We start from the raw sequence: 115,343 nt of genomic DNA on the forward strand, positions 1-115,343 counted from the left end.
ATTAATTTCAAGCATGGCTTTCTGTACTGCCATTATGATTTCCAACAACCTGAATAAATGAAAATGATTATTATTTTCATGTTGGCATCATCTGTCAAGCTGTTGGACTTAAGTGAGTTCTCTTATGGCATTTTGCTACAATCGGATGGGTTTTTAAGATCGAGAAAAAGCGTAAGTGTGTCATGAAAAAACAGATAAAACTTTAATCATTAAAGGTAAAAGGCTGTGATTAGGTTTTTTCAAAGCGGGTAGAAAATTCGATATTATACTGACATTGAGCGAGAAAACATGAGGAAAGATGGGCTTTAAATTGCTTAATAAGGTGACAAAATGACTGGGCTAACTAAATAACAGGAATATACCCATTATCTTTCAAGTTACCTCTTTGTTGGCTGCGCTCACTCACCCCCGGTCACATAGTTCGCTATGTTCCCGGGAATTCGCTCCTTTGCCGTCGCGATGCATCTTGAAATCCATAGGGTATATATCAGTATTGAAACGTTCGTTGCCAATTCCTATTTTGGAGAAATTCAAACAGACATAAATAATAACCGAACAGCAAATCCGATCAGCACCAGTCCCATCACCCGCTCGAACCAATACCCTTTCTGTATAAATTTATTACGAATCAATATATTAGAAAAAATCACACTGACCAATACAAACCATACCGCATTGACCACACACATCCACACTCCATAAAACATTTGTATCAGGATAGGTGTATTGCTACTCACCACAGTCGTGAAAATTGCCAAAAAGAACAACGTCGCCTTAGGATTAAGGGCGTTTGTCATAAACCCCATCAGAAATGCTTTCCATCTACTCTGTGAAGCTTGAACAATTCCTTCACTCTCTAAGACAGCCAAATCGGTAGGCTTACTCCTGATAAATTTGATACCGAGCCATATGATGTAAGTTCCGCCAACAAGTTTTGCTAATTCCATTAACCACGGAGTGGTATGCAGCAATGCACTAACCCCCACTAGTGTATAGATGACGTGTACTGATATTCCCGCTCCGATACCCACTGCCGTACACATCCCAGCCCAGCGACCAAACCTCACACTTTGTCGTATGGTAACCGCGAAATCTGGCCCCGGAGCTACCACTGCCAGAAAATGAATCACCGCCAGTCCTAGAAATTCCCCCCAATAGTTATGCAACATATTAACTCCAGAATGACAGCGGACAAGGTGAACAGCGTTGCTGCAAATCATTGATGTTTTTAAATACACTTTCAAAATAATCGGCTACACGAGGTGGTTTATTTTCTGCCTCATAAAATGCCATTCCAATCCGTCCTATGCTCGGTGCATTCAAATATTTATCAAATCCATGTCCCAGTATTTTTACCCAGTTACATCGCTAAAATACTAGGAACAAATTGCTTTACTCGAATGGCCAAAATAAATAAGTGTGTTAAAAGGATAGTTAAATCATGTGCCGCAAAAAAAAACTAAATAAGATGAACCATACGATAAAATAACAAGCGTCTTAATTTAACAGGTATCCATTCTGACGACAATATACCTTCTTCAATAAAGAAATGACTATTTTATTAATCAAGGTAATTATGATTATTAAATAAAGTTAATAATTAATTCAACTAAATAAGTGTGATTTTTCAGAAGAACAGTCAATTGTGATATTTCAGTGTCAGAGTGAGAAAGAAACTTGGAGAGCTGAATGGTCAGCAGTCTGAGTTCCCTCAAATAGAGGGAACTATCAGGTAAGAAATCAGAACTTCTGCGAGACGCTGAATTTAATGTTACGTCCAATCCCGGAAACCGATTCACCGAGGTATGGATGGTAATCACGATTAAACAGGTTATTTACTGTTACACGCGCTTCGAGACCTTGCCAGAAATTGGGTTGCCAACTGGCAAATAAGCCATGCAGTGCATAACCTTTGCTTTTGGGTATTGACCAAAGTGTTGCCATTGGATCTCCATCTTTAGGCGATCTGTCTTGTTTGCGGACAAAATCTCCTGTCCAGCCTATTGCCATTTGCCATTGAGGGATTTTTACCCCTAACATGGCGCGGGCAGAAGTGGGGGGAATTTCCGCAATCCAGGTTTTATTACCCCAAGGATCGCGAGGTGAAGCATCTCTCTGACCACGGATCGTTGAATAAGAAAGTTTTCCGAACAGGTAATTGCTGTCGTAGAAAGTCTCGATTTCCAGCCCTTGAATGGTGTATCCCGGTAAATTACGGTAGTTGGATAAAGGTTTTCCGCAATCTGGTGATTTACACACTATTCCGCGACGGGTAAATATTTCATCCTTGCCTCTATTACGGAATAAAGTCGTACGGATTTGTAAATTATCTTGGTCCGCCAGCAGGTTATTGAAATTCAGAATCGCACCGAAGCGTAAACCAGTTATTCTTTCTACATCCAAGTTACGGCTGGTGGCAGTGACACTTGCCTTGGCATATTGCATTTCATACTGTTCATCCACTAACGGAGCGCGCCATGTTCGGCTGATATCTGAAAATAGTGACAGGTTTTGTGTTGCTTTCCACATGATACCAAAATGAGGAGACCAGCCGGTATAGGTGACATTGCGGTAATCATGGCCTACATTTGGTGAGTTATCATTGTAGATTGCCGCGATATTGGGTTTGCCAATATTGGTGATATGGTCATAGCGAACACCGGGTGTCACAGTAACACTGCCGATAACCATTGCATCCTGTAAATAGAAACTATTCGTTTTTTGCTCGCCTGAGGGCATATAGGTTGGCTGAAAATAGCCATGATTATATTCAGGTTTTTTGTCTTTGCTTTTATCATGGATAAGGGTGTTACGTTGATTTTTATGCCAACGAACTCCAACTAATAATGTGTGTTCTATCGGCCCGGTTATAAAAGCACTTTTGTTATTTATATCTGCTAAGTTATCCACATAGTCGATCCAGCTTTCATTTCCCAATGAACCAAGAAAACCGCTGTGGGCCTTTTCAGAGCGTTTATCATGCTGTTCTGTTTTCGAATAGGCATAGGTTGCTGTCAGGTTAAGTAACGGATTGTCTTCTGGTGCAATGTTCCATTTAGCTGTGTAATTTTGGTCTGTTTGATCACGATAAACCAACTTCCGACGCCAGGCTTCATTCCAACCATATTTTTCAACGTCGGCTTCTGACGGAACGGCTATCTCATCACGTTTTGCTGCCCACGGCTGCCAGCCATCAGAATCAGAACGCATCGCAGAAAGTGTCAATGTATTGGCATCGTTCAGGTAAAAGTTAGTTTTCAGTAAATAGGATGCCTGATCACTTTTAGAGAACGCAAAACGGGTACCATCCGGTCGTTTAATATTGCCGCCATCTCGTTTGCTCATATATAGCAGACCGTCAGCAAAGCCCTCTATTGTTCGGCCATAGACTGCGCTGCTATAAATATTTTGGCGATCATTGGTGTGATAACTGTATTTCAGCAATCCGCCAAAATCTTCTCCCGGCCGTAACAAATCATTGGCATCTTTGGTGACAACTTTAACTGTTCCGCCAAATCCGCCATTACCATCAAGTAGATTATGTGGGCCTTTATCGACATCGACTCGCTTGATTAATTCGGGTTCAATAAAGATAGAGCCTTGGAGATATTTCTCGAAGCCTTTTGGTGCGTCATCTAAGGTGACTTTAACGTCTTCGGTATCACCCATTCCCCAGATATTCAGAGTTTGGCCGCCCGGACGAGGCGATCCTGACATGGAAACGCCGGGAAGTTGATCGAGCAGCTCAGCAATATTATCTGCCTGGGTACGTTCAATATCCTCTTTTTTCAGTACTGAGCTTCCAGCACTGACGCTGTTATTCAACCCGCCAATAACAGAAAGTGTAGAAAGTGTAATGATTTTCTCTGATTTTTCCGGTTTTTCTTTAAATTTTTGCTCTTCATTTTCCTGCGCCGCCAGATAACTTGGCAGGCCAGTACTCAGCATAATTATGCTCGATAAAGCATAATGAAGAGTGCGGTTAATTGGCTGGGTAGTCGCTATAGCTGAGCTTTTTTGTGGTTTCCCGCTATTTTTCATTGTTATAAGCATCCTTGGAATGTCGTTAAGTAGAAAAGTTGCACTTACAGGATAGGTCACTTAATGCAAGGAATCGGGCAGGGAAAAGTTAATAACGGTATTAATTAATTATTTTATTGGTCAAGATATTTTCAAATCTGAGCTAAAAGTGTCTTTTAACCGTCGCTCTGATGTTGTCACTGGATTGCTCTTGAGTCTATTTTTATGTATGTTTATACAGTTATTGTTGATAGGCTAAAGCAGAATGCGAAAGATTATTCATGTTGATATGGATTGTTTCTACGCAGCGATTGAAATGCGTGATGATCCGTCACTTCGTCATATTCCCATTGCTGTGGGCGGCAGTGCAGACAAGCGGGGTGTTATTAGTACAGCTAATTATCCTGCCCGTCGTTTTGGGGTACGTAGTGCAATGTCTACTGCAATGGCGCTGAAACTCTGCCCTCAACTTAAGGTTCTTCCGGGGCGTATGGCGCTGTATAGGGAGGTTTCCCGGCATATCCATCAGATATTGTCTCGTTATACTGAGTGGATAGAACCTCTGTCATTGGATGAAGCTTATCTGGATGTCACTGATAGCCATCATTGTTATGGATCTGCCACGCTTATCGCACAGGAGATCCGTCAATCCATTTTTGATGAATTACAATTGACGGCATCAGCCGGTATTGCTCCGGTGAAATTTTTGGCAAAAATCGCTTCTGATATTAATAAACCGAATGGGCAGTATGTAATCCCTCCGGATCGAGTGGCTGATTTTGTTAAGGTTTTACCTTTGCGAAAAATTCCGGGGGTTGGCAAAGTCATGGTGCAACGGCTGGCTAATATGGGGCTGGAAACCTGTTCTGATGTACAAAAATATGACGTTATTGTTTTGGTGAAACAATTGGGGAAATTTGGTCAGGTACTTTGGGATCGTTGTCACGGTATTGATGAACGGTTGGTGAATCCAGATCGTTTGCGAAAATCAATTGGCGTGGAGCAGACACTTGCGAGAGATATTTATCAATGGGAACAGTGCACTGAACTGATAGAAAGTTTATATCTGGAATTAGAAAAACGGTTGAGTAACGTTAAACCTGATCTGCGGATTGCCCGTCAGGGGATTAAACTGAAATTTGATGATTTTCAACTAACCACTCAGGAGCATGTCCATCCACTATTGGATAAGCAGGATTTACTACAATTGGCCCAGAAAACATGGACATCTCGCCGGGAAGGACGTGGTGTTCGTTTAGTTGGCTTGCACGTGACGTTGCAGGACCCAGAAATTGAGCGGCAACTCTTGCTTGAATGGTAATTCCCCTGCCATCACATAGGGCAGGGGAGAACTGATTAAGCCTTTTCAGGAATGGCTTTCAGAATTGCAGTCAGCAGTTGCCAATATTGCCCGACACTCTTGATGTGCACTTGTTCGTCAGGAGAGTGAGCGCCCGTAATGGTTGGCCCGATAGATACCATATCCATATCAGGATAAGGTTTCTTGAAGAGTCCACATTCCAGCCCGGCGTGGATCACCATAATATTCGGTATCTTATCGAATAACTGTTGATAAGTTTCACGTACTAAGTGCATGACCGGAGAACTTGCATCTGGCTGCCAGCCGGGATAATCACCTTTAGCGGTAATCTCGGCATTTGACAGTTTAGCTAGCGAAGAGAGCATACCGATGACATAGGACTTGCCGCTGTCGATGAGCGAACGGATTAAGCAAATGATGTTTACCTTATCTTGTTCCATTGCAACAACGCCCACGTTTAGCGAAGTTTCTACTACACCTTTGATGACATCGCTCATACGGATAACACCATTGGGGGTGCTGTTTAGCAATGAGATAAAACGGTTTTGGCAATCATCAGTTAATGCCTGAATATCGGTTTCGATCTCTTCCAGTAATACAGTCAGGTTTTTCTCAACGATGGCATACTCATTTTTCAGTATATCTAAGTACTTGTCTTTCAGTTGGGTAAGCTGTTCTGCTTTATCGGCAGGGATAGCGACAATAACATGGCCTTCGCGTGGAATGGCATTACGTAGCGTACCGCCTTGGAAGTCGAGCAGTTTTAGCCCCAATTCCTCAGTATGGGCGGCAAGGAAGCGTGCCAGTAGTTTGTTGGCATTAGCCAGTCCTAAATGAATATCACAACCGGAATGCCCGCCTTTTAGACCTTTAATTATCAGTTTTAACGCCTTGTAGTTAGCCGGAACAGCTTCACGAGTCAATGCTAAAGTGGTGGTAAAATCGATACCTCCAGCGCAACCCATGTAGATTTCCCCTTCTTCTTCTGAATCGGTATTGATTAAGATATCAGCGTGGAGCCAGCCCGGTTGCAAGCCAAAAGCGCCATCCATTCCGGCTTCTTCCGTCATGGTCAATAAAACTTCTAGCGGGCCATGCTTTACATTGTCATCAGCCAGTACAGCCAATGCGGATGCCAGGCCAATACCATTATCAGCCCCCAATGTTGTACCTTGGGCAGTAACCCATTCGCCATCAACATAAGGGCGGATAGGATCTTTAGTGAAATCGTGCACTGTATCGTTGTTTTTCTGCGGCACCATATCAAGATGTGCTTGCAGAACAACCGCTTTACGATTTTCCAATCCTTTACTGGTGGGCTTTCTGATCAGAATATTGCCGACTTGATCACGTTCAACGTGCAACTCTTTTTCTTGCGCCCATTGAACAATATGGGTTGCCAGGGCTTCTTCATGGTAAGAAGGGTGAGGAATAGAGCAGATTTTGGCAAAGATGTCCCATAGAGGTTGAGGGGATAATTGTGATAGTCCTGATTGTGGTGATAGTTCTGACACGACGAATCTCCTATGACTGCATCTCAATTAAGATGGGATCTACATGAGAAATAGTTTCTATATGATGAGCGCTTAACGCCATGATGTTATTGGACTCAGAATACCACTTTACTTTTGTTAAGAATAATACGATTCATCGATTCCCTGTTTCCGCTAGTTTTTACAGACCTAAGTCACTATAATTCGCGCAACTTTTTCTGCGAGATGCTTTTCTAAAGTATTTTTAAGTTTTGGGATCAATTTTTATGAGCGAAAAATATGTCGTAACTTGGGATATGTTGCAAATACATGCCCGTAAATTGGCGCAACGTTTACTCCCTGTTGAGCAGTGGAAAGGCATCATTGCCGTGAGTCGCGGTGGTCTTGTACCTGGCGCGCTTTTAGCGCGTGAATTGGGTATTCGTCATGTAGATACAGTCTGTATTTCCAGCTATGACCATAATAATCAACGTGAACTACAAATTCTGAAAAAAGCAGAAGGTGATGGTGAAGGCTTCATCATTGTGGATGATCTGGTTGATACTGGCGGAACCGCTCAAGCCATCCGTGACATGTATCCAAAAGCCTATTTTGTGACTATCTTTGCAAAACCGGCAGGCCGCCCTCTGGTTGATAATTATATTGTTGATATTCCTCAAGATACTTGGATCGAACAACCTTGGGATATGGGAGTAGTATTCGTTCCGCCAATTTGTGAAGGTAAATAACATCAGCATTTGTTATGGCAAACCAGAACCTTTCAGAATCACTTTTTAAGCCAAGGCAAAAACATCAGGAAACTTCCACGCTGGTAAAGCACCGCCATCCTCGGTTAATTGCGGGTAATTACAGTACGTTGGATGGTAATAGTCATGGTAGTTGGTATCGTATGATTAACCGGCTGATGTGGATTTGGCGAGAAATTGATCCGCTTGAAATAGAAGAAGTGTTGTGCCGGATTGCCATGACAAACGCGCAGCGCAGTGATGATAATTTACTGGATACTGTGATTGGGTATCGTAAAGGTAACTGGGTTTTTGAATGGTCACATCAGGCGATGTTGTGGCAACAGAAAGCGTTGCAGGCAGAGCAGATCCCAGAAGCAGACAATTTCTGGTTGAAAGCGGCTAATTTGTATAGCATCGCCGGTTATCCCCATCTTAAGGGGGATGAGTTGTCCCAGCAGGCCGTTATTTTAGCAAATAAAGCTTATGAAAATGCGGCTCGTTGTTCTGGCTATCAGTTGAGGAAAATAGAGTTCAAACTCAAGGAAGGTGGTTGTGTAACCGGTTTCCTTCATCTGCCTCAGCAACTGCAAAGGCCCTCGCCAACTATTTTGGTTTGTGGCAGTTTGGATAATTTGCAAAGCGATTATTATCGGCTATTCCGTGATTATCTGGCACCGCTTGGATTTGCGATGTTAACTGTGGATCTGCCCTCGATTGGTTACTCTTCACGTTTGAGGCTGACACAGGATACCTGTATTCTCCATCAACAAATAATTCATCAACTGGATCAAATTCCCTGGATTGACCACACTAGGATTGGCCTATTTGGTTTTCGTTTTGGCGCTAATATTGCTGTCCGGTTGGCCTATTTGGAATCTAAACGTATCAAAGGCGTTGCAACTCTTGGCGCTATCGTTCATGAGTGGCTCAACAGCGTTGAACGTCAACAAAATTCACCTTCGATGTACCTTGATATGTTTGCTAGCAGATTGGGTATTTATAATGTGGATGAAAATGCATTTCGCCTCGAACTCGGTTGTTACTCTCTTAAAAAACAAGGTTTGTTAGGTCGGCGTTGTTCCGTTCCTATGCTAGCGGGTTACTGGCAGAATGATATTTTCAGCTCGAAAGAAGAGTCTAAGCTGATAGCAATGTCATCAATGGACGGTAAATTACTGGCTATTCCGACAAAGCCTGTTTATCACAGTTTTAATAAGGCGTTACGGGAGATTAGTCAATGGTTGAAAAATAAAGTCTGTTAATGAAATTTTCGTTACTTGTTGATTGTTAACTGCTTTATTTTATAAAGATTTCACGCGCTTTCGGGCGAAGTGAACAGTATAAATTTGTTCTAAACTCCTATTTTTTCAATTTAGCATTATGCCTGTTGGCATAACGCTTCTCTCCTGTTAAAACTGAGCACTGTTTTTTAATTTAAATCTAATGGCAAAAATATGATGAATAGCAGCCAAACATTGGTTGTGAAACTGGGGACAAGTGTACTGACAGGCGGCTCTCGTCGCCTGAATCGAGCTCATATTGTAGAACTGGTAAGGCAATGTGCTCAGCAACATGAAAAAGGTCATCGCATTATTATTGTAACTTCCGGTGCTATTGCGGCAGGGAGGGAGCATTTGGGCTATCCGGATCTACCGGCAACGATTGCATCTAAGCAATTGCTGGCGGCGGTCGGTCAAAGCCGGTTGATTCAGTTATGGGAGCAGTTCTTTTCTATTTATGGTATCCATGTTGGGCAAATGTTATTGACCCGGGCGGATTTAGAAGATCGCGAACGTTTTTTAAATGCCAGAGATACCTTACAGGCTTTGCTCGACAATCGCATTGTGCCTGTAATTAATGAGAATGATGCAGTTGCGACAGCGGAAATTAAAGTGGGTGATAATGATAATTTATCTGCGTTAGCGGCAATTCTGGGGGGAGCAGATAAGTTGCTATTACTGACGGATATTGAAGGGCTATATACCGCTGATCCGCGTAGCAATCCAGACGCAAAACTTATCCCGGAAGTTTATGACATCAGCGATGAATTACGTCTGGTTGCCGGTGATAGCATTTCGGGTTTAGGGACGGGAGGAATGGCAACTAAACTCCAGGCGGCGGGGATTGCCGGTCGCGCTGGTATTGATGTCATTATTGCCGCGGGTAATAAACCTGATGTCATCTCTGATGTCATTGAAGGTAATCCGGTAGGTACTCGCTTTCATGGGTTAGAAAGCCCGCTGGAAAATCGCAAGCGTTGGATTTTTGGTGCCCCTCCGGCGGGTGAAATTATTGTAGATCATGGCGCTGAGACAGCAATCTGCGAAAAAGGCAGCTCTTTATTACCGAAAGGGATTAAAAATATTAAAGGTGATTTCTCTCGTGGAGAAGTTATCTGCATTCGTAGTCTGTCTGGTAAAGATTTGGCGCATGGTGTTTGCCGTTATAACAGTGATGCTCTACGTTTAATTGCAGGCCACCATTCACAACAGATAAGCCAAATCCTCGGTTATGAATATGGTGCTGTTGCGGTTCATCGTGATGATATGATCGTGAGTTAAGGATTTATAATGTTAGAACAAATGGGAAAGGCTGCCAGGGAAGCTGCATGGCAACTGGCACAGCTAAGTACAAAACAGAAAAATCAGGCATTAGTCCGCATTGCAGATTTACTGGAGCAGGAAAGTACAATTATTCTTGAAGCTAATCAGCTTGATATGATCCAGGCCCGTGAACAGGGCATGAGTGAAGCATTGTTGGATCGTCTATTATTGACGCCGGAACGTTTGACAGCGATAGCTCACGATGTTCGTCAGGTATGCGGTTTATCTGACCCGGTAGGGGAAGTCATTGATGGCGGTTTGCTTGATAGTGGTTTGAGGTTGGAGCGTCGCCGTGTACCGCTAGGTGTGGTCGGGGTGATTTATGAAGCACGCCCTAATGTCACCATCGATGTTGCATCTCTGTGTTTGAAAACCAGTAATGCGGTTATTTTGCGTGGTGGTAAAGAGACTCACAACACCAATCAAGCGACAGTGAAAGTCATTCAGCAGGCACTTGAACAGAGTGGATTACCTGCCGCAGCCGTGCAGGCGATAGATAAACCGGACCGTGAGTTAGTTATTCAGTTACTGAAACTGGATCGCTATGTGGATATGTTGATTCCACGTGGAGGTGCAGGGTTGCATAAGCTGTGCCGTGAGCAATCGACCATTCCAGTTATTACCGGTGGAATTGGCGTTTGTCATACTTTTGTCGATGAAAGTGCTGATTTCGATAAGGCATTAACTGTAATCACTAACGCTAAAGTGCAACGTCCGAGTGCCTGTAATGCTTTGGAAACATTGCTGGTACATCAGAAGATTGCGGCTGATTTTCTGCCTGCATTGAGCAAGCACATGGAAGAGCAGGGCGTTATTCTGCATGCGAGTAAATCAGCAATGGCGTTTTTGCAAGATGGGCCGGCTAAGGTCGTGGATGTTACAGAAGCAGATTACCGTGATGAGTGGTTATCTCTGGATATGAATGTGGAAATTGTCACTGATATGGAGCAGGCAATTGAGCATATTCGTACCTATGGTACATCCCATTCTGATGCTATTTTGACTCAATCTTTATACAATGCTGACCAGTTTGTTCGTCAGGTTGATTCTGCCGCGGTTTATGTGAATGCTAGCACTCGCTTTACTGATGGTGGCCAGTTTGGCTTGGGTGCGGAAGTTGCCGTTAGCACGCAAAAACTGCATTCCCGTGGTCCAATGGGATTAGATGCGCTAACTACGTATAAATGGATTGGTTATGGGGATGATTTAATCCGTAAGTAATGTGCTTATTGTTACCCCAGAAGTGTGTCTGATTATATTGAAGTTTCGATAAGATCATGCTTTTGGGGTGGCTTTTACCGGATATATTAACTTTTAATTTTACGTTGATGTAAAGTTCTGGTTACTATAGGCGTTAATATATTTTTAACGATGAAATTTATCAAGGATATCAGGCAGTGAACCAAATATTGTTTATTGTAGGTGCACGTGGGGCAGGAAAAACGACGGTTGGAAAATTATTAGCCAATGAATTATCGTATACATTTATTGACACTGATCACCATATCCAACAAACCAGTAACATGACCATTGCGGATATTGTTAACCAGCAAGGATGGCAACAATTTCGGCAATTAGAAAGTCAAGCTTTACAACAAGTTAGTCAAAGTAATCGCGTTATTTCTACCGGTGGAGGGATCATTCTTTCCGCTGAAAATCGCCAATATATGCGACAAAATGGCACGGTGATTTATCTTCAAGCCTCAGCGAGCATTCTGGCTGAGCGATTAATGCAGCAACCAGAAACTACCCAACGCCCTAGTTTGACGGGAAAATCTATTGTTGAAGAAATGGAAGAAGTGCTTGCCGCCAGAGAAAATCTCTACTGTGAATGTGCGAACCATATTATTAATGCACAACTTTCACCGGAAGAAATTGCAACTTATGTGAAAGAAATTATGCTCTCTGGAATAGTTTCCTGACATTATTTTAGTATTTTTTTATAGAGAAATAAGAATATTACGGTGTCGAATAATAAATAGTATCTTCTATTTATTTTTTCAAATGGGTTGAGATACGAATATGTTGTTTAAATTTCTAAGGCTTGTTTTTCGTTTAATGTTTCGTTTAACAGTAGAAGGAGATATTAAACAATTTAACCACCCAAAATGCCTTATCACGCCTAATCATGTCTCTTTTCTTGATGGTGTTTTGCTGACACTTTTCTTGCCAGTTAAGCCAGTATTTGCTGTCTATTCCAATATTGCAAATCGTGGTTTTATGAAACTGGTAAGTCGCTATGTTGAAATAGTCCCTTTGGACCCAATAAATCCAATGGCTGTCAGGGTGTTGGTTAAGGAAATAGAAAAAGGGCGGCCAATAGTTGTTTTTCCAGAGGGGAGAATTACTGTTACCGGTTCTTTGATGAAAATCTATGATGGGGCAGCTTTTATTGCGGCGATATCTGAAGCCGCTGTGGTTCCTGTTCGTTTTGAAGGGTTAGAAAGAACCCTATTTAGCCGATTAAAAGGTATTTTCAAACTTCACCTTTTTCCGAAGGTGACAATGAAAATCCTGCCTGCGACACAATTGCTGATGCCGAATGCGCCTAGTTCGGAGCAACGACGTCGTTTAGCTGGTGAGCGTTTGCATGAAATAATGATGAATGCACGAATGGCGACCCGACCACAAGAAACAATATTTGAATCTTTACTGGTTGCACGAAAACAATTTGGTCGTTTTAAGCCCTGTATTGAAGATGCTTCTTTTAAAGAAGATAGTTATAACGGATTGCTTAAAAAAGTACTGGGTACCAGCCGTATTTTGCAGCGTTTTACCTGCCAGGGGGAACGGGTTGGTTTTCTTTTACCTAATGCCACTATTATGGTAGCTGCGATATTCGGGGCATCTTTGAGAGGAAGAATACCGGCTTTACTAAACTATACAACCGATAGTCATGGATTGAAGAGTGCGGTAGCGGTTGCCAGTATTAAAACTATTGTGACTTCCCGGCAGTTTTTGAAAAAGGAGCGATTAACACATTTATCCGAGCAGGTTACGGAGGTTAACTGGGTTTATCTTGAGGATTTGGCAGGTACAGTGACTTTGCAGGATAAATTATGGATCTTGTGGCACCTCTTTTTTCCGAAGCAAGCGATGGTGGCACAAAAACCTGATGATGATGCTTTGGTGCTATTTACGTCCGGTTCAGAAGCGGTATCAAAAGGTGTCGTTCACAGTCACGCTAGTTTGTTAGCCAATGTGGAACAGATAAAAACCATTACTGATTTCAATCCACTTGACCGTTTTATGTCTTCTCTACCGCTATTTCATGCATTTGGGTTGACGGTTGGTTTATTCACTCCGCTGTTGTCTGGTAGCCGGATATTCCTCTACCCAAACCCATTGCATTATCGGGTAGTGCCAGAACTGGTATATGAACGTAACTGTACCGTATTATTGGGTACATCCACTTTCTTGGAGAATTATGCCTATTCTGCTCATCCGTATGATTTTGCGCGTCTTCGTTGTGTTATAGCCGGTGTTGAAAAGCTCACTGAAAATACTAAACAGATTTGGCAAGACAAATTCGGTATTCGTATTTTAGAAGGATATGGCATGACAGAATGTGCGTCTGTCATTGCACTGAATGTGCCGATAATGGCTAAGGTTGGTACTGTTGGGCGGATTTTACCGGCAATGGAATCCCGTTTGATTCCGGTAGCAGGAGTTAAGGTGGGGGGACGTTTGCAACTACGTGGCCCGAATATGATGAAAGGGTATCTGAGAGTTGAAGATCCAAATTATGTAGAACCACCGGCGGCAAAAGATGAGCATGGGAATATTCAATCTGGTTGGTTCGATACTGGAGACATTGTTTCAATTGATGAACAGGGATTCTGTACTATTCTCGGTCGGGGGAAACGTTTTGCTAAACAGGAAGAAATCGTGTTATTGGAAAGTGAAGCTGAACAGGAATAATCATCGTGAATGAATCCTCCGTTGTTCAACCGCTATTAACTCGCGGTATGAAAGCTGTATTGGTGTCACAATTTTTTTCGGCTTTTGCCGATAATGCGCTGTTGTTTGCGATCCTGGCGCAGTTGAAAGCCCAGTTTTATCCTGACTGGAGTCAGCCGATATTACAGATAGTGTTTGTCTTGGCGTATATCCTATTGGCACCTTTTGTGGGGCAAATTGCCGATCGTTTCCCGAAAAATCGGGTGATGTTGTTTGCTAATAGCCTAAAGTTGTTGGGCGCGTTTACTATTTGCCTGGGCTATGATCCATTTTTGGGTTATGCCTTGGTGGGCGCGGGGGCTGCATCATATTCACCGGCTAAATATGGCATCTTAGTTGAACTGACCGATGGTGATCGTTTAGTCAAGGCTAATGGTTTGATGGAGGCTTCAACGATAATTGCCATTCTTACGGGCTCTGTTGCTGGCGGTTTTTTGTCTGATTGGAATTTGGCTGTCGCACTGCTTGTTTGTGCGCTGATGTATGGTATCGCTGTTGTCGCTAATTTCTTTATCCCCCGATTATCGGCGGTGCGTCAGGATAAAGGCTGGAACCTGAAAAAGATTCTGACAGACTTTACTTCATCTTGTTGTATTCTTTGGCATAACAAAGGCGCTCGATTTTCTTTAATTGGCACCAGTTTGTTCTGGGGAGCGGGTATAACCCTGAGATTCCTATTGGTCTTATGGGTACCTGTTGTTCTGGGAATTTCTGACAATAGCACGCCGACAATACTTAATGTGATGGTTGCTGTCGGCATTATTATTGGTGCAGGTGTTGCTGCCCGTTTCATCACCCTTAAAACGGTCCACCGTTGTATGCCTGCGGGTGTTTTAATCGGCGTGATGGTGGTCATTTTTGCTGTTCAGCAAAGTATTTGGGCTTCCTACGTCTTATTAATCATTCTCGGTATTTTTGGCGGTTTGTTTATTGTTCCACTGAATGCATTATTGCAGGAAAGCGGTAGACAAACGACTGGGGCCGGTTATGCAATCGCAGTACAGAATTTGGGTGAAAATATCGCCATGTTATTGATGCTTGGCCTGTACTCATTGGCTATTAAAATAGGCGTCCCGGTTGTTACAACAGGGGTAGGCTTTGGTACTCTGTTGGCGTTGACAATCACGAGCTTGTGGATTTGGAACCGGTTTCAAAGAAATTGATCTTTTACCGGATAAAGAGTGTGTTATGAGTGAAAAAATTCTGACTCAGCTTAGTATTGAACTGGGAGAGAAGCTGAAACAGCAAAAACTGTGGGTGACCTGTGCTGAATCTTGCACCGGTGGCTGGTTGGCGAAAACAATTTCAGATATTGCCGGTAGCTCTGCTTATTTTGACCGAAGCTTTGTGACATACAGTAATAAAGCTAAGCATCAGATGCTTGGCGTATCAGAAGCTGTTTTACAGCAATATGGGGCTGTTAGTGAACAGGTTGTGAGAGAAATGGCCGCAGGAGCACTGAAAGCCGCGCAGGCAGATCTGGCGGTTTCGGTCAGTGGCATTGCCGGGCCAGATGGTGGCAGCGAAGAAAAACCGGTTGGTACCGTGTGGTTTGGATTTGCCTATCTAACGGTAAATGGGGTAGAAGTTGTTTCCCGCCGTTGTTGTTTTGACGGCGATCGAAATGAAGTACGCCTGCAAGCTGTCATTTATTCTCTGAAGACACTGTTATCAGAGATTATATACCCTATGGATTTCAAGATGGATCGCGACGGCAAGGGAGAGAATCCCCGGGAGCATAGCTGACTATGTGACTGGGGTGAACGAGTGCAGCCAACAAAGAGGCAACTTGAAAGATAACGGGTATAAAAAATTAACTTGATGCTGTATGATTATACAGTATAATTGCAAACAACGTTTTAGTATCAGAAATTATTCATCGGCAGTGAGAGAGCCCTTTCATTGCTTACGAGGGAGTAAAAATGGCTATTGATGAAAATAAACAAAAAGCACTAGCAGCGGCACTCGGCCAAATTGAAAAACAGTTTGGCAAAGGTTCCATCATGCGTTTGGGCGAAGACCGTTCAATGGACGTTGAAACTATCTCCACGGGTTCATTGTCACTGGATATTGCATTAGGTGCTGGTGGCCTGCCGATGGGGCGTATTGTTGAAATTTATGGTCCGGAATCTTCTGGTAAGACAACGCTGACATTACAGGTTATTGCCGCAGCACAACGTGAAGGTAAAACCTGTGCGTTTATTGATGCTGAACATGCCCTTGATCCTATCTATGCTAAGAAGTTGGGTGTTGATATTGATAACTTGTTGTGTTCTCAACCCGATACGGGAGAGCAGGCTCTTGAGATCTGTGATGCGTTAACACGTTCCGGCGCTGTTGATGTCATTATCGTAGACTCCGTTGCTGCCTTAACGCCAAAAGCCGAAATAGAAGGGGAAATTGGCGATTCTCATATGGGGCTTGCAGCTCGAATGATGAGTCAGGCAATGCGTAAACTGGCCGGTAACTTGAAAAGCTCCAATACGTTGTTGATCTTCATCAACCAGATTCGTATGAAAATTGGTGTCATGTTCGGTAATCCTGAAACAACAACCGGTGGTAACGCGCTGAAATTCTATGCTTCTGTTCGTCTGGATATTCGCCGCATTGGTTCTGTGAAAAATGGCGAAGAGGTCGTTGGTAGCGAGACCCGTGTTAAGGTGGTAAAAAACAAAGTGGCCGCGCCATTTAAGCAAGCAGAATTCCAGATTATGTATGGCGAAGGCATTAACACTTATGGTGAATTAGTCGATTTAGGCGTGAAGCATAAATTGGTGGAAAAAGCGGGCGCATGGTACAGCTATAATGGCGATAAAATTGGTCAAGGCAAAGCGAATGCTACCATCTACCTGAAAGAGCATCCTGAAATTTCTGCTGAATTGGATAAAAAATTACGTGAGATGCTGTTGCATAATGCCGGAGAATTCAGTAGCGCTGCTTCTGATTACGAAGGCGATGAAAACGAAGAGATGAATAACGAAGAATTCTAATCTGACTAATTATATCGGTAGTCTGTATTCTCGTATTAAAGCTGTAAAAGTTTTGTCATCAAACTTATACCGCGTTAATAATGACGCGGTTTTTTCTCTCAGAAAGCGAGTATTATCCATATTATACGATCATGCTTTCAGAAAATACCCAGACGATTTACAATGCTGCCAGCGAATGGATATATCTGGGATTTTATACCCTATGGATTTCAAGATGCATCGCGACGGCAAGGGAGCGAATCCCCTGGAGCATAGATAACTATGTGACCGGGGTGAGTGAGTGCAGCCAACAAAGAGGCAACTTGAAAGATGACGGGTATATACCCTATGGATTTCAAGATGCGTCGCGACGGCAAGGGAGTGAATCTCCGGGAGCATAGATAACTATGTGACCGGGGTGAGCGAGTGCAGCCAACAAAGAGGCAACTTGAAAGATGACGGGTATACTTCTAATAGAAGAACTTTTATCTTATCCCCACTTTGTTTATTCGTGAGTTGAAAATAGGTGATGGAATATCCCACCTAACCAATTCATAAATCTGTTTTTCCAGCTTGATTTCGGGACAATTATGAGCAAAAGCACCGCTGAGATCCGTCAAGCGTTTCTCGACTTTTTTCATACTAAAGGGCATCAAATCGTACCAAGTAGTTCTTTGGTGCCAAATAATGACCCAACACTGCTGTTTACCAACGCAGGGATGAACCAGTTTAAGGATGTATTTCTTGGACAGGATAAAAGATCTTATTCCCGAGCAACAACTGCTCAGCGTTGTGTTCGTGCCGGTGGTAAACATAACGATTTAGAAAATGTAGGTTACACCGCACGCCATCATACCTTCTTTGAGATGCTCGGTAATTTCAGCTTTGGCGACTACTTCAAACATGATGCTATTAGCTATGCTTGGGAACTTCTGACTGGCGAAGATTGGTTCAATTTGCCTAAAGAAAAATTATGGGTGACTGTCTACCAGACAGATGATGAAGCCTATGATATTTGGAAGAACGAAGTCGGAATACCAGCAGAAAGAATTATCCGCATTGGTGATAACAAAGGTGCGCCTTATGCATCGGATAACTTCTGGCAAATGGGTGATACCGGTCCTTGCGGTCCTTGCACTGAAATTTTTTATGATCATGGCGAACATATCTGGGGTGGACCGCCAGGAAGCCCAGAGGAAGATGGTGACAGATATATTGAAATCTGGAATATCGTCTTTATGCAGTTCAACCGTCATGCTGATGGCACGATGGAGCCGTTGCCAAAACCATCCGTAGATACAGGAATGGGGCTGGAGCGTATCACCGCTGTATTGCAGCACGTCAATGCTAACTATGAGATCGATCTGTTCCGTGATTTGATTACAGTTGTTGCTAATATCACTGGTGCTACAGATGATCTGAGTAATAAATCTCTGCGGGTTATTGCTGATCACATTCGTTCATGTGCATTTTTGATTTGTGATGGTGTTGTCCCTTCTAATGAAAACCGTGGTTATGTTCTGCGTCGTATTATCCGCCGAGCTATCCGTCACGGTAACATGTTAGGGGCTAAAGATACCTTCTTCTACAAACTGGTTGCGCCATTGATAGAAGTGATGGGCGCTGCGGGAGAAGAGCTTAAACGTCAGCAAGCACTTGTTGAGCAGATCTTGAAAACAGAAGAAGAGCAGTTTGCTCGTACTCTGGAACGTGGCCTTCAATTGCTAGACGATGAACTGGCAACACTGTCCGGTGATATTCTGGATGGTGAAACGGCTTTCCGTCTGTATGATACCTATGGTTTCCCTGTAGATTTGACCGCTGATGTTTGCCGTGAGCGTAATATTAGCGTTGATGAAGCGGGATTTGCAGTAGCAATGGAAAATCAGCGTCGTCGTGCTCGTGAATCAAGTGGTTTCGGTGCCGATTATAATGAATTGATCAAAGTTGATGAACGTAGTGATTTCTCTGGCTACGATCATAACGAACAGCAGGCGACAGTAACGGCTATCTTCCGTAATGGTGAATCAGTCAATCAAATTCAAGCGGGTGAAGAAGCGATTGTTATACTGGATAAGACCGCTTTTTATGCTGAGTCCGGTGGACAGATTGGTGATTCAGGTATTCTGAGTAATACCGATTGTGCTTTTTGTGTTATTGATACACAAAAATATGGTCAGGCTATTGGTCATATTGGTAAGCTTGAGAAAGGTACCTTAAGTGTAAACCGTAACATCAATGCGGTTATTGATATTGAACGTCGTGATGCAATTCGTTTGAATCACTCAGCAACCCATCTGTTACATGCTGCGTTACGTCAAATTTTGGGTGAGCACGTATCACAGAAAGGCTCTCTGGTTAACGATAAATACCTTCGCTTTGATTTTTCTCACTTTGAAGCGATGAAACCAGAACAGATCCGTCAGGTTGAGGATTTGGTTAATGCCAAAGTTCGTCAAAATTCACCTGTTGTTACTGAATTGATGGATCTGGAAACAGCAAAAGCCAAAGGTGCGATGGCACTGTTTGGTGAAAAATACGAAGAACAAGTCCGTGTACTATCAATGGGGGATTTTTCCACTGAATTATGTGGAGGGACTCATGCAAATCGTACCGGTGATATTGGCTTGTTCCGTATTATTGCTGAATCTGGAACGGCTGCGGGTATCCGTAGGATCGAAGCGATTACAGGTAAAAAAGCGGTGGAATCTGTACATCAACAGGTTGATTTACTTCAAGATATTGCTCAATTAGTGAAAAGTGATATCCATAGCCTGAGTGAAAAAGTACGGATGATGCTGGATAGAACCAAAGCGTTGGAAAAAGAGCTTCAACAGCTTAAAGATCAACAGGCTGCACAAGAGAGCTCTTCTTTAGCAAGTAAAGCGAAAGAAGTGAAGGGTGTGAAGTTGTTGGTCAGTCAGTTAAGCAATACAGAACCTAAGATGTTGAGAACGATGGTTGATGATCTGAAAAATCAACTAGGTTCAGCGATTATTGTGCTTTCCACTGTAAGTGATGATAAAGTCAGCTTAATTGTTGGTGTCACAAAGGATCTGACTGCTAAAATAAGAGCAGGTGAGTTAATTTCTTCTGTAGCTCAGCAGATCGGTGGTAAAGGCGGTGGTCGTCCTGATATGGCCCAGGCAGGTGGTTCTGATGTTGAAGCGTTGCCTTCTGCTTTGGATAGCGTGGAAGAGTGGGTAGCATCGCGGCTGTAAGCGGTATTACCTGAGTTTACGGGGCATCATGAGTTGTTTTTATGGTGCCTTGAAATCTTGTTGTGAAATTGTTAAAAGGTTAAGCGCATATTTATTTATTTTGGCTAAACTATATAGGTAGGAAATGCGCTTAAAATTGCTTATACTTTAAGCATATACCATTGTTTTACGTTTTCACGGTGTTTGATGGATAATAGCGGGGAAACCGAAAGACCCGACTCTTTTAAATTTTCAAGGAGCAAAGAATGCTTATTCTGACTCGTCGAGTTGGTGAAACGCTCATGATAGGCGATGAGGTAACAGTTACTGTACTGGGGGTTAAAGGTAACCAAGTTCGTATTGGTGTAAATGCCCCTAAAGAAGTTTCTGTTCACCGTGAAGAAATTTATCAGCGGATTCAGGCCGAAAAGTCTCAGCCAACAACTTACTGACTCTAAGTTGGCGTCCTATCTTTGTCAGAACCGGGCGCCATTTTTGAGGGATCTCACCTCTGTTGGTATTTTTTGGTCTTACTAATTTTTTAACCTCTTGTCTATTTTCCCATCTTTTTTGTTTTTCTATCGAAAGAACAGAGAGTTCCTAACATGCTATTGTGGCGAATAATGATTTGTATGCACTTCAATTGAGGTTGTAATAATTTACTGCTGATAAAGTGTGCTTTCTGACGTCAAACTAAACATCTTGGGTGTGAAGTGTTCAAACAAACACAGGTTTAGAAAAATTGTTTGACTTATAAGTCTGGGAAAGTAATATGTGCGCCACGCAGTGACGAGGAGCTTAAACAAAAGTTCTGAGTCGCGATTCGAAAGAAAGCGTACGGTGAGATGGCCGAGAGGCTGAAGGCGCTCCCCTGCTAAGGGAGTATGCGGTTAAAAGCTGCATCGAGGGTTCGAATCCCTCTCTCACCGCCATTTAAACCACGCATCCATAGCTCAGCTGGATAGAGTACTCGGCTACGAACCGAGCGGTCGGAGGTTCGAATCCTTCTGGATGCGCCATATTAAGCCTTGAGATGAAATCATCCGAGGTACCATTCGGGTAATCGAAGCAACCACTGCCTTTTACCAAGAGTGAAAAACTGAACACGCATCCATAGCTCAGCTGGATAGAGTACTCGGCTACGAACCGAGCGGTCGGAGGTTCGAATCCTTCTGGATGCGCCATATTTAACCTTGGGATGAAATCATCTGAGGTATCATTCAGGTAGTCGAAGCAACCACTGCCTTTTACCAAGAGTGAAAAACTGAACACGCATCCATAGCTCAGCTGGATAGAGTACTCGGCTACGAACCGAGCGGTCGGAGGTTCGAATCCTTCTGGATGCGCCATATTTAACCTTGAGATGAAATCATCCGAGGTACCATTCAGGTGATCGAAGCAACCACTGCCTTTTACCGAGAATGAAAAACTGAACACGCATCCATAGCTCAGCTGGATAGAGTACTCGGCTACGAACCGAGCGGTCGGAGGTTCGAATCCTTCTGGATGCGCCATATTAAGCCCTGCTAAAACAGCAGGGCTTTTTCCTTTCTGGCTGTCTATATTGCCATCACCAACTCGCTCTCCGTATAACGCTGAAATGTTTTTGCTGCTATACCCTATGGATTTCAAAATGCATCGCGACGGCAAAGGAGCGAATCCCCGGGAGCATAGATAACTATGTGACCGGGGTGAGTGAGTGCAGCCAACAAAGAGGCAACTTGAAAGATGACGGGGATATATCTAATCAGCGACAATTTGGCTTGTTTAAGATAAAGTAAACCCTTATAAAAATTCTTCTAAACACTACGGGAGGTCGAATTGATCCCGGACGTATCAAAGGCTCTATCATGGCTAGAGGCGCATCCGACAATTTTAAATGGAATTCGTCGCGGTGTTGAACGTGAAACATTGCGTATTACTTCAGATGGTAGTTTAGCCATAACGGAACATCCTAAAGCACTTGGTGCAGCGCTTACACATAAATGGATTACTACTGATTTTGCCGAGTCACTGTTGGAGTTCATAACACCAGTTAATGATGACATAAAATATACGATTTCTTTTCTTAGCGATGTTCATCGTCACACGGCGCGTATGCTGGATAAAGAAAAAATGTGGCCATTGAGTATGCCATGCTTTATTGATGCGGAAGAGAACATTACTCTGGCTCAATATGGTACATCGAATGTTGGTCGCTATAAGACTTTATACCGTGAAGGGTTGAAAAATCGTTATGGCGCGTTAATGCAGACCATATCCGGGGTTCATTATAATTTTTCATTGCCAATTGAGTTCTGGCGAGCTTGGGCTGGTATTGAAGATGCAGAGAGTGGTAAAGAGCAGATTTCTAATGGCTATTTCCGCTTGATCCGTAACTATTACCGCTTTGGATGGGTGATCCCATACTTGTTTGGTGCTTCTCCGGCAATTTGTTCCTCGTTCTTACGTGGAAGAGAGACTTCTTTTCTTTTTGATCGCACAGAAGATGGAACTTGTTATCTGCCTTATGCGACTTCACTAAGAATGAGTAATCTGGGATACACCAATAAATCACAGAGTGATCTGAATATTACGTTTAATAACCTACACACCTATATTGACGGGTTGAAAAAAGCGATTCATAAGCCATCTGATGAGTTTGCTAAATTGGGTATTAAGCAAGGTGATAAACATATTCAGCTCAATACCAACGTCTTACAAATTGAAAATGAATTATATGCGCCAATCCGACCTAAACGTGTCACAAAAGGGAATGAATCGCCTTCTGATGCGTTGTTGCGTGGGGGGGTGGAATATATCGAAGTTCGTTCATTGGATATTAATCCATTTGCCGCGGTTGGTGTCAATGAAACACAAATCCGTTTTCTTGACCTATTCTTAATATGGTGCGTGCTCGCCGAAGCGCCTGAGATGGGCAGTGATGAATTAGATTGTTGCCGTAAGAACTGGAATAGAGTGATCCTTGAAGGGCGTAAACCAGGGCAAATGATAGGTCTTGGTTGTGGAAGTGTGGAAGAGCCGTTAGCAAAAGTTGGCAAAAAGTTATTTAGTGACTTGAAACGGGTTGCCACAATATTGGATAGTTGTTCTGGCACACAGTATCAAAAGGTTTGCGAAGAATTAATTGCGATGTTTGATGATTCATCACTGACTTTATCGGCTCGCGTGCTGGAAAAAATGAAGAGCCAGGGCATTGGTGGCTTTGGACTGGAACTAGCAGATGAATACCATCAGCAACTGATCAATGAAAAATATGAGGTTATTAGCGACGAACAGTTTGCTATAGAACGCAGGGCCTCCGTAGAGCGACAAGACGCGTTGGAACGTGAGGATACGGTTAGTTTTGATGAGTATCTGAAACAACAGACAGGATGCTAGAAAAGAAAACGGCCACAAGTAAAAGTGGCCAAATAGGATTTTCTAGAGAATAGGGATAATAATAACGCTTCTTTCATTCTTTATGACCGGTGGCAGATGAAAAAGTTTCATTTGCTTGAAAAAAATCTGAATTTTTTGTGGAGATGAAGAAATGCCTTTACTGGATAGTTTTACTGTTGACCATACTCGTATGAATGCGCCAGCCGTAAGAGTTGCTAAGACTATGAAAACGCCTCATGGCGACACCATCACAGTTTTCGATTTACGTTTCTGCGTACCCAATAAACAGGTTATGCCTGAAAAGGGTATTCATACACTTGAACATTTGTTTGCAGGTTTTATGCGCAATCACCTCAATGGTGAGGGGGTTGAAATTATTGACATATCGCCAATGGGATGTCGAACAGGTTTTTATATGAGCTTGATTGGCGCACCGGCAGAAGTACGTGTTGCAGACGCATGGAAAGCGGCTATGGCTGATGTCTTGAAAGTGAAAGATCAGAGCCAGATCCCAGAACTAAATATTTATCAATGCGGTACTTATCACATGCATTCACTGACAGAGGCTCAGGATATTGCACATCATATTCTTGATTCAGACGTCCTTGTTAATAAGAATGATGAGTTGGCATTGCCAGAAGAAAAACTGACCGAATTGAAAGTGTAGTCCCATAGCAGTGATAATATTTCGGGTTCCTGAAATGAATTATTAACAGGAATTTGCCGTTGGAGGTGCGCCTCCAGCGGCACCAATTTTCCGCAGCGATTTAAATGGCTGGTGCTTTTTGCTCAGGAAATTGGCTAATGGGGGTAACTCGAACTTGTTTAATGACATTATCGTTGACTGAAAGTACTTCAAAATTATATTTGCCGATTTGCACTTGTACATTAAGTGCGGGTATTTCGCCTAACTCTTCAAGTACCATACCATTAACCGTTCGTGGTCCATCAACAGGCAATGCCCAGTTAAAGGCTTTATTTAATTCGCGGATATTGGCTGTCCCGTCAACCAAAATAGTCCCATCACTTTGTGGTGAAACTTCTTCTGCCAGAGAAGGGGACATTGATGTTGTAAAATCACCGACAATCTCTTCGAGGATATCTTCAACGGTGACCAGACCTTGAATATCACCATACTCATCAACGATAAGCCCGGCTTTTTCCTTATTGCGTTGAAAATTCACTAACTGGATATTAAGTGGTGTGCTGACGGGGACATAATAGATTTTATCTGCTGCTTTAATGAGGTTTCTTTTGGTGAACTCTTTTTTTTCTGTCATCAGTCGGTAAGCTTCGCGTACACGAAGCATGCCAATGGCATCATCAAGTGAATCACGATAAAGCACGATCCGGCCATGAGGTGAATGAGTTAATTGCCGTATGATGGATTTCCAATCATCATTAATATCAATGCCAACAATTTCATTACGGGGAACCATAATGTCGCCGATTGTGACTTTTTCCAGATCTAAAATTGAAATCAGCATATCCTGATGTTGCTGTGATAGCTTGGCATTTGATTCATGCACAATAGTGCGAAGTTCATCTTTACTCATTGCGTGACTGGAGCCAGTAGGTTGTTTGATACCAAGGCAACGCATTAACAATAAAGTAATTTTATTTAGTACCCAGACTAACGGCAGCATGATTTTCTGTAACGGGCGGAGTAAAAAACTGCTCGGAAAAGCGACTCTTTCAGGATAGAGAGCGGCTATCGTTTTTGGCATAACCTCAGAAAATATCAATACGATAAACGTCAGAATACCGGTTGCAATAGCGACTCCGGCATCGCCATAAAGACGCATACCAATGATAGTAGCGAGTGCTGAGGCAAGAATATTAACCAGATTATTGCCGATGAGAATCAGGCTGATGAGCTGTTCAGGATGACGAAGTAATGCTTCAACTCTGCGGGCAGAGTGGTTCCCTTGCTTTGCCAGATGACGTAAGCGATAACGATTCATTGTCATCATACCTGTCTCGGAGGCGGAGAAATAAGCTGAGACAATGATCATGATGATTAAAATAATCAGTAACGTGCTTGTTGAGACATGCTCCAAGGCAGAATTCCTTCCAAGTATTGATTGAACATCATACTGCTAGTAAACCATGATTTCCTGTAATAATCGATTGCCGAAATAGGCGAGTGTCAGGGTAAATGCGCCGATCAGGTTAAACCAGATAACGCGTTTACCGCGCCATCCATCATGGTAGTGGCCCCATAATAAAACGATGTAAACAAACCACGCGATGATAGACAAAATTGCTTTGTGGATATTTTCGCTACTGAAAATATTATCTATATAGAGGATACCGGTACAGAGCGTCAGTGTTAGCAATATTACGCCAACCTGAGTGATATGAAACATTTTGCGTTCAATGAACATCAATGGGGGCATATTTGGCGTAAAAGAGAGTTTTTTGTTTTTAAGCTGATGATCCAACCATCCAAGTTGTAATGCATATAATGCAGCGATAAGTAAAGTTGCGTAACCAAGAAGCGCTAAGCCAATATGAATAGATAATTCAAAGCTGGCCTCTAGATGGGTAATGAATTCACCTGGCATCAGACTCGCTAAGACCAAATTTATCATGGCAAAACTGTAGACAATGGGTAGCAGGAACCAGGCACGGCCGTGAGAAGCAACAATTGTCATGATGATACAAGTCAGTAAACTGACAATAGAACCTAGGTTTAGAAGAGTGAGGTTTTGCCCGCTGCTAACGTGGAAGATCTGATACTTAAGTGCAATGGCATGACAAGTTAAAGCGACAATCGCAGAAAGTAATGCCAGCCTGCGGTATCCCTTCGATTTCCGCAGTAAGTTGGGAATAATCAGTACTAGGCTGAGTAAATAAGCGAATAAAGAAATTATAGAAAATACTGGCATAGCATTAGCCGTTTTAGCGATAGTCTTTGGTTGAATTAAAGTTTAAGTATACCGCCAGCAAGGATAGCCTCCAACCGTTGTTAATCATCAATGCGAATCTCTGTGCAGAGATCCCTTACCATCGTGTTATAATTTGCGAAATACGCCTTACAGGTAGCCCATTTAAAAAATTGAGCAGAGACAATGTTTGATAATCTAACCGACAGACTATCGCGCACATTGCGCAATATCAGTGGCCGTGGGCGACTGACCGAAGACAATATTAAAGAGACACTGCGTGAAGTTCGCATGGCTTTACTTGAAGCTGACGTTGCATTGCCTGTAGTGCGTGATTTTATTTCGTGCGTTAAAGAGAGCGCGGTAGGCCACGAGGTTAATAAAAGCCTGACTCCCGGCCAAGAGTTTGTCAAAATTGTTCAGAATGAACTCGTTAAGGCGATGGGGGAAGTTAACAGTGAGCTGAATCTTTCTACTCAGCCTCCTGCCGTTGTATTAATGGCTGGTCTGCAAGGAGCGGGTAAAACGACCAGCGTTGCCAAGCTCGGTAGCTTTCTGAAAGGAAAACAGAAGAAAAAAGTTTTGGTGGTATCTGCTGACGTCTATCGTCCAGCCGCTATCAAACAGCTTGAAACCTTGGCGCAGGCAGTTGGGATTGATTTCTATCCTTCTGATGCTCAGGAAAAACCCGTTGATATCGTGACTCAAGCGGTACAGCACGCCAAATTGAAATTCTATGATGTGCTTTTGGTGGATACGGCGGGTCGTCTGCATGTTGACGAAGCGATGATGGATGAAATCAAGCAGGTTCATAAAGCCATTAATCCAGTAGAAACCCTGTTTGTTGTTGATGCAATGACGGGGCAGGACGCGGCTAATACCGCGAAAGCTTTCAATGAAGCATTGCCGCTGACCGGAGTGGTGTTAACCAAAGTCGATGGTGATGCTCGCGGCGGTGCGGCGCTATCTATTCGTCATATTACTGGTAAGCCGATTAAATTCCTGGGTGTTGGTGAAAAAACGGATGCGTTGGAGCCATTCCATCCAGATCGTATTGCTTCTCGCATCCTTGGAATGGGTGATGTTCTCTCCCTGATTGAAGAGATTGAAAGTAAAGTCGATCGTACCCAGGCTGAAAAGCTGGCTTCTAAATTGAAGAAAGGTGACGGCTTCGATTTAAATGACTTTCTAGATCAGTTAAAGCAGATGCGTAACATGGGGGGAATGGCCAGCATGTTAAGCAAAATGCCGGGGATGTCTCAAATGCCGGACGCAGTAAAATCCCAGATGGACGATAAGATTCTGGTGAAAATGGAAGCGATTATCAATTCCATGACGCGTAAAGAGCGGCAGAAACCGGAAATAATTAAAGGCTCACGTAAGCGTCGTATTGCCAATGGTTCTGGCACTCAGGTTCAAGATGTTAACCGCTTGCTTAAACAATTTGACGAAATGCAGCGCATGATGAAAAAGATGAAAAAAGGCGGCCTGGCAAAAATGATGCGTGGCATGAAAGGCATGATGCCACCCGGATTTATGGGCCGTTAATCGATAAAGTCTCGAAGAATATCCACTTTGGATTGCTTTTTGCGCCAAAGTGAGTAAACTTTTCGGGCTTTTTATCTGACAACCGGACTTTGTTCCTCGATGAAGTCTGGTTGTTTTGTTAACTAATGAGGATGTTATGGTAACAATTCGTTTAGCTCGTGGCGGCGCCAAAAAGCGTCCGTTTTACCAAGTAGTCGTGACCGATAGCCGCAGCCCGCGTGATGGTCGCTTTATCGAGCGTGTTGGCTTCTTCAACCCTATTGCAACAGGGAAAGCAGAAGCACTGCGTTTAGATCTGGACCGTATTGAACATTGGATTGGTCTGGGTGCAACTGTGTCTGATCGTGTTTCTACACTGATCAAAGACGCCAAAAAAGCAGCTTAATCTGTCGCGGTGGTAACTATGAGCAAGCAAACCTGTTTTGAACCGCCTGTAAACCCAATTGTATTGGGAAAACTAGGTTCAACTTACGGTATTCGTGGTTGGCTCAGAGTTTTTTCTTCCACCGAACATGCCGAAGACATTTTTGAGTATCAACCGTGGTTTATTCAACGAGCAGGTCGGTGGCAACACATCGAACTGGAAGCCTGGAAACACCACAATCAGGATATGATCATCAAAATTAAAGGTATTGATGATCTGGATGCTGCGAATTTACTGACTAATTGTGAAATTATTGTAGATTCAAAACAACTACCAGAGCTGGATACGGGTGATTACTACTGGAAAGACTTAATAGGCTGCCAGGTAATCAGCACAGCGGGTTATAACTTGGGGACTGTCAATGACATGATAGAAACCGGTTCTAACGACGTAATGGTAATTAAAGCAAACCTGAAAGATGCATTCGGTATCAAGGAACGGCTAATTCCGTTTCTTGATGGGCAGGTTATCAAGAAAGTCGATCTCGCTACTAAAACTATTGAAGTAGATTGGGATCCTGGTTTTTAAACTCCGGTTATAAGCGGTTGAAATGAGTGGGACGCGATAATGTGGATTGGGGTTATTAGCCTGTTTCCTGAAATGTTCCGCGCAATAACCGATTATGGGGTAACTGGCCGGGCAGTGAAAAATGGCCTGTTAAGTATTGAATGCTGGAATCCACGGGATTTTACCTATGACCGGCATCGTACCGTTGACGATCGACCTTATGGCGGTGGTCCAGGCATGTTGATGATGGTTCAGCCCTTACGGGAAGCCATTCATGCAGCAAAAACTGCGGCAGGCGAAGGTGCAAAAGTGATTTATCTTTCACCTCAGGGACGCAAACTCAACCAACAAGGAGTTTGTGAGCTGGCAACAAATGAAAAACTGATTTTGATTTGTGGCCGCTATGAAGGGATAGATGAGCGGGTGATCCAAACCGAGATTGACGAAGAGTGGTCTATCGGTGATTACGTGCTCAGCGGTGGTGAAATCCCTGCAATGACGATGATTGACTCAGTTTCTCGGTTCATTCCGGGGGTTCTGGGGCGTCAGGCATCAGCGGAGGAGGACTCTTTTGCTGATGGATTGCTGGATTGTCCGCACTATACTCGCCCGGAGGTATTAGATGGTATGGAAGTTCCAGCAGTATTGCTGTCTGGAAATCATGCTGAAATTAATCGCTGGCGGATGAAACAATCGCTTGGCCGGACCTGGCTTAGAAGACCTGAACTTCTGGAAAACCTAGCTCTGACTGACGAGCAAAGGATATTGCTAACAGAGTTCCAACGGGAACATCTAACTGAAGCAACTAATTAATCCAGACATATCCCCGAAGGGAATGTCTCTGATATATCAGTTTACCTAGGGTAAGAGAATTATTATGAGCAACATTATTAAACAACTTGAACAAGAGCAGATGAAGCAAGACGTACCTTCATTCCGTCCGGGTGACACCGTGGAAGTTAAGGTATGGGTCGTAGAAGGTGCTAAGAAACGTCTGCAGGCATTCGAGGGCGTGGTTATCGCTATCCGTAACCGCGGTCTGCACTCTGCATTCACTGTTCGCAAAGTTTCTAACGGCGAAGGTGTTGAGCGTGTATTCCAGACTCACTCCCCAGTCGTAGACAGCATTAACGTTAAACGTCGTGGTGCTGTTCGTAGAGCTAAATTGTACTATCTGCGTCAGCGTTCTGGTAAAGCCGCTCGTATTAAAGAGCGTCTGAACAGTAAATAATACGCTTTCGTTACATCCGAAAGTTATCGTTAAAGAGGTCAGCAATTGCTGGCCTCTTTTTTTTACGCTTAATTTAAAACTGCGTTTTGTCAATTTAAACCGCGTTTTGCGGGCGTGGTCATCAATTTGGTTTTGGCTCTGCTGTATTTTTAATTATTGTAGTGAAAAGTCAGGCCGAATTTTTATGAAGGAGGACTTTCACTCATCGATAAATTATTCGGCAATACATTATTATCAGATCGTAATAATCTTAAAGACAATTATTTCGAGAGTTTTAGAATAATTTTAGACGTGATTAACTGATTATGAGGATTTGCTTTGAAAACTTTTCAAATAGATAACAAAACAATGGCTTACCGAGATGAAGGTGAAGGTTTCCCATTATTACTCGGGCATAGCTATTTGTTTGATTCCACTATGTGGGAGCCTCAGATCGAGGCTTTAAGTAAAAAATACCGGGTGATTGCTCCTGATCTCTGGGGACATGGAAACTCGGGAGAGCTGCCGGAACAGCACAGCACTTTGGCTGATTTAGCTCGGGATTACCTGGCGTTGATGGATCAACTTGGTATTAAAGAATTCGCTATCATTGGTTTATCTGCCGGTGGTATGTGGGGAATTGAGTTGGTGGCTATGGTACCGGACAGAGTTAAAGCACTGGTTTTGATGGATACCTTTGTCGGATTAGAACCGGAGGTGACTCATACAAAATACTTTGCCATGTTGGATACGATAGAGCAGGCTGGTGAAATTCCTCAATCTATTTTGCAACAGTTGATAGTGCCCGCTTTCTTTAGCCAACAACCAGCTCAGAATTTGGTTGATGAATTAACTCAGCGTCTGGTAGCCATTCCTGCGGAAACACTGCGTAATAGTGTTGTTCCGTTAGGTAGAATAATATTTGGGCGTGAAGATAGAATTCATTTGTTGGAAAAACTGGATATTCCTTCGCTTGTTATTACTGGCGAACAAGATACGCCTCGCCCGCCTCTGGAGGGTTATTTGATGGCTGAAATATTGCACTGTGATCATATTATTATCCAGGGGGCAGGGCATATTTCCACATTGGAGCAACCCTATAAAGTTAATCAGGAATTAATTGCTTTTTTACAGCAAGCTTTGTAACGGATATTTTAATAAAGAGGCCGGATTTTCCGGCCCTAGTATATTAAGTTTAAAAGAGCGATGTAAATTTTTTCATCACAATATAAAACAAGATTATTGATATTATCTGTTTTTAATAATGAAAATAAGGTAAATATATTTTTAACCTAATGATTTTAAATAAAAAATAAAGAATTAACGATCATAAAATATTGTCTCTTGTATTCTGATATTAATCTTATTTTAAGGTAATTATTTCTAATATTTTTCTATATGAAATAGTTTTAATATTATTAATTAGTTCTAGAATAGATTTATCATTGAATTGACTGTTTCTTCATTTTTTGTAAACAATAATTTACAGTGATTTAGATTTGTTTACACTTTTGGATTGTATTCTTTACGACGCATGATATGTTATTAGTCAAATGCATAAAAACAAATGAGTACAGAATGATAATTTGAGGAGAAAATCGACATGTTCATGCAAAGAGATGCACTTAATAACATTCACATCAGTGGTGAGCAAATTCTCATCACTCCGAAAGAATTAAAGCAACAATACCGACTGAGTGATGATGATCTGCATGCGATTGCAAACGCACGTAAAACGATTGCTGACATTATTCAGCTCCGTGATCCCCGTTTGCTGGTAGTGTGTGGTCCTTGTTCTATTCATGACGTAGATGCGGCTTTGGATTATGCTCACCGTTTGGCTGCTCTTTCTGCTGAATTGAGTGATAGCTTGTACATCGTCATGCGTGTCTATTTTGAAAAACCTCGTACAACAGTGGGTTGGAAAGGTCTGATTAATGATCCATTCATGGATGGTTCATTTGACGTGGAAGCTGGTCTGCATATTGCCCGCCGCTTACTACTCAATTTGGTTAAAATGGGATTACCTCTTGCAACAGAGGCTTTAGATCCGAATAGCCCACAATATTTGGGGGATTTATTCAGTTGGTCCGCAATTGGCGCGAGAACCACAGAATCTCAGACACATCGGGAAATGGCTTCCGGTTTATCTATGCCTGTTGGTTTCAAAAATGGGACTGATGGTAGCTTGAGCACGGCAATTAATGCGATGTGTGCAGCCGCTATGCCACACCGTTTTATGGGAATAAATCAGTCGGGGCAGGTGTGTTTATTACAAACGCAGGGGAACCCGAATGGACATATTATCTTACGTGGCGGTAAGACCCCTAATTACAGCGCCCAACATGTAATGGAATGTGAACAGCAAATGATGAAGTCTGGATTATTACCATCCTTGATGATTGATTGTAGTCATGGTAACTCTAATAAGGATTTTCGTCGCCAAAGTGTGGTTGTGGATTCTGTTGTGGATCAGATTATTTCAGGGAATCGATCTATTACTGGCATTATGTTGGAAAGCAACATTAATGAGGGTAACCAATCTTCTGAACAACCGCGTAGTGAAATGAAATATGGTGTATCGGTTACTGACGCATGTATTAGTTGGCAGACGACAGAGGCAATTCTAAGAAAATTACATCAGCAAATTAGCATGCAATTGTCACAAAGAATGACAGTACTGAAAAAGGCGGGATAATAAATATGGCGGCTGAATTATCTCAATTGCGGGATAAGATTGATGAAGTGGATAAAGCTTTGCTAGGTTTGTTAGCAAAGCGTCTGGAATTGGTTGCAGAGATTGGTGAGGTAAAAAGTCAGAATGGGTTATCAATTTATGCGCCTGACAGAGAAATGGCGATGCTTGCTTCACGTCGGCAGGAGGCTGAAGAGTTTGGTGTTCCGCCGGATTTAATTGAAGATATTCTGCGCCGTATTATGCGTGAGTCCTACACCAGTGAAAATAACAAAGGGTTTAAAACACTTTGCCCTCAATTAGGGCCGATAGTCATTGTTGGTGGTTTAGGCAAAATGGGGAAATTGTTTGGCCGCTTGTTAACATTGTCTGGTTATGAAGTCAGAAATCTGGGACCACAAGATTGGCCTAACGCGGAGCAGATTCTGGCGGGAGTGGGTATGGTGATTATCAGTGTACCGATTCATTTGACGGAAGAGGTTATTCGCCGTTTACCGCCATTACCTGACCATTGCATTTTGGTGGACTTGGCGTCCGTTAAACAGCAGCCATTACAAGCTATGCTTGAAGTGCATAAAGGCCCAGTGTTGGGATTACACCCTATGTTTGGGCCGGATGTCGGTAGTTTGGTAAAACAAGTTGTTGTTTACTGTGACGGACGTCAAGAGGAAGCTTATCAATGGTTTTTAGAACAGTTATTGATTTGGGGGGCTTGCTTGCATCAGATGAACCCTGAACAGCATGATAAAAACATGAGCTTTATTCAGGCGTTGCGCCATTTCACGACATTTGCTTATGGGCAACATCTCGCACAGGAAGGTGCTGATTTACAACAACTGCTATCAATATCTTCACCTATTTACCGTCTGGAATTGATCATGGTTGGTCGGTTATTTGCGCAAGATCCTCAGCTCTATGCGGATATTATTATGTCATCACCAGAGAATATTGATCTTATACGCCGTTATCATCAAAGTTTTGGACAAGCGCTAGAGATATTGGAAAGCCAGGACAAACGGGCTTTTGTCAGCAGTTTTGAAGATGTTAGTGAATGGTTTGGTGATTATGCGCCTCATTTTATGCGGGAGAGCAGGGTATTGCTTCAACAAGCGAATGATAGTCGCCAATAGTTATACCCTAATGGATTTTAAGATGCATAGGGTATATTTGTTTTATCATTATTTTTGGAGTTGCATTTTATATATCTATTCTTTTCTTTAGAAAAGAATAGATATATTTTATATTATGTTTTTAGTTTTCACTTTATTATTTGTAATAACTGATTTAGCATTGTAATATTATATATATGAAATAAAACTGGATTATAATTATCTTTTCTTGCTTTTTAGAGCTGTGTTTTATGCATGTGTATGGAGTTCCTTATTTTATTATATCTATTCGAGTTAAAAGAACATTTATAAAGTAATGATTAAAATTAAACTATTTTGCAAGCAATATTCAACAGGAAACAATAATAGGTAAATATTTTGTATCTAATATTTATTCAAAAAATATGAAAATAAAAATTATCATAGCCTTGTGAATTGTCCCAAAAAATTAGACAATTTAAATCACGCGCGTTTATTAGGGTCTGAATCCTGTATTTTTCTGGGCTCAGACTATTTAATTTCTACTTGATTCGTAAGCATGCGAAGAAAAAGGGTAACAATGTTATGGTTAAGAGAATTTGCAGTTCAGTTATTAATAGCATAATGATTTTGGCTGCTAATTATTTTTTTACAATCAAATAAGCGTCTCAATATTATACTGAGATGATCAATGCTGGAAAAGGGGATAATTCAAAGGTTGTATATAATTTGGGGAGTAATTCTGTCGGTAAATAAATATTCATATATTGAAAGGTGTAAAGGTGGTTAATTTATTCCTTATCAGATAGATATGAACTTGGTATAACAATGATATAGGAGAGCTAGGGAAACTGATTTTTATATTAAGATTGTTTTTCAGTTAGCCATGAATTTTATTTTTTATCTGGGGAGTTTAATTCTTTTCAATAAAATTTCTTGCTTTGTTTAAAATTAATAACTTTTGGAGAGTTTATTGATAAAATAGAATGTTGATTCATATATTATTATTGGGGTGATTTATGTTCAGATAGTGGAATAATTAAATCACATTTTTATTGTTATAAATAGTTATAAATTAGGATTGAGAGAATCAATTGATTTAGCAATAAGCTTTTTTCCGCATTTTTGGCAGATATAATGACTTTTTCCTCTCAGAATTTTATTATGGCGTCGTAGGGTTAGTTCATGTTGCTGGCAACTACAGTAATAAGTAAAAGTTTGACTACGTACTGAATCGATTTTAAATTTGTGTGTACGGTTAGCTGGAACGCTCAGTACTTCTTCCATCATCCAACGCCACTGTTTTCCATGTGGAGGCACTTTCCCAAAGTAGCGATAAACCAATAGATGAGCTAATTCGTGAGGCACAACTTCATCAATAAAAGCTTGTTGATTTTCAATCAATAACACGGGATTCAGGCGGATTTCCCAATTTTTTATATAGGCACTGCCTGCGGTAGTTCCCCGCTGGCGGTAGTTTATTGTAGGTTCAGGAAAATCACGGTTGAGATATAAATTTGCCTGTAGCAGTTTTTGCCGCAAAGTGTTCATAACGGCTTGTTGTAAGGAAATTGGAATGCTAGCTGATTTCATGTGTTGAAAATAAATAAATGAGGATTAGTTAATTTTATTAGAAATCCTTGAACAACCGATAATAATATTTTTAAGGACTCTTCAATCGTCAGCTAATGCTAAAAAAAGCCTGGTTCAGTTATCTAAACCGGGCTTTTATATTTTTACATATTCATCGCTGATAATTTCAGACCCGCAGCATCACGCAGTGCTTCTGCTTTATCAGTGGCTTCCCACGGGAACTGTGGACGACCAAAATGACCGTAAGCGGCAGTATCACGATAGATTGGGTGTAATAGATCCAGCATCTGAATCAAACCGTGAGGGCGTAAATCAAAGAATTCACGTACCAGCAGAGTCAGAGTTGCTGTTGAAACTTTTTCAGTGCCGAATGTTTCCACCATGATGGATGTGGGTTCTGCAACGCCGATAGCGTAAGAAACTTGAATTTCACAACGATCCGCCAGACCAGCAGCAACAATATTTTTTGCCACATAGCGTGCAGCATAAGCCGCTGAACGGTCAACTTTGGATGGATCTTTACCGGAGAATGCTCCGCCACCATGACGTGCCATGCCACCGTAAGTATCTACGATAATTTTACGGCCAGTCAGACCACAGTCACCCATTGGGCCACCAATGACAAAACGACCGGTTGGGTTAATGAAATATTTGGTTGTTGGATTTAACCATTCAGCGGGCAGAACCGGTTTGATGATCTCTTCCATGACAGCTTCTTGCAGATCTTTCTGACTAATATTTTCAGCATGCTGTGTGGAAAGTACAACCGCGTCAACGCCGACAATTTTGTCGTTATTGTATTGGAAAGTGACTTGGCTTTTAGCATCGGGGCGTAACCACGGCAGTACACCATTTTTCCGAACTTCAGCTTGACGCTGAACCAAACGGTGCGCATAGGTGATGGGCGCAGGCATGAGTACGTCAGTTTCGTTGGTTGCATAACCAAACATTAGCCCTTGGTCGCCAGCACCTTGTTGCAGGGGATCTTCACGGTCAACACCTTGGTTAATATCCGGTGACTGTTTACCAATGGCACTTAATACTGCACATGAGTTTGCATCAAAACCCATTTCAGAATTAACATAACCAATCTCTCGAACTGTTTGTCGCGTAATTTCTTCAATATCAACCCAAGCGCTGGTAGTAATTTCACCACCAACCATGACCATGCCAGTTTTAACATAGGTTTCACAGGCAACTCGTGCTTTTGGATCTTGTTCCAGAATAGCATCAAGAACGGCATCAGATATTTGGTCTGCAATTTTATCAGGATGCCCTTCGGAAACAGACTCGGAAGTGAAAAGGTATGTGGTCATTATATAACGTTACCTTAAAATATAATTTCAGTTTGGAAATGGATGGATTAACATCTAGATGGCTATTCTAGGGTAATTCTTATCCATGTGCTAGATTTTTTTAGTTCAGCGAGTAATTTTCATCTGGTGAATGAATAATTTCTTAGTTTATATGCCAGTTTTGTGCAATTTCATTTTGCAATTTTATGTGATTGCGAGTATAAACAGCGGCCGTAGTTGAACTATTTGTGCTACAGACTCGCAGAAAGCTAAATAGCTTCTGTTTCTCAATCGAGAAAATGGCTCCTTAAATATGAGTCATGTGTGGGGGTGAATGGGGTAATGAACCATTATCTGCTGATTGCTAATGGCCAACAGCCACACTTGTCGTCGGATGTATCCGCGTCTTTTTCCTTTCTTTTCAATATGTCTTTAATTCGATGTTATCTGTTGTCTGCAAACAGGCCGGATATGTCGGACAGGCGTATTGTCACTCGGTAATTTTGTCATTGTTTAGTAGTAACTAAACGCTTTTTACAACCTGAGAGCATGCTGTTCCCTGATATTTCTCAACGCGCGAGATTATAGCGTTTTGGGGTATTTATTAATTACAGGCGAAGGCGAAAAACTCTAACTCCCTTAAGGAGACTGCCATGAATGATAATATCGCTCGTAAAATGCAACAGACTTACAATATTGCATATTGGGGAGGGAGTTACTACTACGTCAATGATCTTGGCAATGTTAGTGTGTGTCCAAATCCTGATTTGCCAAGGGCAAGGATTGATCTTGCGGAATTGGTGAAAAGAGTTCAACAGGAGCAGAAACATTTGCGCTTGCCAGCGCTATTTTGTTTCCCTCAGATCCTGCAACATCGTTTGCGTTCAATCAACGCGGCATTTAAACGTGCTAGAGAGTCATATGGTTATAAAGGCGATTACTTTTTAGTTTATCCCATTAAAGTTAACCAACAACGCCGGGTTATTGAATCACTGGCCAGTTCCGGCGAACCTTTAGGGCTTGAGGCTGGCTCCAAAGCAGAGCTAATGGCGGTGTTAGCGCATGCGGGTATGACTCGTACCGTTATCGTGTGTAATGGATATAAAGATCGTGAATATATTCGTCTGGCGCTAATAGGTGAAAAGTTAGGCCACAAGGTTTATTTGGTGATCGAAAAAATGTCTGAGATTGCCCAAGTATTGGAAGAAGCTGAACGATTGAATGTGATCCCGCGTTTGGGAGTCCGTGCACGTTTGGCATCTCAGGGGTCAGGTAAATGGCAGGCCAGTGGCGGTGAAAAATCGAAGTTTGGGCTGGCGGCAACTCAGGTATTGCAATTGGTCGAGACTTTGCGCGCAGTGGATCGACTTGATAGCCTGCAATTGTTGCATTTTCACCTTGGCTCACAGTTGGCAAATATCCGTGATATCGCAACAGGCGTCCGTGAGTCAGCGCGTTTTTATGTCGAGTTACATAAACTCGGGGTAAATATTCAATGTTTTGATGTTGGTGGTGGACTGGGTGTCGATTATGAAGGGACCCGTTCTCAATCTGATTGTTCTGTGAATTATGGGTTGAATGAATATGCCAACAATGTTATTTGGGGGATTGGTGATGCTTGTGATGAACATGGTTTACCCCATCCGACTGTTATCACAGAATCCGGTCGTGCCCTGACGGCTCATCATACTGTCTTGGTCTCCAATGTTATTGGGGTTGAGCGTAATGAGTTTACGCAGACGACGCCACCGGCAGAGGATGCTTCCCGTCCGCTCACCAGTTTGTGGGAAACATGGCAGGAGATGCATTCAGAAGGAAATAGACGCTCTTTACGTGAATCGTTGCATGATGGTCAGCTTGATCTACATGATGTTCATACACAATATGCTCATGGCATGTTGGATTTGACGGAACGAGCATGGGCGGAAGAGTTATATCTGAATATTTGTCGCCGTATTCAACAGGATCTTGATCCAAGCAACCGTGCTCACCGGCCAATTATTGATGAGCTGCAAGAGCGTATGGCAGACAAATTCTATGTGAATTTTTCACTGTTTCAGTCTATGCCTGATGCATGGGGTATCGACCAGTTGTTTCCTGTGTTACCCATTGAGGGGCTGGATAAGCCGTTGGATCGCCGTGCGGTATTGTTAGATATCACCTGTGATTCCGATGGTATTATTGATCATTATGTGGATGGTGATGGTGTAGCCGCGACAATGCCGATGCCCGCTTATGATCCTGATTGCCCGCCAATGATTGGTTTTTTTATGGTGGGAGCATATCAGGAAATTCTTGGCAATATGCATAACCTGTTTGGCGATACAGCGGCTATTGATGTTTATGTATTCGATAATGGCGAAGTGACCTATAACCAAAGTGAAGAGGGGGATTCAGTCGCGGATATGCTGCAATATGTGAAACTGGACCCTAACGTACTGATGGCTCGCTTCCGTGATCAAGTAAAAGGCGCGGATTTAGATACGAGTTTGCAAGAGCAATTCTTGCTGGAATTTGAAAGTGGTCTTTATGGCTACACATATCTGGAAGATGAATAATTTTCTGGTGTTAATTAAGCCTCCTGTATACAGATAACGTTATTTATATAAACCAGAATGCTGAGATGCAGAGAAATGGGGTTATTCCAGAAATACCCCATTTCGTCATGGCATAGGTATTCTGGCATTAAATAGCTTTGTTCTGTCGGGAAACTTTTGAGGATATATCTCATGACAATAAGTACCTTGGGCAACCAACAAGATGACTCTCTGGTTTCTAATGCCTTCGGTTTCCTGCGCTTTCCGCTGAATTTCCAGCCATATTCCAGCGATGCAGAGTGGGTAATTACTGGCGTGCCATTTGACATGGCAACATCGGGCCGTGCAGGTAGTCGCCACGGGCCTGCGGCCATTCGTCAGGTTTCTACTAACTTGGCATGGGAAAGCAGCCGCTGGCCGTGGGATTTTAAATTACGCAATTGTCTTAAAGTTGTAGATTGTGGTGATGTGGTCTTCAACTTTGGTGATGCTCAGGATATGAGTGATAAATTACAAGCTCATGCTGAAAAAGTGCTGGCTTCCGGTAAGCGTATGCTCACTTTTGGTGGTGACCACTTTATTACTTTGCCTTTGTTACGCGCTCATGCCAAACACTTCGGCAAAATGGCTCTGGTTCATTTTGATGCTCATGCTGATACCTATCCAAACGGTAGCCAATTTGATCACGGTACCATGTTCTATCATGCGCCAATTGAAGGGTTAATCGATCCACATCATTCAGTACAAATTGGTATTCGTACTGAACATGGACGGGACAATGGTTTTACGGTACTGGATGCTGATCAGGTTAATGACCGTAGTGTGGATGATTTGCTTGCTCAGATAAAAGAGACGGTTGGTGATATGCCGGTTTATCTGACTTTCGATATCGATTGTCTTGATCCCGCTTTTGCACCAGGTACGGGTACCCCCGTCATTGGTGGTTTGACAACGGATCGGGCACTGAAATTACTGCGTGGTTTGCAACCACTAAATATTGTCGGTATGGATGTGGTGGAAGTTGCTCCAGCTTATGATCAGTCTGAAATTACGGCTCTGGCAGGTGCGACTATTGCACTGGAGATGCTTTATTTACAGGCGGCTAAGAAGCGTTAAGTAGTACATAGTTTTATATAGTCTTAGGGGATAGTGAAATAAGCTCGTATTGAGTTGTGGCGCTATCCCCTTCAAACTCGGCAATTATTTGGGTTGGTGTAACCTTTATATGTTTTTTGGTACCTTTATCATGTTTCACTTGCTACCTTCAAACATGAGCTGAATTTCCCGATCTGCATCAAAAAAATCTTCTCCTATGGTAATAAGATCTTCGAATCCTCCAGGAACTCTATCTGGTTGGGCTATTGGTACAATCTGGACATAAGGCTTGCCAGCTTTGGCTATGATGATAACTTCACCACTGACAGCTTTGTCAGCTAGTTGGCTTAAGTTACTTTTAACTTCACGTATATTTGTTTGGATAGTCATAATAAAAAGCTCTCATATTTGGCTAGATTAGCTAGGTACAATAAAAAATGCCGGAATAACCGGCAATTTTTTTGCGACATAAAGTTGAGATGCCGCAGTACTGAACTGGGCATCTATGACGTACTTTTCAAATCAAAGAATGATATTTTTTAGCGTTATTTAGCGCTATTTCTAATTTCTTTTCTTTTTCCCGCGCATGAGATTCAGTGTTTCTACTGCCATTGAGAAGAACATAGCAAAATAGATGTAACCTTTAGGTACATGCACTTGTACGCTTTCCAGAATAAGGGTAAAGCCTACAAGGATTAGGAATGACAGCGCCAGCATTTTGACGGAAGGGTGACGGTCAACGAATTCGCCGATAGGACGAGCGGCTAGCATCATAACACCGACGGCTATGATAACGGCTGCCATCATAATGAATAGGTGATCGGACAGACCAACAGCGGTAATGACTGAATCTAGGCTGAAAATAATGTCCAGCAACATAATCTGGATGATAGCCCCCAGGAAGGAGTGAATAGGGCGTTTTAGCTCTCCTTCATTGTCACCTTCGATCGCTTCGTGGATTTCTTTGCTGGCTTTCCAGATCAGGAACAGACCGCCAAAGAATAGGATTAGGTCACGGGCAGAAATATCATGTTCAAAAATTGTCAATATCGGGTAGGTTAGCCGAATAACCCAGGCAATAGATGCTAACAGCGCCAGGCGCATTAGCATTGCACCCATTAGTCCGATCTTACGTGCTCTATTTTGTTGATGGTTAGGGAGTTTTGCCACAACAAGTGACAAAAAGATAATGTTATCAATCCCTAAAACGATTTCTAGAATTGTCAGGGTGGCAAGTGCCATCCAAGCTTGGGGATCAACAATCCATTCTAACATTGCTTATTAAAACCTTAAGGTAAAAAGCTAATTATACGCGTGATTAGATGCAAGGTAAGTATGCCAATGTAAAAATCAATCAGAGCTCAACGTTAAATTAAGAAATGACGGGCCAGTAGAGGAGCAGTGAAATTTTTTCTCAGATAGAACCCGCGAGGCAGAGTCATAATAGGTTGGCCGTGTATTCCAATTGCTTCGGTTAATGCTTTGCTGTTAGCCGCTTTTGGGCGTAACTGTAATACTTCGCCATGACGGGCGGTAACGCTCTCTACTTTGCCAAGCACGATAAAATCCATCAATTCTTCCCAGTCGCGACGCAGTAACTCTTCCTCCTGTTGATTGGGACTCCACAATAAAGGGGAACCCACTCGGCGTTTGGCTAGAGGAATTTCCCGTTCACCTTCAACAGGTATCCACAGCACCCGCGATAATTTGCGCCTGACATGGCAACTTGCCCAGGTAATGCCGCTGTTGCCTGTTAATGGTGCAACGCAGACAAATGTTGTCTCCAGTGGATAACCTTTTCTGTCTACAGGGATGGTTTTAAGCTCAATACCGATATGTTCGAAATCTTGTTCTGGCTTACTGCCGGCACTCGCACCGAGATAATATTCTAGCAACATGCCTACCCAGCCTTTATCTCGTTTCAGATTGGGTGGAATAGGTAAATTTGCTTTTGCCGCGAGTTCTCCCATTGATAAGCCAGCCAGAAGTTGGGCGCATTCAAACAATTGTTGCTCATTGTCTGGTGGCGGTGGAGGGGAAAAAAGAGTGTTCATTTGGGATATCCGTTTTTTAGGTCAAAAAACAGCCTTAGTTTCTGTGAGTAATAAATCTGAGGTTCATACAATAGCTAAAAAGTGATAATAGCATGATATACAAACATTTTTTATTGCTGTTTCAAATATTGTAAAATTGACTGCCGTTCTTGTTCACCTATTGCCGGTAATAATGAACAGGATCTTACACCATGTTATCCACAGTTTTATGGGATAAGTAGACAAAAATGAGATCACTGGTTTGATTTACAGGTTTGACTCACACTTTTTTCTACAAAAACCGCTGTTTTTTGCTTAACTAAAAAGCATAACCTGTGGATAACATGATCTTTGGTTGTTTTTTGTTCTTATCAACTAACGTTGTCCGTTATAGCTGTGATTGGCATTAGAAATAGCGAGGTAAATAGCCGCTATTTCAATGAAAAATAAATACTATTTCATTTTTTGTCTATAGATTGATAATTCATAATATAAAGCTATACCTGAATTACCCCTGCCTTTTTCACATAGATATCCACAGAAAAAGTGAATAAAAGCGAGTTTGTACACCTGTGTATGTTCATAACTCTGGCCTTTTCTGTGAATTACCCTTCATATGGGTTGAACCAAGCAGATTTGAAATCAAACCAACCAAAGGTGTTCATTTTGACTCCTCGCATACTTCTCTGTCCCTGTAACTCAAGCCAATGGTGGAACAGTGGATGCAGCCAATGTTCATCAACTATTTTTTCGCACCACTCTTCAAGCGATAATTCTTGTTGTCGCCATTGTGATACCTCTTTACTTAAGTTATCACCAAGGCACTTTTTCAATAATGGCATTTCGTACAGCGTAGCAAACAGCGAAAACTCCAGAGGATTATAAAAATTGGCGGTAGCAAGCCAGAGGTCACTTTCAGTGTTACCGTTGAACCATGTGTCATAATCCACAATGTTGATTTTCAATGCGACGCCGCATTTGGCCAGTATGGCTTGCAGGATCTGGCTGATTGTGTGGTATTCGTGATGTTGATGACAAAGCGTGACGGTCAGACGGGTAATATCCTCTGGTTTGTTCAATTCGGATATCAGCTTACTGTGATGCCAGCGTAGTAATAAACCATAAGCGGGTGACCAATGGCGTTGATAAAAGGGGTCACAATGTGCTAGCAGATTGATCGGTGTTAGCAGGCTGCATAGCCATTGGCGAACGTCTTCTCTCTTACATTGAGTTGAACGGTGGTCATGTAGTAGGAAATAACAGCCTTCTTCTATCCTGCTATCTAACGAGTTATTATCCGTGCTGTCACTTTCCAGATGCAGAGTTGTACAAACCAGTTTCTCGGCTAATTCTGGTAGAAACCATATATTCACCTGATCAATCAGCGCCCGAAAGCCAAAGTAATTATCAAAGGCCCGAATTTGTAGTTTCTGAGCACTGTTTTTTATTACCTGGTAAGGACCGGTTCCCACTGGCATACGAGAGAAGTTCGGTAACTTTTGCCACTCTTGAGGTAAGATCATGGCATGTGGACTGCCGATTAATAAAGGGAGCCAGAGATCGGGTTCTGAAAGAAAAATATCAATCACATAGGGTGTGGGCGTGGTGACTTTTTCAATATGAGAAAAAAGAGGCAGGTTGCGTAATCTTTGTAGCGAAGCGATGACATCCGCCATCTGTAATTCTCTGCCGTGGTGAAAATGGATAGCCGGACGTAGATAAAAGCGCCAATGATTTGAGGATAATTGTTGCCAATGATGAGCTAAGTCAGCTTCTGGTTCCCCATTTTCCTCATTTATGCGGGTTAGGCTATTAAATATCTGCCTGACCAGATGGATTTCAGAACGGCGTAACGGTGAACCGGGTAGAAGATTAGGAAAGGGGCGATAGTAGAGTATCCGCAGTAAGTTTTTTCCCTGACGAAAACGGCGTTCAATCTGGGATAGTACCATATGACGGACTGTATCTTTATCACCAACCAGTTGGACTAGCTTCTCAACGTTATGTTGCTCAAGCAACTCTTCAGCCCGTTGTTGCTGGAGTTCCCATCCATCACGCAAGAAATTCAGTTGAGAACGTTTCCCCCGACCGGATTCTGCCTGCCACTGTAACCAGCCCGCTTTCTGCATATTGTTGAGCAGTGAACGGATATGACGTTTTGAACAATGCAGTACATTTGCCAGCTCTTGTAACGTTGTTTCAGCCTCTTTTCCTTGATGGTGTTGCCATAATCGAATGAATTGTTGTTGTAAGCGTGAACTGGGCATAAAAGAGGAACTCCAGAGTATTTTTCATCAATTTTTATTTCCTTATATTGAGACGATAATTATCCATATTGAAAGTAGCTCAATAGGCCAGACGAAATCTGGCTTCTCCCCCAATTTTCTTGAGTAATGGTGATTTGCCAGCCAGTAAGGAAACTTACTGGCTTTTTTTCTTATTGTACATTGTGTACTCTCCGCATCTTTTTTACATGTTAGTTTTACATACCAGTTTTACATATCAGTTTAAAGCGAGTAATCATCTGGCATTGGTGGTGATTTGTCCAGCTATTATCACTATTTTATCTATTAATTTCTTTTAAATGTGATATGGAGTGATTAAATATTAGTTAAAGCGCTGTATGTGGCTGGAAGATGACTGTTTGCATGAGTATGGAGTGGTGGGGCTGTTCTTGCCTTTGACAACGATAGAAAAATCCCGTAGCAGAAAACTACGGGATAGGTCAATAAAGGAAAAATTAACGCAGGAAAACCGGTTGTTCCTGCTCGTAGGCTGTTATAGCGTCCAGATATTGTAATGTCAGGCCGATACTGTCCAGACCATTCATCATACAGTGACGCCGGAAGCTATCGATTTCAAAAGCATAGCTTTTATTGCCAGCGTGAACTTTTTGTTGTTCTAGATCGACAGTAAAACGACAAGCTTTGTTTTGCTGAACCAACTCAAATAGTTGATTGACATCTTTATCGTTCAGTTTTACTGGCAGTAATTGGTTGTTGAAAGCATTACCGTAGAAAATATCCGCAAAACTTGGGGCGATAACCACTTTAAAACCATAATCCGTTAGTGCCCAAGGTGCATGTTCACGGGAGGAACCGCAACCAAAGTTTTCACGAGCCAGAAGGATACTGGCACCTTGATAACAAGGCTGATTTAATATGAATTCAGGATTAGGTTTTTGTCCTGCATCATCAAGAAAACGCCAATCATGAAACAGATGCTGACCAAATCCTGTACGAGTGACTTTCTGCAAGAATTGTTTGGGAATAATGGCATCAGTATCGACGTTTGCAGCATCTAAAGGAGCTACCAAGCCGGTATGTTGAATAAGCTTTTCCATCATTCTCTCCTTTATGATTTCTGTGCTGGATGGCGTATATCGATAAAATGACCATTAATCGCTGCTGCTGCTGCCATCGCGGGACTGACCAAATGGGTGCGTCCACCACGTCCTTGGCGCCCTTCAAAGTTGCGGTTACTGGTAGAAGCGCAGCGTTCACCGGGTTGCAGGCGGTCATTATTCATTGCCAGACACATGGAACATCCGGGTAAGCGCCATTCAAAACCGGCCGCTATGAAAATTTTATCCAAACCTTCTGCTTCTGCTTGTGCTTGAACAGGACCTGATCCGGGAACAACGATTGCTTGAACGCCAGGTGCAACTTTATGGCCCTGTGCGATGGCTGCGGCAGCCCGTAAATCTTCAATCCGGGAGTTGGTGCAAGAGCCGATAAAGACTTTATCGATCTTCACATCTGTTAACTTAATACCGGGCTTTAAATCCATATAAGCCAGTGCTTTTTCAGCAGATGCACGTTCGACAGGATCACTAAAAGATTCTGGCGCTGGAATTGCTTGATCAATGGCGATCACTTGTCCAGGATTTGTTCCCCATGTGACCTGCGGAGAGATCTCTTCTGCATTAATCGTAACAACGGTGTCGTATTGTGCATCAGGATCGGATTTCAATGTCTTCCAGTAAGCAACAGCTTGTTCCCACCGCTCTCCTTTTGGTGAGAACTGGCGGCCTTTCATATAAGTAAAAGTCGTTTCATCCGGTGCAACCAAACCTGCTTTAGCACCCATTTCAATTGCCATGTTACATAAAGTCATACGGCCTTCCATGCTAAGTGCTTCAATCGCCTTACCACAGAATTCCACTACATACCCTGTACCACCAGCACTACCTGTTTTGCCGATGATCGCCAAAACGATATCTTTGGCGGTGATAGCATCACCGACATCACCCATCACTTCGATTTTCATAGTTTTAGCGCGGGCTTGTTTTAGGGTTTGGGTGGCGAGTACATGTTCAACTTCAGAAGTGCCAATGCCGAAAGCCAACGAGCCGAATGCCCCATGCGTTGCGGTATGGGAATCACCACAAACAATAGTCATGCCTGGCAGGGTTATACCCTGTTCAGGTCCGATGACATGAACAATCCCCTGATAAGGATGGTTGAGGTCATACAATGTGATACCGAATTCGGCGCAGTTTTTCATTAACTCCTGCATTTGAATACGAGCCATGTCACCACAAGCATTAATATCTTTTGTTTGCGTGGATACGTTATGATCCATTGTTGCGAACGTTTTACCAGGTTGGTGCACTGGACGGCCTTTAGTGCGCAAACCATCAAAAGCTTGTGGGGAGGTTACTTCATGAACCAGATGACGATCAATATAGAGTAACGGGGTTTCATTCGGTACTTCCCGGACAATATGAGCGTCATATAATTTTTGATATAAAGTTTTAGCCATGTTAAATACCCTCGGCTATATAACGGGCGATAGCGCTGCCTATTTCATCAGTACTAATTGCTTTACCGTTTCCGGCTAAATCTGTTGTGCGATGGCCCTGTTCCAATGCGTAATTAACCGCCTGTTCAATCGCATTTGCGGCGTCATTGTGACCTAAGCTGTAACGCAACAGTAAGGCGGCAGACAGGATTTGGGCTATCGGGTTAGCAATACCTTTTCCGGCAATATCTGGTGCAGAACCACCTGCGGGCTCATACAGGCCAAAACCTTTTTCATTCAGGCTGGCGGAAGGCAACATGCCCATTGAACCCGTAATCATGGCGCATTCATCAGATAAGATATCGCCGAAAATATTGGAGCACAGCATCACATCAAACTGAGATGGATCTTTAATTAGCTGCATGGTGGCGTTATCAATATACATGTGATTGATTTCTACATCTGGATACTCTTTTGCAATCTCAGTAACAACTTCTCGCCACAATACGGAACTTTGCAACACATTTGCTTTATCAATAGATGTAACTTTATTACTACGTTTGCGAGCGGATTCGAAGGCGATACGGGCAATGCGCTCGATTTCAAAACGGTGATAAATCTCAGTATCGAATGCTCGTTCATATTTACCTTGGCCTTCGCGTCCTTTGGGTTGACCAAAATAGATACCGCCGGTTAATTCACGGACACATAAAATATCAAAGCCTTTGGCGGCAATATCACTGCGTAAAGGACAAAATACTTCTAATCCGGCATATAAGCGGGCAGGGCGTAAATTGCTGAATAATTTGAAGTGTTTGCGTAATGGCAACAGTGCGCCACGCTCAGGTTGTTCTGCTGGTGGTAAATGTTCCCATTTAGGCCCTCCCACGGAGCCGAACAATATGGCATCAGCCTGTTCACAACCTGTTACGGTTTTTGCCGGTAGTGGACAGCCGTGGCGATCAATAGCAATTCCACCCACATCATATTCGCTGGTGGTGATACGGATATTAAAACGCTTACGGATTGCGTCCAATATCTTATAGGCCTGCGCCATAACTTCGGGGCCAATACCATCACCGGGTAAAACTGCAATATGATAATTGTTCGACATGTTTACACCATTTCCTTTGTATTTTGCTGTATGCGTTGTTTCTCTTTCTTAACTTGCTCTGTACGCCAAACGCAGTTCAGAGCATGAATCATTGCCTTGGCAGAAGATTCAACAATATCGGTTTCCAATCCCATACCGTGGAAGCGACGTCCAAAACATTCGACAACGATATTTACCTGACCCAGTGCATTGTTCCCGTGGCCTTTACCTGATAACTGATAAGAAACCAGTTCAATTGGATATTCAGTTATTCGGCTGATTGCTTGATAGACAGCATCTATCGGGCCATTACCTGTGGCAGCTTCTGATTTCACCTCTTTGCCACATACTAAACGTACAGCGGCTGTTGCCATCACGTTGGAGCCAGATTGAATATTAAAGTGATCCAGATGGAAAAATTCGGGTTCTTGCTGTTGCAGGTTCATGAAAGCTAAGGCTTCCAAATCATAGTCAAATACCTGACCTTTTTTATCTGCCAGACGTAAAAAGGCTTCGTATAAGCTATCCAGATCGTAATCTTTATCCTGATATCCCATCTCTTCCATACGATGTTTCACTGCGGCGCGGCCAGAACGAGAAGTCAGGTTCAATTGAATATCTTTCAGGCCGATGGACTCTGGTGTCATAATTTCGTAAGTTTCACGATTTTTCAGAACCCCGTCCTGATGAATCCCGGATGAGTGAGAAAATGCATTGCTACCAACAATTGCTTTATTCGCGGGGATCGGCATATTGCATAATTGGCTGACCAACTGACTGGTGCGGTAAATTTCTTGATGGTTGATATTAGTATAAACACCTAACAGTTGCTGACGGACTTTAATCGCCATAATGACTTCTTCCAGTGAGCAGTTGCCGGCACGTTCACCCAGACCGTTTATCGTCCCTTCTATCTGACGGGCACCGGATTGTACTGCTGTGATCGAGTTGGCGACAGACATCCCCAAATCATCGTGGCAATGGACGGATAATATTGCTTTATCAATATTAGGAACGCGTTCGATCAAGTTAGTGATGATGCCGCCAAATTGATATGGCGTGGTGTAACCGACGGTATCTGGGATATTGATAGTCGTTGCGCCTGCTTTGATAGCGTTTTCAACGATCCGACACAGATTATCAATAGGTGTACGGCCGGCATCTTCACAGGAGAATTCAACATCATCAGTGTAACGGCGTGCTCGTTTGATTGATTGGGCTGCCATTTCCATGACATTTTCGAATGTTTTTTTCAGCTTGGATTCAATATGTAAATTGGATGTGGCTAAGAAAACGTGGATTCGAAAAGCTTCCGCAACTTTTAATGCTTCCGCGGCTACATCGATGTCTTTTTCTACACAACGTGCCAAGGCACAAACACGGCTGTTTTTTATCTGCTTAGCGATCGTTTGTACAGATTCAAAATCACCAGGAGAGGAAACTGGAAAACCCACTTCCATGATATCAACACCCATTCTTTCCAGGGCCAAGGCAATTTGGAGCTTTTCGTTCACACATAAGCTGGCTTGTAATGCTTGTTCTCCATCACGTAACGTGGTGTCGAAGATAATAACTTGCTGGTTCATATGTACGTTCCTCTCGTGGTTGTTTTTTGCGCCCAGCAGGTAAAAAAAACCCGCGCATGGCGCGGGTTTCTTGTTAATGTCTGGTTTGGACCAACTCTGTTTTGAATCAACTCTGTTTTCTGTCCACCAGCATACCGCGCATATCAGATACGATGAGTAGTAGGTTTAATAGACAAATTGAGTGAATCATATTGATCCAACCTTTCAGTAGTATTAATGAGTGTTCGTGATTCGTATGCTTTTATTGATACGTTATCTTAAAAGTGATGTCAAGAATTCATTTAGGCATATGATTCTTGGTTTTACTTTTCTCATAGCAGTAAATTGAAGTGTTGATCTGTTTATATTTAAAAAGATTTTATTTTATTCTTTTTTGTTCGGGTTTGACTTTAGCGACGAGCTAAGATTTATATAAAAATAGTGCATTATACTGATTAATTAAAATTAAGTATTTTTTGTGTGGTGAGCTGGAAGTGGATTTGTATTTTTCGGAGAAACATCATTTGCCATTGAAAAAATAGATGCAAATAGGAAGTTATGTTATATATCTTTGAAAAAATAATTCTATAATATAATAACTCTGATAAAATTGTTTAATAATAATAAGTCAGTAATTTTATTGTGAATTGTGTCATTCTTTGATTTATCATCATATACAGAATAGCAGGGTGAATAAATTGTTAACGTAATTGTACTTTTTTGTGAATAAATAATGAGCGCTACATTGTCTACTAATTGAAATTATATATTTTTAACACTAATAGGGGGATGCGCTGGTTAGCTATGCGTATTCAGATTTGTACAAGGACGAGTCTTAATTATTTGTTATCTAAATGATTAAGACAATTGATCTCGTTAATAGTTATAGTCATCGTAATATCTGAGTAATAAATGAAGGTATTTTCGATGTTTTGTTATTAGCCGGGATCATCTGCATGAGTTTAGTGGAGTTAAACAATGGCTGAATACACCTCAGTAACTGCAACCAAAAAAGATCCAAATGAAATTCATTTACGTAATGTGGATCTCAATCTGCTGACTGTTTTTGATGCAGTTATGCAAATGCAGAATGTGACACGTGCGGCACAGATATTAGGAATGTCACAACCTGCGGTCAGTAATGCGGTTTCTCGTTTGAAGCTAATGTTCAATGATGAATTATTTGTGCGTTATGGGCGTGGAATACAACCGACGGCAAGAGCTCATCAATTATTTGGTCCAGTCCGTCAGGCATTACAACTGGTATATAATGAGTTACCTGGGGTTGGTTTTGAACCTGATAATAGTGATAGGGTTTTTAGTCTCTCAATTTGTAGCCCCCTAGATATTAGACTAGCTGCAAAAATAGTTGAACAGGTAAAACAAAATACGCCCAATTTGGGTGTGACGATTAGATCATATTTGCATGATAATATTGAGCATCAGCTCAGATACCAGGAAACTGAGTTTGTCATTAGCTATACGCAGCTAGAACGTATGGATTTTCATCATTACCCGTTATTTAATGATGAGCTGGTTTTGGCTGTTTCTAATCATCATCCAAGAATTGAAAATAGTATTAGTGAGCAGCAATTGTATGAGGAACATCATGCAGTTGTATCATTGGATAATATATGTTCATTCAGCGTTCCCTATTATGATGGTGGTGAACGTCTGCGTTCGGTGGTTTATCAGGGTACCGACTTGAATAGTGTGTTGCATATTGTCTCTCAAACCTATTTGGTTGCGATTGCGCCAAAATGGTTGGTTGAGCACTATAGCGAACAATTAGCAATAAGAGCGGTTTCATTACCGTGGGATAAAGTAAGTCGTCCGTGTTATTTGATTTGGCACGAATCTACAACGAAAGATAAAGGGCATCAGTGGATGAAATCGTTGTTGAGTCAACTTAGTGGCAGATAATTAACTTGAAACTCACTACTGGATAAGGGTGGTGAGTTTTTTTATTTTATCACAAATTTTTCAACTTTTGCTAAATAGGCTTTTCCTGTTGTTCAGGAATCGGTAGACTGCAAGGAAATAGCTAACACCTGTAAGCTGAAAAGCGAATAAGTGATGCGAAAAGGTATTATCAGAGAATAAAATTACTGTTTTTTCTCCGATTAAGAAAAAATTTTTTCGAACAGGAAAAAAATTGTGATAACTAAAAATTTACATTCTTATCACTTGATAAACCGGTTGCAACAACAAATCAAACAATACCCAGAGAAAATTGCTTTTCGCCAATGGTCTCCGGCTGAACAACTCGAACTAAACTGGAATGATATTGGCAAAAAGACCGACGCTATTAGCCGAGCATTGTTGGCGGTTGGTGTTGATGTGCAGGAAAAAATTGGCCTCTTTGCACATAACAGCATGGCGTGGTCATTGGCAGATATCGCTGTATTACAACTTCGGGCGATCACTGTTCCTCTGTATGCAACCAGTAGTCAAGAACAGGCTGGTTTCATACTTAATGATGCTGGTGTGCGTATTCTGTTTGTTGGCGGGCAGGCGCAGTATGATGTTGCTATTACTTTGACAGAATGTTGTCCTCAGTTAAGTCACATTATTGTCTTAGATGAATCAGTCGATTTGCGGGATTGTTCATTAGCCCAGCATTTATCTGATTTCATGGCCGATAATAAATTACAATATCAGTCGGAGTTGGAAACCCGTATTGCTAATCACAATCTGGATGATCTTTTTACGCTTATTTATACGTCTGGTACAACTGGTGAACCTAAAGGCGTCATGCTTGATTACCGTAATTTAGCCTATCAGTTGTATTCACATGATCATATCCTGGCGTTAACTGATCAGGATGTTTCTTTGAGTTTTCTGCCATTATCCCATGTCTTCGAACGCGCATGGAGTTTTTATGTCATGCATGTAGGGGCACAAAATGTTTATCTGACCGACACTAACTTTGTTCGTCAAGCTATGGCGGATGTTTGCCCGACAGTGATGTGCGCAGTGCCGAGATTTTATGAAAAAATTTACAGTGCGATTTTTGAAAAGGTTTCTCAGGCACCTTGGCACCGAAAAAAACTCTTTAATTGGGCAATTAAATGTGGTGAGCGCCAATTTTTACGTAAATTGCAAGATAAAAAAAGCTGTCCTTGGTCAACAGCAATGCATCGACTGGCTGATAAATTAGTATTGAGCAAATTACGGAATGTGTTGGGGGGCAAAGTTCGATTTTTACCTGCTGCTGGTGCACGATTGGACGAAACGATTATTCTGTTCTTTCTCGCTGTTGGGATAAATATCAAATATGGCTATGGCATGACAGAAACTTGCGCCACAGTTTCCTGTTGGGAAGAGCAAGGTTATATGCTTGGTTCTATTGGCAAACCATTGCCTGGTATTGACGTCCGTATTGGTGAAGAAGATGAGATACAAGTGCGTGGCCCAATTGTGATGAAAGGCTATTTCAATAATCAGCAAGAAACCATCAAAGCATTTACTCAAGATGGTTGGTTGCGTACCGGTGATGCTGGTAAACTGGATGAAAATGGTCATTTGTTCATTACTGAACGTCTGAAAGACTTGATGAAAACATCGAATGGTAAATATATTGCTCCTCAAATGATAGAAAGCATTTTGGGGCAAGATCGTTTTATTGAACATGTTGCTGTTATTGCTGATGCTCGTAAATTTGTATCCGCCCTTATCGTGCCTTGTTATGATGTATTGGAAGAGTATGCAAAATCAATTAATCTCAAATATCATGACCGGGTTGAATTACTGCGTCATAGTCAGATTATCAATATGTTTGAGCAACGCTTGAAAGAAATACAGAAAAACTTTGCTCACTTCGATCAAGTAAAACGATTTACATTACTGCCAGCGCCATTTTCAATGGAAACGGGTGAGTTAACTCCAACACTGAAATTGAGGAGGAAAATTATTATGCAGCGTTACCATAACGAAATTGAATCCATGTATCAAGATTGATTTCTGAAATTTTATATAGTGCAACCGGCTATTCAAGGGAAATTTAAAGTGGTATTGCGGTAATATTCTACTTTAAATTTATCTCAGGAGTATCCGGTTTTAAAAATTTCAATATTAGCTGAGTAATCGGTAGTCCAATCGTAAAAATCGTAGATAAATTATATTCTCTAATATCATTCTATACCTAGAATAGAGCATTTGTTATTTAATAGGTTAGAGAAAGGTATAATTATCTGACTTTAAACGATATGATGAAAAAGATGGTTATAAAAAAGAAATGATAGTATTTTATACTTGTGCCTATGCATAGTAAATAAGACACGTTTTGTATAATGAGGTGAATTGATGAATTTTGATAATGTAGTTATTGTTCATGGCCTTATGGCGACTCCTGATCATCATTGGTTTCCTTGGCTTAAAGGTCAATATGAAAGGTCAAATGTCCGGGTAATAGTGCCGGAAATGCCTGAATCTCACGCTCCTTCACCTCATTTATGGCAAGAAAAGTTGCAGGAGAGTGTACCTAATCCTAATGAAAAAACACTTTTTATTGGGCATAGTTTGGGATGTATTGCCACACTCCGTTATATTTCATCTTTACCTGATAATATAAATATTGGGGGGATTGTATTAATTGCAGGATTTTATGAAAAATTATCGACTTTACCCGAATTAAGTATATTTACTGAGGAGTATTTGGATTTTCGTCCTCTTATACACAAAATAAACCAACGAATAGTAATATTATCGCTTAATGATGAGATTGTACCTCCACAGTTTACATTAAATTTAAGTCAGCAGCTCGATGCTGAATTATATGGTTTCCCTGATGGCGGGCACTTTTTAGATCGTGACGGTTTTACTGTTTTTCCTAAGCTAGAAAAGATATTAAAAAATAATTCAATGTTGTGAATAAGAATTTTATTATATAAATTAATATGGCAGTTTTTTTCATGTTTTATGTAATTATGATAGATTTTGTGTGTTTTAAATAATTTGTCAAAATATCATTTGCCTACTGTAAAATAACCCGCTCTGAATACAGAGCGGGATTATAAGTATATTTTTAGTTTCTTTTTTCTACTGATGGGATGGATTTATATCTCATTAGAATTAAAAATTCATCCCAATGATTTATTATTTCTTGAGATATTTCTTTTTCCACGGTGCCCTTTTCAGCATTTATTTTAATATAATGAAATGCCTTTTCTAAATCTTGTGGGCTATTCCCTAAACCATGTAAATAATTCACTCCTATTATCTGATACCCATTTATTATTCCAGAATCTCCAGCTCTTTGAAGTAGATCATTGGCTTTTATTTGATCTTCTTGTACTCCATAACCAAAACTATAAATTATGCCGAGATTATATAAAGATTCCGCATGGTTTTTATCTAACTTTAATGCCTTACTATAATACTCGATGGCTTTTTGGTAATCCCTTTCTGATTCCTTTAATGAATTGTCAGTATAAAGTTTTCCTAATAAAAAATAGGCATCAACGCTACCATTCTGAGCTTGTTTTTCCAGTTCCCGAAACTCTTCAACTGTTCTCGGTACTTTCAGTGGAAGTTCCTTAACCATACCTGTATATTTAATTCCATCAAATACAGTTCTAGGAATATTTGTTTTCGTCGGTTCTGCACATGCATTGGTAAATAATACGATTATCAGCAAAAGTATATATTTCATTCTACTAGTTTATCCTATCGGGTTGGCGGTAAGAAGTTGAATTGGTGTTATCCCGACAGAGATAGTGTTGTTAATTTCTTCTGTTTGCTGGCTGACAAAGCAGGCCATCGCATTAATTAGATTATGTAATTCGTTACTTAGTTCAGCTTCGTGTATAGATATTGGCTCCTGTTTAAACCAGACATCCGTGATCTCTGTCTGATATCCATTTGACCAGTTGACGGTAGATGTCAGTCCGTGGTAATTACCTTGTAGATCAAAATAATCGCTCTCCTGATAGTTTAGTTGAATAGATTTAATATCGGTTTCTTCAAGGCTGTTAAGTTCATCTGGGGTACTGAGTCCGTCTAAATTCCTATCCTGCCAGATTTTTAATGTGTTCCAAGTTACATCTTGGTTATCAATAATACCGTCCTGATTGCTGTCTATATCAGCTAAAGCCATAAAACCATGTTGTGCTTTTACTCCAGATGACAGTTGGGAATTTTCCCCAAACAATTCGGTGCCATTATTGATTAATCCGTCATTGTTTTTATCCCAGACTAATAAGCTATCATTTGCATCGATCCAACCTGTATTGACTTTCTGCCCTTGACCGTCAAAATCAAATACTACTCCTAATTCACTGGTTACTGTTTGAACGCCATCGCCATTTAAATCAATTACTAATGGTGTTATGTAAGTTTTCGTAACTTTTTTCGGGTTTGGGAAAATTTGATTGAGTACTTGATTAGGAGTCTTCTCTAAGTTTAGAGTAATGCCAGAGTAACCAGCATGTCCTCCCTCTCTGTGAAACGTGTCTTTTACAAAATCAATACAGTTATTTGTTAATAAATTATAGGATGGTGGTTGCGTTTTTCCATCCCGGTAATCAATAGTTTTCTGAAAAACCATATCAAGGTCCATCAAGAATTGAAGGTTTTGGGATACCATTGTTAGTGATGAGGCGGTAGGGTAGCGTATATGGTCATTAATGTTCATATTGGCAACTAGCGTCATTTGTTCACCATTAACAGTCAGGTGATTTTTATCTAATTGGATGATAGTAGAATAAATTAGGTTGTATCCGTTTATATTTCTTAGGACGATTATTGAATTGAGGGACACAACTTGGTTTCCTTGGCACGAAATGAAATGTTGTTTATCTGTATTCCAGACAGCCCTACATAAGGCAGGCGGAAAAAATCTTTTTTGATACTTTTAGTCTTTAAATCCATAACCTTTAAGCCCAATTTATTAGTTGCAAGTAACCACTGGGTTTTATCTAATCCTACAAGCGCCAAATCAGACCCCATCAAACATTAGAAGTTAAAATTGAACTATCTATATCATAACTCATTATTGCCTTTTATAAATAATTTTAATGATATGGTTTGATTGTATTGCGACCAAATAATCTGATTAATTTAAATTACCATTTAATTGTCAGCCTTAAATCATTTTCTTGGGAGATGATCTTTTACTTATTATTTAATTTGCGTATATGAGTATAAAAATCATACATTAAAATCTCTGGGCAAATATTGAATAGTTGAGGCTGGGACGGCAGGAAAAATAATAGCTTCCATCATATTATCTAATTAAAATGAGGTAAGTGAATTTTACCCTAATCAATTATTTGCAGTGGCTATCCAAAAACGAGGAAATGACGGTCAAATTATCTGAGGCGTTTGTCTGCATTTCCTTTATCAGCTTCATATCTCGATGACTTAAACGATTTTGAAAACTGCTTTTTAGTTTTTTATCGTATATATACTGGATAATACCTATACGTTGTCGTTCTTTTTAGGTATAGCCAATCATATTCTACTTACCTTTAGCTTCTTGATAGTAAGATAACACTTGCAAGAGACATATTGAATTGTCAGAAAGTTGCTCTTCTGCCTTGTACTCACATTGCTAACACCCGTTTCTAGCGTTATGTTAATTAACTCAGCATCAATATATCGCTGAGAGGCCATTCGTCTTACCAAAATAAAAGTGGAAGGAACTTCCGATTTATTAACTTGCAAACAGAGCCTGGAGGAAAACCTATGGAGATGTTATCAGGAGCTGAAATGGTCGTCCGATCGTTAATTGATCAGGGCGTTAAGCATATATTCGGTTATCCGGGGGGGGCAGTACTGGATATTTATGATGCCCTGCATACGGTTGGGGGCATTGAGCATATCCTGGTACGTCATGAGCAGGGGGCAGTTCATATGGCTGATGGTTATGCTCGTTCTACCGGGAAGGTTGGTGTGGTATTGATCACTTCCGGTCCAGGAGCAACCAATGCCATTACCGGTATTGCCACAGCTTATATGGATTCAATTCCAATGGTTGTATTGTCCGGTCAAGTCGCCAGTTCGTTGATTGGTAATGATGCATTCCAGGAATGTGACATGGTGGGGATATCCCGCCCGATCGTAAAACACAGTTTCTTAGTGAAAAAAGCAGAGGATATTCCGAAGGTACTGAAAAAAGCCTTCTATCTGGCTTCCAGTGGTCGTCCGGGGCCCGTCGTTATTGATTTACCGAAAGATACGGTAAATCCGGCAGTAAAATTACCCTATATTTATCCTGATCAGATAAGTATGCGCTCTTATAATCCAACAATTCAAGGACACAAAGGGCAGATTAAGCGGGCATTAAAAACATTATTGAATGCGAAAAAACCGGTTATATATGTAGGCGGAGGGGCGATTAACGCAGATTGTTCAGCAGAATTACTGGTATTGGCAGAAAAATTCAATATCCCTGTTGTGAGCTCCCTGATGGGATTAGGTTGTTTTCCTGCAACTCATCCGCAAAGTCTGGGGATGCTCGGTATGCATGGTACATTTGAAGCTAATAAAGCAATCCATAATTCAGATGTCATTTTTGCTGTCGGTGTACGTTTTGATGATCGAACTACCAATAATCTGGAGAAATATTGCCCGGAAGCAACGGTATTACATATTGATATTGATCCGACATCAATTTCGAAAACGGTTTCCGCAGATGTACCTATTGTTGGTGATGCTAAACAGGTGCTTGGACAAATGCTGGCGCTGCTGGAGACAGTAGAAGACACACAAGATCCCGATGCGCTAAAAGATTGGTGGTTATCTATTCAGCAATGGCGTAGCCGTAAATGTCTCAGTTTTGATCGCAGTGGTGAAAAAATTAAACCACAAGCGGCTATCGAGGTTCTCTATCGTCTGACGAAGGGGGAAGCTTATGTTACTTCAGATGTTGGGCAACATCAGATGTTTGTTGCATTGCATTACCCATTTGATAAACCAAGGCGTTGGATCAGTTCCGGTGGTTTGGGAACGATGGGATTTGGTTTACCGGCGGCTTTGGGCGTTAAACTGGCGAAACCGGAAGCGACGGTTGTCTGTGTTACCGGGGATGGCAGTATTCAGATGAATATTCAGGAGCTGTCTACCGCGTTGCAATATGGGTTGCCGGTACTGGTTCTGAACTTGAATAATCGTTTCTTGGGGATGATAAGACAATGGCAAGATATGATTTATGCCGGTCGTCACTCTCAATCTTATATGGAATCCTTGCCTGATTTTGTCAAATTGGCTGAGGCTTATGGTCATGTTGGCATTTCTATTCAACGTTATGATGAATTGGAAAGTAAATTGGCCGAAGCCTTGAAAGAGGTGACTGAAAATCAACGGCTGGTATTTGTTGATATCACTGTGGATGAAACTGAACATGTATATCCTATGCAGATCCGTGGAGGAGCAATGGATGAAATGTGGTTAAGCAAAACGGAGAGAACCTGATTATGCGCCGGATTTTATCTGTATTACTTGAAAACGAATCAGGGGCTTTGTCCCGGGTTGTTGGCCTGTTTTCCCAACGTGGCTACAACATTGAAAGTTTAACTGTCGCCCCAACTGATGATCCGACATTATCGCGGATGACAATTCAGACTAAAGGCGATGCAAGGGTACTTGAGCAGATTGAAAAACAGTTGCACAAGCTGGTGGATGTGTTACGAGTCAGCGAGTTGGCATCAGGTTCTCACGTAGAGCGTGAGATCATGTTAGTCAAATTACAGGCCAGCGGATATGGGCGTGAGGAGATCAAACGCAGTACTGACATCTTCCGTGGGCAGATCATCGATGTGACTTCGACCTTATATACCGTGCAATTGGTAGGAACCAGCGATAAATTGGATGCATTTCTTGATGCGGTTCGAGATGTTGCTGAAATTGTTGAAGTTGCTCGTTCAGGTATTGTCGGCGTATCTCGCGGGGATAAAATTATGCGATAAAAAATCGCAAACTGCGGGGCAATATGCATACATTTATCAGGCTCTGCGATAGAGTAGGGCCTTTTTGGGGTCTATAAGGAGTTAATGTGAAACTGGATGAAATCGCCCGCCTTGCAGGTGTTTCACGCACAACGGCCAGTTATGTAATTAATGGTAAAGCCAAGCAATACCGTGTCAGTGACAAAACGGTAGAAAAAGTGATGGCAGTGGTTAGAGAGCATAATTACCATCCTAATGCTGTGGCAGCCGGTCTCCGTGCAGGACGTACCCGTTCTATTGGTTTGGTTATTCCAGATTTAGAAAATACCAGCTATACCCGTATTGCTAATTATTTGGAACGTCAGGCTCGTCAACGTGGTTATCAGTTATTGATAGCCTGTTCGGAAGACCAACCTGATAATGAAATGCGCTGTGTTGAACATTTGTTACAACGTCAGGTGGATGCAATTATTGTTTCTACCGCATTACCGCCGGAGCATCCTTTTTATCAACGCTGGGCAAATCGTTCTTTGCCTATTATTGCTCTCGATCGGGCACTTGAAAATGAACGCTTTATCAGCGTTGTGGGTGATGATTTTGAAGATGCAAAGATGTTGGCACAAGAATTTCGTCAATTTCCGGCTGAATCTGTGCTCTATCTTGGTGCATTACCTGAACTATCAGTCAGTTTTCTGCGTGAGCAGGGATTCCGTGAAGCATGGAAAGATGACCCTCGTAAAGTGATGTATCTTTATTCAAACAGCTATGAACGTGATGCGGCTGCTGAAGTGTTCACCAAATGGCTGGAAACTCATCCAATGCCACAAGCGTTGTTCACCACCTCTTTTGCCCTGTTACAAGGGGTCATGGATGTTACCCTTAAACACAGCGGCCGTTTACCAAATCAATTGGTTATTGCGACTTTTGGTGATCATGAGTTATTGGATTTCCTTGAATGCCCAGTGCTCTCTGTAGCGCAGCGTCATCGTGAAATTGCTGAACGGGTATTGGAACTGGTGCTAGCAAGTCTGGATGAAAAGCAGAAGCCAGGGCCAGGTATCACACGGATACATCGCGACTTATGTCGTCGAGGAAGCTTGAGTCGAAAAATATGATAAAAACCCCTCATTAATTTTCTGATGAGGGGTTTTGGTTGTCAAATCTGCCTTAAAAGAAGCGTTTTAACGCGCTCAAATAGCAATTTCGTTCATACATAAATTATTCAGTAGGAAAAAGAGCATGGAACAGCACTTAATGTGAGTTTGAGATTTGTCTATTTACCCCTGTCTTTTTACCGTATTTTATATATTAAATTGATTTTAATAATATTTATTTTGATGATTTTTTGTTGCTAGCGAGCTTTAATGTTAAATGCATCAAATGAAATGATAAATGTTTCTGTACAATGGTTAAATAGTAATGAAATGTAAATTATGTAAATAAATTAATCACACAACTATTTTTTCATTATTTTGTCATAAACATTTACTCTCCCTATGCTTGTAAAATTATTCAGAATTATCATGGTGTTAATTATTATTGATATTGCTAAATTTAATAATTATGCCTCCCAATTGCCAAAATCCTGCCATCAAATATAGCTAAAGCGCATCGGCTCTGGCTTGACAAGGTTTTCGTCCCATCCGTAAACTCCTTATTGTGGGGATTAGTGGGATAAAGTGGTAATTTTTGATCACCAGGGGCGACCTGAGGATGTTTCGTGGAGCAACGCAGATAAATCTCGATAGCAAGGGGCGGCTTACCGTACCTACCCGATACCGGGCTATGCTAAATGAGGAATCGCAAGGGCAAATGGTTTGTACCATTGACCTTCATCAGCCGTGCTTGTTGCTCTATACATTATCTGAATGGGAAATTATTGAAGAAAAACTTTCTCGCTTATCCAGCATGAATCCGGCGGAGCGTCGGGTGCAACGTTTGCTTTTAGGTCATGCCAGTGAATGCCAGATGGATAGTGCAGGACGTCTTTTACTCGCTAGTACATTGCGCCAGCATGCCGGGCTAGTCAAAGAGGTTATGCTGGTTGGTCAGTTCAACAAATTTGAATTGTGGGATGAGCAGACTTGGTATCAACAGGTTAAGGATGACATTGCGGCTGAGCAATCCACACAGGAACCTTTATCAGTACGGTTACAGGAATTATCACTATAAATATGGCAAAGAGTCATTTTAAACATACCAGCGTATTGCTGGATGAAGCAGTCAACGGACTGAATATTCGTGAAAATGGAATCTATATTGACGGCACATTTGGTCGTGGTGGGCATTCACGTCTGATTTTGTCGCAATTGGGGACGGCAGGTCGTTTAATTGCAATTGATCGAGATCCGCAGGCGATTGAAGTAGCAAAAGCGATCACAGATCCCCGTTTTTCGATTGTACATGGGCCATTTTCTAAATTGGCCCACTATACAGAACAAGCCGGACTGACTGGCAAAATTGATGGTGTATTACTGGATTTAGGTGTTTCTTCTCCTCAGTTGGATGATCCGGAACGCGGTTTTTCTTTTATGCGTGATGGGCCACTAGATATGCGGATGGACCCGACTCGCGGGCAATCAGCAGCAGAATGGCTGATGCATGCAACCGCAGATGATATTGCCTGGGTATTGAAAACATTTGGTGAAGAGCGTTTCGCCAAGCGCATTGCCAGAGCAATTGTGGCACGCAATCAGGAAGATCCAATTACCCGAACAAAAGCGCTAGCCGATTTGATTGCTCAAGCTAGCCCAGTGAAAGAGAAACATAAGCATCCGGCAACCAGGAGTTTCCAGGCTATTAGGATTTATATCAACAGTGAGCTGGAAGAGATTGAACAGGCGCTGGAGGGGGCATTACAAGTGCTTGCGCCACAGGGGAGACTTTCAGTTATCAGTTTCCATTCGCTGGAAGATCGTATTGTTAAACGATTTATTCGTCAGAATAGTCGAGGACCACAGGTGCCAGCAGGATTGCCATTAACAGAAGATCAACTGAAAGCGCAAGGTGGACGCAGCTTGAAATCGATTGGCAAGATGAAACCTTCAGAGGAAGAAGTGGCTGATAACCCACGGGCTCGCAGTTCTGTTTTGCGTTTTGCTGAAAAAGTTAGTGAATAATGGCAGGTGAACGTCACGGATTAACCAGTATTATCGGCAACGATTTACTCAAGAATGCCAAAATACCGTTAATTCTTCTAGTCGCTGTACTGGTTTCGGCCATAGTCGTTGTTACCATTGCACATGAAACCCGCTTGTTGACGGCAGAAAGAGAACATTTGGTCGTGGAACGAGATGCATTAGATATCGAGTGGCGCAATCTGATCCTCGAAGAAAATGCCTTAGGTGATCACAGCCGAGTTGAGCGGATAGCTGTTGAAAAAATGCATATGCAGCATGTTAACCCTGCTCAGGAAAACATTGTTGTTTCACAGTGAGTTAATTTAATTATTAAAAGGTAAGCGATGAAAGCAGCACGCTCCGTGAAATTAAAACGGCAAGAAGATAAAGCCAGTTTTGTTAGCTGGCGTTTTGCTTTGTTGTGCGGGGGGATTGCCGTAGCTTTAATTGGCTTATTGCTGAGGGTGACTTATTTGCAGGTCATCAACCCGGATCAACTGGTTAAAGAAGGTGATTTGCGTTCCCTGCGGGTGCAATCAATTCCTACCGCTCGCGGTATGATCAGTGACCGTATGGGGAGACCTCTGGCTGTCAGCGTTCCAGTCAATGCTGTGTGGGCAGATCCGAAAGAGGTATTTGAAAAAGGGGGGATTACGGATGATACCCGCTGGAAAGCTTTATCTGATGCCATTAATTTGCCTCTTGAGCAACTTACCGACAAAGTTAGTGCTAATCCGAAAGGTCGTTTTGTTTATTTAGCGCGTCAGATTAATCCATCGGTTGGCGATTACATCCATAAACTGAAATTGCCGGGAATTTATTTGCGTCAGGAATCCCGGCGTTATTATCCGGCAGGTCAAGTAACGGCACATATTATTGGCGTGACCAACGTTGATGGTCAGGGTATTGAAGGCGTAGAAAAAAGTTTTGATCGTTGGCTGACTGGTCAACCGGGTGAGCGGACTGTACGTAAAGACCGCTTTGGCCGTGTCATCGAAGATATTTCATCTGTTGATAGTCTGGCGGCGCATAATCTGGTATTGAGTATTGATGAGCGTTTACAGGCTCTGGTTTACCGCGAATTAACCAATGCGGTGGCCTTTAACAAAGCAGAATCCGGTACAGCGGTATTAGTCGATGTTAATACCGGAGAAGTGCTGGCAATGGCAAACAGCCCGTCTTATAACCCCAATAATCTCGTCAATACACCAAAAGAAGCGATGCGCAACCGGGCTATCACCGATATTTTCGAGCCAGGTTCCACTGTTAAGCCGATGGTAGTAATGGCTGCGCTGAATGATGGTATCATCAAAGAAAATACGGTTATTAATACAATACCTTTTAGGATAAGCGGTAAAGAAATTAGAGATGTATCCCGTTATCCAGAATTATCTATCACTGGTATTTTACAAAAATCGAGTAACGTCGGTGTTTCTAAGCTAGCGTTAGCGATGCCTGCGACGGAATTGGTGGATGTTTATTCACGCTTTGGGTTAGGAAAGGCGACCAATCTGGGGTTGGTTGGAGAAAGCAGTGGCTTATATCCAACAGGAAAACAGCGGTGGTCAGATCTTGATAGAGCGACCTTTTCTTACGGTTATGGGCTGATGGTAACACCATTACAGTTAGCGCGGGTCTATGCAACGATTGGTAGCTTGGGTATTTATCGTCCTCTGTCAATTACCAAAGTTGATCCACCTGTGCCAGGCACAAGAGTATTTCCTGAGCCTATCATGCGAACAGTCGTTCATATGATGGAAAGTGTGGCTCTGCCCGGCGGCGGCGGAGTGCGAGCTGCGATAAAAGGTTATCGGATTGCAATCAAGACGGGTACCGCCAAGAAAGTCGGGCCGGATGGCAAATACGCTAGTCGATATATCTCTTACGCCGCAGGTATTGCCCCTGCAAGTAACCCAAGATTTGCACTGGTTGTGATCATTAATGATCCACTGACAGGTAAGTATTACGGCGGTGTGGTTTCTGCGCCAGTATTTGGTGCCATTATGGGGGGTGTTCTACGCATCATGAATGTGGAACCAGATGCTTTGGCAGCAGGTGATAAAAACGAATTTGTGATTAATAAGAAAGAGGATACAGGTGGCAGATCGTAATCTACGCGATTTACTCGCGCCGTTGGGTATTGATGCCCCAGTGCGTGAGTTACGCGAAATGACATTGGACAGCCGTAAATCGTCTGCCGGAGATCTGTTTGTTGCTATTAAAGGGCACCAGACAGATGGTCGACACTACATTCCTCAAGCCATTGCACAAGGGGTTGCGGCGGTTATTGCAGAAGCCCAGGGTGAGGTTGATAACGGAACCGTACAAATTATGCATGGTGTTCCGGTTGTTTATGTGAACGATTTGAATAATAAGTTGTCACAGTTAGCTGGTGAGTTTTATTGTCACCCTGGTGATAAATTGCGCTTGATTGGTGTAACCGGAACCAATGGTAAAACAACCACTACTCAATTAATTGCGCAGTGGAGCCACGGATTAGGTGAAACCAGTGCCGTGATGGGAACTGTTGGCAATGGTTTACTGGGGCGTGTGGCACCAAGTGAAAATACCACAGGCTCTGCTGTTGATATCCAACTGGATTTGCAACAACTTGTTCGGCAAGGGGCGACTTTTGCGGCAATGGAAGTCTCTTCTCATGGACTGGTCCAGGGGCGTGTGGCTGCGTTGCCATTTGAGGCGGCAGTGTTTACCAATTTGAGCCGTGACCATCTTGATTATCACGGTGATATGGAACACTACGAAGCCGCTAAATGGCTGCTATTTTCCACTCATAATGTGAAGCGACAAATCATTAATGCTGATGATGAGATTGGATTGAAATGGTTATCCCATTTACCACAAGCAGTTGCGGTAACGATGGAAAACCGTCTGCCAGAAAATTGGCAGGGCCGTTGGTTAGCGGCACGTGAAATAAAGTATCACGATAAAGGGGTATCTATCACCTTCGAGTCCAGTTGGGGGGGCGGTACAATTGATAGTTCCCTAATGGGGGCATTTAATGTCAGCAACCTATTGTTGGCACTTTCCACTCTATTAGCTCTGGATTATCCGTTGGAAAAATTGCTTGCAACAGCTTCCTGCTTGGAACCTGTTTGTGGACGAATGGAAGTATTCACTGCACCGGGCAAACCAGTTGTCGTTGTTGATTATGCTCACACACCTGATGCGCTGGAAAAAGCTTTAATGGCTGCACGTTTGCATTGTCAAGGTAAGCTGTGGTGTGTTTTCGGTTGTGGTGGTGATCGTGATAAAGGTAAACGCCCATTGATGGGGAGCGTTGCAGAACAGTGGGCCGATTATGTGATTGTTACTGATGATAATCCGCGTAATGAAGAACCACAGGCAATTGTTGCTGACATTCTGACGGGTTTTCTTGATCCGGGGAGGGTGATAGCGGTTCATGGCCGTGTTGAAGCAGTAACCAGCGCTATTATGCAGGCAAAAGCAGATGATGTTGTATTGATAGCGGGTAAAGGCCATGAAGATTATCAATTGGTCGGCCATCGTCGCTTGGATTATTCGGATCGGTTAACTGTTGCTCGGTTATTAGGGGTGATTGCATGATTTCCCTCACTTTGCAACAACTGGCACAAGTCACGAATGGCGTATTGAATCAGGTGACTGAACAGCAGGCAGCAAATATTTGTATCAGTAATGTGACTACTGACAGCCGTCAGGTTGGAAATGGTAGTCTGTTTATTGCCTTGAAAGGTGAGCGTTTTGATGCTCATGATTTTTTTGCTGATGCAGTAAAAGCCGGTGCCGGTGCTTTGCTTGTCAGCCGTGTGTTGGATGTTAACTTTCCACAGGTCGTGGTTAAAGATACTCGTTTGGCAATGGGTAAATTAGCAGGTTGGGTTCGCCAACAGAGTAATGCTCGTGTCGTTGCGTTGACAGGTTCGTCTGGCAAAACATCGGTGAAAGAGATGACTGCGGCGATTTTGCGCCAATGTGGCAACACGCTCTATACCGCAGGTAACCTGAATAATGATATTGGCGTACCGCTGACATTGTTCAGACTAACAGAACAACATGAGTTTGCTGTGGTTGAATTAGGTGCAAGCCATGTTGGTGAAATTGCCTATACCGTAGAAATGGTTCGGCCAGAAACGGCATTAGTTAATAACCTGTTTGCTGCGCATTTAGCGGATTTTGGTTCTCTTGCGAGTATTGCAAAAGCTAAGGGCGAGATTTTTACCGGCCTTACAGAAAAAGGTACGGCGATTATCAATCTGGAAAGCAATGATTGGACTCATTGGCAACAGGTTATTGGTGACAAAACCGTACAGCGTTTTTCCATGCAACAAGCATCAGGCGCTGATTTTTACGCTACGGATATTCAGGTTAAACAACTGACGACGGATTTTTGTCTGCATACGCCTATTGGCAGCATAGAAATCAACTTGCCGTTGCCTGGGAAACACAATGTCGCCAATGCGTTAGCGGCCAGTGCGTTGGCAATCTCTGTTGGTGCAACCTTACGAGATATTCGTTCGGGCTTATTGGAGCTGAAAGCGGTACCAGGGCGATTGTTTCCAATCAATCTGGCAGAAGGAAAATTGCTGCTTGATGACACGTATAACGCCAATGTTGGTTCAATGACCGTTGCGGTTCAGGTGTTATCACAGATGCCGGGTTACCGAGTGTTGGTTGTTGGCGATATAGGGGCATTAGGTGAACAGTCAGAAGATTACCATCGTCAGATTGGTGAAACCGCAGCTTCTTGCGGTATTGATAGTGTGTTCAGTGTCGGCAAATTAAGTGTTCATGTTAGTGAGGCAAGTGGTTGTGGTCAGCATTTTGCGGATAAAGCCGCATTGATCGCAACATTGGTTCCACTATTACAACAACACAAAGTTATTTCAGTGTTAGTTAAAGGTTCGCGCAATACCACGATGGAAGATGTTGTCTACGCATTACAGGAGAGCTTCACATGTTAGTTTGGCTGGCCGAATATTTGGTCAAATATCACACCGGCTTTAACGTCTTTTCTTACTTGACGTTTAGGGCTATCGTCAGCCTGCTGACTGCTTTGGCTATCGCATTGTGGATGGGTCCGCGCATGATCGCCTTCCTGCAAAAATTACAAATTGGGCAGGTTGTTCGCAATGATGGGCCGGAGTCTCACTTTAGCAAACGTGGTACGCCGACAATGGGTGGTTTGCTGATCTTACTTTCAATTACGATTTCTACACTGTTGTGGGTACGCTTGAATAACCCCTATGTTTGGTGCGTGCTGATTGTGCTGATTGGTTACGGCATTGTTGGTTTTGTGGATGATTACCGCAAAGTCGTGCGCAAAGATACTAAGGGGTTGATTGCCCGCTGGAAGTATTTCTGGCAGTCCGTTCTGGCATTAGGGGTGGCGTTTGCAATGTACAGCGTTGGTAAAGATACTCCGGCAACGCAATTGGTCGTGCCATTCTTTAAAGATGTGATGCCGCAACTGGGTGTGCTTTACATTCTGTTGACCTACTTTGTAATTGTCGGAACCAGTAATGCGGTGAATCTGACGGACGGATTGGATGGTTTGGCAATTATGCCAACCGTTTTTGTCGCGGCGGGCTTTGCTTTGGTGGCATGGGCAACAGGTAACGTCAACTTTGCTAACTATCTGCATATCCCTTATCTGAGTCATGCTGGCGAGCTGGTTATCGTCTGTACTGCGATTGTTGGCGCGGGGTTAGGTTTCTTGTGGTTTAACACTTACCCGGCTCAGGTTTTCATGGGGGATGTCGGTTCTTTGGCATTAGGTGGTGCACTGGGGACGATTGCTGTGTTGTTACGCCAGGAGTTTCTACTGGTGATTATGGGTGGTGTATTTGTGGTAGAAACCCTGTCAGTTATTTTACAGGTGGGTTCTTTTAAACTGCGCGGGCAGCGTATTTTCCGTATGGCACCTATTCACCATCACTATGAATTGAAAGGCTGGCCAGAACCGCGTGTTATTGTGCGTTTTTGGATTATTTCTCTGATGCTAGTGCTGATTGGCTTGGCAACATTGAAGGTACGTTAATCATGGCGGATTATTTGGGTAAAAAAGTCGTCATTATCGGGTTGGGGCTGACAGGTCTCTCCTGTGTTGACTTTTTTATGACACGAGGCGTGATCCCTCGTGTGATGGATACTCGTGCGGTACCACCCGGCAAGGATAAACTGCCCGATGGTGTTGAGTGTCACAGTGGAAGCCTGAATACGGGTTGGTTGATGGATGCTGACTTGATTGTTGTAAGCCCAGGCGTTGCTTTGGCAACGGCGGAATTGCAGGCTGCGGCTAATGCAGGTATCGAAATTGTTGGTGATATCGAGTTGTTTTGCCGTGAAGCAACAGCCCCAATCGTCGCCATTACGGGCTCTAATGGTAAAAGTACCGTTACCAGTCTTGTCGGTGAAATGGCGAAAGCGGCTAATTGGCAGGTGGGTGTTGGCGGTAATATTGGCCTGCCTGCATTAGAATTGTTGAAGAAATCTTGTCAGCTTTATGTCTTAGAGCTCTCCAGTTTCCAGTTGGAAACCACATATAGCCTGAACGCAGCCGCCGCCGCTGTGCTTAATGTGACTGAGGACCATATGGATCGCTACCCTCAGGGAGTATCTCAGTACCGGGCGGCTAAATTGAGGATTTATCATCAAGCGAAAAGATGCATTGTAAATGCTCAAGATCCCCTGACACTGCCTGAAACGGGTATGGACAGTCGCTGTGTCAGCTTTGGTGTCGATTGTGGTGACTACCAGTTGGATAGTGAAAATGCCTGTTTAAAAGTTCACAACCAATCACTGTTGGCGACAAATGAAATTAAGCTGACTGGACGACATAACTATATTAATGGGGTGGTTGCATTGGCTTTAGCTGATGTGGTTGGTATTCCTCGTGAAGCTAGTTTGGCAACATTGACGGTTTATCCGGGGCTTAACCATCGTTTCCAGCTTGTTCATTTGAACAACGGGGTACGTTGGATTAACGACTCTAAGGCGACCAATGTTGGCAGTACGGTAGCTGCGCTCGATGGTCTGAACTTGGAGGGCACGCTTTATTTACTGTTAGGTGGTGATGGTAAGTCGGCAGACTTTTCTCCGCTCAACCCTTTCCTTTGTGGGGATAAAATTCGGCTTTACTGCTTTGGTCGGGATGGGAAACGACTGGCGCAACTACGCCCGGAAATAGCGACTTTAACTGAAACTATGGAACAGGCGATACGTGATATTGCTCCGCGGCTGGTGGCTGGTGACATGGTGCTGTTATCTCCTGCTTGTGCAAGTCTTGATCAGTTCCGTAATTTTGAACAGCGTGGTCATGAGTTTACTCGTCTGGCAGAGGAGTTGGGCTGATGTCTATTCCGGGATTCAGTAGATTAAAAGACTGGGTTATTGGTGGCCGTGAAACTGATGCCACCAATATGGTGTTGTATGATCGCACACTGGTTTGGCTGACACTCGGATTGGGAATTATCGGCTTTGTTATGGTGACATCAGCATCAATGCCGGTTGGGCAGCGTCTTGCAGAAGATCCGTTTCTGTTTGCTAAGCGTGATGCAATTTATCTCTTGCTGGCTTTCGGGGTGTCATTGATCACATTGCGTATCCCGATGGCTTTCTGGCAACGTTATAGCAATTTGATGTTGCTTATTTCCGTTATTTTGTTGCTGGTTGTTCTGGTAGTGGGGAATTCAGTCAATGGAGCATCGCGTTGGATTGCCATTGGGCCTTTGAGAATTCAACCTGCTGAGTTATCGAAACTTTCTCTATTTTGCTATCTCGCCAGTTATTTGGTACGCAAAGTAGAGGAAGTACGGAATAACTTTTGGGGATTTTGTAAGCCAATGGGCGTGATGGTTGTGTTAGCGGTGTTACTTCTGGCTCAACCTGACTTGGGAACGGTGGTTGTACTGTTTGTAACAACGTTGGCAATGCTATTTCTGGCCGGGGCAAAGTTATGGCAGTTTCTCGCGATTATTGGTTCAGGGGTATTCGCGGTGGTTCTGTTAATCATTGCTGAACCTTACCGTATACGCCGTGTAACTTCCTTTCTGGACCCTTGGGAAGATCCATATGGCAAAGGTTATCAATTAACGCAATCTTTGATGGCTTTTGGTCGTGGGGAATTTTTAGGGCAAGGACTAGGAAATTCAATACAGAAACTGGAATACCTGCCGGAAGCACATACTGACTTTATTTTCTCTGTTTTGGCAGAAGAATTAGGCTACGTAGGTGTGGTTTTGGTGTTGTTAATGATATTCTTCGTCGCTTTTCGCGCAATGACGATAGGTCGTCGCGCATTACAGATGGATCAGCGTTTTTCAGGTTTTCTGGCTTGTTCGGTAGGTATCTGGTTCAGTTTTCAGGCTCTGGTTAACGTTGGGGCCGCCGCAGGTATGTTACCGACTAAAGGTTTGACTTTACCTTTGATTAGTTACGGTGGTTCAAGTTTGCTGATTATGTCGACAGCTATCGTATTGCTATTAAGAATTGATTTTGAGACACGCTTGGCAAAAGCTCAGGCGTTTGTAAGGAGCCCCCGATGAGTGGCAAAACCCGGCGTTTGATGGTGATGGCAGGTGGAACCGGAGGGCATGTCTTCCCAGGGTTGGCTGTAGCTCATCATTTAAAAGACCAGGGCTGGGACGTTCTCTGGTTGGGAACAGCGGATCGTATGGAAGCCGATTTAGTACCGAAACATGGTATTGACATTGAATTTATTCAGATTTCTGGTCTGCGAGGTAAAGGGATCAAAGCATTGTTAGCTGCCCCGGTCCGAATTTTCAAAGCAATCCGTCAGGCAAAGGCGATTATACGTCGCTATCAGCCAGATGTCGTGCTTGGCATGGGGGGATATGTTTCTGGTCCCGGCGGTATTGCTGCATGGATGTGCGGTATTCCGGTTGTGTTGCATGAGCAGAATGGTATTGCCGGGCTGACAAACCGGTGGCTGGCTAAAATTGCTACGACTGTTTTACAAGCATTTCCCGGTGCATTTCCGAAAGCACCCGTTGTTGGTAACCCTGTCCGCGAAGATGTGTTGGCACTGCCTATACCTAAACAACGTTTGACAGGGCGTGAAGGTCCGATTCGGGTTCTGGTTGTTGGCGGCAGTCAGGGGGCGAGAATTCTGAACCAGACAATGCCTGAAATTGCTGCCCGTATGGGTGATAAAATGACTCTTTGGCATCAGACAGGCAAAGGGGCTAAAGAAAGTGTGCAGAATGCCTACAACAATTCAGTTAAATGCGAACATAAGATTACTGAATTTATTGACGATATGGCACAAGCTTATGCCTGGGCTGATGTGGTGATTTGTCGTTCTGGCGCGTTGACGGTGAGTGAAGTGTCTGCTGCGGGATTACCGGGGATTTTTGTGCCATTTCAGCATAAAGATCGTCAGCAATACTGGAATGCGTTACCTCTAGAAAAGGTTGGCGCTGCAAAAATACTGGAGCAACCACAATTTACGGTGGATGCAGTAATCGAATTGTTAACTCAGTGGCAACGGCCACAATTGTTGGAAATGGCGGAAAAAGCCCGTTCAGCAGCAATTGTTGATGCAACTGAGCGAGTTTCGGCGGCATTAATCGATGCGGCAAAGAAATGATTTAGACCGCCTTAAAAAGGGCGGTAAAGCAAACATATATAGTGAAGAAGAAAACGTGAATACACAACAATTGGCGAAATTAAGAGCTTTCGTGCCTGAGATGAGAAAAGTCAGGCACATCCACTTTGTTGGCATTGGTGGTGCTGGCATGGGGGGGATCGCCGAAGTGTTGGCTAATGAAGGTTATCAGATTAGTGGATCTGATTTAGCGCCAAACCCGGTAACTCGGCAACTGACTAAGTTGGGCGCTCAAATTTATTTTAATCATCGTCCTGAAAATATACTGGATGCCAGTGTTGTTGTGGCTTCAAGCGCAATTCAGGCGGATAACCCGGAAATTGTTGCAGCTCGTGAGGCCCGAATTCCGGTTATTCGCAGAGCGGAGATGTTGGCAGAACTCATGCGCTACCGTCATGGTATTGCTATTGCCGGGACTCACGGTAAAACAACGACAACGGCGATGATTTCTAGCATCTATGCACAGGCTGGCTTAGATCCCACTTTTGTTAATGGTGGTTTAGTTAAAGCAGCGGGAACACATGCTCGTCTTGGCAGTAGCCGTTATTTAATTGCGGAAGCTGACGAAAGTGATGCTTCTTTCTTGCATTTGCAGCCGATGGTGGCGGTCATTACGAATATCGAAGCTGACCATATGGATACCTATCATGGTGACTTCGAAAACCTGAAACAGACGTTTATTAACTTTTTGCACAATTTACCTTTCTATGGGCGTGCAGTTATGTGCATAGATGATCCGGTTGTCAAAGAGTTAGTCCCTCGTGTGGGGCGCTATATCACAACGTATGGTTTTAGTGAAGAAGCAGATGTCCGAATTACCCATTATGAGCAAAAAGGTGCTCAGGGATATTTTACTGTCAGTCGTCAAGATATGGCGGATCTGAAAGTCGTATTGAATGCACCAGGTCGCCATAATGCACTGAATGCGGCGGCGGCAGTGGCTGTTGCGACTGAAGAGGGTATTTCTGGCAGTGATATTTTGGCTGCGTTGGCAGGTTTTCAGGGAACCGGCCGCCGTTTTGATTTTTTGGGCAATTTTTCTCTGGAACATGTTAACGGCAAAAGTGGCAATGCGATGTTGGTTGATGATTATGGTCATCATCCAACGGAAGTGGACGCAACGATTAAAGCCGCCCGTGCTGGCTGGCCGGATAAACGTATTGTGATGATATTCCAACCTCATCGTTATACCCGAACCCGTGATTTATACGATGACTTTGCCAATGTGTTGAATCAGGTAGATGTATTGCTGATGTTGGACGTTTACTCTGCGGGTGAAGCGGTTATTCCGGGGGCAGATAGCCGTTCATTGTGCCGTACTATCCGTAGTCGCGGTAAGTTAGATCCGATTTTGGTATCTGATCCGGCGAAGGTAACCGCTGCGTTGGCCCAGGTGTTGGATGGTGATGATTTAATTCTGGTTCAAGGGGCCGGCAATATAGGCAAAATAGCGCGTAATCTGGCTGAAACAAAATTACAGCCATCTTTGAATGAGGAAAAACGCAATGGCTGAGAAAGTCGCGGTACTGTTGGGGGGAACTTCTGCTGAGCGTGAAGTTTCGCTGTTATCGGGACACGCCGTGTTGGCTGGATTGAGAGAAGCAGGTATTGATGCTCATCCAGTTGATACAAAAGATTTTCCTGTGACTCAACTTAAAGATGCCGGATTTGAGAAAGTCTTTATCGCGCTTCATGGGCGCGGTGGGGAAGATGGTACTTTGCAAGGTGTATTAGAATTTTTGCAGTTGCCCTATACCGGTAGTGGCGTGATGGCCTCCGCATTGTCAATGGACAAATTGCGCACAAAACAGTTATGGCAGGGAATTGGATTGACTGTTTCGCCATATGTTTCAATGAATTCTCAGCAATTTGAACGATTGACAGATTTTCAACTCCAAGAATATGTAGCAGATTTAGGTCTGCCATTAATTGTTAAGCCAAGTCTGGAAGGTTCCAGTGTTGGTATGACTAAGGTTAATGAGATTTCTGAGTTGCGTGGCGCATTAGAGACCGCGTTTCGTTATGACGTTGACTTGCTGATAGAAAAATGGTTGTACGGCCCGGAATACACGGTAGCCATCCTTGGTGATACGGCTTTACCTTCTATTCGTATTCAACCCGCTGCTATTTTTTATGACTATGATGCAAAATATCTGTCTGAAGAAACACAGTATTTTTGCCCAAGTGGCTTAAGTGATGAAAAAGAGCAGCAATTGGTAGAAATGGCGCTTAAAGCTTATCAATCAGTAGGATGTAGTGGTTGGGGACGGGTAGATGTCATGATGGATACTGATGGTGGTTTCTATTTGCTGGAGGTGAATACATCGCCAGGGATGACCAGCCACAGCTTGGTACCGATGGCTGCGCGTCAGGCTGGATTAAGTTTTTCACAGTTGGTGGCAAAGATTTTGGAGTTGGCTGATTGATATGTCTCAAGCGGCCCTGAAAGTAAGGGGACGGGATAATGAAAATAGCAGTTCCCGTCCTAGTAACGGCTCTTACCTGGCAGGGCTTATCTTCTTCCTGATGGTAATTGGGACCATTATTTGGGGAGGTTGGGCCGTCCTTAACTGGATGAAAGATGCGAACAGATTGCCTATTTCAAAATTGGTGGTAACGGGTGAGCGTCACTACACTACCAACGATGATATCCGGCAGGCAATTTTGTCATTAGGGCAACCGGGAACTTTCATGACGCAGGATGTGAATATCATTCAGCAACAAATTGAACGGATGCCGTGGATAAGGCAAGTCACTGTCCGTAAACAGTGGCCTGATGAACTGAGAATTCATCTGGTAGAATATGTCCCTTATGTGCGCTGGAATGAAACACAAATGCTGGATGCAGAAGGTCAGGTATTCAGCATGCCGACTGAATGGGAAGTTAAAGGGTATTTCCCGATGCTTTATGGCCCACAAGGCAGTGAAAAAGAAGTACTTGATGGTTACCGAGCTATGGCTAAACTTCTCGCTGCCAATAAATTGAAATTAAAAGCGGCGGCAATGACTGCGCGTCGTTCCTGGCAACTGACGCTGGATAATGGTATCCAGCTAAAGCTGGGAAGAATGGATACAACAGGCCGTATTAAACGTTTTATCGAGCTTTATCCACTGTTACAGCAGAACACAGAGAAAAGGGTAGATTACGTGGATTTGCGTTATGACAGTGGTGCCGCGGTAGGTTGGGTACCTTTACCAATCGGTGATCCTAATGCTCCGGCCAAAGGGCAATAAACAATTACTGGCAATAATTATATGAGGCAGGCAGAACAACGATGATCAAATCGACGGACAGAAAATTAGTAGTTGGCCTAGAGATTGGCACAGCAAAGGTATCTGCCCTTGTTGGTGAAATTCTGCCCGATGGTATGGTTAATATTATCGGGGTGGGAAGCTGTCCATCCCGCGGTATGGATAAAGGCGGTGTAAACGACCTGGAGTCGGTTGTTAAATGTGTACAGCGGGCTATCGATCAGGCTGAATTGATGGCGGATTGTCAAATTTCCTCTGTTTATCTGGCGTTATCTGGAAAACATATCAGTTGTCAGAATGAAATCGGGATGGTTCCTATTTCCGAAGAGGAAGTTACTCAGGAAGATGTAGACAATGTTGTTCATACTGCCAAATCAGTTCGTGTACGTGATGAATACCGAATACTGCATGTTATTCCGCAAGAATATGCCATCGATTATCAGGAAGGCATTAAAAATCCGGTGGGGCTTTCTGGTGTGCGTATGCAGGCGAAAGTTCACTTGATTACCTGTCATAACGATATGGCGAAAAATATTGCAAAAGCCGTTGAACGCTGTGGTTTGAAAGTCGACCAGCTTATTTTTTCCGGGTTGGCTGCCAGTTATGCTGTTTTGACCGAAGACGAGCGTGAATTGGGCGTTTGCGTGGTAGATATCGGCGGTGGGACGATGGATATTGCGGTGTATACCGGCGGAGCACTGCGTCATACCAAAGTTATCCCTTATGCCGGCAACGTTGTCACCAGTGATATTGCTTATGCCTTTGGTACGCCACCAAGCGATGCAGAAACGATAAAGGTACGCCACGGTTGTGCACTAGGTTCGTTAGTCAGCAAAGATGAAAGTGTGGAAGTGCCAAGTGTCGGTGGGCGTCCACCACGTAGCTTACAGCGTCAGACGTTGGCTGAGGTTATTGAGCCGCGTTACATCGAATTACTGAATTTAGTGAATGATGAAATTTTGCGATTGCAGGAACAGTTACGCCAGCAGGGGGTTAAACACCACTTGGCTGCGGGTATTGTCTTGACTGGTGGTGCTGCTCAGATTGATGGCTTGGCTGAATGCGCTCAGCGTGTGTTCCACGCTCAGGTGCGTATTGGTCAACCTCTTAATATTACTGGTCTGACGGACTATGCGCAGGAACCCTATTATTCAACAGCAGTAGGGTTGCTGCATTACGGGAAAGCCTCTCACCTTAATGGTGATGCGGATATTGAAAAACATGCTTCAGTGAGTCGCTGGTTTAAGAGAGTCAGTAGCTGGCTGAAAAAAGAGTTTTAATTTTATACAGAGGCTGCGTTTTTTTAGCCTCGATATAAAGGCACAAAGCGGAGAGAAACTATATGTTTGAACCAATAGAATTAACCAATGACGCGGTGATTAAGGTCATCGGCGTCGGCGGTGGCGGCGGTAACGCTGTTGAGCACATGGTGCGTGAACGCATCGAAGGTGTTGAATTCTTTGCAGTAAATACGGATGCTCAGGCATTGCGTAAAACGGCTGTCGGCCAGACTATCCAGATTGGTAATGGTATTACTAAAGGTTTGGGAGCTGGGGCAAACCCGGAAGTTGGTCGTACTGCTGCTCAAGAAGATCGGGATGCATTGCGCACCGCGCTTGATGGCGCGGATATGGTATTTATCGCTGCCGGTATGGGTGGCGGTACCGGTACTGGCGCAGCGCCTGTGGTAGCTGAAATTGCAAAAGAGCTTGGAATTCTGACAGTTGCTGTGGTGACTAAGCCTTTCAATTTCGAAGGTAAGAAACGCATGGCGTTTGCCGAACAAGGGATCACTGAATTGTCCAAGCATGTCGATTCATTGATTACTATCCCTAACGACAAACTGTTGAAAGTGCTTGGGCGTGGCATTTCATTACTGGATGCTTTCGGCGCAGCTAATGACGTTTTGAAAGGCGCGGTTCAGGGTATCGCTGAACTGATCACGCGTCCAGGTCTGATGAATGTTGACTTTGCTGACGTGCGTACCGTGATGTCCGAAATGGGCTACGCTATGATGGGTTCTGGTATCGCACAGGGTGAAGATCGCGCAGAAGAAGCCGCTGAGATGGCGATTTCCAGTCCATTGCTGGAAGATATCGACTTGTCAGGCGCTCGTGGTGTTCTGGTTAACATTACTGCTGGCTTTGATCTGCGTTTGGATGAGTTCGAAACAGTGGGTAACACGATCCGCGCATTTGCATCTGATAATGCAACTGTCGTGATCGGTACCTCTCTGGACCCAGACATGAACGATGAGTTGCGTGTGACTGTGGTTGCCACCGGTATTGGTATGGATAAACGTCCTGAAATTACGTTGGTCACCAATAAGTCTTCTCAGTCAAGTGTAATGGAACACCGTCATCAGCAAATGTCTGGCGGTATGTCTTCATTGTCTGAAGAAAATAAACCAGCAGCAAAAGTGGTGAATGACCAAAGCGTACAAACTAGCAAGGAGCCAGATTATTTGGATATTCCTGCATTTTTGCGTAAACAGGCCGATTAATAGCTAAAAAATTGGATTCTCCGCTTTTTGTGCTAAACTTCCCCGCCAACCATAGTGTATAGTGGTTGGCAGGATGGATAACATTGCGAGATAAAACGATGATCAAACAAAGGACACTTAAACGTATTGTTCAGTCGACTGGCGTCGGTTTGCATACCGGTAAAAAAGTCACGCTAACAATGCGCCCAGCACCGGCTAACACCGGGGTCATCTATCGCCGCACTGACTTGAATCCACCGGTTGATTTTCCGGCAGATGCAAAATCCGTGCGTGATACTATGCTCTGTACTTGCCTGGTAAATGAGCATGACGTGCGAATCTCAACGGTTGAGCACCTGAATGCAGCGCTTGCAGGGTTAGGTATCGATAATATTATTATCGAAGTTGATGCGCCTGAAATTCCTATTATGGATGGTAGCGCTAGCCCGTTTGTTTTCCTGCTGCTGGATGCGGGCATTGAAGAGCTGAACGTAGCTAAAAAATTCCTGCGGATTAAGGAAACTGTGCGTGTGGAAGAGGGTGATAAGTGGGCAGAGATGGCACCTTATAATGGTTTCAGTCTGGATTTCACTATTGATTTCAATCACCCTGCAATTGATTCAAGCACTCAACGTTACTGTCTGGATTTCTCGGCAGCAGCGTTTGTTCGTCAAATCAGTCGTGCACGTACATTTGGCTTTATGCGTGATATTGAGTACTTACAATCTAAAGGTTTATGTTTAGGCGGCAGCTTTGATTGTGCGATTGTTGTTGATGACTATCGTGTACTTAATGAAGATGGTTTGCGTTTTGAAGACGAATTTGTTCGCCATAAAATGCTGGATGCAATTGGTGATCTGTTTATGTGTGGCTATAACATCATCGGCGCATTTACTGCGTTCAAATCTGGTCATGCGTTGAATAATAAACTATTGCAGGCAATTCTGGCGCAAGAAAGTGCATGGGAACTGATCACTTTCGAAGATGAAGCTGAAATGCCATTGGCTTTTCTTGCTCCATCAACTGTAATGGCATAACTCTCTAGTGTGCTGAGAATAATTCAATGATATATCAGTGGGTTATGTTATCAGTGGTTTTGTTCTCGCTGATGTTTTTTACTCAGCGTTAGCGCTCTGTTTTAGCTGTACTGGCACTCTCTCCGGCCAGTGCGGCTAATCGCTCTAATCTTTCCTTTAGCCTTTTTGGGCTACGGTTTGCCAGTATGATTAATTCTTTCGCGCTCTCCTGACTTAACTGACGTATCGGTAAAATTTTTTGATCATCACGCATTGTTTTTGCGAAGCTCTGCGCACTATTGTCACGCTTAATCATGAGTGATGGGTTAATCCTGATGTCGATGGATGACAATGATGGTAGAATTCCGCTTCTTAGTGTAGAAAGCAGCGTTGGCAGCTCGTAACGTAATCTAGTCATCCAACTGGCGTTTCCTGCTTCCAGTACCATAATTTGTTTGCGATAATTAGCGACCCGACACCACGGATGTAATTGTGCGGGAAGCAAGCTGATAACGGCACGGTTGAGTTTTAACAAAGCGACGGCACGTTGCTGGATAACATGAAGCGGGCTTTTCTCAACGGCAGCGACGTCTTCAAAAAGAACATCTAATGATTGTGGGCGGCTATCGCGCATAATAACAGTAGCTCCGGTATGATGAAGGATTAATGGGTATTCTAAATCTTTGGCGACAATTTGGCAGACGTTATTTCTGGTCACATCTGTTATTAGGGGTGGTCGCGGCAAGTATTGGTGTTCCTACTATTTTAGCAGGTGTTACTGATAATATTTCACAAGCGAATACTTCCCCTAGCCAGAGTTGGCAGAATCAAGCTTTATCCGCTTTTGATAATCTATTTTCATTGCAGAATGTTCAACATCAGCCTGCCAATGGTGTTAATTATTGGCAACAACACGCTGTACGCAATGTGATCAGGCAGCTTTCTTTTGTTTTTTCTGTTTCCCAACCTATGAACGATGAAACAGCAAAACAAAATACCCGGCTAAGTTCCTCCAGTATTCAGCAGCTTGTACTAGAAACCTTGAGTACACTATTAACTCAGGAGCCTAAGCCACCGGAACCCATTTCAGATATATCGCTCCTGAATGTTTCATCACAACCTTCTTATACTCCGACGTTTTGGATTGCTAAAGCCCAAGGTATTCGTGCAGGTCCTGCTGCCTACCTCTGAATCTTCTTTTTTTTACAAATTCCGAAATAAACAACTATTTGCTGGCTGCGAGATAACGGCCTTATCTGAGATGTAATTAACTATGCTGATTAAATTATTAACAAAGGTTTTTGGTAGTCGTAATGACCGTACACTGCGTCGTATGCGTAAAGTTGTTGATGTGATCAACCGCATGGAACCAGAGTTTGAAAAATTGTCTGATGACGAATTGAAGGGTAAAACAGCCGAATTTCGTGCCCGTTTAGCAAAGGGGGAGTCGCTGGAAAATTTGTTGCCTGAAGCATTTGCAACAGTACGTGAAGCAAGTAAGCGCGTGTTTGCTATGCGCCATTTCGACGTTCAGTTACTGGGTGGGATGGTTCTGAATGAACGTTGTATTGCTGAGATGCGTACTGGTGAAGGTAAAACACTAACAGCGACTTTGCCTGCTTATTTGAATGCATTAACAGGGCGTGGTGTTCACGTAGTCACAGTGAATGATTATTTGGCACAGCGCGACGCTGAAAATAACCGCCCACTGTTTGAATTTTTGGGATTGAGTGTTGGTATTAACCTGCCGGGTATGCCGGCACCTGTTAAACGCCAGGCATATGCTGCGGATATTACCTATGGTACTAACAACGAATATGGTTTTGACTATCTTCGTGACAACATGGCATTTAGCCCGGAAGAGCGTGTTCAGCGCAAACTACATTATGCGCTAGTGGATGAAGTTGACTCCATTCTGATTGACGAAGCGCGAACGCCATTGATTATTTCTGGTCCAGCTGAGGATAGTTCTGAACTTTATATCAAAGTCAATAAGTTGATCCCTAAATTGATTCGTCAGGAAAAAGACGATTCAGAGACTTTCCAGGGAGAAGGGCACTTTTCTGTTGATGAAAAATCCCGTCAGGTTAACTTGACGGAACGCGGTTTGGTTTTGATTGAACAATTATTGTCGGAAGCCAAATTGATGGAAGAAGGTGAATCCCTATATTCACCAACTAATATCATGTTAATGCACCATGTTACGGCTGCGTTGCGTGCTCATGCGCTGTTTACCCGTGATGTTGACTATATAGTGAAAGATGGTGAAGTCATCATTGTTGATGAACATACTGGCCGTACTATGCAGGGGCGTCGCTGGTCTGATGGGTTGCATCAGGCTGTTGAAGCCAAAGAAGGCGTAGAAATTCAGAATGAGAACCAAACCCTGGCTTCTATCACTTTTCAAAACTACTTCCGGTTGTATGAAAAACTGGCGGGTATGACCGGTACAGCAGACACAGAGGCATTTGAGTTTAGCTCTATTTATAAGCTCGATACCATTGTGGTGCCGACAAACCGCCCAATGATCCGTAATGATTTGCCGGATCTGGTTTATATGACCGAAGCTGAAAAAATTGAAGCTATCATTGAAGATATCCGTGAACGTACCGGTAAAGGGCAGCCCGTATTGGTGGGGACTATTTCTATTGAAAAATCTGAACTGGTTTCCCATGAACTGACTAAAGCGGGTATTGAGCACAACGTACTTAACGCCAAATTCCATGCAATGGAAGCGGATATTATCGCTCAGGCAGGTCAAATGAGCGCGGTAACCATTGCGACTAACATGGCTGGTCGTGGTACGGATATTGTGCTAGGTGGTAGTTGGCAGGCAGAAATTGCTAAACTGACCGAGCCAACAGAAGCTCAGATTGAAGAGATTAAATCTGCATGGCAGGAACGGCATGATATGGTTCTAGCCGCAGGCGGTTTGCATATTATCGGTACGGAACGTCATGAATCTCGTCGTATTGATAATCAGTTACGTGGGCGTTCCGGTCGTCAAGGGGATGCGGGATCGTCCCGTTTCTATTTATCAATGGAAGACTCACTGATGCGTATTTTTGCCTCTGACCGTGTCACTGGCATGATGCGTAAATTGGGTATGAAACCAGGTGAGGCGATTGAACATCCGTGGGTGACTAAAGCCATTGCTAATGCTCAACGTAAAGTAGAGAGCCGTAACTTCGATATACGTAAGCAATTGCTAGAGTACGATGATGTTGCTAACGATCAGCGCCGCGCTATTTATGCCCAGCGTAACGATTTGCTGGATGTGAGTGATGTTAGTGAAACCATTGGTAGCATTCGTGAAGATGTATTTAAAGCAACCATTGATGCTTATATTCCCCCTCAATCTCTGGAAGAAATGTGGGATGTGGAAGGTTTGCAGCAACGCTTAGTAACTGATTTCGATTTAGAGCTGCCGATCAAAGAGTGGTTGGACAAAGAGCCTGAACTACATGAAGAGACGTTGCGTGAGCGTATCCTTGAACAGGCTGTTGAAGTCTATAAACGTAAAGAAGAGATTGTTGGCATTGAAATGATGCGTAACTTCGAAAAAGGTATCATGTTGCAGACTCTGGATATGCTGTGGAAAGAGCATCTGGCAGCAATGGACTACCTACGTCAGGGTATCCATCTACGTGGTTATGCTCAGAAAGATCCAAAACAGGAATATAAACGTGAATCTTTTGCTATGTTTGCAAGCATGCTGGAATCACTGAAATATGAAGTGATTAGTACATTGAGCAAAGTTCAAGTGAGATTGCCGGAAGAAGTAGAGGCATTGGAACAACAGCGCCGGGCGGAAGCTGAACGCTTGGCAAGGCAACAGCAATTAAGCCACGAAGTTGAAAAAGGCGCATTGATGTCTACAACAGAAGCTCAGATTGCCAGTGGCGCTCGTAAAGTAGGCCGTAATGATCCTTGTCCTTGTGGTTCGGGTAAAAAATATAAACATTGCCACGGGCGCTTGCAGTAATGATAAAAAGGCGGGAAACCGCCTTTTTACTGTTAGTTTCAAGTAAATTTAGTTTCAAGTAAATTTAGTTTTAAGTGAATAATGTTGGATATAGTATTTGGTTGTTGAACAGTCAGAAATAATAGATGAAGAAGTAAGAGTAATATGGAAAAGAAACATTTGCATATAGCCGCTGGGATTATTAGAAATACACAACATGAAGTTTTTATTACTCAGCGTCATGCTGATGCCCATATGGGTGGTTTCTGGGAATTCCCTGGCGGGAAAGTTGAGAAAGAGGAAACGCCTGAACAGGCTTTAGTACGTGAATTACAGGAAGAAATTGGTATTACTGTTACTCATTATGAGCTGGTAAAAACGGTTGAACATGATTTTTCTGACAGGTTAATTACCCTGTATTTCTTCTTGGTCGATGGATGGGAAAATGAACCTTTCGGTAAAGAAGGGCAACTTTCTCGGTGGGTATTACAGAAAGATTTAATTGCTGATGAATTCCCGCCAGCTAATCGCAGTATTGTTGCATTACTTACCGCTTGAGTTGTCAATAGCCGCATTATAATAACGCGGCTATTTATTATTGCTCTGGTTGTTCACTCCAATCGTCGCTATCAGAGTTTTCACTTTGGCTTGGTATCCGTTTCTCTTCATTTGCCCACCCGCCTAAGTCAATTAATTGACAGCGTTTACTGCAAAATGGGCGATATGGGCTTATTTCCCCCCAAACTACGGTTTTACCACATGTTGGACATTCAATCGTTAATAACTCAGACATAATAACTTTCCTAATAATTAGTTCGTAATATTAGCAACGTGCTAATTCAAACGGTAAATGGGCAGGCACGGAGCCTTTTTCACTATCCAATGGTAAAAAACGGATAGCAAACCGGGTCTTATGACCGGAAATTTGAGGAAACAGTAAAGGTTTTAATGGTAAACGTAATCTCAGTAAATCTGCGCCTTCTGCCGTATTCTGATGAAAACCGTTTTTACTGATTTCTGAACGAAAAATAGCAGACTGGCGGATGAGTTCTAAAATACTTTCCAGAGCTTGTTGAAGAGGTAGCAAACTATCAATCCAGTATGCGACCATCTTATCCCTTTCTGATTGCGGTAAATGAAGCCATAGATGTAGGGTGGGTAGATCAAAACCGCAACAACCACTTGGAATACTGAGACGCTGGCGTACCATGCTAATAATTTTATCTTCTTTTAGGGATTGTCCCAGCCGTGGTGCTTTACTTAATGCGGTAGCTCGCTCTTTCAGTTTTAATCTGAAGCTATTGACGATATTAATATCAACATCGGGTATTTCAGCCCATTGTTTTAATTTTGCCTGTTGGCGTTCCAATTCTTTTAGTAATTCTGAACGTACCTCCCCTCGTTCTAGCACTTCAAGTAACTCAGTAACTGTGCGGAAAAAGGCGAGGCTGCTTGCCAGTGAGTCTAAATGGCGTTGACTGGTGAGTTGTTGCAGAGAAGATTCAATTCTCAACCATGCCCGCATTTTTTCATTCAGTGGGTGTTCAAAAATGACTGTAGAAATTGTGTCACTCATCATGATTATCCTGCCTGGCTGATCTAGCTAACCTTAAATATTGTTGATGTAGTTCGGCAACACGAGGAACAATTGCCTGTACATTATCATGATTTGAGATAATGTCATCGGCATAAGCCAGCCTCTCGCTACGAGATACCTGGGCAGCCAAAATATTTTCAACCTGTTGGTTGTTAATACCATCACGAGTGGCTACCCGGCTGATTTGTAATTCAGGTGAAACGTCAACGACTAGAATTCGATCTGCCAGATGCCCCAAATTATTTTCGACTAATAATGGGACAACCCAAATAACATAAGGTGCAGTTATCTGTTTCAATTGCCGTTGGGTTTCTTGATGTATTAGAGGGTGAAGCAGTTGATTAACCCACTGTTTTTCTTGTTTGTTTGTGAATATTTTCTGGCGTAACAGTGCTCGGTTAAGGCTGCCATCGGGTATCAATATGTCATGACCAAAGTGTTCGGTGATGGCTTGTAGAGCAGGAGTTCCAGGAACAACGACTTCTCTGGCAATAATATCTGCATCAACAAGAGGAACACCAAGCTCTGCAAAAGCATTGGCGATCGTGGTTTTACCGCTGCCAATCCCACCTGTGAGTGCAATAATATAAGTCATCCTATCCCTTAATATTACTTGATACTATTTTGGGATTGTAACCGAAAGGAGGCAGATGACCTAGAGACAAAGCTATGGAATCATTTTTACTTTAGGTGAGTATCGTACCTAGCTGAAAAATGGGTAAATACATTGCGAGCAATAGTGCACCGACAATAATCGCTATTATGACTATAAGTATTGGTTCTAGTAACTGGGTCATATTATCAGAAATTTCCAATGCTTGTTGTTGGTACCAGTTAGCGAGATTTTCTAATAACAATTCTAGATTGCCAGATTCTTCGCCAACACTGACAAACTGTTGACACAGAGCAGGAAAACAAGATTGTTGTTTCAGTGTTTCGCTCATTGGTATCCCTTGATTAATTTGAGCTCGTAAAAATTTAGTCGCTTGCAGAAATACCGGATGATTTATTGATGCAATAGCACTATCTAACCCTGCGGTGAGTGTCAGTCCAGCTTTTTGTGTCATGAACAGAATATGGAAAAGTTGCCCTAATTGCTGGCAACTAATTAATTTTGCAATAACGGGTAAACGTAACATTAAGTTTTTTTCACGAGTAATCCAGATTGTATGGCGTTGACGTAATTGTAGGTAAAATAGAAGAAATATAATTATTCCAGTAACACCATAGCCACCATATTGAATTAGCCAGTTGGAAGTTATTAATAAACTACGGGTAAGTAGGGGAAGTTGTGCGTCAAATGAATGATAAATATGCTCAAATTCAGGTAGAACAAAAATAAGCATCAATAAAATAATGATGCTGGCAACAACGGTAATAATCAGAGGGTAACGCAGAGCTTTTGCTATTTTCTTCTGTAATTTATCTTGTTGCTCCTGTTGTTTAACTAATAATTGACAGCAGATTTCTAATTGTCCGGTTAGTTCGCCAACAGTAATAAGTTGACAAAATAAAGGCGGAAATAGAAATGGATAATTTTTTAATGAAGATGAAAATGGTTCTCCGCGGGTAATATTTTTACTAATATCTGATAATACACAGTGCCAGAGTGGATGAGCACATTCACGAATAAGAATATTGAGGCAATTTAGTAATGGCATTCCTGATGATAATAGTGTTGCCAATTGACGAATAAAATTCAGACGGTAAGCAACTTGTTGTTGATGATAAAATATCAATTTTTCACATTTTATATTATAAGGTTGCAATCCAGAATGAATAAGTTGCTGATATAAAGATTTTCGGTTATCACATAGTGATTTCCCTTTTGATATTTCGCCTTTATTGTTCACTGCTTGCCAATTATAAAGATAATGAATTTTCATTATTATTCCTGACCTGTGACTTGATAAATTTCTTCTAATGACGTAATGCCTTGTTCCACTAATAAAATACCGGATGAAAGTAAAGTGTCTTTTCTTTGGGACATAATGGTTTTTTGAACATTTTTAGGATTCTGTTCTGATAATATTTGTTGAATATCATAAGTTATTTCTAAAAATTCATAAATAGCCGTTCGACCATAATAACCGGAAAAACAATGTTCACAACCAACGGCCAGCCATTGCTTAATAAATAGAGAATTGTTTTCAATATTAATAACGGTTTCTTCTGTTTGTTGTTTACGGCAATGAAGACATAATTTTCTGACAAGCCGTTGGGCGATAATTAATTTGATACAAGAAGCAGCCATATAACCAGAAATACCCAGATTTTGTAGGCGCGATAATGTATCTATGGTTGAATTAGTATGCAATGTAGAAAGAACCAAATGACCTGTTTGTGCCGCTTTTACTGAAATTTCGGCTGTCTCGCTATCACGTATTTCTCCCACCATAATGACATCAGGATCTTGGCGTAATAGTGCCCGTAATACCTTGGCAAAATTGAGGTCAATTTTGCTATTAGTTTGTGTCTGATTAATGCCATTCAGCGGGATCTCTACTGGGTCCTCTACACTGCAAATATTCTTTTTATTCTGGTTCAGATATTGTAAACAGCTATATAAAGTCACTGTTTTTCCGCTACCCGTTGGACCAGTCACTAAAATCATCCCTTGTGGTAATGCGAGTTTTTGTCGCAGTTGATTTAACAACGGATCAGGAATACCTAATTGATCTAACGATAATTGCTGCATTGTACTTAATATTCTAAGCACAACTTTTTCTCCGTGTATGGTTGGCAAAGTTGCCATACGGATAGCATAGTTATGTCGGGTGTCAGACCAATCAAATTGTCCATCTTGAGGTAACCTTTTTTCAGCAATATTCAATTTCGCCATTATTTTAAGGCGTGCGGCAATGCTTGCATTCATTTGATAAGATGGAGAGGACAATAGATGTAATGCGCCATCAACCCGGATACGAATACGATAACCTTGTTGAAATGGTTCAAAATGAATATCGGATGCCCGTCGTTGAATTGCAGTTAATAAAGTTTGATTAATAAGTTGAATAACGGGCGCATCATTGTCATCTGTATTGGTATCCGCTATAAGTGGTAATAACGCGGGTTCTTCCTCTGGTACATGACTCAGTGAAATATTTTGATGCAATATTGATTCGATCCTTGCCAGTGGCCAAATTTCTACATTAACAATACATCCGGAAATAAAGCGTAATGCTGATAATAAATCATCATTGGGTAATTCGCTGCTGGCAATTGTTATCGTATTATCATCTTTTTTTATCACAACAGATTGGTGGCGTTGACAAATATCATGAATTTCTTTTTCCATTAATGTATTTTCCGTTGCTGAAAGTGAGTTCATTATTGCTTCCTGTGTAAGTGTGTATTGATATACCCGTCATCTTTCAAGTTGCCTCTTTGTTGGCTGCGCTCGCTCACCCCGGTCACATAGTTATCTATGTTCCTAGGGATTCACTTCTTTGCCGTCGCGATGCATCTTGAAATCCATAGGGTATAAGAGTTAATGAATTAAAATTCAAATATTTCCTGACAACGACTTTTTAATGAATTGTTTGTCGATTCACATTTAATATTCCATTTAATTATCCCTGTTTGTGTATTTTGTGTCGGCTTTAATGTAACACTAAGGTTTTTAAGACTCTGTTTACCGTTAATGGTAACTTCCCCATTTTTAACTGAAATGTTATCGATATATCTGCTGTTATGTTCTTTTGGAATTGACACTGCTCCTGCATTGCAACCATTGAAATCTTCAGTTTCAAAACCGCAAAGTTCTATACCTGATTTATAAGGTACAATATTTTGTAGTATATCTGTTAAAGCGGCTTTCTGGATATATCCTTGATAACTAGGAATGCCAATAGCACTTAAGATGGAAATGATAGCAATGGCAACCATGATCTCCATTAAAGTAAATCCTTGTTGTTTCATATTTTTTCTCCGTGTTGTGGTATTGAGGTATAGAGAATGACGGAAAGAGAAAAAAATAAAACAGGATATATGGAGGTTATGGAATTGACTCGAAAAAAGATTTATGAATTGCAAGGTTTGCAAAAATATTTACGGTGGTGTTCGCAAATTTTCTCGTTACTCATTGCTGATTTACACCACCATCAATATTATTATTGCTAATTACTGAAAGCGCATGGAGAGATCTAATGCTCTAATATGTTTGGTGAGTGCTCCAACAGAAATAAAGTCAATGCCGGTTTCAGCATAACTGCGCAGAGTATCTAGGGTGATATTACCAGATACTTCTAAAGCGACTTTACCTGATGTGATAGCGACGGCTTCTTTCATCATTGGAATAGTAAAATTATCTAGCATAATAATATCAACATTAGCTTTTAGTGCCAGAATGAGTTCATCCAGCGTTTCTACTTCGACTTCAACAGGGACACCGGGGTGAGAATAACGAGCTTTATCTACTGCCTGTTTAATAGAGCCATTGGCAATAATATGGTTTTCTTTGATAAGGAAAGCATCGAATAATCCAAGGCGGTGATTATTACCACCTCCGCAAAGTACGGCATATTTTAGGGCGGTGCGTAATCCTGGTAGCGTTTTGCGCGTATCAAGTAATTGGGTTTTTAAACCGGCAAGATGGTGAACATAATGACTGGTTTCTGTTGCAACGCCAGAGAGAGTTTGAATAAAGTTAAGGGCGGTGCGTTCACCGGTTAGTAATATCTGTGCTGGGCCTCGTAATATGCAGAGTTTTTGGTTGGTTGTAATCGCATCACTATCTTTGACTAACCATTCGATGGAGATTTGGTCGCCTAATTGAGTAAAAACCTCATTCAGCCATTGTTGTCCACAGAAAATGCCATCTTCCCGAGTGATAATGACGGCAGTGGCTTGTTTATCTGTGGGAATTAATTGGCCGGTAATATCAGAGGTGAAATTTGTATTTCCACCCAGATCTTCTTTTAGTGCGAGGGTTACATTGGCAGGAATGTCGTTTTGCAAGTGTTCCATAAGAACAGCACGGCGCTGATCCGTATTGCAATTTTGTTTTGTCATTAAAAAGCTCCAGCGGTGATAACAATATTAATGGTCTTAACATGCTACCCTGTTGCGCAGTGAACAACTACTATCTTGGTTTTGTTATCTAGATTTAGGATGGGAAAAAATGTGGTTGCATGATGAATTGAGTTAGAAAAATTCTTTCACACGATTTGTGCCCACAGGTGAGCAACCGTTTTATTAGTTATACCCTATGATTTCAAGATGGATCGCGACGGCAAGGGAGCGAATCCCTGGGAGCACAGAGAACTATGTGACCGGGGTGAGTGCTGCCAACAAAGAGGCAACTTGAAAGATAACGGGTATATTCATCGTATTAGTTTGTCTCCAGGAAAGCTTTGTTTGTACTGACACAATGGCTTATAGGCAGACCCGGATATAAAAGAGCATATCACTGGCTATAATGATGTTGTTCTGGGAAAAAAATTGATCTGGGACTTTATTTTCGATTGGACACATTACCAGCAATTATTGCAGGAGCAGAAAGAATGACTCTCTTTATACTGTTGTTAGTGTTGGCGTGGGAACGGGTTTTTAAAATGGGTGACCATTGGCAATTGGAGCACCGTCTTGAGCCATTGTTTACCAATTTGAAATCCTTTTCGTTATGGAAAAGCCTTTTAATGACGTTAGTCGTCATGATGATTACATGGATATTAATTGAAGTATTAAATGATTTTATGTTCGGGATTCTTGAACTGGTTTTATGGGTGTTCATTTGTTTGCTGTGCATCGGGGCAGGGCGCTTACGGCATGATTATCGTGAATATTTTCGTACTGTTCATCAGGATAACAGGGAACAACAAAGAGAATATCTTACGCGTCTCGCCATTATTCATGGTTTACCTTCTGATGTTAGCAAAGAGAGTATGTTGCGAGAGATACAAAATGCGTTGCTATGGATAAATTTTCGCTATTATCTAGCGCCGATTTTTTGGTTGATTGTAGCGGGCGATTTAGGGCCGGTCGCTTTAATGGGATATTGTTTCTTAAGGGCTTATCAGGGATGGTTGGCACAATATGGTACGCCGGTTCAGCGAGCGCAATCTGGCGTTGATGGCTTGTTGCATTGGTTGGATTGGATTCCTGTTCGTCTGGCTGGCGTGACTTATGCTTTATTAGGGCATGGTGAGCGAGCTTTACCGGCGTGGGTTGCTTCTCTGAGTGATTTAAGAACCTCACAATATAAAGTGCTCTGTCAACTTGCTCAGTTTTCACTAAGTCGCGAACCTCATCTTGATTCAATTCAAACGCCTATTGCTGCGGTGATACTGGCGAAAAAAGTGACGTTCTCTATTATCGTTGTCGTTGCCTTACTGACAATTTATGGAGCATTGGTTTGATTCGTTGGCTTAATGATTCTGATGAATTCAGGTTTCTTTCATTCCGTGTATGGCGTTGTTTGACTTAACTTTAGCTATTAGAGCCGGTTTATGCAGCGCCGACTGGCGCTGCAACAATAACAACTAAGCAGAGGGTTCGATGAAGTTAACATCCGACCATACAGAAATAACGGCGACAGCCCGGGCTAGCCCGCCAGCACCGTCAGTCTTCAATAGAACCGGTACCACAGACAGTTGCGTTGAAGCGGTATAACTGTCGTCTCCGAGCTTAACATATCTCGATTCCTCCCCTGTACCTCGGTGCCCGGTACTGAGTGATAAGGGTTTATTGGCAAAATCGAAGAACGCGAAGGCGACCTGATCTATTGACGAGGCCAGCGCATGCGGTTTGCCCGGCACGAACGGTCCATCGATCCGGTAGAGCAGGCGTGAATTTTGGAATACCTCGTCATCACCGGAACAGGTGCTGTTTATCCTGATCTGTCTGGCCGATGCCAGTGTATCTCCCGCCTGTTTACCGGCTCTTTTCACCGTTCCCCAATCCACCGATGACGGAGTAAGAACTACCGCACAGGTGGACGGCTTTTTGACCGGTGAGAGGATGACCGTGGTCCACAGGGGTTTCAGCATGCCGTTGGAACCCGATACGGCCGTTGGAGTCCAACCGATCGCGCCAACTGACAAATGACTTCCACCCGGTTTTGCATTGAAATTCCCGTCATTGTCCGGGTAAATTGCCCCGGTCACCGAGCGGACACTGATATCAACCAGACCGTTGGCATCTGGAACGCAGGGAATGTTAACGCCGGTATTCCCTTTGACCAGACTGGCTGATTGATAGGTATTGGGTGAACCATGCGTCTGGCAAGAGAGTGAAGATTGCCCGATATCAACCATAAAATCGCCCGCATTTCCTACCCGGACGCTACTCGGTGAAGACAAAGAGATCAATGAGCCGGTTCCCGATCCCACGGTGTAGGCCATCAACTGCGTCCCGGTGGGGACGCGACAAGTTGCCGACCAGTCAAGAGGGCCACTGGTGGTATAACCCACTATTTCATCCCGTGAATAATCACGCTTATCTTTGTTGTTCGGCATCATGGCATAGCCGGTGACGGTAACATTGCTCACCTTATTCACCAGTTCAGTCTCGCAGTCCTGATAATTCTCTGTTGCTTGGAGCGGCAAAGAGGTTAATAAAAAGAGCAATGATACCCCTAGACTCATGATGGTTGGAGCTTGATTCTCTACATTACCGCCCCATAAATGTTTAGTGTTTAACATCCTTCTTCTCTCCAAATTATTCATCTGTTCAAATCGCTTGTTTAACTTCTGGGAATAACATCTCTTTTGGCTATGTCCCAGATGCAAAAGCGATACAGGTGATATTTCACTGGGCATACAGATCATGGTGCCCATATGAGGGTCACGCTTATAGACATACGGCATCGGCCTGCACCAGTTTCCCGAGGGTATCGGATGACACCTGATAACGGGTGGTGCATTGTTGATCTGTCCCGTTTCCCCATTTAACTTTCACATGACCGGCGGACGGCATGCCGCTCAGATAAACCCGGCCGTTATCACCCACAATGCCGCTGCTGGCTTGGGTTGCGTTTCCTGCCAGCGTTGCGGTGGCACCAAAGGGCACGGGTTTGCCATGATGTGTCAAGGTCAGCAGCAACTGGCTGCCCAGTCGAACCTGATAATTAGCCAGCGTCACCGCCCCTTTGGTCGGGTAAACGTTGCGGCTGGTCTGATCAATATCGACCCCTTCCGGCAGGGTGGACGGGTCCAGATTGATGGTGTTTTTGTGGTAGACCGAACCGCCCGGCAGCACAGCATAGCCACGCCAGTCGGTCTGTACGTTGCCGTTGCTGACTGTCACCCCTTTCGCCCCGGGTGCGCGAACTAATACCGCAGTATCCCCCAACGAACGTGACAGCGTTATCCCGTAAGGATGGATCAAAAGGGCACCGGACGTGCCATAGGTAACATGCTGGCTGTTTGCGCTGTCGTTGTAACCCAGATTAACGCTCCCCTGACTGCCCTGATAACCTAGCGACAGGGACCGGCTGTTTTGCTGGCCGCTGTGCCCCCAGCCTTGTTGGAGGTTATAACTCAGGCGGTTATCCCATAACATGCCACTGATGCCGGTCTGCTGAGAGAGGTTACCCTGTGAGTCGCGCGAGGCGGTATAGCGGGTGTAAACGCCCCGTAATGCCGACGATGATCCAAAGAGACTCAGCGGAACCTGCATATTGAATGATACCTGACGGTTTTCCGGCCAGTGGCCCTCGCCCTTTATACGAGAAATGTTGTAACTCAGGTTATAGCTGATCCCCATCAGCATCGCGTTGTAACCCAGACTCAGGTTGTTGTCGGTACGGCCATTCCAATAATCATTACGCGTCCCGGAGGCATAAAGACTGCCCCAGCGTCCCAGTGTCTGACGCAGGTTCACCTGCCAGGTGTTCTGACGCCGCTCAAGCGCCCACGGCACCTGATATTCATTCAGGCTGTAGCCCATGCTGTTAGCATCACTGAAACTGTAGTAATGCTGGGTGGAGTAGCGGTAGGCGGCCAGATCAATGCCGGTGCCGGTACTGATCAAGTTTTTGGAATATTTCACGCGATAAGACTGGCCGAATTGCCCGCTCTCTTCCTGATCCTTGTTCCCCTGCAACTGTGCGCGGGCCAGCGTCACATCCGCAGACAGTGCGCCGAATGCCCCCAGCGAAACCCCCGAACCTAATACACCCGACTGGTAGTTGCCAGCGACCAATCCCCCGCCGTACAAGGTGATACTGTTGGGTAAACCATAGACCAGCGTACCCATCGCAAATACCGGGGAACGGTTGCCATTGGTCAGGCTGCCGCCGTGATATTGACCGGTCGTTAATTCATATTTAATGCCCCCGGGACGTTGCATCACCGGCAGGGACGAAGAGGCTATTGTAGAAACACGGGTACGGCCATTTTCCTCTTTGATGGTCACCGTCAGATCGCCCGCACTCCCGGTGGTATAGAGGTCGGTGAAACGAAACGGCCCCGGAGCCACCGTGGTTTGATACACGATATTGCCATTCTGGGATACCGTCACTTGCGCATTCGAGTTCGCCACACCGGTTATCTCCGGGGCAAAACCGCGCTGACTGTCGGGTAACATCGCCTCCTCAGAAGCCAGTTTCATACCACGAAATGGGATACTGTCAAAAATATCGCCACCGGTATAGGTTTCACCCGCCGTGAACTCACTGCGCAGTGAGGGGATATCACGTTGCAGATAGGTATTACTCACCTGCCATTGGGTCTGTGCTGGCGTGGAAAAACCGGAGATGCCCTCGTTGCGCTGACGATTGTAACTGTAAGTTTGTGTACTGCGCAGACGCCACGGCCCCAGATTCAACCCGTTACGAAAAGAAGCAAACAGATTACGGGAATGTGATCCTCCCCAATTTCCCTGACCGTCATAACGCCCTTCCGAACCATTGACGGTGTAATTCATCAAAAAGGCCGGGATGCCGTTATCCCACAGTGACGGATCAACCATCCCGGAATAGTGGGGTTGCATGGCGACCTGCGGGACACTGAGATCCAGACGCAAACGGGCGAAATCCAGTGTTGCGCGGGCGTGCGGGATCTGTTTTGTCAGATCGGTGATGAGGCTGTCGTCCGCTTTACCCTTAAAAGCGGGTAATCCGTGGGTATTGACTCCATACCCTTCCAGTTGTGCGACGGTTAATACCGGCTGGAGATGGCCGTTAACCAGCCTGAATTCGATCTCGCGGTTGTCCACCTTATTCTGGTTCATGTAGATATCGACCAGATAGCGCCCGGGTGCGACATAGCCCGCGTTTTCATACGCCGAGAGATCGACATGACTGCGTTCACCATCCGCGCCCATCAGGAATGCGGGATTAAAGTATTCCCGCGCCGAGGCGGGCAAGGTCGTTGCCGTCAGTGAACACAGCAGACATAGGTATACCGGCCGGGGCCGGAAACTGCCCGGTTGACCGGACGCACGTTGGTTACCCGTCCGCAGTGCAGACGGAAATAAAGTGTTTATTGCCATAGCTCATCTCTGCTTCTAATTAAGCTTATGCTGTTAATCTTGAGGTCACTTTGCCGGTACACCGTCCGCCGATGTGGCGGGTTTATAACGGGACGTGGCGATCCTGACTGTCGCCGGGAAAACGCCAGATTAGTGGCCCTTGTACCCCGGCGGTAAACGAATAGGTTTGTATGCTTTTCGGGGGCACCATCGTTTGGCGTGTGTGGTCATCCGCATGCTGTGTGCCCATTTTCAGGACCGAAAAGGTCAGAAAATAGGGCGTGGGATTTTCCACTCGCAACTGCGTCCCCTGAAGGGAAAATTTCACCTGTTTTGCCACCGTGGCGTTATCCCGGGCGGGGACGCCTTTAGGGCGATAAAACAGCCGAATATTCATCTGTAAAGCGACCTGCACTTGTGAGTTTTTGCCAGTTTGGCGCTCAGGTGCGCTCGTGTCCGGTACAGCGACGCCGGGGATAGCCCGTAACGAGACCACAAAGGCCGATTCCCGATCAGGCGGTAACTGCCCGCCAAGCTGGCGAATACGAAACGAGAATTTCCCGCCAGCCTCAATCCGCTTTAACGGTGGCAGGACAACAAAAGGGGGAACTTGCCCGGTTTTGGTGTCAAAGCGACCGGTATCGGGGTCCATCGGGCTGACAAATCCCTGCACCAGATAGCCCTGCGCCGTGTGATTGGTCATACTGAGGATCACACCACTCGGGCTGTCTTTGGCCACATAAGACAACTGCATCGGGGAGAACGATAACCCCTGATTCTCCGCCGCCTGCGCCTTTAACAGGCCGCCCAGCAGCAGGGCGAGACAAAAAAGGTAAATCATTGATCCACCGTGTGCTCGTTTGTTCCCGTTACTGACTCTCTTCACTTTCTACCTCTGGATAAAACAAGGGCGAATTTAACCCGCCACTTTGGCGGTAAACAGGTTTGAAGCCCCGCCGTAATCATTAATCATCGACCAGCTCACCGAGTTTTTGCCCACTTGTCCGACATAGGTCACACAATCCTGCGGCGCTATCATGGAGGGATAGCGGTTCAGATCGAGTGCCTGTCCGTCCAGTGTGAGGCTGTCCAGCGACAGGAAATACGGCGTGGGATTGCACGCCTTAATGCCATCGGGTTGCGACTGAAATCGCAACTGTCCATACGCCTCTTCCGGCAACATTGGCAGGCCATGCGGTCGCCAGAAAAACTTGATCCGCATTCCCACGCTCATCGACGCCTGATCCCGAGTGTGCTCACCTGCCATCTGATGGGCGGAGGGGATAGCATTCATCTGGACATACCCGAGCGATTCCCGATCCACTGGAAAAGGGGACAGATTAAACGTCGGCAAAATACGCAGGCTGTTCTGACTATTGGCCTCTAGCCTGAACAGCGGCGGCGTCACCACAAACGCCGGGGCGGTTTTCTCCTGATTTTCAGTGATCCTCACCTGAACCAGCCACGCCTGAGGCGTGGTGTTAACCACTGTCAGCGTCTGTGCCCGCAGCCCTTGGGTAAAAATCACCCGGGTTTTATTCAGGCTGATACCGGCTGCCTGACAGGGTTCTGTGTCGGCCATGCCTAACCCCAGCCAGAATAGTAGTGGCACCAGCCTGTACCGCGTTGTGCGTGCTCGACCTGTTTCCACAACGCCTCCTGTTACCTGAGCGATACTCAGTGATAATCAAATTGAAATTGTATGTGCGCAGTCAGTTCACCGGGGGTGGGGACAGACGTGCCGGATTCACGCCGCATATCCATCTGGAAGGTGATTTGACCGTCTTTAACGGCGCTACCCGGTGACGCTAAATCCACATAATCGCCATTTTTCAGGTAGCTTCCCAGCTTGCCTCCCGGTGATTGATAGCGCAGGCCAAAACCCACGTTTCCCGCCGTAGTGGAGGCTTCATCCCGAAATAACGTCGGGTGGTTTTCCGGCGTGGGGCCGGCTATTTTAATCGCCGGGGTCCGGCCTGCTCTGGCTGAGTTCGCACAGCCTGACAACGCTAGCGTAACAGGCTTGTTGTCCGCTGCTGCGATATGTTCCGTACTGCGCTGCACTTCGTTAAGCGGTATGGATGAAAACTCGACATGGGATGTCTGTACATTGAGTTCGCAGGTTGGTTGTTCCAGCGTCAGTGCCAGCATCAGTTCTGCCGTGTTTGAACTGGCTCCCCCGGGCAGGGAGACGGTACAGAGCAAACCGGCCAGTGTTGTCCGTCTGATAAGAGTCCACGGTTTGCACATTACGGTATCTCCCCTTTATAGGATGATGATCCTCCGAGGTCATTAATCACCGTCCAGCTCACTTTGGCCGGGTAATGTACCCCCTTGAGCGGGAAAGACAGCGCTGAGAACGGGGAAACCATGTTCTCTTTCTGTTGTTTCGTCATCAGCTCCTGTCCGCCCACTTTCAGGGAGGTGAAGGTGATGTAATAGGGTGACGGGTTGGTGACCGTTATCCCCTCGGCTGTTGGTTTGAAGCGTAGTGAACCAAATCCTTGCTCCGGCGCAACCGACAGTCCGTGTGGGCGATACATCAATTTAATTGTGTTAGCCATAGCAATCTGTATGCCCCCGGTGACTTGCTGACGGGAGGGATTGTCGATTTCAGGGCTTAACGGGATGGCTTGCGCGGTAAACCAGAACAGGGATTCCCGGTCGGCGGGCAGTGCTTGTCCGGTTTTGATGATGCGTACTTGATTCTGAGTGTCTGGCTCTAGGCGAAACAGGGGAGGAGTCACTACAAATGGAGCGGCCTTCTTTCGCTCAGGATCGGCACTGACCGCCACCTGCATCAAGTAGGCAGCTTTCTTACTGCTATTGCGCACTGAGGTTGACGCTGCGTGGCTGTCAGTCTGGTAGATAATGCGAGTAGTATCAATACTTACCCCGCCAGCCATAGCATCGGTGACCGTGCAGCCCAGCAGACCGGTCACTATCATCGCTGTCATCAATTTTTTCATTGATCCACCTGAAAGTGTCTGTTTTGGTATTACGTAAACAAGAATTGGACTTCCCTGTCCAATTCCACTGCTATTCTGTTCCTTGCGCCTGACGGCGTTGATTAGCTATAAATTTGATTATCGAGTAACTAGTTGAAAAGTCAGTGGTACACTGACACTCTCCCCAGTTTTGACTTTCGAAATGTCCTTAGCAACCAGCCCCACGGTAAAATCTTTTTTCGCACCAACAAAAGGATCACCTAGGTCAGCCAGTTGAACTTTTGCGTCTGTTTCCAGAAGGCCGGGGGTACCCTTCACTTCCAAGCCCACTGCTATGCTACCGGCAGCGGCACCACCCTTACCAAAGTATTTTTTCCCATCTGCGGTATTTGTCCCCATAATTTTCAAATCAACGTTTCGTTTCATGTTACCTGCTAGATCGACCTCGGCTGCACAGCCTGTTAGTGAAACAGTGAAATTCTGAGGACTGACTAAGGCGTTGTTGGCAACAAAATTAGCCGATGAAACAGAGCCCAGTTTGATACCGGGTTTGTCGATGTCGAGTGCACAAGTCGGTGCTCCTATAGAACCTGACACGACTACCGACGCACTATCACCGATATCAGCAGCATGTGCCATTCCCATCCCCATACTCAGGAGCACTGCGGCTAATACGCTGGTCTTCAAAATTTGCTTTTTCATTTCATCTATTCCTTATCTACATCTATTTACATACATTTTGCCTAAAACAACACCATGACAGATTAAACAGCCGGGCCGCTGAGGCGGTGCGTTTACTGGTCATTTAGAGTTATTTTGTTTGGTTATTAACTTGATGAAATATATGAATATAAATATTCACTTAATGAGATCACTTGTGACTTATGCCATTTGGTTTCAGGATTTCTGCCTTTGGTATGAGAAAATGAATATTGAATTGCTTAAAAAGCGAGCTTTAAACGGGCTGTAATATCCGTAATGAAAGAAATAATTTCCATTTGAAATCAAAAAATTAAGTAATTTTTTACAAAAAAATACAAAAAATCTCTTTTAAGTGATGAAATTTTCCGTATACTGCCCCGGCGGTTGAAGATAACCGAACAAAATAACTCTAAATATTCGGTTTTTTGTCCCATATCAGAAACTGGTGTCATTCAAAGCCACACCACCACTTTTAGTAACGTTTTTCCTCACTCTTACACCTTTTCACCCTTGCGCAGAAACACGAATCTCCAGAATCGCAAAAGCATTACATTAATTATTTTTATCAATTTCGATATTGAAGGAATTGATTGAGGACTGATATCAGGTTCGTTTTGAGCCATCATCTTCAATTCACTCTGTATTGAAATTGACCGGCATTGTGCGGACATATTGAGTTGAGTTTTGAAAGGTGCCCTGAGTAAGTTGTTCTGTGTTTGTCATACAATCTTCACAACAAACTATCGTGGTAAACCATGCGACGGCGGGATGATAGAACAATGGCCAGTGGCTGTTTATCGCCGTAGCGGATAAATTGCTTGGGGGAATAATCGTTTTTTTCTTTTTCTATCAATAAATTAATGATAGCGTTCAATGATTATCACTCTGATTTATCTATCACCTTGAAGCATAATCTGTCTATTTAGTGATAAAAAATTATTGTAATACGATAATTTTTGAAGTACTTTAACGAAAGTTTAGTTAAACATGTATATGGAATGACACAAAATGTGTGGTGAACAGGAGTTTGTAACTAATCCCAGAATCAAGCTACTCAGCTTTCTGGCTATTATTATTGCTTCCATTATGATAATTGGTGATTTGGGGTTCCATATTATTTCTTGGTCGTTAGAGTATGATGCCACTCGCCAGGCCGTTCTTCAGGCATATAGCGATCTTATGCCTGCATTGACTGCAAAAGGATTTAAGCAATCTTTATTAAGTCAGGTGCTTTATATTTCGTTGGATACGATACCTTTAATCATATCGACCGCTTCTTATATATTAATAGGAATTTTATTTTTCCGGCTTGCGAAAGGTGAAATATGGAGTGACCGTAATATTTCCGCTTCATTTATTATTGGTTTCCTGATGATTCTAGAGCAACTCCTCTACCCTGTGATTAATATGTTACAAGGAATGGCATTATCTGTAGATTTGGTAAAAGGACAACGGGTGTTTAGTTTCTCATTTGGTGTTAATTCAGAGTCTTTGTTTATTATTATGTTTGGTGTATTCCTCCTGATATTTAGCTTAATTATGCGTGAATCTAAGAAAATAAGCGATGAGCAGCGTTATTTTATCTGAGAACCATCATGAGTATTATAATAAGATTGGATGTAATCTTAGCGAAAAGGAAAGTGAAGTCTAAAGAGTTGGCTGCAATTATTGGTATTACTGAGCAAAATTTATCATTGCTGAAAAATGGCAAAATAAAAGGTATCCGCATCGAGACGCTGGAAAAAATTTGTAAACATTTACAGTGTCAGCCGGGAGATATATTGGAATATGTGGAAGATGGAGAAGATAACCGCTAATACAATAAATGAAGTCATTGTGTATCTTTTGGTATCTTATAAGATGGAACTTTATATTCATTAGCCAGTATTAACTACATGAAAATATTAATTATTTCATGTTTTTTATCTAGCCTGTTGCTCTTCGGTGTTAATGGAACGCCAATAAAGCAGGTTTCTCCTGGCGGTAAGAATATATATTTCTCTCTGGGAGAATATTGTTCTAATATTCCTTGGAATGCCAGAAAGATAAAATGCATATTTAGATATTATTTACTCGATCATAAGAAATGATCTCTCTTTTTATATGGTTTTTCATTTAAGTTAAATTTTTATAAAAAAATAGCAATTCAAGGATGTTAACAATGAATAAATTTTTTATTGCTTTATTCTCAATATTTGTGATTACAGGATGTTCTTCTATGCCGCGGCTTACTGATGGCTATATTTCAACCTGTGGTTATTTTGAGTGTAATGTCAAGGATATAGTTTCAGGCAGTGAAGTTAAAGTAGATAATATACCGTCTATTCCTGATATTTACCGGGATATCTCAAGCCAAGACAGACAAATTATACAATCTGGTGGAAGGCCATCTTTTGAAGATAAGAGTTACCGTATTAGGGGGACTTTTAAATTCTAATTTAATTTCTTTGGTTATTTCTTTATTTTTAATTAAGGTATTGTTATATGAATTTTATAAGAAAAATAGCTGTTATCCCTTTATTTACCTTATTTACTGGATTGGCGGGTTGTACATCGTGGGAAAAACCGGGAGCAACTAAGTATGAAAGAGACAGGGATTACGCTGAATGTAAAGCATTGGGGTATTCTCAATTACCATCAGACTGGACCAGCGAAGTCGTTCATTCTTTCGAGACAAAACATCTTTCCTGTAAAGATAAAGACGATGATGATAAATCCTGTCATCATGACGTTATTTTGCCAAAAACTGAGGTTAAGCGTTGGGATAAAAATGAATCGTCAAGGCGTTGGATAATTTCATCCTGTATGTACAAAAAAGGGTGGAATGAAGTGACGCGCTATTGGTTTTAATGTAGTCCATTTTTTCCATCAGCAGGAGTTGCGTGTAACTGTTGCTGGTGGTTCCTCACATATTTGTCATTATTCCTTTCTAATTGCCAGTTTTCGTCCTTCGGTTTTATTGATTTGGGCTACATTTATAACCTGATGGTATGCAGTTATATTTAAAATCAACAGGTGATGATTTGGTCACTATATTTTTTATAAAAATTCAACTATTTTATTGCTGTAACGATTCAATATGCCCATTTATATGTTTAAAAAGGTTGGTTAAAATATTATCTTAGGATGTTTATTAACCTACAGGTTATCAGCTTTTGCTAATTTTTAAAAAAAATTGTTAAAACTTGCAGGTTTTTATGATTTAGCACAAGGTCTTTATGGACAGTTGGTGAATACTTTGTTACTTTTATGGCCCGGTAGTTTAAATTGGTATTACCAATTTACTTCGGCGAAGATCGAAATAATGTTTATCCATATAAGTATTTGCCTTAAGTAGGCGTTATTGATGCAGGCTGTTTGAGCGCTGCCCAGATTCGAAACGACAAATAAAATAGCCTAATGAGATAGGTTCTAACGGGCTTGGTTCTAACTGACTTATAGTAAATATGGCTTATAGCAAAATCCGCCAACCAAAATTATCAGATGTCATTGAGCAGCGTCTTGAACATCTCATCCTTGAAGGATCTGTGCGTCCAGGGGAGAAGTTGCCGCCTGAACGTGAGTTGGCGAAACAGTTTGATGTGTCACGCCCTTCACTGCGCGAAGCCATTCAGCGGTTAGAAGCTAAAGGTTTTCTTTTTCGCCGTCAGGGTGGGGGGACGTTTGTTCAGAGTAACCTCTGGCAAAGTTTTAGTGATCCACTGGCACAACTACTGGCTGGTCACCCAGAATCTCAATTTGACCTCCTTGAAACCCGCCATGCTTTGGAAGGTGTCGCTGCCTATTACGCGGCACTGCGTGGAACTGACGAAGATTTTGCACGTATTCGGCAATATCACCTTGTTATTCAACAAGCTCAGGAAAGTGGTGATGTCAATGCGGAATCCGAATCTGTTTTGCAATATCAGCTTGTCGTTGCCGAAGCCGCGCATAATGTGGTTCTCCTTCATTTATTACGCTGTATGGCACCTATGCTGGAACAAAATATCCGGCAGAATTTTGAGTTTTTGTATACCCGCCGAGAAATGTTGACGGCTGTCAGCGATCATCGGGCGAAGATTTTTGAAGCGATAATGGCGAGGCAACCAGAGAAAGCCCGTGAGGCATCCCATCGCCATTTAGCTTTTATTGAAGATGTCTTATTGGATCTTAGCCGCGAGCACACTCGCCGCGAGCGATCATTACGACGTCTTCAACAGCATCAGGAATAAAATTAGCTGTGTGGATCTTGAAGTTTGCTGCGTCTGCACAGCTAAGTTGAGTCCCTTTACTGAGGGCGCTAGCGGCAACAACAGTGAGGGCCTATCTTCCAGTCATGACCGGCTGAACGTCAAAGGGTATGACGGGAAGATAGGCTCCAAAACAATCATTAGAAACAGATAACAGATAAGGAATACACCATGTCAGACATTTTGAAAAATGACGTGGATCCGATCGAAACTCGCGACTGGTTACAGGCGATCGAATCGGTCATCCGTGAAGAGGGTGTTGATCGTGCCCAGTTCTTGATTGATCAGGTACTGAACGAAGCACGTAAAGGTGGCGTGAATGTTGCAGCCGGTGCTGCTAACCGCGATTATATCAATACCATTGCTGTTGAGGATGAGCCTGCTTACCCTGGCAATCTGGATTTGGAGCGCCGTATTCGCTCTGCTATTCGTTGGAATGCTGTGATGACCGTGTTGCGGGCGTCCAAAAAAGATCTGGAATTGGGTGGTCACATGGCTTCATTCCAGTCTTCAGCAACCATGTATGAAGTTTGTTTCAACCATTTCTTCCGTGCCCGTAATGAAAATGACGGCGGTGACTTGGTTTATTTCCAAGGTCACATCTCTCCAGGTGTCTACGCTCGTGCTTTCCTTGAAGGCCGTTTAACTGAAGAGCAGATGAATAATTTCCGCCAGGAAATTCATGGCAATGGTCTCTCTTCTTATCCGCATCCGAAATTGATGCCTGAATTCTGGCAGTTCCCAACTGTTTCAATGGGATTGGGGCCAATCGGTGCGATTTATCAGGCTAAGTTCCTGAAATACCTGGAACATCGAGGTCTGAAAGATACTTCCAAGCAGACCGTTTATGCCTTCTTGGGCGACGGTGAAATGGATGAGCCAGAATCCAAAGGGGCGATCACTATCGCAACCCGTGAAAAACTGGATAACTTGGTATTTGTTATCAACTGTAACCTGCAACGTCTGGATGGCCCGGTTACAGGCAATGGCAAAATCGTTAATGAGCTGGAAGGCATTTTTGATGGTGCTGGCTGGCAAGTGATTAAAGTGCTTTGGGGCGAGCGTTGGGATGAACTGCTGCGTAAAGATACCAGCGGTAAATTGATCCAAGTGATGAACGAAACTCTGGATGGTGATTACCAGACGTTCAAATCCAAAGATGGTGCTTATGTACGTCAGCACTTCTTTGGCCGTTACCCAGAGACTGCTGAATTAGTCAAAGATATGACTGATGACCAGATTTGGGCGTTGAACCGTGGTGGTCATGATCCTAAGAAAGTCTTTGCCGCTTTGAAAAAAGCGCAGGAAACTACCGGCAAACCAACGGTTATCCTAGCCCAAACTATCAAAGGTTACGGTATGGGTGATACGGCGGAAGGTAAAAACATCGCTCATCAGGTTAAGAAGATGAATATGGAAGGCGTTCGCCATTTCCGTGATCGTTTCAATGTGCCTGTGGCTGATGAGCAACTCGAAAATCTGCCGTATGTGACTTTTGATAAAGATTCTGAAGAGTACAAATATTTGCACGAGCGTCGTGCAGCGTTGGGTGGCTATCTGCCAAGCCGTCGTACTCATTTTGAAGAGAAGCTGGAACTGCCAACGCTGGAAGATTTTGGTGCGTTGCTGGAAGAACAAAACAAAGAAATTTCTACTACTATCGCTTTCGTTCGTGCTTTGAACGTGATGTTGAAGAACAAGTCAATCAAAGATCGTCTGGTTCCAATCATTGCTGATGAAGCGCGTACTTTTGGTATGGAAGGTCTGTTCCGTCAGATCGGCATCTACAGTCCTAACGGCCAGCAGTATACTCCGCAGGACCGTGAGCAGGTTGCTTACTATAAAGAAGACGCTAAAGGCCAGATTCTGCAAGAAGGCATCAATGAACTGGGTGCTGCTTCATCGTGGCTGGCGGCGGCAACGTCTTACAGCACTAATAACCTGCCAATGATTCCGTTCTACATCTATTACTCTATGTTCGGGTTCCAACGTATTGGCGACATGTGCTGGGCAGCAGGTGACCAACAGGCTCGTGGTTTCTTGATTGGGGGTACTTCTGGTCGTACAACCTTGAATGGTGAAGGTCTGCAACACGAAGATGGGCACAGTCACATTCAGTCTCTGACTATCCCTAACTGTATCTCTTACGATCCGGCATTTGCTTATGAAGTTGCTGTGATTATGCATGATGGTTTGGAGCGTATGTATGGTGAGAAGCAAGAGAACATTTACTACTACATCACCACGCTGAACGAAAACTACCACATGCCGGCGATGCCAAAAGGTGCAGAAGAAGGTATCCGTAAAGGTATCTACAAGCTGGAAAGCTTGGAAGGTAGTAAAGGTAAAGTTCAGCTATTGGGTTCTGGTTCTATTCTGCGTCATGTTCGTGAAGCAGCACAGATTCTGGCTAACGATTATGGTGTGGGTTCTGATGTGTACAGCGTGACTTCATTCACTGAACTGGCTCGTGACGGTCAGGATTGTGAACGTTGGAACATGTTGCACCCAACAGAAACGCCACGTGTACCTTATGTTGCTCAGATCATGAATGAAGCACCGGCAGTAGCTTCTACTGACTATATGAAGCTGTTCGCAGAACAAATTCGTAACTTCATCCCTGCAAGCGAATTCCGCGTATTGGGTACTGACGGTTTCGGTCGTTCCGATAGCCGTGAAAACCTGCGTCATCATTTTGAAGTTGATGCTTCTTACGTGGTAGTTGCTGCTTTGGGTGAACTGGCTAAGCGCGGCGAAATCGACGTGAGTGTTGTGGAAGAAGCGATCAAGAAATACAACATTAACCCAGAAAAAGTTAACCCGCGTCTGGCATAAGAGGTAAAGAATCAATGGCTATCGAAATTAAGGTACCGGATATCGGTGCGGATGAAGTTGAAGTCACCGAAATCATGGTGAAAGTTGGCGATACAGTAGAAGCTGACCAATCGCTGATTACCGTGGAAGGTGATAAGGCTTCTATGGAAGTTCCATCCCCTCAGGCGGGTGTTGTTAAAGCGATCATCATTGCGGTTGGCGATAAAGTTGAAACTGGCAAACCGATTATGATTTTTGATTCCGCGGAAGGGGCTGTAGAAGCTGCGCCAGCGGAAGAGTCAGCAGCGGTAACATTGTCTTCGCGTATGGCAGAGTCAGAACCAGTCGCTTCTGCGGCTATGAATGTTCATGTACCGGATATCGGTGGTGATGAAGTCGAAGTTACCGAAGTGATGGTGAAAGTTGGCGACGCAGTGGAAGCTGAACAATCGCTGATCACCGTAGAGGGCGATAAAGCCTCTATGGAAGTACCAGCGCCATTCGCAGGTATCGTCAAGGAAATCAAAATCAAAGCCGGTGATAAAGTGGAAACCGGTTCTATGATCATGATATTCGAAGTCGCGGGTGCAGCGCCTGCTGCTCCGGCAGCCTCAGCTCCAGCTCCAGCGCCAGTGGCTGAACCAGAGAAAGCGGCAGCACCGGTTATTGCTAGCAGAAGTTTCGTAGAAGAAGACAAAAATGATTTCGCTGAAAATAGCGCTTATGTTCATGCAACGCCGGTGATCCGTCGTCTGGCGCGTGAATTCGGCGTTAACTTGGCTAAAGTGAAAGGTACAGGGCGTAAAGGCCGTGTTCTGCGTGAAGACGTTCAGGCTTACGTGAAAGACGCGGTTAAACGTGCTGAATCTGCTCCTGCATCAGCCGGTGGTGGTCTGCCTGGTATGCTGCCTTGGCCGAAAGTTGATTTCAGCAAATTTGGTGAAATTGAAGAAGTTGAACTGGGCCGTATTCAGAAAATCTCTGGTGCTAACCTGAGCCGTAACTGGGTGATGATCCCTCATGTTACTCAGTTCGACGAAACGGATATCACTGAAGTTGAAAACTTCCGCAAACAGCAGAATCAGGAAGCGGAGAAGAAACAGCTTGGCGTGAAGATTACTCCGCTAGTATTCATCATGAAAGCGGTAGCAAAAGCGCTGGAAGAGATGCCGCGCTTTAACAGCTCTATCTCGGAAGATGGCCAGAAACTGACGCTGAAAAAATACATCAACATTGGTGTGGCGGTTGATACGCCTAATGGTCTGGTGGTTCCAGTGTTCCGTGACGTTAATAAGAAAGGCATCATTGAATTGTCTCGTGAGCTGACTGAAATGTCTAAGAAAGCTCGTGCTGGCAAACTGACTGCATCCGATATGCAGGGTGGATGCTTCACTATTTCAAGCCTGGGCGGTATCGGCGGCACAGCATTTACGCCAATCGTTAATGCACCAGAAGTGGCTATCTTGGGCGTATCTCGCTCATCAATGAAGCCGGTATGGAATGGTAAAGAGTTTGTACCACGTTTGATGTTGCCTCTGTCGCTCTCCTTCGATCACCGAGTGATCGATGGCGCTGATGGTGCGCGTTTCATCACATTTATTAATCATGCGATGAGCGATATCCGCCGTCTGGTGATGTAATCTCAAAGGCCGGCCATGTGCCGGCCTGATTGTTATTGCGGTGACAGAGGAACTACTTACATCTGGTGAGTTTGTTGCGAGTTCTGTCACGTTAACGCGCTTTTCAGGTTATTAACAATTCTGTAAACTGCTCGCGGTGTGTAGGTCCCGGTGGAATATATCGTTTTTGGTGCCTGACCCACCGGACAAACAATTAAGAGGTCATGATGAGTACTGAAATTAAAACCCAGGTTGTGGTGCTTGGGGCAGGTCCAGCAGGGTATTCTGCTGCTTTTCGTTGCGCGGATTTAGGTTTGGAAACCGTCCTGGTGGAACGTTACTCTACCTTAGGTGGTGTTTGTCTTAACGTTGGTTGTATCCCTTCTAAGGCATTGCTGCATGTAGCAAAAGTGATTGAGGAAGCTAAAGCGCTGGCAGATCATGGCATCGTTTTTGGTGAACCTAAAACAGACATCGAAAAAGTCCGTGTTTGGAAAGAAAAAGTTATTAATCAGCTAACCGGTGGCTTGGCTGGTATGGCTAAAGGCCGTAAAGTTAAAGTGGTTAATGGTTTTGGTAAATTTACGGGAGCTAACACGCTGGTTGTTGAAGGTGAAGGTGGCGCAACAACGATTAATTTTGATAACGCCATTATTGCCGCGGGTTCCCGTCCTATTCAACTGCCATTTATTCCTCATGATGACCCGCGCGTTTGGGATTCTACCGATGCTTTGGCGCTGACAACGGTTCCTGGCCGTTTGTTGGTCATGGGCGGAGGTATTATCGGTCTGGAAATGGGAACCGTTTACCACGCTCTGGGCTCTCAGATTGATGTCGTTGAAATGTTGGATCAAGTGATTCCTGCGGCTGATAAAGACGTGGTGAAAGTCTTTACCAAACGTATCAGCAAACAATTCAATCTGATGCTGGAAACCAAAGTTACCGTGGTAGAAGCTAAAGAAGATGGTATCTACGTCACGATGGAAGGCAAAAACGCACCGGCAGAACCACAGCGTTATGACGCGGTTCTGGTTGCCATCGGTCGTGTACCTAACGGTAAAATGCTGGATGCAGGTAAAGCCGGTGTTGAAGTTGACGACCGTGGCTTTATCCATGTTGATAAGCAAATGCGCACCAATGTACCGCACATCTTTGCTATTGGCGACATCGTTGGTCAGCCTATGTTGGCGCATAAAGGTGTTCACGAAGGTCACGTTGCGGCGGAAGTTATTTCCGGTAAGAAACACTACTTTGATCCAAAAGTGATTCCATCTATTGCTTACACTGAACCAGAAGTTGCATGGGTTGGCTTGACTGAGAAAGAAGCGAAAGAGAAAGGTATTAGCTATGAAACGGCAACTTTCCCGTGGGCAGCTTCTGGCCGCGCAATTGCTTCTGATTGTGCTGACGGTATGACCAAACTGATTTTCGATAAAGAAAGCAATCGTATTATCGGTGGTGCTATTGTTGGTACTAACGGTGGTGAACTGCTAGGTGAAATTGGTCTGGCAATTGAGATGGGTTGTGATGCGGAAGATATCGCGTTGACCATTCATGCTCACCCAACGTTGCATGAATCGGTAGGTCTGGCTGCTGAAATCTTTGAAGGCAGTATTACTGATTTGCCAAATGCGAAAGCAAAGAAAAAGAAATAATTTCTTAAATCGATTAATCTAATTTACTCAAGCGGCCTCCATTTATATGGGGGCCGTTTTTTATTCTGGTATGACCTGTTTGAAGAAACACGGCATAAAAAGTATGGATTTTGTGGGTGTTACTGGCAAAAATCAGCGGAATAATCTGTTTTAATAGCTTTGTCTGCTGTTAATTCAGAATATTACTATCAGTTAATGTTACTTTTATGTGAACGAATTAACATCGCATTCAAATTTTGGTATGCTGGATGCCCGAAGCTGGGCATAACTTGTTTGTACTTACTAAGTTATGCCGGCAATCCTCTGACCTGGCACCCGGAACCATAATTAACAACCTGTCCCTGGAGGGGCTATTGTTGCGAAAACACATGTTGTTACGCAAAGATTATAGCTTGCGAGGCAGGTTCCAAGGCGGGTGCAGAGCCGGGTAGATAAAATGACAATGAGAGCGAGGAGAAAGTCGTGCTAGAAGAATACCGCAAGCACGTAGCCGAGCGTGCAGCCCAAGGCGTCGTCCCTAAACCATTGGACGCGACACAAGCGGCGGCGCTGGTTGAGTTACTGAAGAGCCCACCAACAGGTGAAGAAGATTTTCTGTTAGATCTGCTGATTAACCGTGTTCCCCCTGGCGTTGACGAAGCGGCGTATGTAAAAGCCGGTTTTCTTGCCGCCATTGCGAAAGGCGAAACTATTTCACCACTAATCACGCCAGAAAAGGCGATTGAACTGCTTGGAACGATGCAAGGCGGTTATAATATTCATCCTTTGATTGATGCTCTGGATAATGAAAAACTGGCTCCAATTGCAGCTAAAGCGCTCTCTCATACTTTGTTGATGTTTGACAACTTCTATGATGTAGAAGAAAAAGCAAAAGCAGGTAATCCACAAGCCAAACAAATTATGCAATCTTGGGCTGATGCGCAGTGGTATCTGGAACGCCCTGAATTGGCAGAAAAAATTACAGTCACGGTATTTAAAGTGACGGGTGAAACAAACACTGACGATTTATCTCCCGCGCAGGATGCATGGTCACGCCCTGATATTCCGCTGCATGCTTTGGCAATGTTGAAAAATGCTCGCGAAGGAATTGTCCCGGATCAAGCTGGTGTTATTGGTCCAATCAAACAGATTGAAGAACTGAGTAAGAAAGGCTATCCGCTGGCTTATGTCGGTGATGTTGTGGGTACAGGTTCTTCCCGCAAATCGGCCACTAACTCAGTGTTGTGGTTTATGGGCGAAGATATCCCCTTTGTGCCAAACAAACGTGGTGGTGGCGTTGTTCTGGGCGGTAAAATTGCGCCAATCTTCTTCAATACAATGGAAGATGCCGGTGCACTGCCAATAGAGATGGATGTAACCAAATTAAATATGGGTGATGTGATTGATGTCTACCCATATAAAGGGGAGGTGCGTCACCACGAAACCAATGAGCTATTGGCTGAATTTGGACTGAAAACAGATGTATTGTTGGATGAAGTTCGTGCCGGTGGCCGTATTCCACTGATTATTGGTCGCGGTTTGACCAGTAAGGCGCGTGAGTCTCTTGGTTTACCTCCCAGTGATGTCTTCCGTCAGGCGAAAGCGGTTGAGGAAAGTAGTCGCGGTTTCTCCTTGGCTCAGAAAATGGTTGGCCGGGCATGTGGCACGGCGGGTATTCGTCCAGGTGAGTACTGTGAACCTAAAATGACCTCTGTTGGTTCTCAGGATACAACTGGCCCAATGACCCGTGACGAACTGAAAGATCTGGCGTGTTTGGGTTTTTCTGCGGATCTGGTTATGCAGTCATTCTGCCATACGGCTGCTTATCCTAAGCCAGTTGATGTCACCACTCACCATACCTTGCCTGACTTCATTATGAATCGTGGCGGTGTTTCTCTGCGTCCGGGTGATGGCATCATTCACTCATGGCTGAACCGTATGTTGCTACCTGATACGGTTGGTACCGGTGGTGATTCCCATACCCGTTTCCCAATTGGTATTTCTTTCCCGGCAGGTTCTGGCTTGGTGGCGTTTGCTGCCGCGACGGGGGTGATGCCTTTGGATATGCCAGAATCGGTGTTGGTTCGTTTTAAAGGGCAGATGCAGCCCGGTATTACTTTGCGTGATTTGGTTCATGCGATTCCTTACTATGCGATTCAGCAAGGTCTTTTGACGGTTGAAAAGAAAGGCAAGAAAAACATCTTCTCTGGCCGTATCCTCGAAATCGAAGGTTTGCCAGATCTGAAAGTTGAGCAGGCGTTTGAGCTGGCGGATGCTTCTGCGGAGCGCTCTGCGGCGGGCTGTACCATTAAATTGGATAAAGCACCGATTATTGAATACCTGCAATCCAATATTGTGTTGCTGAAATGGATGATTGCCGAAGGTTATGGTGACCGTCGTACACTGGAACGCCGTGTAACGGGTATGGAAAACTGGCTGAAAGATCCTCAACTGCTGGAAGCCGATGCTGATGCAGAATACGCAGCGGTTATCGAAATCGATCTGGCCGAAATTAAAGAGCCTATTCTGTGCGCACCGAATGATCCCGATGATGCTCGTTTACTGTCTGATGTAGCTAACAGTAAGATTGATGAAGTTTTTATCGGTTCTTGTATGACTAACATTGGTCATTTCCGTGCAGCCGGTAAATTATTGGATCAACATAAAGGTCAATTACCGACTCGTTTGTGGGTTGCTCCGCCAACGAAAATGGATGCGGCTCAACTCACAGAGGAAGGTTATTACAGTATCTTTGGTAAGAGTGGAGCACGGGTTGAAATTCCTGGTTGTTCCTTGTGTATGGGTAACCAAGCACGTGTTGCTGACGGTGTAACTGTGGTTTCCACTTCGACTCGTAACTTCCCAAATCGTCTGGGAACGGGGGCGAATGTTTACCTGGCATCGGCTGAACTGGCTGCTGTAGCTTCTCTATTGGGACGCCTGCCTACACCGGAAGAGTACCAGCAATTTATGGCTAAAGTTGATGAGACCGCGGAAGATACTTACCGTTATCTCAATTTTGATCAACTGAACCAATACACTGAAAAAGCGGATGATGTGATTTTCCAAACCGCGGTGTAATTGCGATATATTGCAATATGAACGAATGGGAGGTAAAAACCTCCCATTTTAGATTGCTGGTTTTTAACGTTTCGATTATCACTGCTGAGTTTTTATCAATGATAAAACAAGTATTAAGAAAAGTTGTTTTTTGCTTATCAGTGTGGTTTTAGCATTTGGAAAAAAGACAAGCATATCGTTAAAAAGCAGATAAAAACTTTAATCACTAAAGGTAAAAAGTAGTGATTAACGATTTTTTAAAGTGGGTAAAAATGCGATGTTATAGCTGACATGAAAAGAGGAAACATCAGGGAAAACGGATTTTAAATTGATTAATCAGGGGGCGGAATAACAATATTAATCGTGTTGATAAAATTATCAGCGAAAAGAATAAAAACGTTTTTCAGCATTAAAAGCTATTAAAGAAACTGGCTTTGATTTTAATATTATTAATAAACCTGTTGCTCTTTTTGGTTTTAAACTTAAAAAATAAAAACAAAAAAACCTAATTATCGGCATAAAAAATCACAAATAAATGATTTTATACCACATGAATCGGGTTATTTTCAGTGTTATTACATTGCATTTTTTATGTAAAAATGCAATACCTTAAATATGTCGGTTTACACTGTTTTAACTCGTTCGGTCGCTATAATATTTTAGTCTATTTTCAATGACATAAAAAATACTTTCCTTTTTTAAATGGGTTTTCGGCAGCCTAAAAGGGAGTTAAAATCCGCCATTTTATTATCTCATTATCTTTTATAAATGATGTTGATTTTACAGCGAGCTATCATTAAATAGGCGTGGTTAAAAACTTTTTATGTAGTATTTAATTATTGATTAAATATTTAAATTTACCATGAGAATCCGCGTAATTCTATTTCTACCGATAATCGGCGCGTCTAATTATTCTTAGGCGCGCCAGCAATATTCGTCATGTTGAATATTGGTTAGCTGATAGTTATTTCCAAAGAATGAAAGTTACACTTCATAATCAAAGACGATGATATCGTCGGCAGAATCTATAAGCAGATCTTTTAATTTGTCATGCTTAGGGTGAGACAAATAATTTGAAATAGCCTTTTGATCATCAAATGTCATGGTGATGGCATGTGTAAAACCTTTATTTTTATTTTCACTACTTACATTACCTCCCCATTCAACAGCAGAAATACCTGTGATTTGATGCTGCATAGAAATTGCGGTATCTCTTATCATCATTAATTGTTGTTCTTTTATTTCGGGTGTGAATTTTAACAAAAGAATATGACGTATCATAATAATAGCTCCTAAGAAGTGGCTTTGTTTTTCCAGACAAGATAGAAAATAACTGGTTGTACTGCAAGACTCTTGAATATACCTCATCGATTAGTGGGCGAGTGTTCGATTTTGCTGTTTTTGTTTCTCTGAGATATTATTAATTATAGTGTATTTGTCTATATTTGCACTGAGGCTGAACTCTTCTCCGATGAAAGCCATAGCGGACACAAACTTCAAGGATAGCTTAGAGTGGACATTTCGGTTATCCAGGTGCAAACCATATCGTTGTGTCAGCATAGAGGCGTTAATCTCACTTCTTGTCAGTTTGTGGGCTGATTCTGGGGCGGAATTGCTAGGAAATTTAGAACGGAAAGAACGCACCGGAGGTTAATGATGGACTACGAATTTTTGCTGGATGTTACTGGGAAGGTGACTAGCCGATTCTCAATGGATCATGAAGCTATTGGTCAGTGGCTGAATGAAGAAGTTAATGGTGATTTAACAGTGATAGATAAAGTTGCCGCAGCACTGGCTGAAATTAAAGGTAGTGAACGTCAATGGCAACTTGTGGGTCACGAATATACGCTGCTAATGGATGACGAAGAGGTTATGGTTCGTGCTAATCAGCTTGAGTTTGAAACTGATTCGATGGAGGAGGGCATGAGCTATTACGATAATGAGAGCCTGTCTTTTTGTGGTACCAAGGATTTTCTTGATATGTTGACTGATTATCGGGACTTTATTTTAAAAAACGATTGGTAAAAAGCTGTATATAGGCAAAAAGAACTCTCTGGCACGATAGGTTTTTTTCTTACTGTTAATGGTTGCTATGAAGGATAGTCATTGAGTCATTTTACTCAATGATAGTTGAATAGCTAAAGAATCAAGGTGGTTTTAATGGAAGATATCAATCTGTCTGGTGGCATTAATGAAGCTACAAGCTGGCTTATTAATCATCAGGATTTAATTATTCAATATCTGGTCAATACTGTTGCTGCTATTCTGATTCTTGTTCTGGGGTTGATGGCGGCGAAACTCATTAGTAAGGGCGTGAGAAGAGTTATGTCATTGCGGGGCATTGATGTAACGGTATCAGATTTCTTGGCTGCGATCGTTCGTTATTCGATTATTGCGTTTACTATTATTGCCGTTCTGGGCAAATTAGGTGTTCAGACGGCTTCTGTCATTGCGGTTATCGGTGCTGCTGGTTTGGCTGTTGGTTTGGCTTTACAAGGTTCTTTATCCAACTTTGCCGCAGGGGTATTGCTGGTGGCTTTTCGTCCAATCCGTGCGGGCGAATATGTTATTCTGGGCGCAGTTGAGGGCACGGTTGTTCAGGTGCAGATTTTCTCTACTACATTGCGTACAGCGGATGACAAGATCATCGTAATCCCGAACGGGAAAATTATTGCTGATAATGTTATTAATACCAGCCGTGAACCGAATCGCCGAACCCAGATTATGGTCGGTGTTGCATATAATGCGGATATTGATGAAGTTAAAAAAGTATTAGGTGATGTTATTGCCGCAGACAACCGTATTCAGCATGATAAAGGCGTGACGATTCGTTTGCATGAAATGGCACCTTCTTCACTGAATTTTGTTGTGCGTGTATGGACAACCAATGGTGATGCTTGGGAGGTTTATTGGGATTTGATGGAGAATTTTAAACGTACATTGGATAAACACAATATCAGCATTCCTTATCCACAAATGGATGTTTATTTGCA

96 protein-coding genes, 5 tRNA genes and 1 pseudogene (2 of these 102 cut by a window edge) are annotated in these 115,343 nt (G+C 43.2%); 66 read left to right on the forward strand and 36 right to left on the reverse strand.

All coding sequences use genetic code 11. The annotated features are described in order from the left end of the window. The 4 genes from EAE91_RS00305 to EAE91_RS00315 all read right to left on the reverse strand — a co-directional run. Positions 1–33, reverse strand: the start of a protein-coding gene (locus tag EAE91_RS00305; protein WP_244868578.1) for a sigma-70 family RNA polymerase sigma factor. The gene continues 486 nt to the left of window position 1, outside the view; only the first 33 of its 519 coding nucleotides appear in the window; it begins with the start codon at positions 31–33; its stop codon lies beyond the left edge, outside the window. Between the two features lie 497 nt (positions 34–530). Beyond that, positions 531–1,169 carry a LysE family translocator gene (locus tag EAE91_RS00310; RefSeq protein WP_214086768.1) on the reverse strand — a complete coding sequence of 213 codons (639 nt, stop codon included), beginning with the start codon at positions 1,167–1,169 and terminating at the stop codon, positions 531–533. A gap of 1 nt (position 1,170) precedes the next feature. Then, complete coding sequence (locus EAE91_RS24525; RefSeq protein ID WP_280520258.1) at positions 1,171–1,293, reverse strand: hypothetical protein; 123 nt, start codon at positions 1,291–1,293, stop codon at positions 1,171–1,173. A gap of 447 nt (positions 1,294–1,740) precedes the next feature. After that, positions 1,741–4,041 (reverse strand): TonB-dependent hemoglobin/transferrin/lactoferrin family receptor, encoded by a 2,301-nt coding sequence (locus tag EAE91_RS00315; protein WP_244868579.1) that lies wholly within the window; start codon positions 4,039–4,041, stop codon positions 1,741–1,743. A 244-nt stretch (positions 4,042–4,285) separates the two neighbouring features. On the opposite strand from EAE91_RS00315, the gene dinB reads away from it, so the two are divergent. Beyond that, positions 4,286–5,341 carry a DNA polymerase IV gene (dinB, locus tag EAE91_RS00320; protein ID WP_214086770.1) on the forward strand — a complete coding sequence of 352 codons (1,056 nt, stop codon included), beginning with the start codon at positions 4,286–4,288 and terminating at the stop codon, positions 5,339–5,341. Positions 5,342–5,376: 35 nt separating this feature from the next. On the opposite strand, the gene pepD is transcribed toward dinB, so the two are convergent. Continuing rightward, positions 5,377–6,855, reverse strand: coding sequence for a beta-Ala-His dipeptidase (pepD, locus tag EAE91_RS00325; RefSeq protein WP_214086771.1), 1,479 nt, complete (start codon positions 6,853–6,855; stop codon positions 5,377–5,379). Positions 6,856–7,100: 245 nt separating this feature from the next. Here pepD and gpt point away from each other — a divergent pair, with 245 nt between their 5' ends. The 18 genes and pseudogenes from gpt to luxS all read left to right on the forward strand — a co-directional run bounded on the left by gpt (position 7,101) and on the right by luxS (position 24,342). Then, positions 7,101–7,562 carry a xanthine phosphoribosyltransferase gene (gene gpt / locus EAE91_RS00330; protein ID WP_214086772.1) on the forward strand — a complete coding sequence of 154 codons (462 nt, stop codon included), beginning with the start codon at positions 7,101–7,103 and terminating at the stop codon, positions 7,560–7,562. A 14-nt stretch (positions 7,563–7,576) separates the two neighbouring features. Continuing rightward, a complete protein-coding gene (gene frsA, locus EAE91_RS00335) occupies positions 7,577–8,824 on the forward strand; it encodes an esterase FrsA (protein ID WP_214086773.1) in 1,248 nt (415 codons plus the stop codon). Between the two features lie 195 nt (positions 8,825–9,019). Further along, positions 9,020–10,123, forward strand: a complete 1,104-nt coding sequence (proB, locus tag EAE91_RS00340) for a glutamate 5-kinase (RefSeq protein ID WP_214087032.1) — start codon at positions 9,020–9,022, stop codon at positions 10,121–10,123. A gap of 9 nt (positions 10,124–10,132) precedes the next feature. Next, a complete protein-coding gene (proA, locus tag EAE91_RS00345) occupies positions 10,133–11,386 on the forward strand; it encodes a glutamate-5-semialdehyde dehydrogenase (protein ID WP_214086774.1) in 1,254 nt (417 codons plus the stop codon). A gap of 176 nt (positions 11,387–11,562) precedes the next feature. After that, a complete protein-coding gene (gene aroL / locus EAE91_RS00350; RefSeq protein ID WP_214086775.1) occupies positions 11,563–12,087 on the forward strand; it encodes a shikimate kinase AroL in 525 nt (174 codons plus the stop codon). A 100-nt stretch (positions 12,088–12,187) separates the two neighbouring features. Then, positions 12,188–14,065, forward strand: a pseudogene (aas, locus tag EAE91_RS00355) (bifunctional acyl-ACP--phospholipid O-acyltransferase/long-chain-fatty-acid--ACP ligase); the annotation flags it as partial. A gap of 68 nt (positions 14,066–14,133) precedes the next feature. Next, entirely contained in the window at positions 14,134–15,288 is a 1,155-nt protein-coding gene (gene lplT, locus EAE91_RS00360; protein ID WP_244868607.1) for a lysophospholipid transporter LplT, read from the forward strand. Positions 15,289–15,313: 25 nt separating this feature from the next. Next, positions 15,314–15,871, forward strand: coding sequence for a nicotinamide-nucleotide amidase (pncC, locus tag EAE91_RS00365; protein ID WP_214086778.1), 558 nt, complete (start codon positions 15,314–15,316; stop codon positions 15,869–15,871). Between the two features lie 176 nt (positions 15,872–16,047). Continuing rightward, a complete protein-coding gene (recA, locus tag EAE91_RS00370; protein ID WP_214086779.1) occupies positions 16,048–17,115 on the forward strand; it encodes a recombinase RecA in 1,068 nt (355 codons plus the stop codon). A gap of 569 nt (positions 17,116–17,684) precedes the next feature. Then, positions 17,685–20,315, forward strand: coding sequence for an alanine--tRNA ligase (alaS, locus tag EAE91_RS00375; protein WP_214086780.1), 2,631 nt, complete (start codon positions 17,685–17,687; stop codon positions 20,313–20,315). Positions 20,316–20,560: 245 nt separating this feature from the next. Continuing rightward, positions 20,561–20,746 carry a carbon storage regulator CsrA gene (gene csrA / locus EAE91_RS00380; protein WP_002209449.1) on the forward strand — a complete coding sequence of 62 codons (186 nt, stop codon included), beginning with the start codon at positions 20,561–20,563 and terminating at the stop codon, positions 20,744–20,746. Between the two features lie 387 nt (positions 20,747–21,133). Further along, positions 21,134–21,226 (forward strand) — tRNA-Ser (locus tag EAE91_RS00385). 10 nt (positions 21,227–21,236) lie between these two features. After that, positions 21,237–21,313: transfer RNA gene (locus EAE91_RS00390), tRNA-Arg, on the forward strand. Between the two features lie 88 nt (positions 21,314–21,401). Continuing rightward, positions 21,402–21,478, forward strand: a tRNA-Arg gene (locus tag EAE91_RS00395). Positions 21,479–21,566: 88 nt separating this feature from the next. Beyond that, a tRNA-Arg gene (locus EAE91_RS00400) sits at positions 21,567–21,643 on the forward strand. 88 nt (positions 21,644–21,731) lie between these two features. Continuing rightward, a tRNA-Arg gene (locus EAE91_RS00405) sits at positions 21,732–21,808 on the forward strand. Positions 21,809–22,115: 307 nt separating this feature from the next. Continuing rightward, entirely contained in the window at positions 22,116–23,675 is a 1,560-nt protein-coding gene (gshA, locus tag EAE91_RS00410) for a glutamate--cysteine ligase (protein WP_214086781.1), read from the forward strand. 151 nt (positions 23,676–23,826) lie between these two features. Continuing rightward, positions 23,827–24,342, forward strand: coding sequence for an S-ribosylhomocysteine lyase (gene luxS, locus EAE91_RS00415; protein WP_214086782.1), 516 nt, complete (start codon positions 23,827–23,829; stop codon positions 24,340–24,342). 100 nt (positions 24,343–24,442) lie between these two features. Here the strand turns inward: luxS and EAE91_RS00420 are convergent, their stop codons facing one another. Next, positions 24,443–25,735: an HlyC/CorC family transporter gene (locus EAE91_RS00420; RefSeq protein WP_214086783.1), complete on the reverse strand. Its 1,293-nt coding sequence runs from the start codon at positions 25,733–25,735 to the stop codon at positions 24,443–24,445. 39 nt (positions 25,736–25,774) lie between these two features. After that, complete coding sequence (locus tag EAE91_RS00425; RefSeq protein ID WP_214086784.1) at positions 25,775–26,566, reverse strand: cytochrome C assembly family protein; 792 nt, start codon at positions 26,564–26,566, stop codon at positions 25,775–25,777. A 183-nt stretch (positions 26,567–26,749) separates the two neighbouring features. Between EAE91_RS00425 and ffh the strand changes: the two genes are divergently transcribed. The 8 genes from ffh (at position 26,750) to tyrA (ending at position 34,077) form a co-directional block, all read left to right on the forward strand. After that, the gene (ffh, locus tag EAE91_RS00430; protein ID WP_214086785.1) at positions 26,750–28,111 is read left to right on the forward strand and encodes a signal recognition particle protein; all 1,362 of its coding nucleotides are present in this window, start codon (positions 26,750–26,752) and stop codon (positions 28,109–28,111) included. Between the two features lie 136 nt (positions 28,112–28,247). Further along, positions 28,248–28,496, forward strand: a complete 249-nt coding sequence (gene rpsP, locus EAE91_RS00435) for a 30S ribosomal protein S16 (RefSeq protein ID WP_036814097.1) — start codon at positions 28,248–28,250, stop codon at positions 28,494–28,496. Between the two features lie 18 nt (positions 28,497–28,514). Next, on the forward strand, positions 28,515–29,063 hold the full coding sequence (gene rimM / locus EAE91_RS00440) for a ribosome maturation factor RimM (protein WP_214086786.1): 549 nt from the start codon (positions 28,515–28,517) through the stop codon (positions 29,061–29,063). 39 nt (positions 29,064–29,102) lie between these two features. Continuing rightward, a complete protein-coding gene (gene trmD / locus EAE91_RS00445; protein WP_214086787.1) occupies positions 29,103–29,855 on the forward strand; it encodes a tRNA (guanosine(37)-N1)-methyltransferase TrmD in 753 nt (250 codons plus the stop codon). Positions 29,856–29,919: 64 nt separating this feature from the next. Then, complete coding sequence (gene rplS, locus EAE91_RS00450; protein ID WP_036782329.1) at positions 29,920–30,273, forward strand: 50S ribosomal protein L19; 354 nt, start codon at positions 29,920–29,922, stop codon at positions 30,271–30,273. A gap of 318 nt (positions 30,274–30,591) precedes the next feature. Further along, entirely contained in the window at positions 30,592–31,398 is an 807-nt protein-coding gene (locus EAE91_RS00455; protein ID WP_244868580.1) for an alpha/beta fold hydrolase, read from the forward strand. Between the two features lie 457 nt (positions 31,399–31,855). Continuing rightward, complete coding sequence (locus tag EAE91_RS00460) at positions 31,856–32,950, forward strand: 3-deoxy-7-phosphoheptulonate synthase (RefSeq protein WP_280520259.1); 1,095 nt, start codon at positions 31,856–31,858, stop codon at positions 32,948–32,950. Between the two features lie 5 nt (positions 32,951–32,955). Continuing rightward, complete coding sequence (gene tyrA / locus EAE91_RS00465) at positions 32,956–34,077, forward strand: bifunctional chorismate mutase/prephenate dehydrogenase (protein WP_214086788.1); 1,122 nt, start codon at positions 32,956–32,958, stop codon at positions 34,075–34,077. A gap of 1,026 nt (positions 34,078–35,103) precedes the next feature. Here tyrA and EAE91_RS00470 read toward each other — a convergent pair. Together EAE91_RS00470 and metK are read right to left on the reverse strand one after the other, a co-directional pair. Then, on the reverse strand, positions 35,104–35,628 hold the full coding sequence (locus EAE91_RS00470) for a SprT family zinc-dependent metalloprotease (protein WP_214086789.1): 525 nt from the start codon (positions 35,626–35,628) through the stop codon (positions 35,104–35,106). Positions 35,629–35,771: 143 nt separating this feature from the next. Beyond that, on the reverse strand, positions 35,772–36,944 hold the full coding sequence (metK, locus tag EAE91_RS00475) for a methionine adenosyltransferase (protein WP_011147846.1): 1,173 nt from the start codon (positions 36,942–36,944) through the stop codon (positions 35,772–35,774). A gap of 632 nt (positions 36,945–37,576) precedes the next feature. Between metK and speA the strand changes: the two genes are divergently transcribed. Beyond that, positions 37,577–39,481 (forward strand): biosynthetic arginine decarboxylase, encoded by a 1,905-nt coding sequence (gene speA / locus EAE91_RS00480; RefSeq protein WP_214086790.1) that lies wholly within the window; start codon positions 37,577–37,579, stop codon positions 39,479–39,481. 171 nt (positions 39,482–39,652) lie between these two features. Then, positions 39,653–40,576, forward strand: a complete 924-nt coding sequence (speB, locus tag EAE91_RS00485) for an agmatinase (RefSeq protein WP_214086791.1) — start codon at positions 39,653–39,655, stop codon at positions 40,574–40,576. A 135-nt stretch (positions 40,577–40,711) separates the two neighbouring features. Here speB and EAE91_RS00490 read toward each other — a convergent pair whose 3' ends face one another. The 8 genes from EAE91_RS00490 to leuA all read right to left on the reverse strand — a co-directional run bounded on the left by EAE91_RS00490 (position 40,712) and on the right by leuA (position 50,010). Continuing rightward, positions 40,712–40,945, reverse strand: coding sequence for a type II toxin-antitoxin system Phd/YefM family antitoxin (locus EAE91_RS00490; protein ID WP_214086792.1), 234 nt, complete (start codon positions 40,943–40,945; stop codon positions 40,712–40,714). Between the two features lie 171 nt (positions 40,946–41,116). Further along, the gene (locus EAE91_RS00495; protein WP_214086793.1) at positions 41,117–41,830 is read right to left on the reverse strand and encodes a TerC family protein; all 714 of its coding nucleotides are present in this window, start codon (positions 41,828–41,830) and stop codon (positions 41,117–41,119) included. A gap of 92 nt (positions 41,831–41,922) precedes the next feature. After that, positions 41,923–42,609: a DNA mismatch repair endonuclease MutH gene (gene mutH, locus EAE91_RS00500; protein ID WP_214086794.1), complete on the reverse strand. Its 687-nt coding sequence runs from the start codon at positions 42,607–42,609 to the stop codon at positions 41,923–41,925. Between the two features lie 584 nt (positions 42,610–43,193). Beyond that, on the reverse strand, positions 43,194–44,855 hold the full coding sequence (gene sgrR / locus EAE91_RS00505; RefSeq protein WP_214086795.1) for an HTH-type transcriptional regulator SgrR: 1,662 nt from the start codon (positions 44,853–44,855) through the stop codon (positions 43,194–43,196). Positions 44,856–45,328: 473 nt separating this feature from the next. Further along, positions 45,329–45,934, reverse strand: coding sequence for a 3-isopropylmalate dehydratase small subunit (leuD, locus tag EAE91_RS00510; protein ID WP_214086796.1), 606 nt, complete (start codon positions 45,932–45,934; stop codon positions 45,329–45,331). 8 nt (positions 45,935–45,942) lie between these two features. Next, positions 45,943–47,352, reverse strand: coding sequence for a 3-isopropylmalate dehydratase large subunit (gene leuC / locus EAE91_RS00515; protein ID WP_214086797.1), 1,410 nt, complete (start codon positions 47,350–47,352; stop codon positions 45,943–45,945). Between the two features lies 1 nt (position 47,353). After that, positions 47,354–48,445: a 3-isopropylmalate dehydrogenase gene (gene leuB, locus EAE91_RS00520; RefSeq protein WP_214086798.1), complete on the reverse strand. Its 1,092-nt coding sequence runs from the start codon at positions 48,443–48,445 to the stop codon at positions 47,354–47,356. A 2-nt stretch (positions 48,446–48,447) separates the two neighbouring features. After that, positions 48,448–50,010 carry a 2-isopropylmalate synthase gene (gene leuA, locus EAE91_RS00525; RefSeq protein WP_214086799.1) on the reverse strand — a complete coding sequence of 521 codons (1,563 nt, stop codon included), beginning with the start codon at positions 50,008–50,010 and terminating at the stop codon, positions 48,448–48,450. A 957-nt stretch (positions 50,011–50,967) separates the two neighbouring features. On the opposite strand from leuA, the gene leuO reads away from it, so the two are divergent. The 3 genes from leuO to EAE91_RS00545 all read left to right on the forward strand — a co-directional run bounded on the left by leuO (position 50,968) and on the right by EAE91_RS00545 (position 54,861). Continuing rightward, on the forward strand, positions 50,968–51,912 hold the full coding sequence (gene leuO / locus EAE91_RS00535; RefSeq protein WP_214086800.1) for a transcriptional regulator LeuO: 945 nt from the start codon (positions 50,968–50,970) through the stop codon (positions 51,910–51,912). 237 nt (positions 51,913–52,149) lie between these two features. Continuing rightward, a complete protein-coding gene (locus tag EAE91_RS00540) occupies positions 52,150–53,949 on the forward strand; it encodes an AMP-dependent synthetase/ligase (RefSeq protein ID WP_214087035.1) in 1,800 nt (599 codons plus the stop codon). 345 nt (positions 53,950–54,294) lie between these two features. After that, positions 54,295–54,861 carry an RBBP9/YdeN family alpha/beta hydrolase gene (locus tag EAE91_RS00545; RefSeq protein WP_214086801.1) on the forward strand — a complete coding sequence of 189 codons (567 nt, stop codon included), beginning with the start codon at positions 54,295–54,297 and terminating at the stop codon, positions 54,859–54,861. A gap of 154 nt (positions 54,862–55,015) precedes the next feature. Here EAE91_RS00545 and EAE91_RS00550 read toward each other — a convergent pair whose 3' ends face one another. Genes EAE91_RS00550 through EAE91_RS00560 form a run of 3 tightly spaced genes read right to left on the reverse strand, consistent with a single transcriptional unit; the run spans position 55,016 to position 56,925 of the window. Further along, positions 55,016–55,642 carry a tetratricopeptide repeat protein gene (locus tag EAE91_RS00550; protein ID WP_214086802.1) on the reverse strand — a complete coding sequence of 209 codons (627 nt, stop codon included), beginning with the start codon at positions 55,640–55,642 and terminating at the stop codon, positions 55,016–55,018. A gap of 9 nt (positions 55,643–55,651) precedes the next feature. Continuing rightward, a complete protein-coding gene (locus tag EAE91_RS00555; protein WP_214086803.1) occupies positions 55,652–56,749 on the reverse strand; it encodes a hypothetical protein in 1,098 nt (365 codons plus the stop codon). Continuing rightward, positions 56,731–56,925, reverse strand: coding sequence for a hypothetical protein (locus EAE91_RS00560; protein ID WP_214086804.1), 195 nt, complete (start codon positions 56,923–56,925; stop codon positions 56,731–56,733). The genes EAE91_RS00555 and EAE91_RS00560 overlap by 19 nt, the downstream gene beginning before the upstream one ends. Positions 56,926–57,675: 750 nt before the next feature. Between EAE91_RS00560 and ilvI the strand changes: the two genes are divergently transcribed. The 19 genes from ilvI to lpxC all read left to right on the forward strand — a co-directional run bounded on the left by ilvI (position 57,676) and on the right by lpxC (position 79,391). Then, the gene (gene ilvI, locus EAE91_RS00565) at positions 57,676–59,403 is read left to right on the forward strand and encodes an acetolactate synthase 3 large subunit (RefSeq protein WP_214086805.1); all 1,728 of its coding nucleotides are present in this window, start codon (positions 57,676–57,678) and stop codon (positions 59,401–59,403) included. A 2-nt stretch (positions 59,404–59,405) separates the two neighbouring features. Beyond that, complete coding sequence (ilvN, locus tag EAE91_RS00570; RefSeq protein ID WP_181147808.1) at positions 59,406–59,897, forward strand: acetolactate synthase small subunit; 492 nt, start codon at positions 59,406–59,408, stop codon at positions 59,895–59,897. Positions 59,898–59,983: 86 nt separating this feature from the next. Beyond that, positions 59,984–60,991, forward strand: coding sequence for a catabolite repressor/activator (gene cra / locus EAE91_RS00575; protein ID WP_214086806.1), 1,008 nt, complete (start codon positions 59,984–59,986; stop codon positions 60,989–60,991). 598 nt (positions 60,992–61,589) lie between these two features. After that, on the forward strand, positions 61,590–62,048 hold the full coding sequence (gene mraZ, locus EAE91_RS00580; RefSeq protein WP_214086807.1) for a division/cell wall cluster transcriptional repressor MraZ: 459 nt from the start codon (positions 61,590–61,592) through the stop codon (positions 62,046–62,048). A 2-nt stretch (positions 62,049–62,050) separates the two neighbouring features. Beyond that, a complete protein-coding gene (rsmH, locus tag EAE91_RS00585) occupies positions 62,051–62,995 on the forward strand; it encodes a 16S rRNA (cytosine(1402)-N(4))-methyltransferase RsmH (RefSeq protein WP_214086808.1) in 945 nt (314 codons plus the stop codon). After that, a complete protein-coding gene (gene ftsL, locus EAE91_RS00590; protein ID WP_036777482.1) occupies positions 62,992–63,312 on the forward strand; it encodes a cell division protein FtsL in 321 nt (106 codons plus the stop codon). The genes rsmH and ftsL overlap by 4 nt, the downstream gene beginning before the upstream one ends. 27 nt (positions 63,313–63,339) lie before the next feature. Beyond that, positions 63,340–65,106 carry a peptidoglycan glycosyltransferase FtsI gene (locus tag EAE91_RS00595; protein ID WP_214086809.1) on the forward strand — a complete coding sequence of 589 codons (1,767 nt, stop codon included), beginning with the start codon at positions 63,340–63,342 and terminating at the stop codon, positions 65,104–65,106. Beyond that, a complete protein-coding gene (murE, locus tag EAE91_RS00600; RefSeq protein WP_214086810.1) occupies positions 65,093–66,580 on the forward strand; it encodes a UDP-N-acetylmuramoyl-L-alanyl-D-glutamate--2,6-diaminopimelate ligase in 1,488 nt (495 codons plus the stop codon). The genes EAE91_RS00595 and murE overlap by 14 nt, the downstream gene beginning before the upstream one ends. Further along, entirely contained in the window at positions 66,577–67,956 is a 1,380-nt protein-coding gene (gene murF, locus EAE91_RS00605; protein WP_214086811.1) for a UDP-N-acetylmuramoyl-tripeptide--D-alanyl-D-alanine ligase, read from the forward strand. The genes murE and murF overlap by 4 nt, the downstream gene beginning before the upstream one ends. Further along, positions 67,950–69,032, forward strand: a complete 1,083-nt coding sequence (mraY, locus tag EAE91_RS00610; RefSeq protein ID WP_036777487.1) for a phospho-N-acetylmuramoyl-pentapeptide-transferase — start codon at positions 67,950–67,952, stop codon at positions 69,030–69,032. The genes murF and mraY overlap by 7 nt, the downstream gene beginning before the upstream one ends. 2 nt (positions 69,033–69,034) lie before the next feature. Beyond that, positions 69,035–70,345 carry a UDP-N-acetylmuramoyl-L-alanine--D-glutamate ligase gene (gene murD, locus EAE91_RS00615; protein ID WP_214087036.1) on the forward strand — a complete coding sequence of 437 codons (1,311 nt, stop codon included), beginning with the start codon at positions 69,035–69,037 and terminating at the stop codon, positions 70,343–70,345. Continuing rightward, positions 70,345–71,538 (forward strand): cell division protein FtsW, encoded by a 1,194-nt coding sequence (ftsW, locus tag EAE91_RS00620; RefSeq protein WP_214086812.1) that lies wholly within the window; start codon positions 70,345–70,347, stop codon positions 71,536–71,538. Before murD ends, ftsW begins: the two co-directional genes overlap by 1 nt. Next, entirely contained in the window at positions 71,535–72,602 is a 1,068-nt protein-coding gene (gene murG, locus EAE91_RS00625; protein ID WP_214086813.1) for an undecaprenyldiphospho-muramoylpentapeptide beta-N-acetylglucosaminyltransferase, read from the forward strand. The genes ftsW and murG overlap by 4 nt, the downstream gene beginning before the upstream one ends. 55 nt (positions 72,603–72,657) lie before the next feature. After that, complete coding sequence (gene murC, locus EAE91_RS00630; RefSeq protein ID WP_214087037.1) at positions 72,658–74,133, forward strand: UDP-N-acetylmuramate--L-alanine ligase; 1,476 nt, start codon at positions 72,658–72,660, stop codon at positions 74,131–74,133. Beyond that, entirely contained in the window at positions 74,126–75,046 is a 921-nt protein-coding gene (locus tag EAE91_RS00635; protein WP_214086814.1) for a D-alanine--D-alanine ligase, read from the forward strand. Before murC ends, EAE91_RS00635 begins: the two co-directional genes overlap by 8 nt. Before the next feature lies 1 nt (position 75,047). Next, positions 75,048–75,854 carry a cell division protein FtsQ gene (ftsQ, locus tag EAE91_RS00640; protein WP_214086815.1) on the forward strand — a complete coding sequence of 269 codons (807 nt, stop codon included), beginning with the start codon at positions 75,048–75,050 and terminating at the stop codon, positions 75,852–75,854. A gap of 41 nt (positions 75,855–75,895) precedes the next feature. Next, positions 75,896–77,152: a cell division protein FtsA gene (ftsA, locus tag EAE91_RS00645; protein ID WP_214086816.1), complete on the forward strand. Its 1,257-nt coding sequence runs from the start codon at positions 75,896–75,898 to the stop codon at positions 77,150–77,152. A gap of 62 nt (positions 77,153–77,214) precedes the next feature. Next, a complete protein-coding gene (gene ftsZ / locus EAE91_RS00650; protein WP_011147812.1) occupies positions 77,215–78,375 on the forward strand; it encodes a cell division protein FtsZ in 1,161 nt (386 codons plus the stop codon). Between the two features lie 98 nt (positions 78,376–78,473). Next, complete coding sequence (gene lpxC / locus EAE91_RS00655; protein ID WP_214086817.1) at positions 78,474–79,391, forward strand: UDP-3-O-acyl-N-acetylglucosamine deacetylase; 918 nt, start codon at positions 78,474–78,476, stop codon at positions 79,389–79,391. 88 nt (positions 79,392–79,479) lie between these two features. Here lpxC and EAE91_RS00660 read toward each other — a convergent pair whose 3' ends face one another. Next, complete coding sequence (locus EAE91_RS00660) at positions 79,480–80,004, reverse strand: DUF721 domain-containing protein (protein WP_214086818.1); 525 nt, start codon at positions 80,002–80,004, stop codon at positions 79,480–79,482. Positions 80,005–80,036: 32 nt separating this feature from the next. Between EAE91_RS00660 and secM the strand changes: the two genes are divergently transcribed. From secM to mutT, 3 genes are all read left to right on the forward strand, one after another. After that, a complete protein-coding gene (gene secM, locus EAE91_RS00665; protein ID WP_214086819.1) occupies positions 80,037–80,561 on the forward strand; it encodes a secA translation cis-regulator SecM in 525 nt (174 codons plus the stop codon). An 82-nt stretch (positions 80,562–80,643) separates the two neighbouring features. Next, positions 80,644–83,355, forward strand: coding sequence for a preprotein translocase subunit SecA (gene secA / locus EAE91_RS00670; protein ID WP_214086820.1), 2,712 nt, complete (start codon positions 80,644–80,646; stop codon positions 83,353–83,355). Positions 83,356–83,499: 144 nt separating this feature from the next. After that, entirely contained in the window at positions 83,500–83,892 is a 393-nt protein-coding gene (mutT, locus tag EAE91_RS00675) for an 8-oxo-dGTP diphosphatase MutT (protein WP_214086821.1), read from the forward strand. A gap of 37 nt (positions 83,893–83,929) precedes the next feature. Here mutT and yacG read toward each other — a convergent pair whose 3' ends face one another. The 7 genes from yacG to nadC form a co-directional block, all read right to left on the reverse strand. Beyond that, a complete protein-coding gene (gene yacG / locus EAE91_RS00680) occupies positions 83,930–84,127 on the reverse strand; it encodes a DNA gyrase inhibitor YacG (protein ID WP_036777504.1) in 198 nt (65 codons plus the stop codon). Positions 84,128–84,157: 30 nt separating this feature from the next. Beyond that, the gene (gene zapD, locus EAE91_RS00685; protein WP_214086822.1) at positions 84,158–84,910 is read right to left on the reverse strand and encodes a cell division protein ZapD; all 753 of its coding nucleotides are present in this window, start codon (positions 84,908–84,910) and stop codon (positions 84,158–84,160) included. Next, positions 84,903–85,526, reverse strand: coding sequence for a dephospho-CoA kinase (gene coaE, locus EAE91_RS00690; protein ID WP_214086823.1), 624 nt, complete (start codon positions 85,524–85,526; stop codon positions 84,903–84,905). Before coaE ends, zapD begins: the two co-directional genes overlap by 8 nt. A 91-nt stretch (positions 85,527–85,617) precedes the next feature. Continuing rightward, positions 85,618–86,817: a protein transport protein HofC gene (gene hofC / locus EAE91_RS00695; protein WP_214086824.1), complete on the reverse strand. Its 1,200-nt coding sequence runs from the start codon at positions 86,815–86,817 to the stop codon at positions 85,618–85,620. Positions 86,818–86,819: 2 nt separating this feature from the next. Next, positions 86,820–88,262, reverse strand: coding sequence for a type II secretion system protein GspE (gspE, locus tag EAE91_RS00700; protein ID WP_214086825.1), 1,443 nt, complete (start codon positions 88,260–88,262; stop codon positions 86,820–86,822). A gap of 167 nt (positions 88,263–88,429) precedes the next feature. Further along, positions 88,430–88,852, reverse strand: coding sequence for a prepilin peptidase-dependent pilin (gene ppdD / locus EAE91_RS00705; RefSeq protein ID WP_011147801.1), 423 nt, complete (start codon positions 88,850–88,852; stop codon positions 88,430–88,432). 201 nt (positions 88,853–89,053) lie between these two features. Further along, complete coding sequence (gene nadC, locus EAE91_RS00710) at positions 89,054–89,944, reverse strand: carboxylating nicotinate-nucleotide diphosphorylase (RefSeq protein ID WP_214086826.1); 891 nt, start codon at positions 89,942–89,944, stop codon at positions 89,054–89,056. A 491-nt stretch (positions 89,945–90,435) separates the two neighbouring features. Between nadC and ampE the strand changes: the two genes are divergently transcribed. Then, positions 90,436–91,290 carry a beta-lactamase regulator AmpE gene (gene ampE, locus EAE91_RS00715; protein ID WP_214086827.1) on the forward strand — a complete coding sequence of 285 codons (855 nt, stop codon included), beginning with the start codon at positions 90,436–90,438 and terminating at the stop codon, positions 91,288–91,290. 123 nt (positions 91,291–91,413) lie between these two features. Here the strand turns inward: ampE and EAE91_RS00720 are convergent, their stop codons facing one another. From EAE91_RS00720 to EAE91_RS00750, 7 genes are all read right to left on the reverse strand, one after another. Then, the gene (locus EAE91_RS00720; protein WP_339918256.1) at positions 91,414–92,421 is read right to left on the reverse strand and encodes a DUF1120 domain-containing protein; all 1,008 of its coding nucleotides are present in this window, start codon (positions 92,419–92,421) and stop codon (positions 91,414–91,416) included. A 301-nt stretch (positions 92,422–92,722) separates the two neighbouring features. Next, positions 92,723–95,365 (reverse strand): fimbria/pilus outer membrane usher protein, encoded by a 2,643-nt coding sequence (locus EAE91_RS00725; protein ID WP_214086828.1) that lies wholly within the window; start codon positions 95,363–95,365, stop codon positions 92,723–92,725. Positions 95,366–95,447: 82 nt separating this feature from the next. Continuing rightward, positions 95,448–96,185, reverse strand: coding sequence for a fimbrial biogenesis chaperone (locus EAE91_RS00730; protein ID WP_339918259.1), 738 nt, complete (start codon positions 96,183–96,185; stop codon positions 95,448–95,450). 75 nt (positions 96,186–96,260) lie between these two features. Next, positions 96,261–96,926, reverse strand: a complete 666-nt coding sequence (locus EAE91_RS00735; protein WP_244868581.1) for a fimbrial biogenesis chaperone — start codon at positions 96,924–96,926, stop codon at positions 96,261–96,263. Positions 96,927–97,021: 95 nt separating this feature from the next. After that, the gene (locus EAE91_RS00740; RefSeq protein ID WP_214086831.1) at positions 97,022–97,594 is read right to left on the reverse strand and encodes a fimbrial protein; all 573 of its coding nucleotides are present in this window, start codon (positions 97,592–97,594) and stop codon (positions 97,022–97,024) included. Continuing rightward, on the reverse strand, positions 97,594–98,313 hold the full coding sequence (locus EAE91_RS00745; RefSeq protein ID WP_214086832.1) for a fimbrial biogenesis chaperone: 720 nt from the start codon (positions 98,311–98,313) through the stop codon (positions 97,594–97,596). Before EAE91_RS00745 ends, EAE91_RS00740 begins: the two co-directional genes overlap by 1 nt. Positions 98,314–98,430: 117 nt before the next feature. Further along, positions 98,431–98,994 (reverse strand): fimbrial protein, encoded by a 564-nt coding sequence (locus tag EAE91_RS00750; RefSeq protein WP_214086833.1) that lies wholly within the window; start codon positions 98,992–98,994, stop codon positions 98,431–98,433. 1,008 nt (positions 98,995–100,002) lie between these two features. On the opposite strand from EAE91_RS00750, the gene EAE91_RS00755 reads away from it, so the two are divergent. From EAE91_RS00755 to acnB, 9 genes are all read left to right on the forward strand, one after another. Further along, entirely contained in the window at positions 100,003–100,581 is a 579-nt protein-coding gene (locus EAE91_RS00755; RefSeq protein ID WP_214086834.1) for a hypothetical protein, read from the forward strand. Positions 100,582–100,589: 8 nt separating this feature from the next. Further along, on the forward strand, positions 100,590–100,811 hold the full coding sequence (locus EAE91_RS00760; protein ID WP_011147794.1) for a helix-turn-helix domain-containing protein: 222 nt from the start codon (positions 100,590–100,592) through the stop codon (positions 100,809–100,811). 344 nt (positions 100,812–101,155) lie between these two features. Then, entirely contained in the window at positions 101,156–101,431 is a 276-nt protein-coding gene (locus EAE91_RS00765; protein WP_214086835.1) for a hypothetical protein, read from the forward strand. Between the two features lie 47 nt (positions 101,432–101,478). Next, complete coding sequence (locus tag EAE91_RS00770) at positions 101,479–101,844, forward strand: hypothetical protein (RefSeq protein ID WP_214086836.1); 366 nt, start codon at positions 101,479–101,481, stop codon at positions 101,842–101,844. Between the two features lie 596 nt (positions 101,845–102,440). Further along, the gene (gene pdhR / locus EAE91_RS00775; protein ID WP_214086837.1) at positions 102,441–103,205 is read left to right on the forward strand and encodes a pyruvate dehydrogenase complex transcriptional repressor PdhR; all 765 of its coding nucleotides are present in this window, start codon (positions 102,441–102,443) and stop codon (positions 103,203–103,205) included. A gap of 189 nt (positions 103,206–103,394) precedes the next feature. Beyond that, positions 103,395–106,058 carry a pyruvate dehydrogenase (acetyl-transferring), homodimeric type gene (aceE, locus tag EAE91_RS00780; protein WP_214086838.1) on the forward strand — a complete coding sequence of 888 codons (2,664 nt, stop codon included), beginning with the start codon at positions 103,395–103,397 and terminating at the stop codon, positions 106,056–106,058. Between the two features lie 14 nt (positions 106,059–106,072). Next, positions 106,073–107,677, forward strand: coding sequence for a pyruvate dehydrogenase complex dihydrolipoyllysine-residue acetyltransferase (gene aceF / locus EAE91_RS00785; RefSeq protein WP_214086839.1), 1,605 nt, complete (start codon positions 106,073–106,075; stop codon positions 107,675–107,677). A gap of 206 nt (positions 107,678–107,883) precedes the next feature. Then, positions 107,884–109,311, forward strand: a complete 1,428-nt coding sequence (gene lpdA / locus EAE91_RS00790) for a dihydrolipoyl dehydrogenase (RefSeq protein WP_214086840.1) — start codon at positions 107,884–107,886, stop codon at positions 109,309–109,311. Between the two features lie 462 nt (positions 109,312–109,773). Next, a complete protein-coding gene (gene acnB / locus EAE91_RS00795; RefSeq protein ID WP_214086841.1) occupies positions 109,774–112,371 on the forward strand; it encodes a bifunctional aconitate hydratase 2/2-methylisocitrate dehydratase in 2,598 nt (865 codons plus the stop codon). 963 nt (positions 112,372–113,334) lie between these two features. On the opposite strand, the gene EAE91_RS00800 is transcribed toward acnB, so the two are convergent. After that, positions 113,335–113,631: a Dabb family protein gene (locus EAE91_RS00800; protein ID WP_214086842.1), complete on the reverse strand. Its 297-nt coding sequence runs from the start codon at positions 113,629–113,631 to the stop codon at positions 113,335–113,337. Positions 113,632–114,006: 375 nt separating this feature from the next. Here EAE91_RS00800 and EAE91_RS00805 point away from each other — a divergent pair, with 375 nt between their 5' ends. Together EAE91_RS00805 and mscS are read left to right on the forward strand one after the other, a co-directional pair. Continuing rightward, positions 114,007–114,375 (forward strand): YacL family protein, encoded by a 369-nt coding sequence (locus tag EAE91_RS00805; protein ID WP_214086843.1) that lies wholly within the window; start codon positions 114,007–114,009, stop codon positions 114,373–114,375. Positions 114,376–114,510: 135 nt separating this feature from the next. Then, on the forward strand, positions 114,511–115,343 hold the 5' portion of the coding sequence (mscS, locus tag EAE91_RS00810; RefSeq protein ID WP_214086844.1) for a small-conductance mechanosensitive channel MscS. Its footprint extends 40 nt past the window's final position; the window shows 833 of its 873 coding nt (coding positions 1–833); it begins with the start codon at positions 114,511–114,513; the stop codon falls past the right edge of the window.

The organism is Photorhabdus noenieputensis (assembly GCF_018448935.1).
Classification (GTDB): domain Bacteria; phylum Pseudomonadota; class Gammaproteobacteria; order Enterobacterales; family Enterobacteriaceae; genus Photorhabdus; species Photorhabdus noenieputensis.

What these genes read in the sequence shown, in the direction of transcription:
- EAE91_RS24525 (WP_280520258.1), bottom strand. Translation starts at nt 1,293, where the DNA reads ATGGCATTTTATGAGGCAGAAAATAAACCACCTCGTGTAGCCGATTAT.
- rsmH (WP_214086808.1), top strand. Translation starts at nt 62,051, where the DNA reads ATGGCAAAGAGTCATTTTAAACATACCAGCGTATTGCTGGATGAAGCA.
- leuO (WP_214086800.1), top strand. Translation starts at nt 50,968, where the DNA reads ATGGCTGAATACACCTCAGTAACTGCAACCAAAAAAGATCCAAATGAA.
- coaE (WP_214086823.1), bottom strand. Translation starts at nt 85,526, where the DNA reads ATGACTTATATTATTGCACTCACAGGTGGGATTGGCAGCGGTAAAACC.
- trmD (WP_214086787.1), top strand. Translation starts at nt 29,103, where the DNA reads ATGTGGATTGGGGTTATTAGCCTGTTTCCTGAAATGTTCCGCGCAATA.
- EAE91_RS00635 (WP_214086814.1), top strand. Translation starts at nt 74,126, where the DNA reads ATGGCTGAGAAAGTCGCGGTACTGTTGGGGGGAACTTCTGCTGAGCGT.
- rplS (WP_036782329.1), top strand. Translation starts at nt 29,920, where the DNA reads ATGAGCAACATTATTAAACAACTTGAACAAGAGCAGATGAAGCAAGAC.
- aceF (WP_214086839.1), top strand. Translation starts at nt 106,073, where the DNA reads ATGGCTATCGAAATTAAGGTACCGGATATCGGTGCGGATGAAGTTGAA.
- sgrR (WP_214086795.1), bottom strand. Translation starts at nt 44,855, where the DNA reads ATGCCCAGTTCACGCTTACAACAACAATTCATTCGATTATGGCAACAC.
- gspE (WP_214086825.1), bottom strand. Translation starts at nt 88,262, where the DNA reads ATGAACTCACTTTCAGCAACGGAAAATACATTAATGGAAAAAGAAATT.
- speB (WP_214086791.1), top strand. Translation starts at nt 39,653, where the DNA reads ATGACAATAAGTACCTTGGGCAACCAACAAGATGACTCTCTGGTTTCT.
- ilvN (WP_181147808.1), top strand. Translation starts at nt 59,406, where the DNA reads ATGCGCCGGATTTTATCTGTATTACTTGAAAACGAATCAGGGGCTTTG.
- ilvI (WP_214086805.1), top strand. Translation starts at nt 57,676, where the DNA reads ATGGAGATGTTATCAGGAGCTGAAATGGTCGTCCGATCGTTAATTGAT.
- EAE91_RS00730 (WP_339918259.1), bottom strand. Translation starts at nt 96,185, where the DNA reads ATGATTTACCTTTTTTGTCTCGCCCTGCTGCTGGGCGGCCTGTTAAAG.
- EAE91_RS00310 (WP_214086768.1), bottom strand. Translation starts at nt 1,169, where the DNA reads ATGTTGCATAACTATTGGGGGGAATTTCTAGGACTGGCGGTGATTCAT.
- mutH (WP_214086794.1), bottom strand. Translation starts at nt 42,609, where the DNA reads ATGAACACTCTTTTTTCCCCTCCACCGCCACCAGACAATGAGCAACAA.
- EAE91_RS00550 (WP_214086802.1), bottom strand. Translation starts at nt 55,642, where the DNA reads ATGAAATATATACTTTTGCTGATAATCGTATTATTTACCAATGCATGT.
- secA (WP_214086820.1), top strand. Translation starts at nt 80,644, where the DNA reads ATGCTGATTAAATTATTAACAAAGGTTTTTGGTAGTCGTAATGACCGT.
- EAE91_RS00470 (WP_214086789.1), bottom strand. Translation starts at nt 35,628, where the DNA reads ATGAAATCAGCTAGCATTCCAATTTCCTTACAACAAGCCGTTATGAAC.
- ftsQ (WP_214086815.1), top strand. Translation starts at nt 75,048, where the DNA reads ATGTCTCAAGCGGCCCTGAAAGTAAGGGGACGGGATAATGAAAATAGC.
- hofC (WP_214086824.1), bottom strand. Translation starts at nt 86,817, where the DNA reads ATGAAAATTCATTATCTTTATAATTGGCAAGCAGTGAACAATAAAGGC.
- murD (WP_214087036.1), top strand. Translation starts at nt 69,035, where the DNA reads ATGGCGGATTATTTGGGTAAAAAAGTCGTCATTATCGGGTTGGGGCTG.
- EAE91_RS00800 (WP_214086842.1), bottom strand. Translation starts at nt 113,631, where the DNA reads ATGATACGTCATATTCTTTTGTTAAAATTCACACCCGAAATAAAAGAA.
- gpt (WP_214086772.1), top strand. Translation starts at nt 7,101, where the DNA reads ATGAGCGAAAAATATGTCGTAACTTGGGATATGTTGCAAATACATGCC.
- lplT (WP_244868607.1), top strand. Translation starts at nt 14,134, where the DNA reads ATGAAAGCTGTATTGGTGTCACAATTTTTTTCGGCTTTTGCCGATAAT.
- ftsZ (WP_011147812.1), top strand. Translation starts at nt 77,215, where the DNA reads ATGTTTGAACCAATAGAATTAACCAATGACGCGGTGATTAAGGTCATC.
- murG (WP_214086813.1), top strand. Translation starts at nt 71,535, where the DNA reads ATGAGTGGCAAAACCCGGCGTTTGATGGTGATGGCAGGTGGAACCGGA.
- nadC (WP_214086826.1), bottom strand. Translation starts at nt 89,944, where the DNA reads ATGACAAAACAAAATTGCAATACGGATCAGCGCCGTGCTGTTCTTATG.
- EAE91_RS00595 (WP_214086809.1), top strand. Translation starts at nt 63,340, where the DNA reads ATGAAAGCAGCACGCTCCGTGAAATTAAAACGGCAAGAAGATAAAGCC.
- speA (WP_214086790.1), top strand. Translation starts at nt 37,577, where the DNA reads ATGAATGATAATATCGCTCGTAAAATGCAACAGACTTACAATATTGCA.
- ppdD (WP_011147801.1), bottom strand. Translation starts at nt 88,852, where the DNA reads ATGAAACAACAAGGATTTACTTTAATGGAGATCATGGTTGCCATTGCT.
- ampE (WP_214086827.1), top strand. Translation starts at nt 90,436, where the DNA reads ATGACTCTCTTTATACTGTTGTTAGTGTTGGCGTGGGAACGGGTTTTT.
- mraY (WP_036777487.1), top strand. Translation starts at nt 67,950, where the DNA reads ATGTTAGTTTGGCTGGCCGAATATTTGGTCAAATATCACACCGGCTTT.
- mutT (WP_214086821.1), top strand. Translation starts at nt 83,500, where the DNA reads ATGGAAAAGAAACATTTGCATATAGCCGCTGGGATTATTAGAAATACA.
- lpdA (WP_214086840.1), top strand. Translation starts at nt 107,884, where the DNA reads ATGAGTACTGAAATTAAAACCCAGGTTGTGGTGCTTGGGGCAGGTCCA.
- EAE91_RS00760 (WP_011147794.1), top strand. Translation starts at nt 100,590, where the DNA reads ATGAGTATTATAATAAGATTGGATGTAATCTTAGCGAAAAGGAAAGTG.
- pncC (WP_214086778.1), top strand. Translation starts at nt 15,314, where the DNA reads ATGAGTGAAAAAATTCTGACTCAGCTTAGTATTGAACTGGGAGAGAAG.
- metK (WP_011147846.1), bottom strand. Translation starts at nt 36,944, where the DNA reads ATGACCACATACCTTTTCACTTCCGAGTCTGTTTCCGAAGGGCATCCT.
- EAE91_RS00740 (WP_214086831.1), bottom strand. Translation starts at nt 97,594, where the DNA reads ATGTGCAAACCGTGGACTCTTATCAGACGGACAACACTGGCCGGTTTG.
- secM (WP_214086819.1), top strand. Translation starts at nt 80,037, where the DNA reads ATGGGTATTCTAAATCTTTGGCGACAATTTGGCAGACGTTATTTCTGG.
- zapD (WP_214086822.1), bottom strand. Translation starts at nt 84,910, where the DNA reads ATGAGTGACACAATTTCTACAGTCATTTTTGAACACCCACTGAATGAA.
- proB (WP_214087032.1), top strand. Translation starts at nt 9,020, where the DNA reads ATGAATAGCAGCCAAACATTGGTTGTGAAACTGGGGACAAGTGTACTG.
- frsA (WP_214086773.1), top strand. Translation starts at nt 7,577, where the DNA reads ATGGCAAACCAGAACCTTTCAGAATCACTTTTTAAGCCAAGGCAAAAA.
- EAE91_RS00315 (WP_244868579.1), bottom strand. Translation starts at nt 4,041, where the DNA reads ATGAAAAATAGCGGGAAACCACAAAAAAGCTCAGCTATAGCGACTACC.
- alaS (WP_214086780.1), top strand. Translation starts at nt 17,685, where the DNA reads ATGAGCAAAAGCACCGCTGAGATCCGTCAAGCGTTTCTCGACTTTTTT.
- pdhR (WP_214086837.1), top strand. Translation starts at nt 102,441, where the DNA reads ATGGCTTATAGCAAAATCCGCCAACCAAAATTATCAGATGTCATTGAG.
- csrA (WP_002209449.1), top strand. Translation starts at nt 20,561, where the DNA reads ATGCTTATTCTGACTCGTCGAGTTGGTGAAACGCTCATGATAGGCGAT.
- leuC (WP_214086797.1), bottom strand. Translation starts at nt 47,352, where the DNA reads ATGGCTAAAACTTTATATCAAAAATTATATGACGCTCATATTGTCCGG.
- lpxC (WP_214086817.1), top strand. Translation starts at nt 78,474, where the DNA reads ATGATCAAACAAAGGACACTTAAACGTATTGTTCAGTCGACTGGCGTC.
- tyrA (WP_214086788.1), top strand. Translation starts at nt 32,956, where the DNA reads ATGGCGGCTGAATTATCTCAATTGCGGGATAAGATTGATGAAGTGGAT.
- EAE91_RS00495 (WP_214086793.1), bottom strand. Translation starts at nt 41,830, where the DNA reads ATGTTAGAATGGATTGTTGATCCCCAAGCTTGGATGGCACTTGCCACC.
- EAE91_RS00745 (WP_214086832.1), bottom strand. Translation starts at nt 98,313, where the DNA reads ATGAAAAAATTGATGACAGCGATGATAGTGACCGGTCTGCTGGGCTGC.
- luxS (WP_214086782.1), top strand. Translation starts at nt 23,827, where the DNA reads ATGCCTTTACTGGATAGTTTTACTGTTGACCATACTCGTATGAATGCG.
- proA (WP_214086774.1), top strand. Translation starts at nt 10,133, where the DNA reads ATGTTAGAACAAATGGGAAAGGCTGCCAGGGAAGCTGCATGGCAACTG.
- EAE91_RS00805 (WP_214086843.1), top strand. Translation starts at nt 114,007, where the DNA reads ATGGACTACGAATTTTTGCTGGATGTTACTGGGAAGGTGACTAGCCGA.
- EAE91_RS00425 (WP_214086784.1), bottom strand. Translation starts at nt 26,566, where the DNA reads ATGCCAGTATTTTCTATAATTTCTTTATTCGCTTATTTACTCAGCCTA.
- EAE91_RS00755 (WP_214086834.1), top strand. Translation starts at nt 100,003, where the DNA reads ATGTGTGGTGAACAGGAGTTTGTAACTAATCCCAGAATCAAGCTACTC.
- ftsA (WP_214086816.1), top strand. Translation starts at nt 75,896, where the DNA reads ATGATCAAATCGACGGACAGAAAATTAGTAGTTGGCCTAGAGATTGGC.
- ffh (WP_214086785.1), top strand. Translation starts at nt 26,750, where the DNA reads ATGTTTGATAATCTAACCGACAGACTATCGCGCACATTGCGCAATATC.
- EAE91_RS00765 (WP_214086835.1), top strand. Translation starts at nt 101,156, where the DNA reads ATGAATAAATTTTTTATTGCTTTATTCTCAATATTTGTGATTACAGGA.
- EAE91_RS00490 (WP_214086792.1), bottom strand. Translation starts at nt 40,945, where the DNA reads ATGACTATCCAAACAAATATACGTGAAGTTAAAAGTAACTTAAGCCAA.
- EAE91_RS00545 (WP_214086801.1), top strand. Translation starts at nt 54,295, where the DNA reads ATGAATTTTGATAATGTAGTTATTGTTCATGGCCTTATGGCGACTCCT.
- mraZ (WP_214086807.1), top strand. Translation starts at nt 61,590, where the DNA reads ATGTTTCGTGGAGCAACGCAGATAAATCTCGATAGCAAGGGGCGGCTT.
- recA (WP_214086779.1), top strand. Translation starts at nt 16,048, where the DNA reads ATGGCTATTGATGAAAATAAACAAAAAGCACTAGCAGCGGCACTCGGC.
- rpsP (WP_036814097.1), top strand. Translation starts at nt 28,248, where the DNA reads ATGGTAACAATTCGTTTAGCTCGTGGCGGCGCCAAAAAGCGTCCGTTT.
- EAE91_RS00725 (WP_214086828.1), bottom strand. Translation starts at nt 95,365, where the DNA reads ATGGCAATAAACACTTTATTTCCGTCTGCACTGCGGACGGGTAACCAA.
- EAE91_RS00750 (WP_214086833.1), bottom strand. Translation starts at nt 98,994, where the DNA reads ATGAAAAAGCAAATTTTGAAGACCAGCGTATTAGCCGCAGTGCTCCTG.
- leuD (WP_214086796.1), bottom strand. Translation starts at nt 45,934, where the DNA reads ATGATGGAAAAGCTTATTCAACATACCGGCTTGGTAGCTCCTTTAGAT.
- aceE (WP_214086838.1), top strand. Translation starts at nt 103,395, where the DNA reads ATGTCAGACATTTTGAAAAATGACGTGGATCCGATCGAAACTCGCGAC.
- leuA (WP_214086799.1), bottom strand. Translation starts at nt 50,010, where the DNA reads ATGAACCAGCAAGTTATTATCTTCGACACCACGTTACGTGATGGAGAA.
- dinB (WP_214086770.1), top strand. Translation starts at nt 4,286, where the DNA reads ATGCGAAAGATTATTCATGTTGATATGGATTGTTTCTACGCAGCGATT.
- murF (WP_214086811.1), top strand. Translation starts at nt 66,577, where the DNA reads ATGATTTCCCTCACTTTGCAACAACTGGCACAAGTCACGAATGGCGTA.
- rimM (WP_214086786.1), top strand. Translation starts at nt 28,515, where the DNA reads ATGAGCAAGCAAACCTGTTTTGAACCGCCTGTAAACCCAATTGTATTG.
- EAE91_RS00460 (WP_280520259.1), top strand. Translation starts at nt 31,856, where the DNA reads ATGTTCATGCAAAGAGATGCACTTAATAACATTCACATCAGTGGTGAG.
- ftsW (WP_214086812.1), top strand. Translation starts at nt 70,345, where the DNA reads ATGTCTATTCCGGGATTCAGTAGATTAAAAGACTGGGTTATTGGTGGC.
- yacG (WP_036777504.1), bottom strand. Translation starts at nt 84,127, where the DNA reads ATGTCTGAGTTATTAACGATTGAATGTCCAACATGTGGTAAAACCGTA.
- EAE91_RS00660 (WP_214086818.1), bottom strand. Translation starts at nt 80,004, where the DNA reads ATGCGCGATAGCCGCCCACAATCATTAGATGTTCTTTTTGAAGACGTC.
- EAE91_RS00770 (WP_214086836.1), top strand. Translation starts at nt 101,479, where the DNA reads ATGAATTTTATAAGAAAAATAGCTGTTATCCCTTTATTTACCTTATTT.
- EAE91_RS00735 (WP_244868581.1), bottom strand. Translation starts at nt 96,926, where the DNA reads ATGGCCGACACAGAACCCTGTCAGGCAGCCGGTATCAGCCTGAATAAA.
- leuB (WP_214086798.1), bottom strand. Translation starts at nt 48,445, where the DNA reads ATGTCGAACAATTATCATATTGCAGTTTTACCCGGTGATGGTATTGGC.